A 115343-nucleotide genomic window follows, 5' to 3' on the forward strand; every position below is an offset into this window, starting at 1 on the left:
CTGGTGCTTCAGCGTTCGACTTGCATGTGTTAAGCACGCCGCCAGCGTTCGTCCTGAGCCAGGATCAAACTCTCCGTTGAAAAACGAAAAACCATACCTGGCTGGAATCAAAAATAATGATCGTCCAGCGCGTCACGGGAACGAGACGCACTGACGCATCAGCTGATCCAACCAAACAAAAATTGCTTGAACTGGTATCAGCAGACAATTTGGCACACTATCGAGTTCTCAAACAACAGACGATCAACCAGCCCGTTTCACCAGGCCCGCGAAGATCAGTTCCTTGCTGGACCGTGCCGCTGCGTCATCCGCAGCCTCAGCACCCGTCCGAAGCACTCCGCTACAGTACCCGTCGCCCTCCCTCAGGTCAACTCGCCGTCTCCGGCGGATGAACTCTCAGAAATCCTGCGACGCGCTGCATGCAGTCCGTGACAGGAGGCCTTCCGGCTGCTCCGTGCCGTCCGGACTGCCGGAGCGACGAAGAAGAACACTACACACGTCCCCCGCTGCGCGCAAACGAGAAGGGGCCCGCCCCCGCGTTGCGTGCGCGAGGACGGGCCCCTCCTCTGCTCAGGCGGCCCCTGCAAGTGGTCCGCCTCCGGTCGGATCCCGGTGACTGCGCACCGGACCGGCCGGCCCGGACCTGAGCCGCTTCACCCGACGACCCGGCGACTCAGACCGACGGACGCAGCCACACCGCACCCAGCGGCGGCAGATCCAGCACTGCATGCGCCGGCTGCGCGTACTGGGGCTCGTCGATCGCCGCGATCGATCCGTTCACCACGCCCGAGCCGCCGAAGCGGGTCTCGTCCGTGTTCAGGACCTCCTCCCACTGCCCGCCGCGAGGCAGCGGCAGATGGAAGCCGTTGTGGGGCATGCCCGCGAAGTTGACCGCGCAGACCAGCGGCTCGCCGGCGGTGTCCCAGCGCACGAACGACATGGTGCAGCCCTGGCTGTCGTTGGCATCCAGCCAGGTGAAGCCCTCCGGCGCGTTGTCCTGCGCCCACAGCGCCGGAGTCTGCTTGTAGATCTCGTTCAGCTCCACGACCAGGCGCTGGATGCCCTGGTGCGGCTCCGTCTCCGCGAGCCACCAGTCCAGTGACTTGTCGTTGTCCCACTCGGCGTCCTGCGCGAACTCGGTGCCCATGAAGATCAGCTGCTTGCCGGGATGCGCCCACATGTACGCGAGGTAGGCCCGGACGTTGGCGAGCTGCTGCCAGCGGTCTCCCGGCATCTTGCGCAGCAGGGAGCCCTTGCCGTAGACGACCTCGTCGTGCGAGATCGGGAGGATGAAGTTCTCGGAGTACGCGTACACCATGGAGAACGTCAGCTTGCCGTGGTGGTAGCTGCGGTTCACAGGGTCCTCGCCCATGTACTCGAGCGAGTCGTGCATCCAGCCCATGTTCCACTTGATGCCGAAGCCCAGGCCGTTGCCGCTGGTGGGACGAGTGACTCCCGGGAATGCCGTGGACTCCTCGGCGATCATCACCGTGCCGGGGCTGCGACGGTAGGCCGTGGCGGTGGCCTCCTGCAGGAACGAGATGGCCTCCAGGTTCTCCCGCCCTCCGAACTGGTTCGGCTCCCACTCGCCGTGCTCGCGGGAGTAGTCCAGGTAGAGCATCGAGGCCACGGCGTCCACGCGCAGGCCGTCGACGTGGAACTCCTCGAGCCAGTACAGGGCGTTGGCCACGAGGAAGTTGCGGACCTCGGTGCGCCCGTAGTCGAAGATCAGGGTGCCCCAGTCCTTGTGCTCGCCGCGGCGGGGATCCGGGTGCTCGTAGAGCGGTGCGCCGTCGAAGCGGGCCAGGGCGAAGTCGTCCTTGGGGAAGTGCCCGGGGACCCAGTCGACGAGCACGCCGATGCCGGCCTGGTGGAGGGCGTCGACGAGGTGCTTGAAGTCATCGGGATCGCCGAAGCGCGACGTGGGGGCGTAGTAGCCCGTGACCTGGTAGCCCCACGAGCCGCCGAACGGGTGCTCGGCCACCGGCATGAACTCCACGTGGGTGAACCCGTGGGCCTTGACGTAGTCGACGAGCTCGGTGGCCAGGTCCCGGTAGCTCAGCCCCTGGCGCCACGAGCCGATGTGGACCTCGTAGACGCTCATGGGACCGCTGTGCGGGTCCGTCTGCGCGCGGCGCTCCATCCACTCGTCGTCGCCGAACGTGTATTCGCTGTCGAGGACGCGGGAGCCGGTCAGCGGCGGCACCTCGCTCCAGCGGGCCATGGGGTCCGCCTTGTCCTTCCACTGCCCGTCCGGGCCCATGATGCGGAACTTGTAGATGGCACCGTGGCCGACGCCCGGGACGAAGAGCTCCCAGACGCCGCTGCCGCCGAGCGAGCGCATGGCGTGCTCGGTGCCGTCCCAGCCGTTGAAGTCGCCGATGACGCGCACGGCTCGGGCATTGGGGGCCCAGACGGCGAAGCTCGTGCCGCGGGTCTCGCCGAAGCTCGAGGGCCAGCTGCGCACACGGGCGCCCAGGACCTTCCAGAGCTCCTCGTGCCGGCCCTCGCCGATCAGATGCAGGTCCATCTCGCCCACGGTCGGAGTGCTGCGGTACGGATCGTCGACCTCGAGGCTGTGGCCGCCGTCCCAGGTCACGCGCAGGCGGTAGTCGGGGATGCCGCCGTCCGAGGCCGCGGGGATGCGACCGGTGAAGATGCCGCCCCACTCGTGGCTGAGCAGGTGCACGGAGCCGTCTCCGGTGATCGCCTCGACCTTCTGGGCGAAGCGCCGCAGGGTGCGGACCACGACGGTGCCGTCGTCCTGCGGATGCGCGCCGAGCACGGAGTGCGGATCGTAGTAGCGGCCCTCGGCGACAGCCGCCAGGACATCCTCGGAGATGGTGTGGGACACGTGGTGCTCGCTTCCGCTGGTCTCGTCCGTCTCCGCCTGCGGTGCTGCGGCGGGGGGCTCCGGGGCGGAGCCTTCCTGCTGGTCGGGGGTCGGCTCCGCGCCGCCCCGGATGGCCTGATCGGCCTGGTACTGCGAGGGTACGCCCGCAGCAGCTGCGCTCGGGCCCGGCACGACGGCCGAGGTCTCGACCGGTGCACCAGAAGCCTCCGACGCGGTGCCCCCCGTCCCCCGGACATCCGAGGGCTTGTCGGCCGTCTCCTGGTCGCCCGGGAGCGCACCGGCCGCGGCACCGGCTGCGGGGTCGACGGCGGCCGAAGACTGGGAGCCGCCGAGCGCGCTGAGCACGGCGCTGAGCGGGACGTCGACCCAGTCGGGGCGATTGCGCGACTCGTAGACGACCTCGTACATGGCCTTGTCCAGCCACAGCGCCTGGAACAGGGGATCACGGCGCTCCACGATCGTGTGGGTCACGGCGGTCCAGCCCTCGAGCAGCGCCTCGGCGGCCGCCTGACCCCACTGCTCGGTGTCGCGGCCGGACTCGCGCTGCCCGAACGCTGCGGCGTAGTCCAGCGAGCGCAGCATCCCCACGACGTCGCGCAGGGGAAGGTCTGCGGCCGAGCGCTCCGAGATCTCGCGCAGCGGCTCGCCCTCGAAATCAAGGATGCGGAAGGCGCCGTCGGGACCGCGCAGCACCTGGCCCAGGTGGTAGTCGCCGTGGATGCGCTGAAGCTCGGGCAGATGCTCGACCTCGCGGGCGCGGGCGATGACCGAGTCCAGCTCCTGCTCCAGCCCGCCCGGACGGTCGCCCATCTGATCGCGGGCCCATTCCAGACGCCCGGACAGCGACTCCAGCAGCGCCTCGCGCCGGGGCCCGAGGGTCTCCTGCGTGCCGAAGGCGGAGGCGAGGTCACGGTGCATGCGCGCCGTGGCACGGCCGAGCTCGCGGGCCTCCGCGGCGAAGGAGCGGCCTTCGGCGGCGGCCTCGACGGCCAGGCGCCAGGCATCCTGGGCGCCGTCGACGAACTCCGCGGCCACGACCGACTGCCCGACGGCCTGGCGCTGACCGTCGTCGTCGCCGGTCTCCGGCCAGGTGATCTCGGCCCAGCCCCAGGTCCGTGCCACCACGGAGCAGCCGAGGTCGGTCAGCTCGCGTCCGACCTCGACGTCCGGGTTCTCCCCCTCGCCGAGGATGCGGAAGAACTTGAGGATCAGCGCGTCCTCGCCGGGCTCGACGGGGCGCAGCACCACCGAGGTGTTCGACTGCTCGCCGGCGATCACCTGCACCTGCTCGGCGGCCTTCACGCCCGAGACCGGGGTCAGCGAGTCGTTGGCCGCCCCCGTCATGGCCGCGCCGCGCCCGCCGATCTGCGAGCCCTTGCGCAGCAGGCCCAGCACGGCGTCCAGGAACTCCGGCTGATCGACGGCCTCCCGGACGTGGCGCGTCCCTGCGGAGGTCTCGAAGGAGCCGATCTGCTGGTCGAAGGCCGAGGCGGAGGTCTCCAGCGGCACCTGGACGATGCGCGTCCCGGACGGGGTGCCCGCCCGCAGGAGGTGGATCGCCAGGCCCTCGTCCTCGGGCGAGGCGCCGGCCGGGGACTCGGACAGCGGGATCACCGCGGCCGTCTCGAGGCTCAGCTGCTCGGGGTCGCCGTCGAAGGGGAACCAGCGCCGCGAGGGCAGCCAGCCGCGCAGCACCTCCTCGAGGCTGCGCGCCGGGTGCGACGACGGGTTCACGGCGGACATGTCAGGTCTCCTGTGCAGGTGGTGCGGGTGAACGGGCGAGGACGAGCTCAGCCGAGGCTGGTGATGATCGGCATGGACTGCGTGGGCGGCTGAACTCCCGAGGCGTCGGGCGCGCTGCGGACCCTCAGCCAGAAGAAGTCCTGGGAGCCCAGCGTCACCCGGTAGGTGCCGTCGTCGTCGACCTTGCCGAACGGCTCGCCGCCGAAGACCTCGCGCAGGCCGCGCCCGGCGAACTCCGGCAGATCGATCGTGCTGGCGGCCGGGGTGTGCGACAGGTTGAAGATGCACACCAGCGTCTCCGCCTGCTCCTCGTGCCGCTCGTCCTGGGGATGGAACTCCCGGACGAAGGCGAAGACCGACTCGTGCCCGGAGTCCACGGAGCGGAACTCGCCCATGCCGAAGGCCGGGTGCTCGCGGCGCACCAGCAGCATGCGGCGCAGCCAGTGCAGCAGCGACGACGACGAGGCCAGCTGCGCCTCGACGTTCGTCTGCGTGTAGTGGTGCACGAGCGACTGGATCACCGGCAGGTACAGCTTGCCCGGATCCGCCTCCGAGAAGCCGGCATTGCGGTCCGGGGTCCACTGCATGGGAGTTCGGGAGGCGTCGCGGTCATCGAGCCAGATGTTGTCGCCCATGCCGATCTCGTCGCCGTAGTACAGGAACGGGCTGCCCGGCAGCGCGAGCAGCAGCGCATGGATCAGCTCGATCTCGGCCCGCGAGTTGTCCAGCAGCGGGGCGAGACGGCGACGGATGCCGACATTGGCGCGCATGCGCGGATCCGGGGCGTACCAGCCGAGCATCGCCTGGCGCTCCTCGGGGGTGACCATCTCGAGCGTGAGCTCGTCGTGGTTGCGCAGGAACGTGCCCCACTGCGTGCCCTCGGGGATCCGCGGGGTGGTCGCCATGGTGTCGATCAGCGGCTGAGCCCGCTGGTCGCGCAGGGCGTAGAAGATCCGCGGCATGATCGGGAAGTGGAAGCACATGTGGCACTCCGGGGCCTCCGCCGAGCCGAAGTACTCGACGACCTCCTCCGGGGGCTGGTTCGCCTCGGCGATGATCACGCGGCCGGGGTACTCGCGGTCGACCATCTCGCGAAGGCCCACCAGGAAGTCATGGGTGCCGGGGAGGTTCTCGCAGTTGGTGCCCTCCTCCTCCACCAGATACGGGATGGCATCGGCCCGGAAGCCGTCGATGCCCATGTCGAGCCAGAAGCGCACCACGTCGTAGACGGCCTCGACGACCTTGGGGTTCTCGAAGTTCAGATCCGGCTGATGCGAGAAGAAGCGGTGCCAGAAGAACTGCCGGCGCACCGGGTCGAAGGTCCAGTTCGACTCCTCGGTGTCCACGAAGATGATCCGCGCCTCGGAGTACAGCTCATCCGTGTCCGACCAGACGTAGAAGTCGCCGTACGGGCCCTCGGGGTCCTCGCGGGAGGCCTGGAACCACTCGTGCTGATCCGAGGTGTGGTTCAGAGGCAGATCCGTGATGACGCGCAGACCGCGGGCGTGGGCCTCGGCGACCAGGCGCTTGAAGTCGGAGACGGTGCCGAACTCGTCGAGCACCGAGTAGTAGTCCGAGATGTCGTAGCCGCCGTCGCGCAGGGGCGATTCGTAGAACGGCGGGATCCAGAGGCAGTCGATGCCGAGCCACTGGAGGTAGTCCAGCCTCTCGATCAGACCCGAGAAGTCTCCCGAGCCATCGCCGTTGGCATCCGAGAAGGCGCGCACGAGGACCTCGTAGAACACTGCCTTGCGGAACCAGTCCGGATCGTGCGAGATCCCCGGGGCGTTGACTCCGAAGCTGGCCGGGTTGATGGCATTCACGTGCGGTGCATCTCCTGCTGCTGGTTTCGTGCTGCGGAACGGGCCGGGCGCCGCGGCGGGCGCCCGGCCCGGGTAGTGCTCGCGGATCGTCCGCGCTCAGCGCCGGCGACGCACGCTGACGATGTGGACGGGCTCGTAGAACGGGTCCAGGCGGACCCACACGCGATCGCCCCAGGACCAGGACTCTCCCGTGAGCAGCTCATCGGCTGCGAAGGTCCCGTCGTCGGCGCGATCCTGCGGGGCCAGGCGCAGGGCCTCCAGGTCGAGCTCGATGTTCGCGGTGCGCACCGAATGCGGATCGGTGTTCGCCACGACGATCAGCGTGTCCTCGTGCTCCCCGTCCGGCCCCTGGACCGTCTTGGTCTTGGAGAAGCACAGGATGGCGTCGTCGTCGGTGGGGTGCAGGGTCAGGTTCTGCAGGTCCCCGAGGGCCGGGTGCTCGTGGCGCAGCTGGTTGAGGCGGCGCACGTAGGGCGCCAGCGAATCGCCGCGGACCTCCGCGTCCTTGAAGTCGCGCGGGCGGTACTCGAACTTCTCGGAGTCGATCGACTCCTCGGCGCCCGGGCGCTGGACGTTCTCGTAGAGCTCGTAGCCGGCGTACATGCCCCACAGGGGCGAGGCCGTGGCCGCGATCGCCGCTCGGATCTTGAACGCCGGGCGCCCGCCCTCCACGAAATAGGACGTGAGGATGTCCGGGGTGTTCACGAAGAAGTTCGGACGGTACTGGGCGGCGGTCTCCCGGGTGACCTCCTCCAGGTACTCCTCGAGCTCCCACTTGGCGTTGCGCCAGGTGAAGTACGAGTACGACTGCTGGAAGCCGGCCTTGGCCAGGCCCTGCATCATGGCCGGGCGAGTGAAGGCCTCGGCCAGGAAGACGACGCCGTCGTCGATCTTCCGGACCCGATCGAGCAGCCACTCCCAGAACCACAGCGGCTTGGTGTGCGGATTGTCCACGCGGAAGATCCGCACGCCGTGGGAGATCCACAGCTGCACGATCCGCAGGACCTCCCGGCACAGCCCCTCGGGGTCGTTGTCGAAGTTGATCGGATAGATGTCCTGGTACTTCTTGGGCGGGTTCTCCGCATACGCGATCGTGCCGTCGGCGCGCGTGGTGAACCACTCCGGGTGCTGCTGGACCCAGGGGTGATCCGGGGAGGCCTGCAGCGCGAGGTCCAGGGCAACCTCGAGACCCAGCTCCCGGGCGCGGGCGACGAAGTCGTCGAAGTCCTCGAAGGTGCCCAGATCAGGATGGATGGCGTCGTGGCCGCCGTCCTCGCTGCCGATCGCCCAGGGCGAGCCCGGATCGTTCGGACCCGCGTGCAGGGTGTTGTTCGGCCCCTTGCGGTGCGCGTGCCCGATCGGGTGGATCGGCGGCATGTAGAGGACGTCGAAGCCCATGTCCGCGACGGCGGGCAGGCGCTCGGCCGCGGTGCGGAAGGTGCCCGAGCGGAAGCCGCCCGTGGTCTCATCGCGCACAGCGCCCTCGGAGCGGGGGAAGAACTCGTACCAGGCGCCGCGACCGGCGGCATCGCGCTCGACGCGCAGCGGCAGGGGCTCGGAGCTGGTCACGAGGCTGCGGATCGGCGAGGCGGCGACGATCTCCAGGACCGAGCGGTCCGCGGCGCGGGCGAATCGCTGGCTGGCGGGGATCGAACGATCCTTCAGCTGCTCGGCGATCTCGCCCAGCAGGCGGCGCTGCGACTCGGGGCGCTCGGCCTCCGAGGCGGCGCGCTCGAAGACGACCACGCCCTCGTCCATCATCAGCTCGACGTCCTGCCCGACGCCGAGCTTGATCTCGGCGGCGTGGCGCCAGGTCTCGTACAGATCGCCCCAGCCCTCGACGGTGAAGCTCCACTCGCCCTCGGCATCGGGGCGGACCCAGCCCTCGTAGCGATCTGTGCCCGGGGCGTTGAGGCTCATGGCGGTGCGCTGGTGCTCCCGGCCCTGCGGGTCACGCAGCACGGCGGTCACGCCGAGGGCGTCGTGGCCCTCGCGGTAGACGGTCGCGGCGATGCGGATGTCCTCGCCGGGCAGGGCGGTGGCGGGACGGCGCCCGCCCAGCACGGACGGGGACACGTTCTCGATGGGAATGCGTCCGTAGACGAGACCGGACAGATCGACGGGCTCGACGGCGGCAGCCGGGGCAGCAGAGGCCCCCGCGGCGGACGGCGCGCTCGAGCTGGGCTCGGGAGCGGAGGCGGAGTCTCGGGGCGGCTTGGGCATGCTCTTGGAGGTCACCCCCACACCGTAGTCAGTCCAGCGGTCCATGGTGAAGCAGGTCATAGTGATTTTCCGGGCGACGGCCCGTATCGCTGCGCAGACAGGGCCGTGGAATCCGAGGGGGCCTCGTCCGGAGCCCTCTGCGGCGCTAGGCTCCAGAGGTGTGAAGGCCATCAGAAGGTTCACCGTCCGGACGTCCCTCCCCGAGTCGATCAGTGCGCTGAGCCGACTGGCCGCCAATCTGCGCTGGTCCTGGCACCGGCCCACCGAGCAGCTCTTCCGGGATCTCGGCCCGGAGGCCTGGGAGGCCTCCGGCGGGGATCCCGTCCAGGTCCTGGGCTCGCTGACCCGCGAGGAGATCCAGCAGATCGCCGAGGACGGCGAGCTTGTCCGGCGCATCGACGCCCTGGGCCGCGACCTCGAGACCTACCTGAGCGAGCCGCTGTGGTACCAGCGCGAGCACGGTCGCGACGGCGCGCGCTCGATCGCCTACTTCTCCGCCGAGTACGGCATCACCTCCGTCCTGCCGCAGTACTCGGGCGGTCTCGGCATCCTGGCCGGCGATCACCTCAAGACCGCCTCCGACATGGGCGTGCCCGTGGTGGGCGTGGGCCTGCTGTACCAGAACGGCTACTTCAACCAGTCGCTGTCGCGCGACGGGTGGCAGCTCGAGGACTACCCCGTCCTGGACCCGCAGGGCCTGCCCCTCACGCTGCTGCGCGAACCCGACGGCTCCCCTGCGAGGATCTGGCTGCCCATGCCTGACGGCGGGCGGCTGGGCGCCCAGATCTGGCGTGCCGACGTGGGGCGCGTCCCGCTGCTGCTGCTCGACTCCCAGATCACCGAGAACGACGACGTCTTCCGCGGCGTCACGGACCGCCTCTACGGCGGCGGGGGCGAGCACCGCCTCCAGCAGGAGCTGCTGCTGGGCATGGGCGGCATTCGCGCGCTGCGCGAGTTCTCACGGCTCACCGGCGCCCCCGACCCGGAGGTCTTCCACTGCAACGAGGGCCACGCGGGCTTCGCCGGAATCGAGCGCATCGCCGAGCTGATGAGCCCCGGCACCGACGGCGGCGCGGGCATGTCCTGGCTCGAGGCCCTCACCGCGGTGCGCGCCTCGACTGTGTTCACCACGCACACCCCGGTACCGGCCGGCATCGACCGCTTCGAGCGCGAGATGATCGAGCGCTTCTTCTCCACCGAGCTGGCCGGGCCCGCCCCTCTCGAGGAGATCCTGGCTCTGGGGCGCGAGGACTACGACGGCGGCGACGGCAGCCGGTTCAACATGGCCGTCATGGGCCTGCGCCTGGCCCAGCGGGCCAACGGCGTGGCCAAGCTGCACGGCGCGGTGTCGCGGCAGATGTTCTCCGGGCTGTGGAACGGCTTCGACACCGACGAGGTCCCCATCTCGTCGGTGACCAACGGCGTGCACGTGCCGACCTGGATCGATCCGCGCATGGAGGCCCTGGCCGTGGACCGGTCGCAGCAGGATCTGCGCGCGCGCTGGCGGGCTGTGGCCGAGGTCTCGGACGAGCAGCTGTGGCACGTGCGCGCCGAGATGCGCTCGGATCTGGTGGCCGATGTCCGTCGTCGCCTGCGCGCGTCGTGGAAGCAGCGCGGCGCCGCTGATGCCGAGCTGAGCTGGACCGACTCGGTGCTCGATCCGGAGGTCCTCACGATCGGCTTCGCCCGACGGGTGCCCACCTACAAGCGCCTGACCCTGATGCTGCGCGATCCGCAGCGTCTCAAGCGCCTGCTGCTGGACCCCGTGCGCCCCGTCCAGCTCGTGATCGCGGGCAAGTCCCACCCTGCCGACGAGATGGGCAAGCGCATGATCCAGGACCTGGTGCGCTTCACCGACGACCCCGAGGTCCGCCACCGCATCGTGTTCCTGCCGAACTACGACATGTCGATGGCGCGCACCCTGTTCCCGGGCTGCGACGTCTGGCTCAACAACCCCCTGCGACCGCTCGAGGCCTGCGGCACCTCCGGGATGAAGGCCGCGATCAACGGCGGGCTCAATCTCTCGGTGCTCGACGGCTGGTGGGACGAGCTCTACGACGGCCAGAACGGCTGGGCGATCCCGACCGCCGACGACCTGGCCTCCGACGATGAGCGGGACAGCATCGAGGCCGCAGCGCTCTACGAGCTGATCGAGAACCACGTGGCGCCCCGGTTCTACAGCGAGATCCACGACGACGGGGCGGACCTCGTCCCCCATCAGTGGCTGGCCATGGTGCGCCACACGCTCACCACCCTGGGGCCCAGCGTCTCGGCCGCTCGCATGGTCGCGGACTACGTCGAGCAGCTCTACCTGCCGGCCGCCCGGGCCGGCCGCGCCGCCTCCGCGGCCGATCACGCCCAGGCCCGCTCCACGGCGGCCTGGGTCGCCCGGGTCCGCCAGGGCTGGGCGGGCGTGCGGATCGAGCATGTGCGCACCGGAGGGCTGCACTCCGAGCCGCAGATCGGCGATGCCATCGAGGTCACCGCCTACGTCCGGCTCGGCGAGCTGAGCCCCGACGACGTCCGCGTCGAGGTCGGCTTCGGCCGGGTCTCGGGCAGCGATCACATCCACGAGCGCAAGCACCAGGATCTGAGTGAGGTCCAGCGCACCGATTCCGGGGACTGGGCCTTCACCGGATCCTTCACGATCGACCGATCGGGTCCGTTCGGCTACACGGTGCGCGTGCTTCCCGACGGGGACGGGCTGGCCACCAGCGCCGAGCTGGGCCTGGTGGCCAGCGCCTGAGACGCTGAGAGCGGCTGAGCACGAGGCGTCCTCGGCTCCGGCGCCGAGGTCTTCAGTCGAGCGACAGCGCGCCCACCGTCATGGCCGGCAGCGCGAGCGCGTCTCCCCCGCGCAGGATGCGCCCGTAGGAGCTGCGCAGCTCGGCGTCGGTCGAGAAGACGAACTCGACGGCGCGCTCAGCTGCCTCCGCCTCTCCCTGCGGCGCATCGGGGCCCTCCGCCTCGGGGTTCGGCGTCTCCAGACGCGCCGCGACCGCGTGGGGGTCGTCCTCGGTGAAGAGGGACTCGGACAGGTGCGGGATCCGGAACTCGATGTCGCGCAAGGTCCCGTTGAGCACCACGAGCCCGGCCACGCCCCCATGGCGGGCGCGCACCAGCATCTGCACGGCGCGGGCTCCCTCCGCTCCCCAGTCCTCGGCCCGCATGAGCCTGCCCTCAGGGGTGAACCACAGGACCCGGATGTCCTCCGGGCGCATCATGTAGTCCTCGGCCTGCAGGGACATGAACCGGCGCCGGACCTGCAGCGCCTCCTTGGTGGCCGCCAGCATGGCCCGCTCTGCGGGAGTGTGCCGCCAGCTCACGTAGCCGATCGGCCCGTCCTGGCAGTACGCGTTGTTGTTGCCGCCCTGGCTGCGCAGCATCTCGTCACCGGCGGTGATCATGGGCACCCCCTGCGAGAGCACCAGCGTGGCCATCAGGTTGCGCGCCGTGCGCGCCCGGGCGCCGCGCACGGCGCCTGAGCGGCTGGGCCCCTCTTCGCCGTGGTTCCACGAGTGGTTGTCGTTCGTGCCGTCACGATTGTCCTCGCGATTGGCCTCGTTGTGCTTGTGGTCGTACGTCGTCAGGTCGTGCAGCGTGAAGCCGTCGTGGGCCGTCACGAAGTTCACCGACGACAGCGGCGTGCGTCCGGAGGCCGCGAAGCGCCCCGGCGAGCCCACGAGCACGTCTGCCATGCGCGAGAGCCCGCCCCCGGGGGCTCCGGCGGACATGGCGCGCTGCTCGGTGAGCCAGAAGTCGCGCACGGTGTCGCGGTAGATGTCGTTCCAGTCGGCCCAGCCGGGAGGGAAGTGCCCCGTCTGCCAGCCGCCCATGCCCACGTCCCAGGGCTCCGAGATCAGCTTGGAGCCGCCGATCGCGGGATCCGCCACGGCGGCGACGAGGAACGGGTGGCGGGCGGTGAAGCTGTGCGAGGAGTCCCGGCCCAGCGCAGGTGCCAGATCGAAGCGGAAGCCGTCGACGTGGCAGACCTCGACCCAGTAGCGCAGGGAGTCCAGCGCCATGCGCACGACCTCGGGGCGGGAGAAGTCCAGCGTATTGCCGCAGCCCGTGACGTCGAGGTAGTTGCCGCTGTCGTCGTGGCGGTACCACTGCCGGTCCCCCAGCCCGCGCCAGCAGTAGGGCTGCTCGCCCATGCCCGCCTCTGCGGTGTGGTTGTAGACGACGTCCAGGATGACCTCGATGCCCGCTGCGTGCAGGTCCTTGACCATCTGCTTGAACTCGTCGATGACCCCCTGCGGTCCGCGCTCCTGCGAGGCGCGGGAGGCATAGGCCCCGTGCGGGGCGAAGAAGGACAGCGTGTTGTAGCCCCAGTGGTTGCTCAGCCCGCTGGCCGTGAGATGAGGCTCGTCCAGATGGGCGTGCACCGGCAGCAGCTCGACGGCGGAGATGCCCAGCGAGCTCAGGTGCTCGATCATCACGGGGTGGGCGAGGCCTGCGTACGTTCCGCGCAGCTCCTCCGGAATGCCCGGGTGGTGGATCGTCAGGCCCTTGACGTGGGCCTCGTAGATCACGGTGTCGCGCCAGGGGATGTCCGGGGCGAGGTCACCGGCCCAGTCGAAGGCGTCGTCGATGATCTCGGAGACGTAGCGGCTGCCGTAGGTGTCCGGCTGGGTGACCCCGCGCTGTCCGGGTGCGCGATGGACCTGCCGCAGCCCCCGACCGTGGGGGTCCAGCAGGATCTGCTCGTCCAGCGGGGTGGAGCCATCGTCGAGCAGCGACGAATCCGCCGCCACGAAGCCGTAGAGGGTCCCCAAGGGCATGGCGGAGCCGCCGCTGACGGCTCCCGGCACCAGGTCGAAGTGGATCCCGCCCTCGATCCGACGCAGCGTGTGGCGGCGCCAGCGGCCACCGGGCACCTGCCAGACCAGATCGAGGCGATCGACCCCGGGCGCCCAGACGGCCACGTTCGTGGCGTTCTCTCCGCCCAGTGCCTGGGAGATCCCGAGCGGACGGGGCCGTGAGCGCGCCGGCCCCGGCGCGGTCGGGCGCCTATGCAGAGTGTGCGGCACGACGGCACGAGGTCTCGTAGAGGGCGATGCCGACGGCCATGGACGCGTTCAGCGACTCCATCTCCGACTGGATCGGAATGGAGACGATCTGATCGCAGTGCTCCGTCATCAGCCGGGAGAGGCCCTTGCCCTCCGAGCCCACGACGATGACCAGGGGCTCCGTGGCCAGGGACAGCCCCGGCAGATCGACCGAGCCGCCGCCGTCGAGCCCGACGACGAAGTACCCGCGGGACTTGGCGTACTCGACCGTGCGGTTGAGGTTGGTGGCCTGGGCCGCGGGGACACGGGCTGCGGCGCCGGCGCTGGTCTTCCAGGCGGTGGCGTTCAGCCCGGTCGAGCGGCGCTCGGGCAGCAGGACGCCGTCGCCGCCGAAGGCCGAGACGCTGCGCATGATCGCACCCAGGTTGCGGGGATCGGTGATGCCGTCCAGGGCGACGAACAGCGGAGCGCGCTCCGCCTCGCGATCGCGCTTCCAGCGCCGCACGGCCTCATCCAGCAGGTCGTCGGCGGCGCGGTACTCGTAGGGCGGCACCTGCAGGGCGATGCCCTGGTGCACGGCGTCCTCGGTCAGGCGGTCGAGCTCGGGGCGGGTGGCCTCCAGCACCGGGATGCCGCGACGGCTGCACAGCGTGAGGATCTCGCGGATGCGGTCATCCGCCTCGATCCGCACCATGATGTAGGCCGCCTTGGCGGGGATCTCTGCGCGCAGGGACTCCAGCACGGAGTTGCGCCCCGTCACGAGGTCCTCGGTCTTGCCCGGTCCGCGGCGGTTGGGACCGCGGCGCTGCCCGCGCTCGCCGGCGCCGGTGGCCGCGCGGTGCTCCGCGGCCTTCTTCTGCTTGTAGGCCTTGTGGTACGGGCGATCCTCCGCGCGCGGGGTGGGGCCCTTGCCCTCGAGCTTCTTGCGGCCGTGGCCGCCGGTGCCCACGGTGGGCCCCTTCTTCTTGGAGCTTCCGCTGCTCCGTCGGGGTGCTGACATGCTGTGCCGCCCATTCATCTCGTGACCGGTCGTGCCGGTCGTGGTCCAGTGCGCAGGCGCTGCGGGCCCAAGGGCCGCGCGCCCGCTTCGGTCTTCGGCCGGGAAGCCTCAGCCCAGCGTCCAGGTGGAGCCGCCGGCTCCGTCGGCCACGACGATCCCGGCCTCCGCCAGGGTGTCGCGCAGCCGGTCGGCCTCGGCCCAGTCCTTCTCGGCGCGAGCCGCGGCACGGCGCTCGAGCAGGTCCTGCACCAGCTGGTCGAGGGCCTCGTGCTCCTGGGCTCCGGCCCCCGCCTCGCCCAGGGACATCAGTCCGCGCAGACCCAGGATCTCGGTCATCCCGGACACGGCGCGAGCGGCCGCGGCCAGCTCCGAGGCCTGCTCGGTACCCGCGTGCAGAGCGGTGTTGCCGGCCCGCACGCGGTCGTGCAGCACGCCCAGCGCTCGGGGGACGTTGAGGTCGTCGTCCATGACGGCGACGAAGTCCGCGGGGATGTCCGCCGGCTCCCAGTCCAGGTCCGCGCCCGTCGCCGAGGCCGCGACCAGGAAGGCCTCGATGCGCTCCACGGCTGCGGCCGCCTCCTCGAGCGAGGTGGGGCGGTAGTCCAGCACCGAGCGGTAGTGGGCCTGCCCGAGCATGTAGCGCACCACCAGGGGGCGGTTCTCGTCGAGCATCTGCTGCGGATCCACGGTGTTGCCCAGGGACTTGGACATCTTCTCGCCCTGGTAGGCCACCAGTCCGTTGTGCAGCCAGAAGTTCGCGAAGCCCCGCCCTGCCGCCGCCGACTGGGCCAGCTCGTTCTCGTGGTGCGGGAAGCGCAGGTCCAGACCGCCGCCGTGGAAGTCGAAGCGATCGCCCAGGTAGCGCCCGGCCATGGCCGAGCACTCCAGGTGCCAGCCGGGGCGGCCGCGGCCCCACGGCGAGTCCCAGGACGCCGTGAGCGGGTCCTGGTCCTTGTGGCCCTTCCACAGCGCGAAGTCCCGGGGATCGCGCTTGCCGCGCGGGTCCGCGTCTGCGGCGTCCTGCATCTCGTCCAGGCGCTGATGGGTCAGCTCCCCGTAGCGGGGCCAGGAGCGGACGTCGAAGTAGACGTCTCCGGAGCCGTCCTGGGCCGGGTAGGCGTGGCCGCGCTCGATCAGCTCGGCGATCAGCTCGTGCATCTGCGGGATGTGCCCGGTGGCGCGCGGCTCGTACGTGGGGCGCTCGATGCCCAGGGCGTCGTAGGCCTGGTGGAAGACGCCCTCGAAGCGATAGGCCAGGGCCCACCAGGGCTCGTTCGGATGCTCTCCGTCGAAGCCCGGCTGCTCGGAGGCGCGGGCCTTCTCCAGGATCTTGTCGTCGATGTCCGTCACGTTGCGCACGGCCGTGACCTTCAGACCGCGGAAGCGCAGCCAGCGGACGAGGATGTCGAAGACCAGCCCAGAGCGCACGTGCCCGATGTGCGGCCCGCTCTGCACTGTGGCGCCGCAGTAGTACAGGCTCGCCTCCCCCGGCACGACAGGTTCGAAGTCGCGGACGGAGGCTGAGGCGGTGTCGTAGAAGCGCAGTGTCACGCCCAGAAGTCTACCGAGGCCCGGCAGACGGCACGACGAGAGCCGTGGCCATGGCAGCGAGCCCCTCGCCACGTCCGGTGAAGCCCAGCCGGTCCGACGTGGTCGCCGCGACCGAGACGGGGCAGCCTGCGGCGCGTCTGAGCGCCTCCTCAGCCTCCTGTCGTCGCGGCGAGAAGCGCGGCCGCTGCCCGATCAGCTGCACGGCCACGTTGCCCGGCTCGAAGCCGGCAGCGCGCACGATCGCCGCGGCCTCCGACAGGATCCGCACACCCGAGGCTCCGGCCATCTCCGGGCGGTCGGTGCCGAAGTTGGAGCCGAGGTCGCCGCACCCGGCGGCGCTGAAGAGGGCGTCGGCCGCGGCGTGGGCCACGACGTCGCCGTCCGAGTGCCCGGACAGGCCCCGCTCGCCCTCCCACAGCAGGCCGGCCAGGTGCAGCGGCACCAATCCGTCCGGGTGCTCGGCGCACTCCTGATCGGAGGCGAAGGCGTGGACGTCCACCGAGATGCCGGTGCGCGGGATCATGGTCACGGGCGCTGTTCCTGCTCTGCGTGCTCTGCCTCCGGCCGGGCCTCGAGGCGCTGCCGGCGCTCGGCGAGCACCGCCTCGGCCAGCAGCAGGTCGAGCGGTCGGGTGATCTTGAACGACTCCTCATGGCCCTGCACGGCGATGACCCGCTCCTGGGACCAGCGCTCGACCAGCGAGGCGTCATCGGTCAGGGAGAGCTCGTCCGCGCCCTCGGCGACGGCCTGCTCGTTGACGCGGCGCAGCAGCCTCCAGTCGAAGCCCTGGGGCGTCTGGATGGCGCGCAGCCGAGTGCGGTCCACCGTGCCCGAGAGCCTGTCCTGGGCGTCGATCCGGCGCATGGTGTCCACGACCGGCAGCACGGGGATGACGGCGCGATGCTCGCGCAGCGCAGCGGCCACGTCCCGGAAGACCTGGGCGGGGGTCAGGCAGCGCGCGGCATCGTGGACGAGCACACTGGCCGGGGCGGGCCCCTGGGCCAGGAGATCGAGGGCGGCGCGCACGCTGGCGGCGCGGGTCTGCGCCCCCGTGACGGGCTGCGCGCCGAGCTCGCGGCACACGGCGCTGAGCTGCTCGTCCCCGGCGGGCACGGTCACGACGATCCGCCCGCCCTCGGCGCATACTCCGGAGTCGAGCACCGCCCGCAGGCTGTGCTCGAGGATGGTGCGCCCGGCGAGCCCCACCAGGGCCTTGGGGATGCCGCGGCCCAGGCGCTGTCCCGAGCCCGCTGCGACGACGACGACGGCGCACCCCGTCCCGGAGGAGGGGTGCGCCGTCGTGGGGGCCGTGCGGCCCGAGGACTCCACGGGCTGAGCCTTCAGCCGGCCAGGATGTCGTCGAGGCGCTTCTCGGCCTCTTCCTCGTCGATGTCCTTGGCCAGGGCCAGCTCGGAGGTGAGGATGTGGCGGGCCTTGGTCAGCATGCGCTTCTCACCGGCGGACAGGCCGCGGTCCTTGTCCCGGCGCCAGAGATCGCGCACGACCTCGGCGACCTTCAGGACGTCGCCCGATGCCAGCTTCTCCACGTTGGCCTTGTAGCGGCGGGACCAGTTGCTGGCCTCCTCCACGTCATCGGCCTGCAGGACGGCGAAGACCTTCTTGAGGCCCTCCTCATCCACGACGTCTCGCACGCCGACCAGGTCGACGTTCTCCGCCGGGACCTCGATCACGAGATCACCCTGGGTGACCTTGAGCTTCAGGTACATCTTCTCCTCGCCCTTGATGGTGCGGGTCTTGATCTCCTCGATCAGTGCCGCGCCATGGTGGGGATAGACGACCGTCTCGCCAACCTCGAAAACCATGTATGGTGCCCCTTTCCGCCGGTCGATTCTAGCACGAGGCGCACAGCAGCCTGATCGCCTCCTTCGAGAACCCTTGGAGCGGATGCGGACGATCCGTGCCCAAGCGGATACCATGGCCGGAGCATCACCGACCTGTCTGAGGAGTTCGCGCCGTGACCAATGCCGCCCGCAAGAGGCTTCGCACCATCGGCCTGGGTGCCGCCTTCGCTGCCGCCGCACTGACCACGTCCGGGTGCGCTGCGCTGACCAACGACCAGGAGACGGCATCGCAGTACTCCCCCGCTGACGGCATCGTGGAGCAGCTCGGCGACCTGAGCATCAACAACCTCCTCATCGTCGCCGATTCCGCCGACTCGGACGGCCGCCTGCTGGGCACCCTGGTCAACGAGTCGGACGAGGAGATGTCGGTCGAGATCGCCGTCGAGGGCGCCGATCCGATCACCGTGGACGTCGCCCCGGAGGATGAGATCCGCTTCGAGGACGACGAGAACGAGCAGCTCGTGGTCCCCGCCGGCGCCGAGCCCGGCCTGATGGTGCCCGTGACCATCACCGTCGACGGCGAGACCCTGGAGCACGAGCTGCCCGTGCTCGATCACACCTTCCCGCGCTACGCCGAGTACATCCCCGGCGGTGCGCCGTCGACCCCGGCCAACCCCTCCAACACCCCGGCTCCCGAGGACGAGGAGGAGGGCGGCCACCACTGAGGCCCCCGCACCGGGCCCTGACCGGTCCGGCGCAGCGCAGGCATCGCACACGACGGCGGGGCGGCGACCATCAGGTCGCCGCCCCGCCGTCGCTCTGCCCGCCGCGATGGAGCCGCGGCGGGGGCCTCAGACCTCGAACTTGTAGCCGAGCCCTCGCACCGTCACCAGGTGCCGCGGATCCGAGGGGTCGGGCTCGATCTTGGAGCGCAGCCGCTTGACGTGCACGTCGAGGGTCTTGGTGTCGCCCACGTAGTCGGAGCCCCACACGCGGTCGATGAGCTGTCCTCGGGTCAGCACGCGGCCCGCATTGCGCAGCAGCATCTCCAGAAGCTCGAACTCCTTGAGCGGCATGTTCACCGTCTCGCCCTCGACCGTGACGACGTGGCGCTCGATGTCCATGCGCACGGGTCCGGCCTGCACGGTCGCCGAGACCAGCTCCTCGGGCTCGGAGCGGCGGCGCAGCACGGCGCGGATGCGCGCCACGAGCTCGCGCGACGAGTACGGCTTGGTCACGTAGTCGTCGGCACCCAGCTCGAGGCCGAGGACCTTGTCGATCTCGGCATCCTTGGCCGTGAGCATGATGATCGGGACGTTCGAGCGCTGGCGCAGCGCCTTGCAGACCTCCGTGCCGGACAGGCCCGGCAGCATGAGATCGAGCAGGACGAGGTCCGCGCCGGCGCGATCGAACTCCTCCAGCGAGGCCTGGCCGTCGGCCACGACCTCAGGGTCGAATCCCTCCTTGCCCAGGAGGTAGGCCAGGGGCTCGGACAGGGACTCCTCGTCCTCCACGATCAAGATCCGGGTCATGCGGACTCTCCTCCTTCTCGTCGGGCCGTCCCGGCGCGCACGGGGCGACGGCCCCGGCGGCCGGAAGCGGCCTGCTCTGCATCGTTCGCCGCAGCGCCCTCGGCGCCGTCGGCCTGGTCCTCCTGGCCCTGCTTCCCGCCGCCCTGCTCGCTCATCAGCGGGATGCAGAGCGTGAAGGTCGAGCCCTGGCCCTCCTCGGACCAGATGTCCACCCTGCCTCCGTGCTGCTGCATCACGTGCTTGACGATGCTCAGCCCCAGACCGGTGCCTCCGGTCTGACGGGAGCGCGCCGAGTCCACGCGGTAGAACCGCTCGAAGATCCGATCCTGCTCGCTCTGCTGGATGCCCGGGCCCTGGTCCGTCACCGCGATCAGGGCCATGCCGTCTCGCTGGCGCAGCCCCACGCCCACCCGCGTGCCCGGAGGCGAGTAGCGGATGGCGTTGTCGATCAGGTTGCGCACTGCGGTGGTCAGCATGTCGGCGTCGCCGAAGGCCGGAGCATCGACGGAGCCGCCGATCACCAGGCTGATGTCCCGGGACTCCGCCGTCATGCGGTTGCGGTCCACGGCCTCGGCCACCACGCGCCCGAGCTCCACGGGCCCGCCGGAGGTCACGACGTTCTGGCCCTGCAGGCGCGAGAGCTCGATGATGTCCTGTACCAACAGGGTCAGCCGCTCCGACTCGCGATGCAGCCGGGACGTGAAGTGACGCACGGCGTCCTCGTCCTCGGCGGCGTCCTCGATGGCCTCGGCGAGCAGCCGGATGGCGCCCACCGGGGTCTTCAGCTCATGGGACACATTGGCCACGAAGTCGCTGCGCACCGACTGGGCCCGGACGATCTCGGTCTGGTCCTCGGCCAGCAGCAGCACGAACTCATCGCCCAGCACGGCCACGCGCACGTCGAGCACGATCACGCCGGTGTTCTCCGCCCCGCGGCCGATCTCGACGCGGCGCTCCTCCGTCACGCCGGAGGCCCGGGCCGCCCGGATCATGCCCAGCAGCTCGTCGCGCACGATCGAATGCCCGCGCACCAGGCCGAAGGCGTAGGCGGCCGGTGAGGCGCGCACGACTCCGTCGACCCCGTCCACGACCACGTAGGCGGGGCCCATGACCGATAGGACGTCCGCGGCGCCGTGCGGCAGCTGGGGCTCGCCGATCTCCGCCGCCTCGATCCTGCGCCGGGAGGTCCCGCGCAGGGCGAAGAGACCGCTGAGTCCGAGCAGCAGTCCGATCAGCCCCGACAGGAGCGCGAGAAGCAGGGGTTGCACCCTCCCAGGGTAGGGCCACCCCGGGCGCCGACGCGTGCGCCTCGACGCTGTCGGACGGGCCGACGCCTGGGCGCCACAAGGAGATCACCGGACGTTCTCCCGCCGTTCACCGCAGGCCAGGCAGCGCTGCAGCCGGTGCGCGTAGCCTCGACTCTTCGATCATTGCAGTGAGGCGGGCGTCCTATCCGGGCGCAGGGGCCGCCCGAGGGGAGGCGCAGGATGCGCACGGTGTTCCAGGCGGAGCTCAAGCAGGTGGGCGATGAGCTCGTGGCGATCGCCAGGCTCGTGCGTCAGGCGCTGTCCGAGGCCCGCTCAGCCTTCCTGGAGACCGAGCTCGAGACCGCCCAGGGCGTCATCTCCAACGACGCCCGGATCGACCTGCTGCAGGACGAGCTCGATGAGCGCTCGATCGACATCCTGGCCCGCCAGTCCCCCGTGGCCTCCGACCTGCGCACCCTCGTGGCCGCGCTGCGGATGAGCACCTCGCTCGAGCGCATGGGCGACCTGGCTCGGCACCTGGCTCAGGATGCCCGCCGCCGCTTCCCGGAGGCCGTGATCCCCGAGCGTCTGGCCGACGACTACGCGCGGCTCTTCGAGCTCGACCTGGTCATCCTGGACGGGGTCATCGAGATGCTCGAGACGCGCGACATCTCCCTCTACGACCGGATCGCCGAGCAGAAGGCGCAGGTCAGCGCCGTGCACCGCGGGATCCTCGATGCCATGGGCCGACCGGACTGGGACGCCCCGGTGCACACGACCGTGGATGTCACGCTCTCGGCCCGCTATCTCGAGCGCATGAGCGATCACGGGATCGCCGTGGCCCGCAAGGTCTCGTACCTGGTGACCGGGCAGTGGGCGCCCCCGGCCTGAGCCGGACTGTGCGAGCAGCACCGCACCCAGCGACGACGGGGCCCGGATGCCTGATGGCGTCCGGGCCCCGTGCGCTGAAGCGCTGCTGCCGGCCTGCGCCCCGGTGGTCGGGGCGCAGGCCTCACCTCACTTCTTGCCCTGGTTCGCGACCGCCTTGATGGACTCGGCCGCAGCCTCCGGGTCCAGGTACTCGCCGCCGGGGGTGATCGGCTTGAAGTTGGCGTCGAGCTCGTAGACCAACGGGATGCCGGTGGGGATGTTCAGGCCGGTGATCTCATCATCCGAGATGCCGTCCAGGTGCTTGACGAGCGCGCGCAGCGAGTTGCCGTGCGCGGCCAGCAGGACCGTGCGCCCCGCCTTGAGGTCCGGCGTGACCTGGTCCTCCCAGTACGGGAGGAAGCGCTCGAGAACGTCCTTGAGGCACTCGGTGCGCGGGAGGTTCTGGACGTCCTCATAGCGGGGATCGCCGGCCTGCGAGTACTCGTCGCCGTCCTCGATGGGGGGCGGCGGGACGTCGTAGGAGCGGCGCCAGGTCATGAACTGCTCCTCGCCGTACTTCTCGCGGATCTCCGCCTTGTCCTTGCCCTGCAGGGCGCCGTAGTGGCGCTCGTTGAGGCGCCAGGAGCGCTTGACGGGGATCCAGTGGCGATCCGCGGCATCCAGGGCCAGGTTGGCCGTCATGATCGCGCGGCGCAGCAGGGAGGTGTGCACGATGTCCGGGAGCAGACCGCGCTCCTTGAGCAGCTCTCCGCCCCGAGTCGCCTCGCCACGGCCCTTCTCGGTGAGAGGCACATCCACCCAGCCCGTGAAGAGGTTCTTCTCGTTCCAGTCGGACTGCCCGTGACGGAGCAGGATCAGGTTGTACTTCGCTTCAGTAGCCATGCCCCGAGTATCGCACCTGAGGGACCGACGGGCGAGTGCCGAGCTGACCCGCGACCGGCGGCGTCACCAGGCCGAAGGCCCCGAGGACTCGACGTTGACAGCGGGCTTGACATCCGCCAGGTACACGCCGGAGGCGGTTGCCGCGACCAGCACGAAGATCAGCTGGCCCATCTGCGGGATGCCGCCGGTGAGCAGCGCGATCACCGCGGGAACGGTCATCAGCAGGCTGAAGAGCAGGCAGGCGCCCGTCACCAGCATCCAGAAGGTCCGGGTGCGCTTGAACGCGCGCTGGAACTGGATGGGCTTGGCGGACAGGCAGTGGAGGAACGCCATGGCTGCCAGGACGGTCACCAGCACCATGACGGCGACGTCGACCACCCCGACGGCCAGGAGGATGAGGGAGGTGAGGGACATGGCCACGATCCTACCGGGCGGCGGGCTCGACCACTGCGGCCAGCGCCCGCTCGAGGTCCTCCCAGAGGTCCTCGACGTCCTCGATGCCCACGGACAGGCGCAGCAGCGACTCCGGGACCGTGCGCGGCTCCTCGGGGTGACGGCGACGGCGCTCGACGAGCGACTCGACGCCGCCCAGCGAGGTCGCCGGCACCCACAGGCGCAGGGCCTCGACGACACGATCGGCCGCTGCGGCGTCGCCGTCGACCTCCAGTCCCACGATCGCCCCGAAGCCGCCCTGCAGCTGCTGAGCGGCCCGCTCGTGGCCGGGGTCCTCCGTCAGGCCGGGGTAGCGCACGGCGCGCACGCCGGGCTGCTCGAGCAGGCGACGGGCGATCTCGGCGGCGCTGGCACCCGCGCGCTCGACGCGCAGGGACAGCGTGCGGATCCCCCGCAGGGCCAGCCAGGTCTCGAACGGGCCGGGAATGGCGCCGTGGCGGGAGCGATGGGCGTGCAGGCGCTGGCGGAGCTCGGGATCCACGGCGGTGGCCGCTCCCAGGACGACGTCCGAGTGCCCCGCCAGGTACTTGGTGGCCGAGTGCACGACGAGGTCGGCACCCCAGGCCAGCGGACGCTGCAGCAGGGGTGTGGTGAAGGTGCTGTCCACGCAGCTGAGCACACCCAGGCGACGGGTGCCCGCCAGGATCTCCGGGAGGTCGGCGACCTCGAGCATGGGATTGGTGGGCGACTCCAGCAGCACCAGATCTGCGCCCTCGGCGGCGGCCAGCACGGCGTCGGTGTCGGTCACATCCACGGCATCGACGCGGATCCGACCCTCCTGCTCGGCCTCGCGCACGAGCGTCATGGTGCCCATGTAGACGTGCGCCGGCACGACGACCCGGCCGCCCAGCGGCACGAGCGAGAGCACGGCCGAGATCGAGGCCACTCCGGAGGCGAAGGCCAGCGACGGCAGCGGCGAGCCCTCGAGCTGACCCAGCACGGATTCGAAGTCGTCCCAGGTCGGGTTGCTGGCGCGGCCGTACATGCGCTCGCCCGGCACGGGCTCCCCCGCGCCGCGGTAGGTCGAGCTCAGCACGATCGACGGGCCGACGGGAGCATCGCGCTCCGGGGCCGGGCGACCGCCGGCGACCGCGGTCGTGGCCGGACGCAGCCGCCCGTGGAGGGTCTCCCCCGAGGGCTGCTGCTCGGCGTTCGGGCGGGGCGCGGCGGAATCCGGAGAAGTCATGGCCTCACCCTATGACGGCCGCGCCCACACGCTTCATGGGGGCGGCGCCGATGTCTGCCGCGGCCCCTACAGTGTCCGTGTGACGTTCCAGACCAGCCCAGCGAGCACGCCTGCCGCTCTCATCGCCTTCGAGGGCGGCGACGGCGCCGGCAAGTCCACGCAGCTGCGCCTGCTGGCCGAGTCCCTGCGGGAGCGCGGCGTGCCGGTGCTGCTCACCCGCGAGCCCGGCGGATCGGCCCTGGGCGAGCAGATCCGCTCCCTGGTCCTGGAGCCCGAGCACGCGCCGGTGGATCCGCGCACGGAGGCGCTGCTGTTCGCCGCTTCGCGCAGCGCCCACGTCCAGCGCACCCTTCTTCCTGCGCTGCGCGAGGGCATCACGGTCCTGACCGATCGCTACCTCGACTCCTCGGTGGCCTATCAGGGAGCGGCGCGCGAGCTCGGCACGCAGACCGTGCGGGATCTGAACCTGTGGGCGGTCGACGGCCTGCTGCCGGATCTGACCGTGCTGCTCGACGTCCCCGAGGAGACGGGGCGAGCTCGCCGGGCCGAGCGCGCCGCGGATCGCATGGAGCAGGAGCCCGCCCCCTTCCACGAGGAGGTCCGCCAGGCCTTCCTGGAGCTGGCCCGGCAGGCGCCGCAGCGCTACCTCGTGCTGCAGGCGGACGCCCCCGTGGAGGAGCTGGCGGCGCAGATCCGCGAGCGTGTTCTCGACCTGCTGGCCCAGAGGGCCTCCGGAGGGCAGCGATCGTGAGCGTCTGGGACGACCTCGTGGGGCAGGACGCCGTCGTGGATCAGCTCGCCCGGGCTGCCCGTGATGAGCAGCCCTCGCACGCCTGGCTCGTGACCGGCCCGCCCGGCTCGGGGCGCTCCCACGCAGCGCTCGCGCTGGCGGCCGCGCTGCTGTGCGGGCAGCCGGATCCCGCCGACCGCGGCTGCGGCGAGTGCTCCGCCTGCCGCACCGTCCGCGCCGGCTCGCACGCCGATCTCACCCACTTCCGCACCGAGCACAGCGAGATCCGCATCGACGAGGCCCGCGAGCTCGTGCTCAGGGCTCAGGACCGCCCGTCGGTGGGGCGCTGGCGGGTCATGGTGATCGAGGACGCCGACCGCATGGCCGAGCGGACCTCCAACGTCATGCTCAAGGCCATCGAGGAACCGCCGCCGGGGACCATCTGGCTGCTGTGCGCGCCGAGCCCCAGCGACGTCCTGGTCACCATCCGCTCGCGCTGCCGCCCCGTCACCCTGCGGGTGCCGCCCGTGGAGGCCGTGGCCGAGCTGCTCGAGCGCCGCGACGGCGTGCCGGCGGCCCGCGCACTGGAATGCGCCCGCCTGGCCCAGTCCCACGTGGGTGTGGCGCGCCGGCTGGCCCTGTACGACGACGCCCGCGAGCGCCGTCGTCGGGTCGTCGAGATGCCTCTGCGGCTGGGCGGAGTCTCGGATGCCGTGCGCGAGGCAGGGCGGCTGACGCGCCTGGCCGAGGAGGAGGCGACCGCCGAGTCGGAGGCCCGGGACGAGGAGGAGCGCGCGCACCTGCTGACCTCCATGGGCTCCGCGGAGTCCGGGAAGATGCCGCCCAACGTGCGCAGCGCCCTGCGGCGCCTGGAGGAGGACCAGAAGCGCCGCTCCAAGCGCGTGCGCACGGACACCCTGGACCGCTTCCTGATCGATCTGACCACGTTCTACCGCGATGCCCTCACGCTGCAGCTGCAGACCGGGTCGGATCTGGTCAACCAGCACATCGCGGACTCGCTGCGCGATCACGCGCTGAACTCCACGCCCGAGGAGTCCCTCGAGCGCATCGACACGATCGCCCGCACGCGCACCAGGATCCGCACCAGCGCCGCCGCCGGACTGGCCTTCGAGGCCATGGCCGTCTCCCTGCTCTGAGGCCCGCCCGTCGGCGCGTCCCGTGCGCACCGTCCCGGACCACGAACCCGCACCACAGATGGGATGCCCCCGGATGAGCCACCGCCCCCGCCGCCGGATGCGGCTGGCCGCTGCCCTGGCCGTGTGCGCCCTGGCGCTGAGCGCCTGCACCGATGACGACTCCCCCGCCGGAGGCCAGTCCGCACCCGAGGGCGCTGCGCAGGGCATGGACGAGTTCTACGCCCAGGAGCTCGACTGGGGATCGTGCGAGGACTCCGGCGGGATCTCCGGGTTCTTCGGCGGCGACGACCAGCAGTGCGCGCAGCTCACCGTCCCGGTGGACTACTCCGATCCCGAGGGCGAGACCACCACGGTGGCCATGGCGCGGCTTCCCTCGACCGGGGATGCCCCGGAGGGTGCGCTGGTCGTGAACCCCGGCGGACCGGGCGGCTCCGGGGTGGACCTGATCTCCCAGTCCGGTCCGCTGTTCGGCGACGATCTGCGCGAGGGCTACGACATCGTCTCCTTCGACCCTCGCGGCGTCTCCCGCTCGGACGAGATCCAGTGCTTCGACGACGACGCCGCCCTCGACGCATGGCGCTCCCAGCCCTCACTCGTGGGCCAGGACATCACGGCAGAGGATCTGCGCGAGGAGTACAAGGAGCTCGGCGAGGGCTGTGCAGAGCACTCGGGACCTGTGCTGGAGCACATGGACACGGCCTCCGTGGCCAAGGACCTGGACGTCATGCGCGCGGCCCTGGGCCAGGACCGGACCGACTACCTGGGCTTCTCCTACGGCACGCGCATCGGCGCCGAGTACGCCCGGCAGTTCCCGGATCGCGTGGGGCGGTTCGTCCTCGATGGTGCCGTCGATCCGCAGGCCTCGAACTCCGAGGTGGCCATGGGCCAGGCAGTGGGATTCGAGAGCGCACTGCGGGACTTCATGGAGGACTGCACGCAGAACTCCGCCGACTGCTTCACGGACGGCTCCGCGGACGACGGCATGGAGGAGGTCCAGCAGATCCTGGCCCGCTCCGCGGACGAGGAGATCACCGGGCCCGACGGCCGACGCGTGACCCCCGTCCAGGTGGCCGAGGGCATCGTCACGCCGCTGTACAGCACCGCCACCTACCCCAGGCTCAACCAGGCGCTGCGGGACGCCTCGGACGGCGACTACGACTCCCTCCAGGAGCTCTCCGACCTCAACCACGGGCGCCAGGAGGACGGGACGTACCACGGGAACTCCACCGTCGCCTTCAGCGCGGTCAACTGCCTGGACTCGACCGACGACTCGGTCACCGACCAGGACATGGCGGCCCAGCAGCAGGAGCTCACCGAGCGGGCGCCGACCTTCGGCCCCTACCTCGGCTACGCGGAGGCGGCCTGCCAGGGCTGGCCGTACGGACCGGTCGAGGAGGCTCCGGACGAGCCGGCGGAGTACTCGGGCGACTCCGAGATCCTGGTCGTGGGCGGGACCGAGGACCCGGCGACCCCGTATGCCTGGTCCGAGGCCCTGACCGAGCAGCTGGGACGGGCCACCCTGCTCACCCGGGAGGGCATGGGCCACGTCTCCTACTCCTCGGGCAACGGGTGCATCGTCGAGGCGGTCGACGCCTATCTCCTCGAGGGCATCCTCCCGGAGGAGGGCACGGTCTGCCGGGACGCCGGCATCTGAGCGGAGGCCGCGCTCAGGAGGCGTGCGAGCGCAGCGGCAGCTCGAGCAGGCCGGGGATGTCGCGGATGGAGTCCACGACCGCGTCGGCACCCGAGGTGCGCAGGGAGTCCTCGCGGTGGGCTCCGGTCAGCACGCCCACGTTGGCGCGGGATCCCGCCCGGCGCCCGGAGAGCATGTCCGCGGCGGTGTCGCCCACGACCATGACCTCGCGGACGTCGGCGAGGTCCAGGGCCAGCAGCGCCGTGAGGATCATGTCCGGGTAGGGGCGGCCGCGGCCGGCGTCGGAGGGGCACAGGCTCAGATCGGCCAGACCCATCCAATCCAGGTGCTCCAGGATCTGGTTCTGGCTGTGGCGGTTGTAGCCGGTGGCCAGCACGACCTTCAGCCCGGACTCCCGCAGCCCCAGGATGACGTCCTCGGCGCCCGGGACGGCAGTGACGGCGTCGGTGCGCAGCAGCTCGTCGAACTGGCGCTCGAACTCGCGGCTGGCCTCGGCGGCGACGGCAGGCTCATCCTCGAAGAGGTGCTGGAAGACGCGGACCTTGGACTGGCCCAGGGTGTCGCGCACGAAGCCGAGCATGCCCGTGAAGCGCGGCGAGTCCGCGGCGATGCCCAGCTTCTCGAGCGTGCGGGTGAAGGCGCGCTCCATGATCCCGTTGTCCTCGAAGGACGTCCCCGACATGTCGATGAACGCCAGGCGGAGATTGCGGACGATGTCTGGGCGGAGGGTCATCTGCGGTCCTTCAGCGATCGATGCCTGCTCAGCGCGCCGTGCAGCAGCGGTCTCGGAGCAGGAGGGGCCTCGCTCAGCACGAGGGGCTGCAGCGACCATGCTCTCCCCCGGTCCGAGCGCGGTCGCGGATTCGCACCGACGTGAGGATGAACACACGACGAACACTCATGCATCTCGACCCGGCTTCGACGTCCGCACGGATGTGACCGGCCCGCTCGACGGTGCTAGGGTGTCATCCGCGCTGTGGCCCCTCGCGGTCCGGTCGCGCCGCCTTAGCTCAGTCGGTAGAGCGATTCACTCGTAATGAATAGGTCGCCGGTTCGATTCCGGCAGGCGGCTCCAGCAGAACCCCCAGATCCGATCCCGTGAGAACGGGACGGCCTGGGGGTTCTCTCATGACACGAGCCAGCCCGGAGCTCGCGGCAGATCCGATCTCCGAGGCAGCCCCCCCCCCTGATCACCCCGTCGATCGCAGAGACGAGGGACAGAGCTGCGATATCTGGTGGGCACCCACCTGCAAAGACATGTAACACCGGCAACCGAATCCTGGGCATCATGGCACTTCAGGCCTAAGTTGAACCCCGGCGCGCCCTGCCCATCGCGCGTCTCGCTCTGTCAGACGGACGGAGCTTCTCCCCCCGGAAGCCCGCCGCGTCGACAGCTGAGCCCTAGGACGGCAATGATTCTCAGCTCTTCCTCTGCCACGACATCCACGCACAAGGCCTATGACTCCGTCTGGGTCGAGTTCGATTCCATCTGGCTGAAGCCGCGACTCGTATTCGATGAGCGCACGCGCGACGCGTTCGATGCCTGCGCAGAGATCTGCAACACGGTGATGTGCGAGAGCATGGGAACCGCGCCTTCCGCGCAGCGCCCCCTGGTGCGCTGCGCGCTGCGCACGGACGGACCGGGGTCCTATCTCCTGAGCTTCGAGATCCCGGAAGAAGGCCCTGCGCTTGCGGAACCGGCCACCACCTCGCCCGCAAGGGGTCGCTGGAAGGCCAGAAAGCGCACCCAGGAAGCTCGGACCGCAAGCCAGCCGGACCCTGACCTGCAGCTCAGGCTCCTGTCGGCCACTCGCATCCTCGTGGAGATGCTGCTGGCGGTCGACACCATCTGCTCCACGCCCGCAGGCCAGCTCAGCGTGAACGAGCGGCGATGCAACCACGGGCACTTCGTGGAATTCGTCAACGGCGTCAGGGTCCTGAGGCATATACACCGGAATTCCTGGATGATGCTGTCGCAGCCGAGGATCCAGAAGCTGCTGAGCCGAGCCTTCGCTCCGTTCCAGGATGCCGAGCTCCACACCATGAGCGTGCGAGAGATCCCCCAGGAGGGGAGCCTCGGCGCCAGCTGGGTGGTCACAGCCAACCGTCGCCTGCAAGCTTTCGCGAATGGGGCACTGCTCGAGATGCCCGCCCTTCAGGGCACGATGCTCGGCGCCCAGCAGTTATCGGCCGAGCGCTCCTGAGCGACCCAGCCCCGCTTCACCCCGCCGTGAGCCGCCCGTCGACCAAGGTCAGCCGGCGGTCGTCGTCCTCCAGCAGCTCGGCCTCGTGCGTGACCAGCACCGTGGCGGTGCCGAAGCGCCGCGTCGCGTCTCGCAGCATCTGCATGACGGAGATCGAGCGCTCGTGATCCAGCGCGGCCGTGGGCTCGTCGACGAGCATCACCGACGGGCTCGACATCAGCGCCCGGCCGATGTTGACCCGCTGCTGCTGACCGCCCGAGAGCTGGTGGGGCCTGCGACCGGCGGCGGCCTCCAGCCCGAGCAGCTCGAGCAGCTCGTCGGCGCGCCTGGCCGCCTCCCGGCGCCGGCGCCGATCCTGTCCGCCGATGTGCGCGGTGAGCAGCAGCTGCTCCCGAGCGGTCAGCGAGGCCAGCAGATTGGGCTGCTGGAACACGACGCCCACCCGGGTTCGGCGCATCTCGGCGCGCTGTTCTGGGGTCATCTGCACGACGTCGCGGCCGTCGATCAGCACCTGCCCCGAGCTCGCTCCGACCAGACCGGCCACGACGGACAGCAGGGAGGACTTGCCCGATCCCGACGGCCCCGTGACCGCGGTGAGGACCCCGGCGGGTGCCTCCATGGAAACGCCGTCGAGGGCGTGGACCACTCGGGGGCGCCCGTCGTCTTCCTGGCCGTCGGGCCAGCTGAGGCGGACGTCGCGCAGCCGCAGTGCGGCTGAGGAATCGATGCGCTCAGCAGCCTCGGCGGACTGCCAGGGGGCGGGGGCGGTGGACAGCACAGTCATGTCGGGCTCCTTCGGAAGCAGAGGGCGGAAAGCGGGCAGGGGCTCAGGCCGCGGACAGCGCGATCTGCGGGTCCACGCGAGCGACCCGGCGCACGGCCAGCAGCGCGGCGGCCAAGCCGAGCAGCAGGATCCCCAGGGCGGGCACCAGGGTGGTGGTCGGCGTGAGGCTGAACGGCACCGCTCCTGTCACCAGGGCGCCGCCGAGGCCGCCGAGCACCAGTCCGAGCGCGGTTCCGCCCAGCAGGACGGCCGCCGACTGGGCCAGCGCATCGCGCAGCACCCAGCCGCGAGAGGCCCCCAGGGCGCGCAGGATCGCGACCTCACGGGTGCGCTGGATGCTCCACACGGTCAGGAACGCGATCACCACGAGCGCGCCGATGCCGTAGAGGAAGGCCTGCATCATCAGCAGGGAGCCGCGCTCCGAGCTGTAGGCGGGCAGTGCCGCGAAGGAGTCGCGCGTGCCGGCGCTCCAGGTGCCTGCGGCCTCGTCCTGATCGGTCATCCGATCCTCGAGCTCGCTGCCGTTCAGGCCGTCGGCGGGGAAGACGGCCAGCGCGCTGCTCTGGCCGTCGCCCATGCGCAGCAGCTGCGCGGAGTCCTCGGTCGAGGTCCACACCACCGGGGAGTGCGAGTACCACTCATCGGCCGCGATGCCGATGACCGTCAGCTTCAGCGCACCCGCGTCCAGCTCGTCGCCGACACCGACGCCCAGCGACTGGGCCGTCTCCTGCGACAGGACGGTCTGCCCGGCCCCCGGACGGGGCCGTCCTTCGAGGATCTCGAGGTCCGGGGCCAGCTCGGTGCCCGGCTGCAGGGCGAGCACGGCAGCCGAGGCCGAGGCGCCGTCGTGCTCGAGCTGAGCGCGCCCGACGTCGAAGCGCTCGGCGGACTCGACGCCCTCGGCGCGGGCCCACGACCCGGCCTGCTGGGCGTCGATGCGGGAATCGCTGTAGGAGGGATCCTCGCCGTCGCTGCCCGCGGTCAGGACGATGCGCGGGGCCTCGAGCGCCTCGAGGGCGGAGGTGGACTGGCGGCCCAGACCGTCGGTCAGGCCGGTGAGCATGACGACGAGCAGCGTGATCATGGCGACCACGGAGCCGATCAGGGCGAAGCTACCGCGCGCGAAGCGCAGATCGCGCAGGGAGAGGAACATGCTGGTCACTCCTGGCGGATGGTTCGAGGGGCCGGGTGGCTTCCCGGCGTTGTGCGATGGCTCCACTGTCCGCCGCGGCAGGTCTCGGGCGCATCGGACGGCGGTGGGGTCCTGAGCACACCGAACGGCGCACCCCGAGATCAGCCGATCGGCTGATGCCCCGTCCGGCAGGATCCGTAGGCTGGAGCGATGACCACCTCCGCCGCCGACCGAGCCCTCGGCCCGGACCCCGACGAGGCCGCTGCGACTCCCGCCGTGCTGCGGGCCATGCGCGTGATCCTGCACGTGAGCTTCGCCGGGCTGCTGGGGCTGGCAGTGGGCCGGTTCCTGATCGGTGCCTCCTGGCCCGGCGCCCTGTGGCCGCTGGCCCTGTCCGTGCTGCTGGGCCTCGCCTATCTGAGCGGCACCGTCGCGGAGCATCGGGCCTTCCTCGGCGTCCGTCCCCGTGCGCGCCCGGCCAGCGCGGGCGTGTGGCTGGCGGTGGTGCTCGTGCTGTGGTGCCTGCTTGCTCTGCGCGCACCGGACTTCTCCTGGGTGGTCTTCCCGCTGTTCTTCGTCGTCCAGGCCGTGCTGCCGACGGTGCCGAGCCTGATTGCGGTCGCCGGGCTCACCGCGGTGGTGATCGCCACCCAGGCTCTGCACGCAGGCACGGGGGGCTTCGGCACCGGGCAGGTCATCGGCCCGGTCCTCGGCGCGGTGTTCGCCGTGATCGCGGCCTGGGCCTACCGGGCCCTGTGGCGAGATGCCCAGCGCCACCGCCGCACCGTCGTCGCGCTGCAGGCCGCCAGGGAGGAGCTCGCCCACCGCGAGCACCGCGCGGGGGTGCTCGCCGAGCGCGACCGGCTCTCCCGCGAGATCCACGACACCCTGGCCCAGGGCCTCGCCTCGATCGTGCTGTTCTCCCGCGCCGCCCAGGACTCCCTGGCGCAGGATCGCCCGGACGCCGCCGCCGAGCAGCTGCGAGTCCTGGAGTCGACGGCTTCGGCCGATCTCGCGGAGGCCCGTCGCTTCGTCCAGGGCCTAGCCTCGCCGCGCCTGGCCGCCGGGCTCGAATCGGCCCTGCGCGATCTGGTCGACGGCCTGCAGGGGCGTGCCGAGTCCGCAGGCACCGACCTGAGCGTCTCCCTGCGGGTCGAGGGAGAGCCCCGGGACCTGGAGCAGGCGACCGAAGCCGTGCTCCTGCGTGCGGCCCAGACCTGCCTGAGCAACGTCGAAACCCATGCCCGCGCCTCCCGCGCGGCCGTCACCCTGGCCTACTGGCCGGAGACGGTGACCCTGGACGTCGTCGACGACGGCGTGGGATTCGACGCCGCAGCGCCGCACAGGCCCGGGCGCGACGGCGGCTACGGCCTGCTCCACCTGCGCCGACGTGCGCGCGAGCTCGGCGGGCAGCTGTCGATCGAGTCGCGCCCGGGAGCCGGCACGGCAGCGGCTCTGCAGCTGCCCGCGCCCGTCGCCCGGCCGAGCACACCCCAGCAGCCCTCGAAGGATCGAGACCGGACATGACCCGCCCCGCCCCGACGACCGAGACCCCTCTGGGCCTGCTGCTCGTGGACGACCACCCCGTCGTGCGCGCCGGGCTGAAGGCTCTGCTCGAGGCCGACGGCACGCTCGCGGTCCTCGCGGAGGCAGGCGACGGGGCCCAAGCCCTGGCCGCCCTCGACGACCAGCACGTGGACGTCGTGATCATGGACCTGCAGATGCCGACCATGGATGGGCCCACGGCCATCCGCAGGCTCCGCGACCGCGGCGGGCCTCCCGTCCTGGTCCTGACCACCTACGAGACGCAGGCGGACATCGTCTCCGCACTGGAGGCAGGAGCCACCGGCTATCTGCTCAAGGACTCCCCCGCCGAGCAGCTGCGAGAGGCCGTGCGCCAGACCGCGCAGGGTCGCTCCGTGCTGGCGCCGTCGGTGACCCAGCAGCTCGTGCAGAGGGCGGCTCGCCCGGCGCAGAGCCTCAGCGCACGGGAGATCGAGATCCTGCAGGGACTGGCCACGGGAGCAAGCAACCGCGAGCTGGCAGCGCAGCTCGTGATCTCCGAGGCCACCGTCAAGACGCACCTGCTGCACGTCTACGACAAGCTCGGCGTGGACAACCGGACCGCCGCCGTGCACCGGGCCAGGGAGCAGCGGCTCATCTGAGCCCGAGGGCGCGGGCTGCGGATCAGCACGCAGCCGCTGCAGCTGCCTCAGAGCAATGCGTCCGGGCAGCTCGCCTTCGGCGACGGCGCTGCGGCCGTTCGCCTCAGACCGCCCCGTGCTCCTGCACCAGCGCCTCGCCGCACACGATGTGCCCGCCGACGGCCTCGGCGCGCCGCCGCACGGCCTCCAGGCGCTGGGCGCGGGCCGTCTCCGGGCCGACACCCGGCGTGCGGAAGCGGGCCAGCGCCAGCGCTTCGGCCGCCTGGGCCATGTCATTGCCCGCCCGTGACAGCTCCCGATGGAGGTCATTGAGCCAGCCGCCCTCGGAGCCGGGTATGTCCTGGTCGTTCGTGGGCGCCATCGCCTGCGCGGCCGTGCACAGCGCGCGCACCCGGGGGAGCAGATCGGCCAGCTCGTTGGCCGCGGGGACGGCCGCGGCCTGCAGGTCGGCGTCCTGGATCTGCTCGAGCACCTGGTGAAAGCGATCGAGCCCGCGCCGGAACCGGTCATGGGCGCGACGCCACACGCCCAGACCCAACTGCTTCTCATCGCGGCGCTGGGCCCGATGCTCGCTGAGGAATCCCATAGACCTCCATGATGACACGTCGTCACCATCCGGGACGATGCGATTCCGGCGCCCCACGAGCCAGTGGCCCCGCGGTGTGCATCTCGAGCTCGAGACGCACACCGCGGGGCCACTGGAGGCAGAACCTGGCGCCCCGCTTCAGCAGCAGCGGCCCTCCGGGTGGCGCTCCTGCCAGTCCTGCCAGCTGCGCCAGAACTCGCGCTCGGACATGGGCTTCTCCCCCTCGCACCCGTGGGCGCGGTGGTGCTCCAGATAGCGCTGGTACTTGTCGGCGCCCAGCACGCCGTCGGCGAACCGCTTCAACGAGGACACCGCCTCGAGGATCGACGTCATCTGGTCCTCTCCTCCTCTCGTCGTGCCGTGCGATGGCCGCGCTCGTCGTCGGGGTCGTCTCCCGACGACGAGCGCCGCCTCAGTGCCCGTGCCCCGACAGTCCGCCGGGAGTGCGCTGCTCGATCGGGATCTGCTCCCAGCGCTGGGCGAGCTGCTTCTCCGACGGCGTCGTGATGAAGCCGGCCGGAGCATAGAACCGGGACTCGACGTACGGGTCCTCGTGCCCGACGGCCTGCCCGCTGAGATCCTGCACGCCGATCTTCCCGTGCGCGCGGTAGTGCTGGATCGTGCGGATGACGGCCATGACCACGACCGTGATCGTCAGCACCACGAACAGGATGGACAGGGTGCCCTGCACAGTCGTGTTGCGCACGACCGCCTCCATGGCCTCTGTCGTCTGCGCGGTGCCGTGGCTCGTCTCGCCGTCGGCCAGCGCCTTGCGGAAGGCCGCGTTGTTCGCCCAGTAGCCGATCGCGGGGTTCGAGGAGAAGATCTTCTGCCACGAGCCCGTGACCGTCACGGCGAAGTCGAAGGCGAGCGGGACGATGATGATCCACAGGTAGCCGAAGCGGCCTCGGGAGGCGGCGATCGTCAGGCAGACCGCCAGCGCGATGGCCGCCAGCAGCTGGTTGGCGATGCCGAACAGCGGGTAGAAGGTGTTGATGCCGCCCAGCGGGTCGGTGACGCCGAGGATCAGGATCGATCCCCAGCCGGCCACCATGAGCGCCGTGGTCAGCCACGCTCCCAGCCGCCAGTCCGGGTCGCGGAAGCGCGGGATGAAGTTGCCGAGCGAGTCGCTGAGCATGAAGCGGGCCACACGGGTGCCGGCGTCGACGGCGGTGAGGATGAACAGCGCCTCGAACATGATCGCGAAGTGGTACCAGAAGCTCATCATGGAGGCTCCGCCGAACCACTGGTTCATGATCCCGGCCAGACCCACAGCGAGGGTGGGCGCGCCGCCGGTGCGCGAGACGATCGACTCCTCACCCACGGCGTCCGCGGTGCCCTGGATCTGCTCCGGCGTGACGTCCACACCGGCCAGTCCCAGCGAGTTCACCCAGGCCACGGCACCCTCGACCGTGCCGCCGGTGGCGGCGGGCGAGGAGTTCATGGCGAAGTAGATGCCCCGATCGATCGAGATCGCAGCGACCAGCGCCATGATCGCCACGAAGGACTCCATGAGCATGCCGCCATAGCCGATCAGGCGCGTCTGGCGCTCCTTCTCGACCATCTTGGGGGTGGTGCCCGAGGCGATCAGCGCGTGGAACCCGGACAGGGCGCCGCAGGCGATCGTGACGAACAGGAACGGGAACAGCGCGCCGGAGAACACGGGGCCGTCGGTGCGCCCGGCGAACTCCGAGACCGCCGGCACCGCGATCTCCGGACGGACGACGACGATGGCCACCGCCAGCAGGAGGATGGTGCCGACCTTCATGAAGGTCGAGAGGTAGTCGCGCGGGCTCAGCAGCAGCCACACGGGCAGCACGGCGGCGACGAAGCCGTAGATGATCACGAACCACGCCAGCGTCACGCGCTCCAGGGTGAACAGCTGGACGCCCCAGTCGGTGTCGGCGACCCAGCCGCCGGCCACGATCGCGAGCATCAGCAGCGCGAAGCCGATGATGGAGATCTCCAGGACCTTGCCCGGGCGGATGTAGCGCAGGTAGATGCCCATGAACAGCGCGATCGGGATGGTCATGCCGACCGAGAAGACGCCCCACGGGGACTCGCCCAGAGCGTTGACGACCACCAGGGCCAGGATGGCCACGATGATGATCATGATCACGAGGGTCGCGATGATCGCCGCCCAGCCGCCGACCGGTCCGAGCTCGTCCTTGGCCATCTGGCCCAGGGAGCGGCCGCCGCGGCGCATGGAGAAGAACAGCACCAGGTAGTCCTGGACCGCACCGGCGAGGATCACGCCGACGATGATCCAGATGGTCCCGGGCAGGTAGCCCATCTGGGCGGCCAGCACGGGGCCGACCAGCGGGCCGGCGCCGGCGATCGCGGCGAAGTGGTGGCCGTAGAGCACGCGGCGGTCCGTGGCCAGGTAGTCGCGGCCGTTGGCCTTGTACTCCGCCGGGGTGGCGCGGAAGTCGTCGGGCTGGGCGAGCTTGCGCTCGATGAACTTGGAGTAGAACCGGTAGGCGATGAAGTAGCTGCAGACCGCTGCCAGCACGAACCAGATCGCGTTGACGGTCTCGCCGCGCACGATCGCCAGCATGACCCAGGCCAGTCCGCCCACCAGGGCGATGGCGACCCACAGGGCGATCTTGGCCGGGGTCCACTTGGCCTGCTCGGCTTCGAGGACCTCGGGTTCGACGGCGGCCGGAGGAAGGTCGGTGCGCGGATCCGGGGCGCCGGATCCGCCGGCTCCGGGCGGTGTGACGGTGGTGCTCATGGAAGGCTCCTGGTGAGGGAGAGGGGAAGGCGCGGCCTCGACCGGAGGGCCGGGGCCGCGCACCTGTCACCGGGAGTCTAAGCCGAGGTGATCCGCTTCACGGGGCGGGCGCCGCGGGCGGGCCGCCGCCCCGCAGGCGCATCGAGTGGCCGATTTCCCACTGCCAGCTCATCCGGAGGCCAATTCCTCACCGCTAGCCGACGGAAGTGGTGAGGATCCGGCCGCTCGATGAAGGTGCGGTGGGGAATCGGCCTCTCGATGGCCTCGCCGGTCCTCGATCACGGGGTCAGCAGGATCTTGCCGATGTGCGTCCCCGAGTCGAAGTGCTCATGCGCCTGCGCCGCCTGATCGAGCGGGAACTCCCTGTCGAGAACAGCGCGGATCTGGCCGGAGGCCACGAGCGGCCAGACGTGCTCGTGGACCTGCGCCATGATCCGAGCCTTCTGATCCGCCGGCCGAGCACGCAGCGTGGTGGCCACGAGATGCTGGCGCTTCACCATGAAGGAGCCCAGATCGATCTCGGCCTTCCGACCGCCCTGCAGCCCGATGATGATCAGCGTCCCGTCCACCGCCAGCGCCTTGAGGTTCGGCTCGAGGTACTTGGCGCCGACGACGTCGAAGATGACCTCCGCGCCGCGGCCATCGGTCAGCTCCTTCACCCGGCCCACGAAGTCCTCCTGGTCGTAGCGGATGGCCTCCGCGCCGAGCTCGCGGACGAACTCGGCCTTGGCCTCGGAGCTCACGGTGGTGATCACGCGCATGCCGATCGAACGGGCGATCTGGATGGCCGCCGTGCCGATGCCGCCCGTGCCGCCGTGCAGCAGCAGCGTCTGCCCGGACCGAGCACCGGCCTCCATCACGAGATTCGACCAGACGGTGGCCAGCACCTCGGGCAGCGCGGCGGCATCCGTCATGGACAGGGCATCCGGCACCGGCAGGACGTTCGCCGCCGGGGCGACGACCTCCTCGGCGTAGCCTCCCGAGTCCACCAAGGCGCAGACTCGGGCCCCGGGCACCAGGACGTCTCCGGACAGGGCGTGCTGCGGGGCCTCGGCGCCGACTTCGAGCACGCGGCCGGAGATCTCGAGTCCGTAGATCGCGGAGCCGCCGTCGGGAACCTTGTAATGACCGGTTCTCTGGAGGACGTCGGCGCGGTTGATCCCGGCATGCTCGACGCGGATGCGGATCCCGTCGGCGGTGAGCTCGGGGACGGGCTGATCGGTCACGGTCAGGACCTCGGGCCCCCCGTGGTCGGCTTCGGCGACTGCGCGCATGATGGGCCTCCTGCGATCGTCGGGGTGTGTCGTGCCCAGGCTACGGAGGCGGGCAGACGCCCGCCGCGTCGATTCGGCTCCCAGCGCATGCCAGTGGAAGAATGAGCCGATGTGCGGGCGGTGCATGCCGACCCGTCACGGGAAGGTTGTCCGAGCGGCCGAAGGAGACGGTCTTGAAAACCGTTGTGCAGCGACCCTGCACCAAGGGTTCGAATCCCTTACCTTCCGCGCAGAGCAGCTGAGAGCCCCGACCCCCGCGGTCGGGGCTCTCGCCGCATCACCTGCGGTAGTTTCATCGCCATGGACCAGACGACGCCCGCCCCCGCCGACAGCCGTTCCCGACGCCACGAGGTGACACTTCGCTTCCTGGCAGCACCCACCGATGAGGGGCATTCCGGGACTGTCGACGCCGGCCGGGTCCTGGAGTGGGTGGACAAGGCCGCCTTCGCCGCGGCCGCCGCCTGGTCGGGGTCTTACTGCGTGACCGCCTACGTGGGCAACATCCACTTCGCGTACCCCGTGCAGGTCGGCGAGATGGTCGAGGTGACCGGCACGGTGCTGACCACGGGCCGGTCCTCCATGCACATCAACACCGTGGTGCGCTCGGGCGATCCCAAGACGGGCGAGCTCGAGGAGCGGGCCCGGTGCCTGACGATCTTCGTGGCCGTCGACGGCAGCGGGAAGTCCACGCCCGTGCCGAGCTTCGAGCCGCGGGGCCTGGAGCAGGAGCTGGCCCGTGACTACGCGCTCTCGCGCATCCCGATCCGCGAAGAGATCACCGCCGAGATCGCCCGCCAGGACTTCAGCGCGGAGGGCACCGGCGAGCGCGAGGTCCTGCGCTTCCTGGCCGCCCCCACCGATGTGAACTGGGGCGGCAAGGTCCACGGCGGCATCGTCATGGAATGGATCGACGAGGCCGCATATCTCTGTGCGACCCGCTACTGCGGCCGGGACACCGTGGCCGTGTTCTCCGGCGGCATCCGCTTCATGCGCCCCCTGCACATCGGGGATCTGGTCGAGGTCGACGCCCGCCTGATCTACACCGGGACCAAGGGCATGCACATCGCCGTGGAGGTCCGCTCCGGGGATCCGAAGTCCCGCGAGCTGGAGGTCACCACCAACTGCCTGACAGTCATGGTGGCCCGCGACGAGGAGGGCACCTCCGTGCCTGTCCCCGCCTGGGAGCCGGTGACCGAAGCGGATAAGCGGCTGTGGCAGCACGCCCGCACGCTGCTCGAGATCCGCAGCCGCGCACAGGGCAATCGGCTGCCGAATCACCTGCTGGAGGAGTCCGGCGAGTCGACGACGTCCGCCTGAGGCCACGCGGCGCCGGGAGGCTCAGCGCCGCGGCACGACCAGCCGCACGGTCCCGGAGACCAAGCTCTCGAGCGGTCCAGGCCCCTCCCCGCCGGTCCGCCACAGCGCGGCGAGCCCCAGCAGCAGGAGCACATGCAGCACGTACAGGTCGGTGAGCTCGGACAGGATCACGTGCAGCGTGTACATGCTCAGCGGCATGGAGCCGGCCGCGAGCACGGGCATCAGAAGGCGGGTGCGCTCCCCTATCGCCAGGCAGATCAGAACGCACACGGCGATGACCGCCGCCGCGATGCCCGAGGTGAAGACCAGGTCGAAGGTCGTCGACGAGTGCGGACCGACCGTGACCAGCCACCACCACGTGGTCGTGGGCGTGGTCCCGTGGCTGCCGATGGTCTGCGCGGCATACGGCGAGCCCCAGGCCAGCGGCGGCAGACCGGAGCCGGCGCGCTCGAGCGCCTCGTGCCCGCCTGCGGACAGCAGCAGCTGCGAGCTCACCCAGGCCGCAGCGGCCAGCAGGGCGCCGACGGCCCCTGCCCAGGCGGCCGTGGCGGCGCTGCGCCAGTCGAGCCGGGCCAGGAGCAGCCCCACGAGGAGGTAGCCCATCCACTGCAGCACCGGGTAGTAGCCGGTGAGCAGCACGCCGATGACCAGCTCACCCGGCTGAGCCAGGTGGGAGAGCTCGGGCGCTTCGACGGCGCGCTGGAGGCCGAGCCCGTCGCGGATCAGGTGGGAGGCCACCGGGGAAGCGACCAGCCAGAGCACGGTCGTGGCCGCCAGCCATCGGGCCGGAAGCCGCAGGACCAGCGGGGCGAGCAGGAACAGCACCCCGTAGTTCACCAGGACCACCGCGATCGAGCTCGACAGCGATCCCAGCACGAGTCCGAGGATCGCGATCAGCACGCCGCGCACCGCCAGTGAGGCAGCCGCCTCGCGCCAGCGCCCATAGCGCCGCGTGGACAGCTCGACCGAGAACCCGGCCAGCACCGCGAACAGCGCGGCCGCCTTGCCCGCGATCAGCCCGACGGGCTGCGGATCACCGGCCGCATCCACCAGGTCCATCGTGTGGGTGGCCATCATCCCGAGCAGGGCGACGGCCCGCGCCAGATCGATGCCGAGCATGCGCGAGCACGTGTCCGGGCGCGTCGGGAGGCTCGAGAGCTCGGAGGCAGTGAGGGACACGCCCTCACTGTGCCTCACATGCTCGGGCCTCGGCCACGCGAACCCGTCGCGCCGCTAGAATCGACGGTGCGGCGCGCAGGTCGTGGGACCTGCACCGCTGAATGACCCCACACGGGAGCCCGGGCACGGGCTGAGAGGAAGCTGACGCGGCTTCGACCGTCGAACCTGCTCCGGTTCATACCGGCGAAGGAAGTGAGAGCTCGATGCCTTCTGCACCCCTGTCCGCCCCCGCGACCGCATCCTCCGACGGGCGCCCTCCCGCACCGACCCGCCGCGCGATCCGCGGTGGGATCATGGGCAACTACGTCGACCAGTTCGACATCTTCCTGCCCGTGATCGCCCTGGCTCCGGTGTCGGCGCAGCTGTTCGGCGATCACGACATCGTGCGCAATGCCGGCCTGATCTTCGTGGCCACCCTGCTGGGCCGCCCGCTCGGGGCCATGATCTTCGGCCCGATCGCCGACCGCGCGGGCCGGGTGCTCATCACCCAGGTCGCCCTCGCCGGCATCTGCCTCACGACCCTGCTGATCGCCCTGGTCCCCGGGCACGAGGTGCTCGGGGCGGGCACGTTCCTGACGGTGCTGGCGCTGCGCCTGCTGGGTGGGATCTTTCTGGGCGGGGAGTACACGTCGGCGATCCCGCTGGCCATGGAGTGGGCGCGCCCGCGCTCACGCGGTCGTCTCAGCGGGATGATCATGGCGATGTCGCCGCTGGCCAACGCCAGCATCGCCGCCGTCACCTCCCTCCTGCTGCTGCTCCTGGACGACAGCCAGTACGCCGCCTGGGGCTGGCGGCTGCCGTTCCTGCTCGGCGCCGCCCTGGCCGCTGCCATGCTGATCTACTACCGCCTCATGGTCGAGGAGGCTCCGCAGCGCCGGCGCCCGGCCCGTTCAGCGCACCCGCTGGCGCAGCTCGTCAGGGGCAGCAGCCGCCGGTCGCTGCGGCAGGTCCTCGTGCTGATGACCGGGCTGTGGCTGCTCACCTACATGGCAGTGCCCACCCTGACCGCCCAGCTCTCGCGCATGCCCCAGCTCGAGCCGCAGACCGTCTCCCTCGTCATGCTGGGCGCGACGGCCGTGTCCGCGCTGGCCATGGCCGGGGCGGGGGCGCTGTCCAGTCGGATCGGGCGGCGCCGGTTCTTCGTGGGCTTCGGGCTGTTCTGCGCAGCGGTCTCCCCCGTCATCCTCCTGGCGCTGCTGTCCGGGGCCCTCGGAGCCGGCATCGGCACGGTGCTGCTGCTGGCAACCGCGCTGCAGGTCACGACGGTGACCGGCTACGGGCCGGTGGGCGCCTATCTGACGGAGCGCTTCCCCGACGAGATCCGGGCCAGCGGATACGGGGTGGCCTACAGCATCTCGATCGTGCTGCCCGCGCTCTACCCCTACTACCTGCCGCCGCTGCAGCAGCTGCTCGGGCCGCACGCGGCGATCGCCGCGGTGCTCGCGGTGGGCGGGCTCCTGGTGGCCCTCGGCGGGCTGCTCGGCCCCGAGCCGGATCGGTCGGGTCCGCTGCCCGACTGATCGGCAGATCGCGGCTCACAGGCAACTGCCAGCCGCCTGAGGCCCTCGGCGGCGGGGCCGTGAGCGGGACAGGCGCATCATGTACGCCGTGATCGCACCGCCCTCCCGCGCCGCCGCCTGGCTGCTGGCCGGATCCCCCTCCGCCTCCTACGGCGCCCCGCATCGCCGACCCGATCGTGACGAGAAGACCCATCCCTGGTGGAAGGTCATGTGCCTGTCCGGCGTGGACTACTTCTCCACCCTGGGCTATCAGCCCGGCATCGCGATCCTGGCTGCCGGGCTGATCTCCCCGCTGGCCACCCTGGTGCTGGTGGCCGTAACACTCTTCGGCGCGCTGCCGGTCTACCGGTGGGTGGCGGTGGCCTCCCCGCACGGCGCCGGCTCCATCCGGATGCTCGAGACGCTGCTGCCGCGCTGGAGTGGCAAGGTGCTGGTCCTGTGCCTGCTCGGCTTCGCGATCACGGACTTCGTCATCACCATGACCCTGTCCTCGGCCGATGCCGCCGTGCACATCGTCGAGAATCCGCACGTGCCAGCCGAGGCGCATCACTGGCAGTTCTGGGTGACCGTCGGGCTGCTCCTACTGCTGGGCGCGGTGTTCATGGCCGGGTTCTCGGAGGCCATCAGCGTGGCCGTCGTCCTGGTCCCCGTGTATCTGAGCCTCAACGCCGTGGTGCTGGCGGTGGGCTGGTGGCAGATCGCCCGCTCGCAGGAGATCGGATTCGCGCAGTGGTGGGATGCGGCGCTGAGCCAGCACTCCTCGCCCTGGGCGGCCGTCGCCGTGGCTGCCCTGGTGTTCCCCAAGCTGGCGCTGGGCCTGTCCGGCTTCGAGACCGGGGTCTCCGTGATGCCCCTGGTGCGCACCTCGCGGGGCCTGCGGGGCCGTGTGGAGGACACCCGACGACTGCTCACGACCGCCGCGCTGATCATGGCCGGGTTCCTGCTGACCTCGTCGCTGGTGTGCACGATCCTGATCCCGGCCGGAGAGTTCGAGCCCGGCGGCGCTGCCAACGGGCGAGCACTGGCCTACCTGGCGCACAGCCTGCTGGGCGAGACTTTCGGGTCGGTCTACGACCTGTCGACGGTGCTGATCCTGTGGTTCGCGGGCGCCTCGGCCATGGCCGGTCTGCTCAACCTCATCCCGCGCTACCTGCCGCGCTACGGCATGGCGCCCGAGTGGACCCGCGCTCCGCGGCCGCTGGTGCTCACGATCCTGGCTGCCGCCCTGGTCGTCACGGCGGTCTTCCGCGCCGACGTGGATGCGCAGGGCGGGGCCTACGCGACCGGGGTGCTGGTGCTGATGCTCTCGGCCTCCTTCGCCTCGACCCTGTCGGCGGGAAAGCGGGGGCATCGCCGCGCCGCCGTGGGATTCGCGGCGATCACCGTGGTGATCGCCTACACGACCGCCGACAACATGATCAGCCGCCCCGATGGCCTCCACGTGGCCCTCGTGTTCATCGCAGCCCTGCTGGCAGCGTCGTTCGCCTCGCGGGTCTGGCGGGCCTCGGAGCTGCGGATCCGCAGCATCGATTTCGACCAGACCTCGCTGGCCTGGCTGCGCGGCTGCCGCGGACGCACGGTGCGGCTGATCGCGCACCGGCCGCGCACCCAGCTGGGCGCAGCAGGGGCCCAGGCCCAGCAGCTCCTGCTCAGCGACCCCGACCTGGCCGAGAAGCTGCGCGACGAGCGCGAATGGCATCGCCTTCCCTCGGCCGACGGCGTCCTGTTCGTGGAGGTGACCCTGCGCGATCCATCGGACTTCGAGGACCGGTTGCGCGTGAGTGCCCACGAGATCGACGGCCACCGCGTCCTGCGCGCAGAGGGCTCGTCGGTGCCCACCTGCCTGGCCGGCGTGGCCCTGGCCGTCCGGGACCGGACGGGGCGGCCGTCGCACCTCTACCTCGAGTGGTCCGACGGCTCGCCGCTGGTGAACTCCCTGCGCTTCCTGCTCCTCGGCCGCGGTCAGACGGCGACGGCCGTGCACGAGGTCCTGCGCCGGGCGGTGGCGCGCAAGCAGGACCGCCCGTTCGTGCACGTGACGTGAGGCTCCGCGCAGGGCTGCGGACGCAATCCTCGGGAACCGCAGCTTGAATTTCTGGACGCATACATCGCCACTGCATCCCTGCCAGTGATGGCAAAGGCCCTCGGAAGGGCCAGGGCCTCTGCCAGCTGCCGTTCCCCAGCCCTCAGCCGAGATCCCGCGCCGGGGTGTCCGCCGTGGACGGCCTGCCCATGTAGGCCCCGCGGTACTTGGCCGCCGGGTGGGTGTCGAGCACCTTGGTCTGCCCTGCACCGTAGACGTTCTCGCGCAGGGTGGGGCCGTCGTAGTCGGTGCGGTAGCGCCCGCGCTTCTGCAGCTCCGGGACCACCTGCTCCACGAAGTCCTCGAACGAGCCCGGGGACACGTGGTAGGCCAGGTTGATCCCGTCCAGGCCGCCCTCGTCGATCCAGGTCTCGAGCTGATCGGCCACGGTCTGCGGGGAGCCCACGACCACATCGCCCATGCCGCCGATCGCGCAGTGGCGGGCGATCTCCTCGCGCGTCCACTGCTTGGTGCCGTCCTGCATGGTGAACGGCGTGAGGAAGGACTGGATGGCCTCGGTCTTGACGTAGTTCAGGACCTCGTCCTCCTGGAACGTGGACAGATCCAGCCCGGACCAGCCGCCGATGATGGCCTGCGAGGCCTCCAGGTTGGCGTAGCTCTGGTACTCGCGGTACTTGGCCTGGGCCTTCTCGTCGGTCTCATCGACCACCACGGAGAGCATCGCGTAGATCTTCACGTCGTCCCGGTCACGGCCCTCGGCCTCGACCTTGTCGCGGATCCGGTCGGTCATGTACCGGGTGAGGTCCGGGCGCAGGGCGCCGATGAACACGGCTTCGGCGTGCTTGCCCGCGAAGGCCTGCCCGCGCGAGGAGGCCCCGGCCTGGAAGATCAGCGGGGTGCGCTGCGGGCTGGGCTCGGTGAGCGCCGCACCAGGCACCGTGAAGTGCTTGCCCTGGTGCTGGATCGGGTGGACCTTGGCCGGATCGGCGTAGATCCCGCGCTCCACGTCCTTCACGACGGCGTCGTCCTCCCAGGAGCCCTCCCACAGCTTGTAGCAGACGTCGAGGAACTCCTCGGCGATCTCGTAGCGCTCGTCGTGCTCGATCTGGGTGGGCAGACCCTGGTTCTCGGCCGCCGAAGGCAGGTAGGAGGTCACCACGTTGAAGCCCACGCGCCCGCGGGTCAGGTGATCCAGCGTCGCGTACTTGCGCGCCAGCGTGTACGGCTGCTCGTAGGTGACCGCACTGGTCACGCCGAAGCCGAGGTTCTTCGTCACCGCGGCCATGGCGGAGATCTGCATGAACGGATCGTTGACCGGGACCTGCGCGCCGTCGGCGATCGAGGGGGCGGCCGAGTTGCGGTAGATGTCGTAGATGCCGACAACGTCGGCCAGGAACAGGGCGTCGAAGCGGCCCCGCTCGAGCACCTGGGCCAGGTGCGTCCAGTACTCGATCGTGTTGTACTCCGTGGCCCGCGAGCGCGGGTGGCGCCACAGCCCGAAGCTCTGGTGATCCACGCAGGTCATGTCGAAGGCGTTCAGGGAGATCCGCTTGGCCATGGGAGGCTGCTCCTGAGGGGTCAGACCCGCGCCCCGTGCGCCGCTCATGCCGCGGCCAACCTGCGGGTCCAGCGCGTGCATGCGCCGCACTTGCCGCACGCGGTCTAGCGAGCGGCCCGATCCTCACCTGGGGCACCCCGCTACGGGAGAGGGTTGCCGTCCGGCCAGCCAGGGCTGTGGGCCGGAACTCTTGATCGTGTGAGCGTCATCCTATGCACACCTGAGGCGACGGTGCGAAGCCCGTCCCGTGCGTTGCCCCGCTCGTCCTCCGATTTGCTGTCTCCCCGGACCAGGGCATTGAATGACCCCGGTTCCCATCCGGAGCGGCCGAGAGACCTGGCTCGTCGACGCCGCAGCAACCAGTGCCGTCCATTACGCGGCACAAGGTGCTAATGCCAGGACCGATGGAGTGATGTGATGATCTCTGCGCCCCCGTCCGCCCTGAGCACGGTCGATGCCGCCGCCCTGACCTTCGATGGCGTCGGCAAGTCCTTCCCCTCTTCCGGCGGCCTCCAGCGCGATGTCCTGGCCGACGTCAGCTTCCATGTCCGCCCCGGCGAGATCGTCTCGGTGCTGGGCCCGTCGGGCTGCGGCAAGTCGACCCTGCTGCGCGCGGTGGCCGGTCTCGGCACGGCCTCCGCCGGCCGGGTCCTGATCGACGACGCGCCCGTGCACGGCCTGGACCCGCGCTGCGCGGTGGGCTTCCAGGAGCCGCGGCTGCTGCCCTGGCGCACGGTGGCCCGCAACGTGGCGCTCGGGCTGCCCCGCGGGGTCCGGGGCCGCGAGGCCGAGCAGCGCGTGGCGCACCTGCTCGAGCTGGTGCGGCTGACGAAGCATGCCGAGGACCGCCCGTCGGAGATCTCCGGCGGCATGGCCCAGCGGGCCTCGCTGGCCAGGGCGCTGGCGCGCAATCCGCAGGTGCTGCTGCTCGACGAGCCGTTCGGGGCGCTCGATGCCCTGACCCGTCTGAAGATGCAGGACCTGCTGCTGGAGATCCACGCCGCAGATCCCACGACGGTGCTGGTGGTCACCCACGATGTGGAAGAGGCCCTGGTGCTCTCCGACCGCGTGGTCGTGCTCGGGACGCCGCCGGAAGGCGGGCCGGCAGGGATCCAGGAGATCCTCACGGTCGACTCGCCGCGACCGCGCCACCGCGATGATCCCGAGCTGACGCAGGCCCGCACGCACCTGCTCGGCCTGCTGGGCGTGGAGGCATGAGCGGGCTGACGCGTCGTCGCCTGCTGGGCCTGGCCGCCGCCGGGGCCGCCGCCGCGCCCCTGTCCGGGTGCGTCATGGAGGGCGAGGGCCCGGGCCGCGGCATGGCCGCCGGCTCGGACACCGAGATCTACCTGGACTACGCGACCTACAACCCGCTGTCGCTGATCATCCGCGAGAAGGGCTGGCTGGAGACCGTCGCCGCAGAGGACGGCCAGGAGGTCCACTGGACGTTCTCGGCCGGGTCCAACAAGGCCAACGAGTTCCTGCGCGGCGGGGCGATCGACATCGGCTCGACCGCGGGCTCGGCCGCGCTGCTGGCGCGCACCAACCGCTCCCCCATCCGCGCGATCGACATCTGCTCCCAGCCGGAGTGGGCAGCACTCGTACGCACCGCGGACTCGCCCCTGCGCTCGGTCGAGGATCTGCGCGGCAGGTCGGTGGCGGCCACCAAGGGCACGGATCCCTACTTCTTCCTGCTGCAGGCGCTGTCGGCGGCGGATATGGGCTTCGACGAGACCACCGTGGTCAACCTCCAGCACGCCGACGGCCGCTCCGCCCTGACCAGCGGGCAGGTGGACGCCTGGTCCGGGCTCGACCCGATCATGGCCGGCGCCGAGCAGGACGGGGCGGTGCTGTTCCAGCGCGACCTGGCCTTCAACACCTACTGCTTCCTCAACGCCCGCGAGCTGTTCCTGGAGATCAACCCGCGCGGGGCCCAGATGGTCGTGGACGTCTACGCCCACGCCCGCGCCTGGGCGCTGGAGAACCCCCAGGAGGGCATCGCGATCCTGGCCCGCGAGTCCGACATCGACCGGGGCACCGCCGCCCGCGTCTGGGAGCGCACGCACCTGGACATCGACCCGGTCCCCGGCGACGACCAGCTCGAGGTCCTCGAGCGCATCGCCCCGATCCTCGTGGAGACCGGTGACGTCCCCGACCTGGAGACCGTCCAGAAGGCCATCGACACCATCCTCGACGCGCGGTTCGCGCAGGAGGCCAGCGCCCAGCGCGCGGCCGAGATCATCGAAGGGCACAGCGCATGAGCGTCACGACCACCTCCGCACCAGCCTCCGAGGCTCCGGAGCCCGCGGGCTCCGACCGTCCCGGCTCCCAGCGTCCGGACTCGCAGCGCTCGGTCCGCACCCCCGCCCCGCGGGGCTCCATCCTGCGCAGCCCCTGGGCCCGGCTCGGCCTGGGCCTGCTGCTGCCGGTGGCACTGCTCGCGCTGTGGCAGCTGCTGTCCACGAACGGCACGTTCTCCCCGGTGCAGCTGCCGCGTCCCCTGGCGGTCCTGCAGGCCGGTGGCGAGCTGCTGGCCGACGGGGCGCTGTGGACCCACATCGGGATCTCGACTCAGCGCGTGGTTGTCGGATTCGTGATCGGCTCGCTGCTCGGGCTGGCCGTGGGCGCCCTGATCGGGCTCTCCCCCTGGGCCAGCGCCCTGGGCTCGCCGCTGATCGGGGCGCTGCGCGCGGTGCCGTCGCTGGCGTGGGTGCCGCTGCTGCTGCTGTGGATCGGGATCGGCGAGAACTCCAAGGTGACCCTGGTGGCCATCGGCGCGTTCTTCCCCGTGTTCACCACGGTCTCGGCCGCTCTGCGGGAGGTCGACCGCCATCTCGTGGAGGCCGCCCGGTCCTTCGGCTTCTCCGGTCTGCGCCTGCTGCTGACCGTCCAGCTGCCGGCGGTCATGCCCTCTGTGATCTCCGGCCTGCGCCTGGCCCTGGCCCAGGCCTGGCTGTTCCTGGTGGCCGCCGAGCTGCTCGGCTCCTCGATGGGCCTGGGCTTCCTGCTCACCGACTCCCAGAACAACGGGCGCACCGACCGCCTGCTGCTGGCCATCGTCCTGCTGGCGATCCTGGGCAAGCTCACCGACGCCCTGCTCGGGCTGTTCGAGCGCTGGGCCCAGGCCCGCTGGGGCGCGGTGCGCCGGACCTGAGACCCTGGAAGCCGTCCTCGACCCGTTCCGAGAACCCGCCCGCAGCCGCGGGCATCCCGCAAGGAGCACCCGTATGAGCGCACCGCAGTCCTACTCCGATCCCCTGGCCCCCACGCCGAATCCCGCGCGGATCTCCGATGAGGCGCGCGTGGCCTTCTGGGCCGAGCAGGCCTCCCGCCTGGACTGGGCGCAGCCGTGGCACACGACGCACCGCTTCGACAAGCCGCAGCGGATCGGCACCGACGACGACGGCAGCCCCACCTACTCGGTGCCCGAGATCGCCTGGTTCGAGGGCGGCAAGCTCAACGTCGCCGTCAACTGCGTGGACCGCCATGTGGAGGCCGGGCGCGGCTCGCACGTGGCCCTGCACTTCGAGGGCGAGCCCGGCGACCGCCAGACCTGGACCTACACCGACCTGCAGAAGGCCGTGGCCCGGGCTGCGAACGCGCTGGAGTCGCTGGGCGTCGTCCAGGGCGACCGCGTGGTGATCTACCTGCCGGTGATCCCGGAGACCGTGATCATCACGCTGGCCTGCGCCCGGATCGGGGCGGTGCACTCACTGGTCTTCGGAGGCTTCTCCGCCGAGGCGCTGCGCTTCCGCGTCGAGGACACCGGCGCCAAGGTCCTGGTCACCACCGATGGGCAGAACCGCCGCGGCAAGGTGGTGCCGGTCAAGGCCCAGGCAGATGAAGCGTGTGCCGGCACCAACGCGATCGAGCACGTGCTCGTGGTGCGCCGGACCTCCCGGCCCGGCAACGCGAACCTGCCGGCCGGCAAGCGCGGGGCGCGCTCCAAGGACCAGATGGAGGTGCCCTGGGCCCAGGGCCGGGACCTGTGGTGGCACGAGCTGCTCGAGTCGGTCTCCGACGTCCACGAGGCGCAGGCCTTCGACGCCGAGACGCCGCTGTTCATCATCTACACCTCCGGGACCACCGGCAGGCCCAAGGGCCTGGTGCACACCATGGGCGGCTACCTGGTCCAGGCCGCCTACACGCACGCCCTGCTCTTCGACCTGCTGCCGGATGCCCCGGACGAGCACGGCATGCTGCGCCCGCAGGAGCTCTCCGCTGTCAACGACCCCGCCAAAGTGGATTCGGCGGTCCACTGGTGCACCGCCGATCTGGCCTGGGTCACCGCGCACACCTACGAGATCTACGGCCCGCTGGTCAACGGCGTCACCGAGGTCGTCTACGAGGGCACTCCGAGCACCCCGGACTTCGGCCGGCACTTCGAGATCATCGAGCGCTACGGCGTGACGACCTACTACACCGCCCCCACGCTCATCCGCTCGCTCATGGGCGCGTTCCCCAAGGGCCTGCCCAAGGTCTGGAACCTGTCCTCGATCCGCCTGCTGGGCACGGTGGGCGAGTCCATCAACCCCGAGGCCTGGCGGTGGCTGCGCGAGCAGGTGGGCCGCGGCGAGGTCCCGTTCGTGGACACCTGGTGGCAGTCCGAGACCGGCTCCTGCGTGGCCTCGCCCCGGCCCCACGATCCGCAGTTCGCCCCTTCCGGGACCTTCCCCGAGGGCACCCCGCACACCGCGGCCAAGCCGGGCTGCGCGGTGCGCCCCGTTCCCGGGGTCTCGACCCGCGTGGTGGACGCGGCCGGCGAGGAGGTCGCGGCGGGCGAGCAGGGCCTCGTCGTGGTGGATGCGATCGGGCCGTCCATGGCCCGGACCGTGTGGGGAGACCCGCAGCGCTACCTGAGCTCGTACTGGGCGGACTTCGGCGAGCGCGGCTGGTTCCTGGCCGGCGACGGCGCCCGGCTCGACGAGGAGGGCGATCTCTACATCCTCGGCAGGGTCGACGACGTCATCAACATCTCGGGGCACCGGCTGTCCACGATCGAGATCGAGTCGGCGCTGGTCACGCATCCGCTGGTCGTCGAGGCCGGGACCGCTCCGGTGGCCGATGCGCTGACCGGACATGCCGTTCTGGCCTGCGTGGTGCTCACCTCGGAAGGCCGTGCCCTACCCGAGGCCGAGGTCCGCGAGACCCTGCGCGCCCATGTGGCGCAGGAGATCGGCCCGATCGCCAAGCCGCGCGAGGTGATCCCCGTGCCCGATCTGCCCAAGACCCGCTCCGGGAAGATCACCCGGCGCCTGCTCGCCCAGCTCTACGAGGGGCGGCCGCTGGGCGATCGCTCGTCGCTGCAGAACGAGGGGTCGCTCGAGGCGATCGAGCAGATCTTCTCGGCGCGCGGCTGACCCGCACCCACCATCGCCGCCGCGTCGCCCTGCTTGCGGGGCCCCACCCGGCGGCACAGACTCTGCAGCAGGACCCACACCAGGGGCGCGCCCCACGAGGAGGACACATGGCCGAGCACCAGTTCGGATTCCGCACCCGTGCGCTGCACGCAGGCGGGACTCCCGATGCCGAGCACGGGGCCCGCTCCGTGCCGATCTACCAGACCAGCTCGTTCGTGTTCAAGGACGCCGATGACGCCGCCAACCTGTTCGCCCTGCAGAAGTACGGCAACATCTACTCGCGCATCGGCAACCCCACGGTCGCGGCCTTCGAGGAGCGCGTGGCCTCCCTGGAGGGCGGCATCGGCGCCGTGGCCACCGCCTCCGGCATGGCCGCCGAGTTCATCACCTTCGCCGCGCTGTGCGGGCAGGGCGATCACATCGTGGCCTCGTCCCAGCTCTACGGCGGCACGATCACCCAGCTCGACGTCACCCTGCGCCGCTTCGGCGTGGAGACCACGTTCGTGCAGGGCACCGACCCCGCCGACTTCCAGGCCGCGCTCACGCCGCAGACCAAGGCCGTGTACACCGAGCTGATCGCGAACCCGTCGGGCGAGATCGCCGATCTGGAGGGGCTGGCGGCCGTGGCCCACGAGGCCGGGATCCCGCTGGTCGTGGACGCCACGCTGAACACCCCGTACCTGAACCGGCCGTTCGAGCACGGTGCGGACATCGTGATCCACTCGGCCACCAAGTTCCTGGGCGGGCACGGCTCCACGCTGGGCGGAGTCGTCGTCGAGTCCGGGCGCTTCGACTGGGGCAACGGGAAGTTCCCTTCCATGACGGAGCCGGTGCCGTCCTACAACGGCGTGAGCTGGTGGGGGAACTTCGGGGAGTACGGCTTCCTGACCAAGCTGCGCTCCGAGCAGCTGCGCGACATCGGCCCCGCCCTGTCCCCGCAGTCGGCCTGGAACCTGCTGCAGGGCGTGGAGACGCTGCCGCAGCGCATCGACGCCCACGTGGCCAACGCCCAGGCCGTCTCCGAGTGGCTGGAATCGGACCCGCGCATCTCCTACGTGAACTACGCGGGGCTGCCCGGGCACCCGCATCACGAGCGCGCGCAGAAGTACCTGCCGCAGGGCCCCGGCTCGGTCTTCGCCTTCGGCGTGGCCGCCACCGCCGAGCTCGACGCCCGCGAGGTGGGCGGCCGGTTCATCGAAGGCCTGCAGCTGGCCTCCCATCTGGCCAACATCGGCGACGCCCGCACCCTGGTGCTGCACCCGGCCTCCACCACGCATCAGCAGCTCACCGCCGAGCAGCTCGTCTCAGGAGGCGTGGGCCCGGATCTCATCCGCATCTCCGTGGGTCTCGAGGACGCCGACGACATCCTGTGGGACCTCGATCAGGCCCTCACCACCGCCACGGGCATCACCCGCGAAGGAGCCTCCGCATGAGCAGCCAGAACCGCACCTGGGTGGGCCCCAGCGCCCCCGAGCGCCTGAACATCCTGCGCTCCACGAAGTCCATCGCGATCGTCGGGATGTCGAACAAGCCCTCGCGCGCGTCGTACTTCGTGGCGACCTACCTGCTGTCATCGTCGCCGTACGACGTCTACTTCGTGAACCCCGTGCTCGACGAGGTGCTGGGGCAGAAGGTCTACCCCTCGCTGGCCGATCTGCCCGTGGTCCCGGACCTGGTGGAGGTCTTCCGCAAGGACGCCGATCTGCCCGGTGTGGCCCAGGAGGCCGTGGACATCGGCGCCAAGACGGTGTGGATGCAGCTGGGCTCCTGGAACGAGGAAGCCGCGAGGATCGCCGAGGACGCCGGGCTCAACGCCGTGATGGACCGCTGCGTGAAGATCGAGCACGCCCGCTTCCACGGCGGGCTGCACCTGGCCGGCTTCAACACGGGCGTCATCTCGTCCAAGCGGCAGGTCACCGCCTGAGCTGACGCCCCTTCCCCGCCGCGCGCCAGCGTGCCTCCGCGCGCTCTTCGCCTGCGGGAGCGAGGACAAGCACACAGGCACGCGTGGTCGCGCTCGCGCTCCATGCCGCCCCAGCGGGCGGCCTCGATGTCCCTGGCCGTCAGCGGCACCAACAACGGATTCGTGGGAGCGCCCCTGCTCCTGCTGCTGATCCCGGAGTCTGCGGGCCTGGCCATCGGCATGTCCATGCTCGTGGACAACGTGGTGATCATCCCCGTGGCGCTGATCCTGTTCGAGGCCGCCTCCGGCCGCGGCGCGCCCCTGGGGCGCCGGCCCGGCGGCATCGTGCGCAGCGTGCTCACGCACCCGCTGATCATCGCGATCGCCGTGGCCCTGGTGATGACCGGCTTGGGCCTCGATCTGCCCGGCATGATCGACGCCGCCGTCCGCCTCATCGCGCAGTCGTCGTCGGCGGTGGCCCTGCTGTCGATCGGCGGCATGCTCATGGGCCTGCAGCTGCGCGGTCAGGTCGCGGATCTCTCGGCCACGGTGATCGCGAAGCTGCTGGCCATGCCCGCGATCGCACTCGGCCTGATCCTGCTGCTTCCCGCGCTCGGGCTGCCCGGGCTGGCCCCGGAGCTGGCGGCGGCCGCGCTGCTGAGCTGCGCGCTGCCGTCGATGTCGATCGCCGCGGCCCTGGCCGAGCAGCACGGAGAGGGCGAGTTCGGAGCCGCGGCGCTTCTGCTCTCCACGGTGGCGTCGTTCCCGACGCTGACCGCCTGGCTCTTCGTGGTCGGCGCCCTGGGCTGGCTGCCCTTCTGACGCGGCGGCAGCCTGAGCCCTGCCGCCTGCCCCTGCCTGATCGCCGTCAGCTCGCGGGTGCGTCCTCGGTGGACTCCGGCGCGGCCTTGTCCTTGGTGTCGCCCGAGATCAGGCTCATGCCCAGCGCGACGGCCATTCCGGCGGCGCCCGCGACCTGGAGCTCGATGAGATCCATGAGCACCAGGATCACTGCCGTCGCCGCGCTGACGAGCAGCTGCCACGACTTGAAGACCGCCACCTGGCGGGTCCACACCTCGCGCGACATGGTGAGCACGGATCCATAGGGCTTGCGCAGCATCGAGGTCGGCATGCACCACACGCCGGCAGCCAGCATGGGCGCCATGATCACGGAGGGGATGACCAGCTCGTTCCCGAGCAGGGGAGGCAGCAGCGCCACGGCGAGCACGGCGACGCAGCCTGGCACTCAGTCCCGCGGGCGCTCCCCAGATCCGGCGGCGCCGGTGCCGAGCGCCAGGGCGATGCCGACGACGACAGCAACCCCCGGGTCGAAGACGTTCAGGAGGACCAGACCGAGCGTTGCCGCGCCCGCCACGTACAGCTGCAGCGCCTTGAGCCGGGCGGTCCGAGCCGTCCACACCTCCCGACCCATGAGAAGCGCCGAGCCGGTCTGGTCCGAGCTGAAGGAGGTGGGGGCGCACCAGGCGCCCACGATCAGGGCGATCGCGGAGACCACCGCCACCAGGACGTGGGCGCCGGAGATCAGCGGCAGGAGCAGGGCGAGGGCTGCGGCCACGACGGCGGTGGCGATCAGCGGGGGTCTCAGCATGAGCCCATTCAATCCGAGCCGAGCGGGCTTGTCCTCAGTCTCCCGGGGGATGACGACGCCGCTTCAGAGGCCTATGCCTCTTGACCGCGTCGGCGACCCCTCCGTTCTATGGAGCCATGGATTCGGTCCCACGGCAGGGCGGGCGGGGCAAGGACTCGCTGTGCTTGGCAGCAGCGGCGGTACTGGGCATCGGGCACGGACTGTTCAGCTTCTACTGGGCCGGTGGCGGTCAGTGGCTGCTGAGCACGGTCGGGGATGTCGCATCGCAGTTCGACGGACGCCTGTGGCTGCTCGTGCCAGTGGGGCTCGTGAAAGTCACCGCTGGCCTGGCGCCGTGGCTGCTGGCGCGCAGCGGTTGGCCCCTGGCTCCGCTGAGCCGTGCGGTCTGCTGGCTCGGTGCCGCTGTGCTCACCCTCTGGGGAGGGCTCAGCACCGTGACCGCCCAGCTCGTGCTCGCCGGGGTCATCCAGCCGGACGGCGGCTTCGACCGCAGCTCGATGCTGGGCCATGCCTGGCTGTGGGATCCCTGGTTCGTCGCGTGGGGAATCGGCCTGGTCATCGGCCTGGTCCGCTCCCGTCGGGGCCCGCCCCGGCGCCGCTCGACGACGGCGCCGGGGGCGACAGATGAGCTCGCGCGCGATTGACTGGCCCCATGGAGATCCTCAAGCAGTACCCGGTGCTGGACACCGACGACGTCGACGCCGAGGCCGACTTCTGGGCCGCAGTACTCGGCGGGACTGCCGAGCCGGACTTCCAGAGCGCGGCCGGCGAGTGGCGCACGATCGTGGTGGACGGCCGCGAGGTGCTGGGCATCCAGCTGGCCTCCGATCACGTCCGCCCGCAGTGGCCCGACGGCCCCCAGCACCAGCAGATGCACCTGGACCTCTACATCGCCGACCTCGAGGCCGCCCACGCGGAGGTCACGGGGCTGGGCGCCGAACTGCTGCAGCCGGCCGAGGATCCCGCCGCCGCGCGCGGATTCCAGGTCTACGCCGACCCCGCCGGCCACCCGTTCTGCCTCTGCTGGGGCTGACACGGCCGTAAGGGAGGCTTGAGCCCCCTCCCGCGCCTACGTGCCTCGAAGCGCCACGTGACACTGCAGGGCGCATTAAGGCACGTAGGCGCGGACAGAAGAGGGCGCGACTCGGCGAGAGTGCCGAGTGTCAGTGAGTGTGGTGCGCGTGCCGGGCGATGTGGGACGCGCTTCCGGGCCCCGTCGAGCCCGCACCGGGAGCCGCAGAATCCGAGGCGGCGGCTTCGGACGAGGCCCCGGTGAAGGCGCCGATCGCCAGGGCGACACCGATGCCGAACATGGCCGCCATGGCCGCACTCAGCAGCTCGAGGCCCACGAGTCCCACCAGCACGCCGCTGGCCACCACGAGCTGCAGGGTCTTGAGGCGAGCGAGCCGCTGGGTCCAGACGTCCTGGCCCACCGTCAGCAGCGACCCGGCCTCGCCCTGCGTGTAGGTCGCCGGCACGCACCAGGCGCCGATGACGGCGATCAGCCCGGCCACGATGCTGACCGAGACGAACTCGCTGCTCACCAGCGGCACCATGACAGCGACGACCACCACGATGGCCGGGGTCGCGATCAGCGGTGCTCGAAGCATGAATACATTCAATCGCACACAGATCGCTGCGCCACCCGGATGACCGGTCATGTCAGCTCCCACATAGGGGGACGGCCGACAGCGGGTGCTGTCGGCCGTCCTGAGGCGCTGCGGGAGTCGTTGCAGGTCAGCCCACAGGCACCGGCGCCTTGACAAGAGAGTACAGATCCTTGGGGTCATCCGGATCTGCGATGAGGTCGATGTGCTGCTGCAGATCCGTGTCCGCCGTGGCATCGCGGACGCAGCGCAGCGCGGAGAAGTCGGAGATCGCGAAGCCCACGGAGTCGTAGAGCGTGATCTCGTCGTCCGAGCTGCGGCCACGCGCGGCCCCGGTGAGCACCTGCCAGAACTCGACGACCGGGAACTCGGGCTCCATCTGCTGGATCTCGCCCTCGATGCGGGTCTGCGGCGTGAACTCCACGAACACGCTGGCCCGACGAAGGATGTCCGCCTCGAGCTCCGTCTTGCCGGGGCAGTCGCCGCCGACCGCGTTCAGGTGCACGCCGGGGCGCACCTGATGATCCGAGAGCACCTTGTTCTGCGCCTTGTCGGCGGTGCAGGTGGTGATGATGTCGGCACCCTCGACGGCCTCGTCGACCGAATCGGCCAGGGTGATCCGGAAGCCGAGCGGCTCCAGGTTCCGGCGGAGCTTCTCCATGGCGGCGGGATCGACGTCGTAGACCCGCAGGTCCTCGATGCCGAGCACCGAGCGGAAGCCCAGGGCTTGGAACTCCGACTGGCTGCCGGCGCCGATCAGCGCCATGACCTTGGAGTCCTTGCGCGCCAGCTGACGGGCGAACATGACCGAGTTCGCCGCGGTGCGCAGCGCGGTCAGCAGGGTCATCTCGGCGAAGAACGTGGGGTAGCCGTTGTCGACGTCCGAGAGCATCCCGTAGGCGGTCACCGTCTGATACCCGCGGGCGGGATTCGACGGGTGCCCGTTGACGTACTTGAAGCTGTACGTCTCGAAGTCGGAGGTGGGCATGAGCTCGATGACGCCTACCGGGGTGTGCGTGGCCACGCGCGGGATCTTGTCGAAGCGCTCCCACTTGCGGAAGTCCTCCTCGATGTAGCCGACCATCCTCTCGATGATCGATCCGACGCCCTCGCGCTGGATCCACTGCGCCATGGACGGAACATCCACGAGCTGCGGCATACGGCCTCCTTCTGACGTGTTGAGGAACTGCTGCTGACGAGCTGCTGCACGGTTCGTCGGGTGACCCTTTCCACAGTATGCGCAGAGAAGTGCGCGGATAAGCCGCAATCTGTGTGCAATCTGCTCACTTGAGCCGCAGTCTGCACAGCGATGCGTAGCATTCTGCGCATGACGGAGATCACCGAGCTGGAGCGGCGCCTGATCGCCGAGCTGCGCGCCGACGGCCGAGCCCCCATCGCCGCGCTCGCCGAGCGGCTGGGGGTCTCGCGCACCACGATCAGTCGCAGCATCGAGCGCCTGACAGCCCGCGACGTGATCATCGGCTTCACCGTGCGCACTCGCTCGGCGTCCGACGACGAGGTCCGGGCCATCTCGTTCATCGAGGTCCAGGGCTTCACCACGGACCAGGTCATCGGCTCGCTGCGCGGGCTGCCCGAGATCATGGGCCTGCACACCACGAACGGCGGCTGGGACCTGGTCGCGGAGATCTCCTGCCGGAACCTGCGCGCCTTCGACGACCTGCTGCGCCGGATGCGCTCGATCAAGGGCGTCGTGAACTCGGAGACCTCCCTGCTGCTCAGCTCGGTCGTGCGCTGAGCGGAGCACGCGGCCGCCGGGCGGAGTCGGCATGAGCCGACTCCGCCCGGCGGCGGGTGAGAACTGGAGCAGCTGCGCGTCAGCGATCCCCGAGGGTCTCGTCGTGATCCGTCGGGGCCGCCCGGCGCGGATCCTCCGGACGGTGCGAGCGCTGGGTGAGCAGCTCCTGACCGGGGCTGGTGCCCACCACGGGATAAGTGCCGGTGTAGCCGTCGCGGGCCGCGGCGATCTCGCGGACGCGATCGCGCACCACGAACCAGCCGATGACCAGGAACGGGATGACGGCCACCATAGCGACCAGCGTGTAGGTGCCCACGGGGTAGTCGAAGGCGATCAGCACCATCACGGCTGCGATGAACGCGATCACGAGCCAGTCGGCGAAGCGGCCGCCCGGGGCCTGGTAGCCAGGGCGGGTGTACTGCCCGAGCTTCACGAGCTGCAGGAACTTCTGGTGGGACATGGCGATCGCCGCCCACGAGGCCATGGTGCCGATCGCCGCGATGTTCAGCACGATCTCGAAGGCCTGCGCGGGGACCCAGAAGTTCAGGGCCACGCCGAACAGCGCCACCACCGCGGTGAGGAGGATGCCGCCCACCGGCACACCGGCCTTGTTCATGGTCCCGGCGAACTTCGGCGCGGAGCCCGCCACCGACATGGAGTGCAGGATGCGACCGGTCGAGTAGATGCCGGCGTTCATGGAGGACATGGCCGCGGTGATCACCACGAGCTGCATGAGCGGACCTGCGGCCTCCACGCCGATCGAGGAGAAGAAGGTCACGAACGGGGACTCGTCGGCGGAGTATGCCGTGTACGGCATGAGCATGCACAGCAGGACCACGGAGCCCACGTAGAAGACCGCGATGCGCAGGATCACGGAGTTGACCGCCCGCGGGATGACCTTCTCCGGATCCTTGGTCTCGCCGGCGGTGGTGCCCACGAGCTCGATGCCGGCGTAGGCGAACACGACGCCCTGCGTGACGATGATGGCCGGGAGGAAGCCGTTCGGGAACAGGCCGCCCTCGCTCGTGATCAGGGAGAAGCCCACCTCGGTACCCGTGGGGGTTCCGAAGATCACGAAGATGATGCCGATGACCAGGAACAGCAGCAGCGCCCCGACCTTGACCAGGGAGAACCAGAACTCCATCTCGCCGAAGACCTTGACCGAGACGAGGTTCAGGGAGACGACCGCGACGACCACGATCAGCGCCACGACCCACTGCGGGATCTCCCCCAGGAACGCCATGGACTCATACTGCCCGAACCAGGCGATGTAGATCGCCAGCGCCGTGGCATCCGCGACGGCCGTCATGGCCCAGTTCAGCCAGTAGAGCCAGCCGGAGACGAAGGCCGAGCGCTCCCCGTAGAACTCGCGGGTGTAGGAGACGAACGAGCCCGACGACGGGCGATGCAGCACCAGCTCGCCCAGGGCGCGCAGGATGAGGTAGCCGAAGAAGCCGCAGACCGCATACAGGATGAACAGCGACGGGCCGGCGGTCTCGAGCCGCCCGCCGGCGCCCAGGAACAGGCCGGTGCCGATGGCCGAGCCGATCGCGATCATCTGGAGCTGGCGAGCTCCGAGTCCCTTGTGGAAACCCTCCTGCTCATAGGCGAAGGGATCATCCGGCTGCTGCACCGGGGCATTGCTCTCGTGTGACATGACTGCCTTCTTCTGCTCAGTCGCCATCGGCCCCAGGCGCCGACAAGCACCACGGGGACGCGATGGGAGGGCCGGACGGAACAACCGGTGCAGCAGCGACCGTCATCAGCCGAGATGTAGCGTACATCACAGCTGACAACGCGCTGCTCCATGAAGGACAGCCCCTCCCCCGCACGCCGTGCAGGCGCGCTGGAGAGGGGCTGTCGTCGTCGCGGAGGATCAGCGGTCGACGCCGTCCGGGCCCTCCAGCGGGCGCGGCGCGAGCTCGTCGTCGCGCATGGCCAGCGTGCCGATCGGGACGAGATCGGTGTAGCTGTCTCGGGTCCGGGAGATCTCCATGACGCGATCGCGCACGACGAACCAGCCGATCACCAGAGCGGGCACGACCACGACGACCACCAGGCCGAGCGTCCAGCTGCCCACGGGGTAGTCGATCGCCATGAGGAAGAGCACCACGACGACGAACCCGACCACGAGCCAGTCGCCGAAGACCCCCAGCGGGCTGCGGAACGACGGGCGCTGGTACAGGCCCTGCTCGGAGAGCTTCACGAACTTCCGGTGCGACATCACGATGGTGACCCAGGCGGCCATCACGCCGACCGCGCCGATGTTCATGACGATCTCGAAGGCCTGCTCCGGCACGAAGATGTTCAGGGCCACGCCGATGAACGCCATGACGGCGGTCAGCAGGATGCCGCCGACCGGGACGCCCTGGGCGTTGAGCTTGCCGGCCAGCTTGGGCGCGGAGCCCGCCACGGACATGGAGTGCAGGATGCGACCGGTCGAGTAGATGCCGGCGTTCATGGAGGACATGGCCGCGGTGATCACCACGAGCTGCATGAGCGGGCCGGCCGCGCCGACGTTGATCGAGGAGAAGAACGTCACGAACGGGGACTCGTCGGCGGAGTACGCCGTGAACGGCAGCAGCAGGCACAGCAGCAGGACCGAGCCGCAGTAGAAGACGGCGATGCGGAAGACCACCGAGTTCACCGCGCGCGGGATCTCCTTGTGCGGGTCGGCAGCCTCCCCGGCGGTGGTGCCCACGAGCTCGATGCCCGCGTAGGCGAAGACCACGCCGCCGATCATGACCGCAGCCGGCACGACACCGCTGGGGAAGAGGCCGCCGTTCTCGGCGATGAGGGAGAACCCGACGGGCGCCCCGGTCGGCGTGCCGAAGAGCACGAAGAAGATGCCCACCACGAGGAAGAGCAGGATGGCGCCGACCTTGATCAGCGAGAACCAGAACTCCATCTCGCCGAAGACCTTCACGGAGACCAGGTTCAGGGACACGACCAGGATCACGACTGCGAATGCGATGGCCCACTGCGGGATCGCAGCGATCCACTCCAGCGGCATGTAGCGGCTGAACCAGCGGAAGTAGAGGGCCAGGGCGGTGGCGTCGGCCACGGCTGTGAAGGACCAGAACAACCAGTAGAGCCAGCCGGAGGCGTAGGCGGCCTTCTCGCCGTAGAACTCGCGGGCGTAGGAGACGAAGGAGCCCGAGGACGGGCGGTGCAGGACCAGCTCGCCCAGGGAGCGCAGCATGAGGTACCCGAAGAACCCGCACAGCGCGTAGAGGAGGAACAGCGACGGGCCGGCCGTGGCCAGGCGACCACCTGCACCCAGGAACAGACCCGTGCCGATGGCCGAGCCGATCGCGATCATCTGGACCTGGCGACCGCTGAGGGACTTGTGGAAGCCCTCCTGCTCGTGGGCGTAGGCGTCCTGCGGGGCAGGATCGGTGGTGGGGTGTGACATGTGCACCTTCTCAAGGTGAGGAGCAGTGATGCCTCGTCCTCGGGGCATTGTTGAACAAACCGAGACAGTACTCGCTCCGAGACCCATCTGTGACATGAGCCACGAACCTGACTTCACAATATGCACTGAGCGGTAACTCAGGGTTCACCCAGGAATGATCGTCTGGCCTGGTCAGGTGCTCCGGCCGCTCCAGCAGCGGGGCACATCCTCGGCCTCGCAAGGATCCTGCATGTCTGCCCTGAAGCCCTCCCGCACCTCGTCGCTGTCCGCCGCCGTCGTCGCAGGCGTCGTGGTCACCTCCTCGTTCGTCGTCCCGGCCCAGGCCGTGGAGCCCGCCCCCGACGCCGCTAGCGCCACCGCCACCACCGACCTGCTGTACTTCAACGACTTCCACGGCCGTCTGGACGAGGACCCCGTGGGCTTCGCCGGAGCCATCGAGTCGCAGCGCGGGCCCGAGGACCTCCTGCTCTCGGGCGGGGACAACATCGGCGCCTCGCAGTACACGTCGGCCGCTCAGGACGACAACCCCACGCTGGACATGCTCAACGCGCTCGAGCTGGACGCCTCCGCCGTGGGCAACCACGAGTTCGATCAGGGCCGCGACGACCTCACCGAGCGCGTGGTCGACCGGGCCGAGTTCCCCTACCTGGCCGCCAACGTGCGGGTGGGCTCTGAGACCGGCCCGCTGCTCATGGAGGGCGAGGGCCACGACGGAAATGGCGCCTACGAGCTGTTCGAGCGCGACGGAGTGAGCTTCGCCGTGATCGGTGCGGTCACCCAGGCCACGCCGTCCAAGCTGGCCCCGTCGGCCACGGAGGGCCTGGTCTTCACCGACCCGGTCGCCGAGGTCAACGCGGTGGCCGAGGACCTGGCCGCCTCGGGCGAGGCCGACGTCATCATCGCCGCCTACCACGACGGCTCCGCGAGCCAGACCCAGGCCGAATCGGACCGCTTCTGGACCGAGACCTCCGAGGAGGTCGACGTGATCTTCGGCGGCGACACCCACGCCGAGTACACCGTGAGCGAGGACGTGGACGGCGACGGCACCCATGACCGCGCCTACATGCAGACCGGCTCCTACATGGCGAACCTGGGCAAGGTCGAGGTCACCTACGACGCCAAGGCCGATGACGTCGACCTGGTCCCCACCCTGACCTCCTACGACGAGTTCATCGCGGGCCAGACCCCCGAGCAGCTCGTGGCCTCCTCGCCACGCACCGCCGAGGTGGACCGCATCGTCGACGAGGCCACCGCCACAGCGGAGCAGATCGGCTCCACGCCTGCCGGGCAGATCACCGGCGACCTCACCACCGCCTTCACCGGCAGCACCCGCGACGACCGCCAGAACGAGTCGGCGCTGGGCAATGAGGTGGCCGAGGGCTTCCGCTCCGAGCTGGCGGAGTCCCACGGCGTGGACATCGGCGTGATCAACCCGGGCGGGCTGCGCAACGAGCTGTACTACGTCGACGACCCGGAGGAGATCATCGACGGCGATGCCGACGGCGTGGTCACTGAGGCCGAGATCAACAACGTCCTGCCCTTCGCCAACAACCTCAACACGGTCGAGCTGACCGGCGCCCAGTTCGAGAAGGCGCTCGAGCAGCAGTGGCAGCCGGAGGGCTCCTCGCGGGCGTTCCTGCACCTGGGGCTGTCGGACAACGTCCAGTACACGATGGACGAGTCCCGCCCCGCAGGTGATCGCATCACCTCGATCACGATCGACGGCCAGCCGCTCGACCCGGCCGCCACCTACACCGTCGGCTCGGTCTCCTTCCTGCTCGAGGGCGGCGACGGCTTCACGGCCTTCACCGAGGGCGGGGCCAGCACCGACACAGGTCGCATCGACCGCGAGGCCTTCCAGGACTACCTCGGCTCCTTCGACGCTCCTCTGGAGCCCGCGTTCGACCGCCGAGCGGTCAACGTCACCGGCTCCACGACCGAGGGCGGCACCACGACCCTCGAGCTCTCCGAGCTGAACATGACCTCGCTGGGAGCGGTGGCCAACGAGACCGTCGAGATCCGGAAGGGCTCGCCGGAGGGCGAGGTCGTGGCCTCCGCCGAGGTCACGGGCGAGCCCGCGAAGGACGCCTCCGGTCAGGTGGGCGGTGCCGCGAGCCTCGAGGTCCAGGTCGCCGATCTGGAGGGCGGGCCCGCCTACCTGGTCGTCTCCCCCGCCGGCACCACTATGCAGCTGCCCGCCGAGCTCTTCGTCGCCGGCGACCCGGAGCCCACACCGGAGCCCACCGATCGCCCGACGTTCGGGCACGGCCGCGATCTGGCCGATCAGCGCAAGGCCGACCGCGGGCGCCCCTCCGGCGATCTGCGCGAGTGGGTGCTCGAGCAGCGCGAGCGCCGCTCGAGTCGCTGAGCCGCAGCCGCCTGCCCAGCTCATCTCCCGGGGCCCGTCGGGAACCCCTCCCGACGGGCCCCTCACCTCTTCGTCCTCATCCCCCTGCCCCCATCCTCCGAAGGGAAACCAGAAATGACTGCCCAGAAGACCCCCCAGCATCGCACCGGGCGCCTGCGCTCGGCCGCTCTTCCCCTGGCCGCCCTGCTGGCCATCCCCGCCGGGCTCAGCACGCTGGCGCCGGTGAGCGCCTCACCGGCCGGCGACGAGGTCGTCATCAACGAGGCCTATCTCAGCGGCGGCTCGGCCAACGCGGTCTACTCGCACAAGTTCGTGGAGCTCTACAACCCGACTGATGCGCCCGTGAGCCTGGACGGCTGGTCGCTGCAGTACCGCTCCGCGACCGGAACAGCGGGGACGTCGAACACCGTGCGCCTGTCCGGGACCATCCAGCCCGGCGAGCACTTCCTGGTCAGCGGAGCCTCCAACGGCACCAACGGGGCAGCGCTGCCCGCGGCCGATGTGGAGGCCGGCGGCAGCCTGAACCCGTCGGGCACCCGCGGCACCCTGGTGCTCTCCAACGGCTCCCAGCCCCTGAGCCTGCCCACCGGCTCCGTCGTGGAGGGCACGGCGGGCGCGGAGTCGGTCGTGGACCTGCTGGGCTACGGCGACTCCAACACCTTCGAGACCGCCGGGGCCACCAGCCCGTCGTCGAACTCCGACCCGCGCTCCCTGAACCGCACCGACGCGGTGGACACCGACGACAACTCCGCCGACTTCTCGCTGTCGACGCAGGTCACCCCGGCCTCAGGCGACGGCTCCGAGACGCCGGATCCGGAGCCGATTCCCGATCCCGAGCCGGGACCGGCCCAGGAGCTGTCGATCGCCGAGATCCAGGGAGAGGGCGAGACCACTCCGTACCAGGACCAGCAGGTCTCCACCCGCGGCGTGGTCACCGCCGTCTACGCGACCGGCGGGCTGAACGGCTATCAGATCCAGACCGAGGGAACAGGCGGCGATCTGGGCGAGGACCACGGCGCCTCGCACGGAATCTTCGTCTACGCCCCCGAGGCCCTCGACGCGGCCCAGCTCGGCGATCACGTGGAGGTCACCGGGACGGCCAACGAGTTCTACGGCCAGACCCAGATCTCCGTTCCGGCCGATGGCATCGAGGTGCTCACCGCCCCAGCCGAGGCCGTCAAGCCGGCAGAGACTGCTTGGCCCGCCGACGAGGCCTCCCGCGAGCAGCTCGAAGGCATGCTGCTGCAGCCCAGCGGGGAGTTCACCGTCTCGGACAACTACAGCCTGAACTCCTACGGCGAGATCGGGCTGGCCTCCGGCGAGGGCCCGCTGCGCACACCGACCGACGTGGCCCCGCACGGCTCCGCCGAGGCCGCCGCGGTCGAGGCCGACAATGCCGCCCGCGGCGTCCTGCTCGACGACGGCTCGACGTGGAATTACACGAATCTGGAGCGCTACGGCGATCAGCCGCTGCCCTACCTCGCCCTGGAGAATCCGGTGCGCACGGGCTCGACCGTCAGCTTCGATCAGCCGGTCGTGCTGGGCTACGGCCACGATGCCTGGCGCTTCCAGCCGCTCGAGCAGGTCACGGGAGACACCCCCGAAGCCGTGCCCGCCGTGTTCGAGAACGACCGGTCGGAGCATGCCGCCCCGGCCTCCGTGGGCGGCGACTACACGCTGGGCACGTTCAACGTGCTCAACTACTTCACCTCTCTGGGCGAGGACGAGCCCGGCTGCGAGGCCTACACGGACCGCGCGGGCGATCCCACGACCGCCGACTACTGCGATGTGCGCGGGGCCTACGACCAGGACTCGTTCGCCCAGCAGCAGGACAAGATCGTCGCGGCGATCAACGGCCTGGACTCCTCGGTGGTCTCGCTCGAGGAGATCGAGAACTCCGCCGCCTTCGGCAAGGACCGCGATCAGGCCCTGTCCGCCCTGGTGGATGCCCTGAACGCGGATGCCGGCACGCAGAAGTGGGACTACGTCCCCTCCCCCGCCGAGGTCCCTGCCGCAGAGGACGTCATCCGCACCGGGTTCATCTACCAGCCGGGCGAGGTCGAGACCGTGGGCGAGTCCGTGATCCACGTCGACGAGGCGAACTTCGACAACGCCCGAGAGCCGCTGGCCCAGGAGTTCCGCCCCGTGGGCGGCACCGAGGCCGATGACTTCGTCGTCGTCGTGAACCACTTCAAGTCCAAGGGCGGCTCCGGCTCCGGTGACAACGCCGACACCGGGCAGGGCTCCTGGAACGGCGACCGCACCCGCCAGGCCGAGTCCATGCAGGGCTTCGCCGAGTCCTTCTCCGAGAAGGCCGATACCGAGCGCACGTTCCTCGTGGGCGACTTCAACTCCTACACCCACGAGGACCCCATGCTCGGGCTCTACGAGGACGGGTACGTGAACCTGGCTCCGGAGGGCCAGCACAGCTACTCGTTCGACGGGCAGGCCGGCTCGCTGGACCACGTCCTCGCCTCCCCGGCTGCCGCCGAGGCCGTGACGGGGTCGGACATCTGGGAGATCAACGCGAACGAGTCCGTGGGCATGGAGTACTCGCGGGCGAACTACAACGTGGTGGATCTCTACGCTCCGGATCAGTTCCGCGCCTCGGACCACAACCCGGCCCTGGTGGGGATCGCACTGAGCGGGTCGGAGGAGCCGTCGCCCGAGCCCACTGATCCGACGGACCCGACCGATCCTTCGCCGGAGCCCAGCCCTCAACCCACCGATCAGCCGACCTTCGGGCACGGCCGCGATCTGGCCGAGGAGCGCAAGTCCGAGCGCGGCCGCCCGTCCGGCGATCTGCGCGAGTGGGTCCAGCAGCAGCGGGACCGCTCCACCTCGACCCGCTGATCCGCCCCGCCACTTCTCTCGCGCCTGCGTGCGCGGATGCGTCGCCACCCCGCGAACGGCGCATCCGGTCACGCAGGCGCGGAATCGTGCGCGAGTGGGCTGACGAGGGAGGCTCAGTCCAGGATCTGCTGGGCGGCGCGGTCGGCGTCGGCCAGGGTGCGGGCACCCAGTTCGGCCGGGGCATCGGCCTCGGCGGCGATCGCGGTGCCCCACTGCACCGAGGTCAGCTGCAGCCCCAGCACCCACACGCCCTCCTGGACCCGGTCATCCGTACCGATCGTGCGGTAGGGGATCTCCGAGACGTCCAGGCCCGCACCGGGCATCCGCACGGCGCCGTCGCGGGTGTCCATGGGCTTGGAGCGCACCAGCCCTGCGTCGTGCATGGACTGCAGCAGCGGCGAGATGTTGCGTCGGACCTCGTTGGGCGGGGACATCGCCTCGAGCATGATGCCCGCCCGGTACGGCTCGGCGGCCACCCACGGGGAGCTGGCCTCGAAGCAGCCGCGCTCGTCGTCCACCCGGAACACCGGATCGGGCCCCAGGAAGCGCACCACATCGGCCCGGGCCAGCGCCGCCAGCTGACGGATCCGCAGAGCGGGCGGCCCCGAGCTCAGCCCCTCGACCAGCGGCGCGAACGTGCGCAGGAGCTCGTCGTGCCAGGAGGCATCGCTCAGCCCCACCTCGGCGATGATCTGCTTGAGCAGGGTGCGCGACCAGTTCAGCGACGAGAAGGCCATCTTGGCCGGGTCGTCCTCACCCTGGGCTGAGCCTGCGCCATCGCGGTCCAGCAGATGCACGACGGCGGCCGCATACTCCTCGTGCGAGCCGAAGTCCTCCCCGCGGAAGGGCTTGGCCGACCGCACAGGGTCGAAGCGCTCGGGAGCCGGCACCGCGCTCTGCACGAGGCGCTCGAGGCGCACCTCCCACGGCAGCCCCTCGGCGGTGTCCTCGGCCAGGCGCTCCTGCGAGTCCTCGGCCCACTCGCGCTCGGCACCCCTGCGGGCGGCCGGTGCGGTGCGCGCGGGCCCGGAGGGGGCGTCGTCGTCGGGAACCCCCAGCGCCCGGTCGAGCTCGACCAGGAAGTCCTCGGCGGGCATGCCCAGGCGATCGGCGTGCACGCGCGCGTACGTGCGGTAGTAGGTGCGGTGGGCATCCCGCAGCACCAGCGGCAGCAGGACGCGCTCGAAGGACAGCGGGCCCTGGCCCCTGAGCTGCTCGATCGTCTCCTGGGTCAGGAAGCGGTGCTCCAGGCTGCGGGCGTAGTAGGAGCCGATCTCCGGCTTGGCGCGGTACGGCGTCCCGCGGCGCGAGCCCGCCACCACGAAGGGCTCCTGGCCGGAGGGCCGGTAGACCAGCCGGTCGGTGCCGTCGTCGGCGGGCTCGAACACGCCGCCGCGGCCCTCGGTGACCTCGGCCAGGACGTCGTGGAAGTTCAGGCCCATGCCGCGCACGAGCACGGTCTCACCCGGCGGCAGCGTGTCCCAGTGGCCGTCGGCCGGGACGACCGGCGGGCGGTAGTCCAGCCCGTTCTGGGCAGCGCCGTCCACGAGCTCCTTCTGCCCCCGGCTCAGGTGCGCGTCCAGGTGGCCCAGGGCGAGCACCACATGATCGGCCAGCAGCTCCTGCTGACCGCCGATCTCCACGGCGTAGCGGTGCCGACCGGTCTCGACCCTGCGCGCGGCCACGGCTTCTTCGCGGTGCACGCGCAGCTCGAGCGTGGTCGGCGCGTTCTCGACGACGGTGCGGAAGACCCACTCCAGGTAGGCGCCGTACAGCCGCCGCTGCGGGAAGTCCGCAGCCCCCAGCTGCTGCAGCGCCTCCCGGTTCTGCTCGTCCAGCTCCACCGCCAGGCCCCGCTCGACGATTGCCCGACGCCAGCCGTCGAAGCTCATCCCGCGCAGCGGCTCCAGCGGCGGCACCTCCAGGGCGCCGTCGGCCGCGATCACGGTGGGGAACAGCGACGGGGTGTTCATCAGGAACCGCGGCGACTGCCGTGTGCGCCACACGTGGCCCGCCCCCGGAGGGAACGGGTCCACGACGTCGACCTTCACCCGCCGCCCCGTGGCCGCCGCATGCGCCACGACCCGCTCGAGCGCCGAGAGCCCGCGCGGCCCGCAGCCCACGATGACCACACGGGGCACGGGGCGGGAGCGGGGCTCGTCGTCAGGGGTCTCGGTGGGGTGCATCGGTGGGGTCATGGTCCCAGGATAGGAACTGCAGACCCTGCCTGAGGCCCCGGAGCCGGGCCCTAGGGTGGGGACCATGACCGAGACCCCTGCCGAAGACCCTGTCGATGACCTCCTGTGGCTCGAGGAGATCCATGGCGAGCCCGCTCTCGAGTGGGTGCGCGAGCAGAACGAGCGCAGCGAATCCCTGCTGCTGACCCCGCAGCTCGAGCGCCTCGAGGCCGCCGCGCTCGAGGTCATGGACTCCGATGACCGCATCCCCATGGTCTCCAAGCACGGCGAGCACTACTACGGCTTCTGGCGCGATGCCGAGCACCCGCGCGGGCTGTTCCGCCGCACGACCTGGGAGTCATGGCTCAGCGACGACCCGCAGTGGGACGTGGTCCTGGACCTGGACGTGCTGGCCGAGGCCGAGGGCGTCCCCTGGGTCTGGGGCGGTGTGCGGCTGCTGCGCCCCCAGCACACCGAGGGCCAGTGGCGACGCATGCTGATCGTCCTGTCCCCGGACGGCGGCGACGCCCGCCGCTACCGCGAGTTCGATCTGCTCTCGCGCAGGTTCGTCCCCACCGACGAGGGCGGCTTCGACCTTCCGGCGGCCAAGACCTCGGTCTCCTGGCTCGACGCGGACACGCTCTATGTGGGCACGGACACCGGCCCGGGCTCGACCACGACGTCGTCCTATCCGGCCCAGGTGCGCCGGCTGTCGCGCGGGCAATCGCTGGAGGAGGCGCCGATCGTGTTCTCGGTGCCCGCCGATCACGTCCAGGCGTGGGTGGGCCGCGATCACACGGAGGGCTTCGAGCGCACCGTGGCCGTGGATGCGATCGACTTCTTCCGCTCGAGGACCTATCTGCTGGATGAGGCTCGCGGCGGTGAGCCGGTGCTGATCGACGTCCCCGAGACCGTCGAGGCCGACCCGCACCGGCAGTGGCTGCTGCTGCGGCCGCAGGAGACCTGGGGCGACTACGCGCCCGGCACCCTGCTGGTGGCCGAGCTCGAGAGCTTCCTGGCCGGCGACCGCTCCCTGACGGTCGTCTTCGCCCCGGATGAGCACACGAGTCTGCAGGGCTGGTCGTGGACCGCCTCGCACCTGGTGCTGCAGCTGCTCTCGGACGTCTCCTCCGAGATCCGCGTGATCGAGCCCGGCACCTGGCGCTCCGAGCCCATGCAGGGAACCGGCGAGCACCGCTCCACGGCGGTGTGGGCCGTCGACGACGAGGACCCCGTGGCCGGCGACGACGTCTGGGTCTCCACGAGCGGCTTCCTGACCCCCACGACGATCCTGCGCGGCACCCTGGAGCAGTCGCTGCCGCGCCCGCTCAAGCAGGCGCCGTCGTTCTTCGACGCCTCCGGGCTGAGCGTCGAGCAGCACTGGGCCGTCTCCGACGACGGAACCCGCATCCCGTACTACCAGGTGGGCCCCTCGGACCTGCCGCTGGACGGCCGCAATCCCACGCTGCTGTCCGGCTACGGCGGCTTCGAGGTCTCGCGCACCCCCGGCTACTCCGGGGTGATCGGGCGGTCGTGGCTCACCCGGAAGGTCGAGGCCTCAGGCGCGGGCGGGGCCGCACCCGGCCGCACGGGCGTCTACGTCATCGCGAACATCCGCGGCGGCGGCGAGTACGGACCCTCATGGCACCGGGCTGCCCTGCAGTCGCAGCGCCACCGCGCCTACGAGGACTTCGCAGCTGTGGCCCGCGATCTGCACGAGCGCGGCGTGAGCTCCCCGTCCACGCTGGCATGCGCCGGCGGCTCGAACGGCGGGCTGCTGGTGGGCAACATGCTCACCGCGTATCCGGAGCTCTTCGCGGGCATCTCGTGCGGCGTGCCGCTGCTGGACATGCGCCGCTACACGAGGCTGTCGGCGGGGACGTCGTGGATCGCGGAGTACGGCGATCCGGAGGACCCGGAGCAGTGGCGGTGGCTGCGCACGTTCTCCCCGTACCACCTGGTCGAATCGGGGCGGCAGTACCCGCCGGTGCTGTTCTGGACCGCCACGAGCGACGATCGCGTGGGGCCCGTGCAGGCGCGCAAGATGGCCGAGCGGATGCTGCGGCAGGGCCACGAGCGGGTCTGGTTCCACGAGACCCTCGAGGGCGGGCACGCCGGTGCAGGCGACAACCGCCAAGCCGCCCGCTCGCACGCGCTGTCCTACGACTTCATGTGGCGAGCGGTGACCGCCACCCTCTGACCCTCCCCTCACCCCCGCCGAGTGGATCCCCAGTTGCGATATTGGGCCCTATAGCGCAACTGGGGATCCACTCGGCGGGGGTGAGGGGGCACACGGGGAACCGGCCGGTCTGGGGCGAGGATCGGGTCCTCGACCGGCTCAGGACTCGTTGCGGTACCACTCAGGAAGCGGCTCGAGGCCCAGACGGGTCTGGTCTCCGGGCCGGGTGAGGGTCAGCAGCGCGCGCTGCACCACAGGCTCCTGCTCGAGCAGATCTTCGACGGCCTGGACCCGGGCGCGCAGCTCGGACTCCCGGACATCGCCGGTCACGTCCACGGAGGCCACGACGAACAGCCTGTCGGCACCGACCCACTCGGTGTGCAGCAAGCTCACGGACTCGATGTCGGGGTGCTCGAGGAGGATCGAGAGCAGGCGGTTGCGCCCGCGCGGGCTGCCGCCCTCGCCGGTGAGCAGCTGGACATTGCGCCGGATCAGCACGACCGCCACGACCCCCAGCAGCACGCCGACCAGGATGGAGCCCAGGGCATCCCACATCGCGTTTCCGGTGATCTGATGCATGACCATCCCGCCTGCTGCGATCAGCAGGCCGACGAGCGCGGCCGAGTCCTCGGCGAACACCGCACGCAGCATCGAGTCCGAGGTGGTGCGGATGTAGCGCAGCGGGCTGACGCGGCGGGCATGGGAGCCGGAACGGGCCTGGCGCAGCGCCTGCAGGAACGACGTCCCCTCGAGCACGAATGACACGACGAGCACCAGATAGGCCCAGCCGTAGCCGCCGTCCTCGCCCTCGCCGCCCAAGGACTGGATGCCGTGCCAGATCGAGACCCCGGAGCCCACGGCGAACAGGCCGATCGCAGCGAACATCGCCCAGACGTACCCGGCACGGCCGTAGCCCAGCGGGTGGGAGGCATCCGGGGCCCGACGCGAGCGCCGCTCGCCCACCAGCAGGAAAATCTCATTGCCCGTGTCGGCCCAGGAGTGGGCAGCCTCCGCGACCATCGAGGCCGATCCGCTCAGCGCGGCGATGCTCGTTGTCGGAAGGCCAGATGAGGTCCGCGTCGACGAAAAAACGACCCCCGTGTCGCCACGGGGGTCGTCCTGCCGCCTCTGACGAGGCTGATGCAGCGGAGACGGGGGTGTCCTGCGTCACGACATCGTTGACGCCCCTGACCACCACGTTTCCGCATGAGCGTTGACCGATGAGTCCCGACACCGTTGACAGATCCCCACCACTGATCGTTGACCGGTGAGTCGCGACATCCTTGACACCCTGGCCCCGGTGACGATGCCGGATGAGCACCCAGCGCAACATCGTCATCGCCCGCTCCGTGATCGACCAGGGCCTCACTACCACCCAGGCCGCCGAGAAGTTCGGGATCTCTCGCCAATGGGTCCACGTCCTGGTCACCCGCTACCGCGCCGGCGGCAGCCAGGCGATGCACCCGGGCTCGAAAGCACCCCGCAGATCCCCGCAGCGCATCCCTCCACCACTGCGCGAACGCATCATCACCCTGCGCACAGAACTCACCGCCCAAGGCGCTGACGCGGGCCCGGAGACCATCGCCTGGCACTTGCACCAAGAAGGACTGCGCGTGCCCTCGACCTCCACGATCCGTCGCATCCTCCACGCCGAGGCCCTGATTCAGCCCGCCCCGCGCAAACGCCCGAAATCGTCCTACCTGCGCTTCGAAGCCGACCTGCCCAACGAGTGCTGGCAAGCCGACATCACCCACACCTTCCTGACCACCGGCACCCGCATCGACATCCTCGACGTGCTCGATGACCATTCCCGGATGCTGCTGCACATCCAGGCAGCCGCCTCGTTCTCCGGGCCCATGGTCGTGGAAGCCATGAACGCCCTGATCAGCCGCTACGGGCCACCGGCCTCGACCCTGACCGACAACGGCCTGGTCTTCACCTCCCGGCTGGCCAGGTACCCAGGAGGCCGCAACGGATTCGAGAAGCTGCTCGATGCCCACCGCATCCAGCAGAAGAACGGGGCACCAGGCCACCCGCAGACCCAGGGCAAGATCGAGCGCTTCCACCAGACCCTCAAACGCTGGCTGGCCGCCCGCCCGACACCAGCCGATCTCCCCGAGCTGCAGGGCCTGCTGGATCAGTTCCAGCACTGGTACAACACCGCTCGCCCCCACCGAGCCCGCGGCCGCCAGACACCAGCGGCCGCCTATGCCGCGCTGCCCAAAGCCTCACCAGAGACCGATCGAGACAGCGAGTGGCGCACCCGCACCGACAAGGTTGACAAGAACGGGAAGATCTCCCTGCGCTACGCCGGGACGATGCGCCACCTCGGAGTCGGACGCAGACACATCGGCCTGGCCGTGCTGCTGCTGATCCACGACCGTGACGTGACCGTCTCGGACGCGGCCACAGGCGAAGTCATCGCCTGCCACCACATCGACCCCGCCCGCGACTACCAGGCCCCGCTTCGCTGAACCCACGCCCCGACCGGAACACCCCCACGGCCTCGACGGAGAAAACGAACCCATACGAAAAAAGCCTGAGCCGCGACATCGTCTGTCAACGATGTCGCGACTCAGGACACTCGGCGGAGGATGGGGGATTTGAACCCCCGAGGGCGTTAACCCAACACGCGTTCCAGGCGTGCGCCATAGGCCGCTAGGCGAATCCTCCTCGGCTGCACGGTCGCACCGCAGGGCGCGAACATGCAGGGACCATCCTAGACCATGCGCACCCGACGGCGGAAATCCTCGGGATGGGAGGCAGGGTTTCACAGCGCCCGCACCGGTCCGATATACTCTTCGACAGCCCCTCGTGCGGCGTCATCTTGAGGAACTCCCCCAGGGCCGGAAGGCAGCAAGGGCACTTGAGCTCTGACGGGTGCACGGGGGGTCTTCTCATGCCCGGATCGCACCCGGAACTCAGCCATCCACCGCACCGACTCCGCCGCTCAGGACGTCGGAGCCCGTCGCTACAGTGTCCGTGTGACGACCGCCCTGTACCGCCGCTACCGCCCTGAGACGTTCGAGGACGTCATCGGTCAGTCCCATGTGACCGAGCCGCTGATGACCGCGCTGCGCAAGAACAAGGTGAACCACGCCTACCTGTTCTCCGGTCCGAGAGGCTGCGGCAAGACCACCTCGGCGCGCATCCTGGCGCGCTGTCTCAACTGCGCTCAGGGCCCCACGCCCACGCCCTGCGGGCAGTGCGAGTCCTGCCGCGATCTGGCCCGCGACGGCGCCGGCTCCCTGGACGTCATCGAGATGGACGCCGCCTCCCACGGCGGCGTGGACGACGCCCGCCAGCTGCGCGAGCGCGCCACGTTCGCCCCGGTCCGGGACCGGTACAAGATCTTCATCATCGACGAGGCCCACATGGTCACGCGCGACGGCTTCAACGCGCTGCTGAAGATCGTCGAGGAGCCGCCGGAGCACATCAAGTTCATCTTCGCCACCACGGAGCCGAACAAGGTCCTGCCGACCATCCGCTCCCGCACGCACCACTACCCGTTCCGCCTGGTCCCGCCCGAGCCGCTCATGGACTACCTCAGCGCCCTGTGCGAGCAGGAGGGCGTGGGCGTGGAGCCCGGCGTGCAGGCCATGGTGGTCCGCGCCGGTGGCGGCTCCGTTCGCGACTCCCTTTCCGTGCTGGATCAGCTCATGGCCGGCACCGACCAGGATCAGATCAGCTACGACCTGGCCAGCTCGCTGCTCGGCTACACCCATGGGGCCCTTCTCGACGACGTCGTCGACGCCTTTGCCTCCGGCGACGCCGCCACGGTGTTCCGAGCCGTCGACCGCGTGATCCAGACAGGGCAGGATCCGCGGCGGTTCGTCGAGGATCTGCTCGAGCGCTTCCGCGACCTTGTGATCGTGGACGCCGTGCCGGAGAACGCGGGCAACATCCTCCACGGGACCCCGGAGGACCAGATCGCCCGCCTGCGCAATCAGGCGCATCAGATGGGCGCCTCGGAGCTCTCGCGCTGCGCGGACATCACCAACGAGGCGCTGACCGAGATGGTGGGGGCCACCTCCCCGCAGCTGCACCTGGAGCTGCTGTGCGCCCGGCTGCTGCTGCCCTCGGCGGAGAACACCACCCGCGGAGTCGGCGTGCGCGTGGATCGCCTCGAGCGACGCCTGAACATCGGGCGCACGGGCGCTCCCACCGGGCCCCTGGTGGATGTGCCGCAGGAGCAGGCCTCCTCCGGCGCCCCGCAGCAGGCACCGGCTCCTCAGCCCGAGCCGTCCCGGCCTGTCCAGCCCGCTGCCGAGGACACCGACGCGCACAGCGGCTCCACCCCCGCAGGGGAGCATGACACTCCCTCCGAGGCTCCTGCTCAGACCCAGCCCGAGGCGCAGCAATCGGATCCGCTCGCTGCGGCCGAAGGCGGCTTCGGGAAGTTCCGCGGTCGACAGTCGGAGACTCGCGGCGAGTCGTCCGGATCCTCGGGGAACTCTGCGCCCGCGCAGGATGGCCCCCAGTCGGTGTCGCAGCTGTCAGGGTCTCAGCAGTCGGGGCCACGGCGCGCCGAGGCGCAGCCACAGGCTCCCCAGCAGCCTGCCGGCGCCCCGGATCAGACGCCCCAGCGTCCGCCGCACGCGGATGAGTCCGCCTCCCGCGGCCCCGCCAGCGGCGGCGAGATCGACATGATCCGCAGCTCCTGGACCGAGATCATCTCGGCCCTGGCGGAGATCCATCGCGTCTCGTGGATGACCACCATGCGCGGAACCCCCATCGCCTTCGACGGCTCCGTCCTGCAGCTGATGTTCGACGCCGAGGGCGACCGCAAGAACTTCCCGCGCTTCGAGCCGAACCTGGTCCAGGCGATCCAGCAGGTCATCGGCGTGACCTGCCGCGTGGAGGCCGTCGGTCCCGGAGGGGGGACCCGGCACGACTCCGGCGGACCTCGAGGCGCAGCTCCGCAGGGGTCCGGCTCGAGCGGGCCGGGCGGCGGCGGCCCCAGCACTGCCGGTCCGGGCGGATCCGCCCCCGGCGCTCCGGGCTCCGCCGGGCCCCGCGGCGCAGGACCCGGCGGCCCGAGCTCGAACGGGCCCGGTGGTCCGGGCCGCCCGAGCGCGAACGCACAGACCGAATCCGGGCAGCAGGGTCCCGAGCAGCGCGGCTCGGGACGCCGCGCTCCAGCACAGCACGACGGCGAGCCGCAGAGCAGACCCAGCGATGACCGGGAGGAAGCGCAGCATGACGGGGGCCGGGCGACCGGCCCTCGGCCGTTCCCCGCCCAGGGTCAGCGACCGCCCCAGCGCGAGCAGCCGTCTCAGCGCGCTGAACCCCGACGGCAGCCCGGCAGCCTGACCCCGCAGGACGAGGCCCCTCAGGGGGAGGCCGAGCAGTCGGCCCCTCAGCAGGACGACTCCGCCGAGGTGACGACCTGGGCTGTGGCGGCGATCCCCACCTCGGATCCGGTGGAGGCCGCCCCTGCCGGACCCGATGCCCCCGCCCAGGGCACCGAGCCCGAGGTTCCCGAGGCCCCGGCAGATCCGGCTCCCACGGGAGCTGCCCCGACACCGGCCGCACCGCAGGAGAGCACCCGCCAGGACTCGGCCTCTGAGGCGTCGCAGGAGGCGGCCTCAGCCCCGCCGTCGGCGCAGTCCCCGGAGCAGACTCGGCCGGAGCCCGAGAGCGCACCGCTGTCCACGCAGGACGCCCGCGCCGCGTGGGCGGAATCCGTCGAACCGTCCTCGCCCTCGCAGGACCCCCAGGAGCCGTCAGCCTCCCAGCCGCCGCCAGCGGCCCGGGAGCAGGCAGAGCCGCGCGAACAGGCCCCTCCCCACCAGCCGGCCGAGAACCGGGACCAGGCTGCACCCCGGCGGCGGCCACAGAGGTCGGCTCAGCGTCGGCGCGGCGAGGACCCGTCGCCGGATCCGATCGTGCCCGCCAGTCCGTACGATGACATCCCCTGGCCGGATGAGGCTCCCCCCGAGGAGGAGCCGCCCTTCGAGGACCCCGGCTACCGCGGGGCACCCTCGCGCGCGGCGGCCGGCTCCGGCGCGGGGCACGGCGCGGACACGGATCCGCAGGACACCTCCGGCGGCCCGGCAGCGCAGACGCTTCCACCGCCCGTCGAGCCGGGCGAGCCGACCTCCCAGCAGGCCTCCGCCCACCCCGGGTCCTTCCGCACGCCGGCACAGACCCCGGGCCACTCCGCAGAGCCCGTCTCGGAGCAGCCGGCCCAGGAGGATGCCCCGCCGGAGCAGTGGCGCCCCTCTGCAGGAGCACGCTCGGCGTCCGCTCCCTCGGGCACCGCAGCGGGCGGAGCCGCAGCGCCTTCATCGGGATCGGCAGCGCCCGCTGCGCCGCGCAAGCAGAGCTTCCGGGAGCGCCACGCGGCACATTTCGCCGCCGCTGAGCGCAGCGCCGAGCCGAGCCGGGCTGCGTCGTCGGCCCCGGACCTAGACTCGGAGGCGACGTTCTCGCCCAGCGAGGACGACGAGGCCGTGGAGAACACGGACCAGAGCACGCGGGCGCTGATCGAGCGCATCCTCGGCGGGCGGCTGCTGGAGGAGATCCCGCATCAGAGCGGCATCTGAGCTTCCGTCGTCCCTCCTGGAGCGCACCCGCCCCATCGAAACCGTCGAAATGAGTGATCCGTGTACGAAGGCGCAGTCCAGGACCTGATCGATGAGCTCGGTCGCCTGCCCGGCGTGGGCCCCAAGTCCGCCCAGCGCATCGCCTTCTTCCTGCTCGATGCCGAGCGCTCGGACGTCCAGTCGCTGGCCGATGCCCTGATCGCGGTCAAGGAGCGGGTCCAGCACTGCGAGACCTGCGGCAACGTCTCCGAGCAGGAGCAGTGCAGCATCTGCCGCGATCCGCGTCGCGACCGCACCGTCATCTGCGTGGTCGAGGAGTCCAAGGACGTCATGGCCATCGAGCGCACCCGCGCGTTCCGCGGGCTGTACCACGTGCTCGGCGGCTCCATCAATCCGATCGGCGGCGTCGGCCCTGATCAGCTGCGGATCCGCGAGCTCATGACCCGGCTCTCGGACGAGACCGTCCAGGAGATCGTCCTGGCCACCGACCCGAACCTCGAGGGCGAGGCCACCGCCACCTACCTGGCGCGCATGCTGCGGACCCTGGGCATCACGGTGACCCGCCTGGCCTCGGGGCTGCCCGTGGGCGGAGACCTGGAGTACGCGGACGAGGTCACGCTGGGCCGGGCGTTCGAGGGCCGTACCGCGGTCAGCTGAGCTGGCCGATAGACTGGGACGAATGCCGCCGAGGAGCCTCGGCAGACAAGCAGCCAGAACCAGCCGGGGGTGCCAGAACATATGAGCCTGATCGTGCAGAAGTTCGGCGGATCGTCGGTCGCAGACGCGGCCAGCATCCGTCGAGTGGCACGTCGCGTGGTGGAGACCCGGGATGCCGGCAACGACGTCGTCGTGGTGGTCTCCGCCATGGGCGACACCACCGACGAGCTGATCGACCTGGCCAACGAGGTGGCGCCCAAGCCGCCCGCCCGTGAGATGGACATGCTCCTGACCTCCGGCGAGCGGATCTCCATGTCCTTGCTGGCCATGGCGGTGAGCGCCTACGGCGCACCGGCCCAGTCCTTCACGGGCTCGCAGGCCGGCATGATCACGGACGGCGACCACGGGGCGGCCTCGCTCGTGGAGGTCAATCCCGAGCGCATCCGCGAGTCCCTGGACCAGGGCAACATCGCGATCGTCGCCGGCTTCCAGGGCGTGCACCGGGCCACCAAGGACATCACCACGCTGGGCCGCGGCGGCTCGGACACCACGGCAGTCGCCCTTGCCGCGGCACTGGAGGCAGACGTCTGCGAGATCTACTCGGACGTGGACGGCGTCTTCACGGCGGATCCGCGCATCGCGCCCAAGGCCCACAAGCTCGAGGAGATCTCCTCGGAGGAGATGCTGGAGATGGCCGCCAACGGCGCCAAGATCCTGCACCTGCGCTGCGTCGAGTACGCACGCCGCTTCGGCGTGAAGCTGCACGTCCGCTCATCCTTCACCCACCACGAGGGCACCTGGGTCATCCCCAGCCCCGATGACACGACCGTCTCTGTGCACACCCAGGAGATCCCCTTGGAACAGCCGCTGATCGCAGGAATCGCCCACGACCGCACCCAGGCCAAGATCACCGTCGTCGGCGTCCCCGACCGCCCCGGGATCGCCTCCGGCATCTTCCGGCTCCTGGCCGACGCCAAGGTCAACGTGGACATGATCGTGCAGAACGTCTCGGTCTCGGACGAGAAGACCACGGACCTGTCCGTGACGATCCCGGAGACCCAGGGCGATCTGGCCATGTCCATGCTGCGCGCGGCCGAGGAGAAGATCGGCTACGCGAGCCTCGAGTATAACGACCAGGTCGGCAAGCTCTCCCTGGTCGGCGCGGGCATGAAGTCCAACCCGGGAGTGTCCTTCACGTTCTTCGACGCCCTGGCCGAGCACGACATCAACATCGACATGATCTCCACCTCTGAGGTGCGGATCTCCGTGGTGACCGCCGCCGACCGCCTGGACGAGGCCGTGCGCGCCGTCCACTCGGCCTTCGGCCTGGACTCCCAGCAGGACGCCGCCGTCTACGGCGGCACCGGGCGCTGAGCCCAGCATCTGCGCAGTGACCGCGACGGGCCCTCGCACCCCGGGGACCAGAATGCCCGCTGATGCCCGTGGCCGGCTGCTGGGCGCCGTGGAGGTGCTCGAGCCACAGCAGTGGCACGCCCGACAGGCCGCTCACCTGCAGCGGGTCAGCCCCTGGACGGAGCCTTTCCGGGAGCGCCGCAGCCAGCAGCTCAAGCACCCGGTGGACGACTTCCTGTTCACCTACTACTCGCACTCCCCCGGCCGCCTGGAGCGCTGGCATCCTGGCCCGGGCGTCGTGCTGCTGGACGCCGCGGAGATGGCCGAGCAGCGCTACTGGCGCACCGTGACCGCGACGGAGGCCGAGGCCCTCGGCCTGAGCGCCGACGACGGGCCTGCGACCGTCGACGTCGCCGCATTCCTGGAATCGCGTGGACGCGCGGTCGAGTTCGTGGACATGCTCGTGCGGCGCACGGCCTCGAGAGCCGGGCAGTTCGGGTGCTTCGGGATGCATGAATGGGCCATGGCCTACAACGCCCGCGTGCACGGAGTGCGCCACGAGCAGCTGCCGCTGCGACTTGGCGCGGAGGGCACCGACGCCGTGGTGCAGGCCGAACGGCTGCGGTGCACCCACATCGACGCCTTCCGCTTCTTCGTCCCGGAGGCCGCCCCGCTCAACGAGATGCAGCCCACCCGCGAGACCCAGCGGGACCTGGAGCAGCCCGGCTGCCTGCACGCGACCATGGACCTCTACAAGTGGGCGTACAAGCTGGCCCCAGCGGTGGCCTCCGAGCTGATCGCCGACTGCTTCGAGCTCGCGCTGGAGGTCCGTGCCACGGACATGGAGGCCTCCCCGTATGACCTCTCGGAATGGGGCTACGGCGTGGTCGCCGTGGAGACCCCGGAGGGCAAGGCGGAGTACGTGCGCCGTCAGCGCTCCTTCGCCCAGCGCGCGGCCCCGCTGCGGGAGCGCCTCCTGGAGACCACCTCCTGGCTGCTGGCGGCACGCGAGCACATGCCGGCTCCGCAGGCGCAGGGGCCCAGGACGCACCGCGCCGACGCACCCGGCGGCCCCGGGCCCGCCGCCCCAGGAGAGCTCGCATGACCACGATCCGCCTGCTCGAGGCCTCCGCCGTGGCCCGGCCCGGGGACTTCGTGACCCTGCGCGCCGGCGGCGCAGCGCTGCTCGTGGCGCGCGACGATCAGGGGCTGCACGTCCTGCACAACATCTGCCCGCACCAGGGCGCGACCGTCTGCCGCGCCGCCTCGGGCCGGGCCGAGAGCTTCGAGTGCCCCAATCACTACTGGGTCTTCTCCCCCGACGGCACGTTCGAGGGATCCCGCCTGGCCCTGGCTCTCGGGCGGCAGGCCCCTCCGGATCCGGCCAAGGACCTGCGGCGGGTGCCGCACCAGCTGGTCGAGGGCTGGATCGAGATCGAGGACCCCTCCGGAGGCTGAGCGCTCAGCGCAGCGTCAGCACCGGGCAGGATGCCTCGAGCAGGATGCGCTGGGCGCTCGAGCCTAGGAAGAGCTTCATCAGCGGCGAGCGGCGCCGCACCGCCAGCACGATCAGCGCGGCGGCGTGGTCCTCAGCGAGCTCGAGCACCTGATCGGCCACGCCGTCGCCGGCGCGCTGGATCTCGAACTCGATCCCAGCCTCCAGGATCGGGCGGGAGAGCTCCTTGATGCGCTGGATCATCTCCGGCTCGGCAGTCGGCCCCGCCGTCATGTCGTGGGCGTAGTGCACCACTCGCAGCGCGGCCCCCAGATGCTGCGCGGCATCGATGCCCGCCTGCAGGACCGCCGGGGAGGAGTCCGACCGGTGAGCCAGCACGACCGTGCGCTCGGCCCGGTCGATGCCCTCGGAGGAGGACACTCTCAGCGAGGGCTGCGGCGCATCCGGTGCGCTGCGTGAGTAGAGATCTGCCATGGTCCTGCTCCTGTTCGTGCGATGTGTCTGAAGGGCCTGCGAGGACGCTGCGTCCGAGACCCGCACGGGATCGGGCGCAGCATGGGACTCGGGCCGAGCGGCGGCCCCGGAGCCCTGCTGCGGCTCAGCCGAAGGCGATGACGCCCACGAGGATGCCCACCGCGAGCATCGCCAGCGAGACGCACAGAGCCCGCCACAGCACCTTCTTGTGGTGATCGCCCAGCTCCACGCCTGCCAGGGAGACCAGCAGCAGGATGGCCGGGACGAGCGGGGACTGCAGGTGGACGGGCTGGCCCGTGATGGAGGCCCGCGCCATGTCGGCCGAGGAGATGCCGTAGTGCGAGGCGGTCTCGGTGAGCACCGGGAGGATGCCGTAGTAGAAGGCGTCGTTGCTCATGAAGAACGTCATGGGGATCGACAGCACTCCCGTGATGCCCGCCAGGTACGGCCCCCAGGAGGCGGGGATGACGTCCACGAGCCACTGCGCCATGTCATCGACCATGCCGGTGCCGCTCATGACGCCGGTCAGCACGCCGGCGGCCATGACCATGGCGACCACGGTGATGACCGACGACGCATGCGAGGCCAGCTCCTCGTGCTGCTCGCGCACCGTGCGGAAGTTGACCATCAGGGCCACGACGGTGCCGAGCATGAACAGGTAGGCCAGGGGCAGGATGTCGATCACCAGCAGGACCATGATCACGACGGTCAGCGCCAGGTTGAACCACAGCAGGTGCGGACGCAGCGTGGGGCGGTTCGGGTCCAGGGCGGTCTCCGCCAGCGACGTGCCGGTCGAGCTCTCCTGGGGCTCCTCGCTCGTCTGGTTGATGACGAGGGCGCGGGTGGCCGGACCGCCCGTCGACCCGGTCGAGGCGGCGGCGACCGAGCCGCCGGCCCCGCGGGCCCACTGCACGCCGGCGGCGGTGAGGCGGCGCCGCTCGGAGAGCCCCATGAACCAGGCGAAGCCCAGCGCCAGCAGCAGGCCGACGATCAGCGACGGGACCATGGGCGCGAAGATCTCGTTGGGGTCCAGCTGCAGCGCCGAGGCCGCACGGGCGGTCGGCCCGCCCCACGGCACGATGTTCAGCGTGCCGTTGATCAGGCCGGCCACACAGGTCAGCACCACCGGCGACATCTCGAGCCGGCGGTAGATCGGCAGCATGGCAGCGGTCACCACGATGAACGTCGTGGAGCCGTCGCCGTCCAGGGAGACCGCGCCGGTGAGCAGGGCCGTGCCCATGACCACGCGCAGCGGGTCATGGCCGGCCAGCCGCAGGATGACGTCCACGAGCCGGTCGAACAGGCCCACGTCGATCATGATGCCGAAGTAGATGATGGCGAACAGCAGCAGCGCCGCCGTGGAGGACATCGAGGCGATGGCCTCCATGACCATGTCGCCGATGCCCAGGCCCGCTCCGGCGAAGAGGCCGAAGATCGTGGGGACCAGGATCAGCGCCAGGATGGGCGAGAGCTTCTTGGTCATGATCAGCGTCATGAAGACGACGATCATGGCGAAGCCGAGGATGACGGTCACCGGGGCTCCTCCTTCTGCTGGCGTGCTGCGCAGCGCTCGGTGCGGCCCGACCCAGTGGGGTCGGATGTGATGCTCGTTGCACCGTAGGGATCGCCGCGGCGACCTGGCGCGGTTGTGCGCACAGACCGCGTTCTTCTCATTGCCCGCCTTCTGCGCATTGTGCTCGCAGGTGTGCTGCGCACTACGCTGGGCCCATGCCGCGACAGCCCCGATCCTTCGCGCGACGGGTGCTCGTCTCGCAGCTGGGCGTGATCGTGCTGGTCCTGGCACTGTCCGCGACCACCTCGGCCTGGCTGGGATCGCGCGCCGTGGCCCAGACCAATGCCACGCATGCGCTGTCCACAGCGCGCACCCTGGCCGAGGACCCCCAGCTGCGCCAGGAGGTCACGGAGGCCTCCGCCCAGGACCGTCTGGACGTCGAGGTGCTGCGCGAGGGCCCCGTGCAGGCCCAGGCCGAGCAGGTGCGCCGCCGCGCCCAGGTCGAGTTCGTGGTGGTCGCCGACAGCCACGGAACCCGCCTCTCCCATCCGGACCCCGCCGAGATCGGCCAGCACCTGTCCACCTCCCCCGATCGCGCGCTGGCCGGCGCGGAGGACGTGTACCAGCAGACGGGCACGCTCGGCTCCACGGTGCGCGCCAAGGTGCCGGTCTACTCGAGCGAGGACGACGGCAGCGTGGTCGGCCTGGTCTCCGTGGGGATCAGCTCCTCGGTGCAGGGCGCCGACATCCGCCGCGAGATCCTCGCGGTGGGACTCGTGGCCGCTGCGGCCCTGGGCATCGGCGCTGCGGTCTCCCTGGCGCTGGTGCGGCGGCTCGAGCGGGCGACCCTGGGCGTGGGCCCCGAGGAGCTCGCGGACATGGCCCGCCACCAGGAGGCCGTGCTCCAGGGGCTCGACGACGGCGTGCTCGGCTTCTCGCCCTCCGGGGCCGTGACGCTGTCCAATGCGCGCGCTCGCAGCATGCTCGGGTGGGCGGAGCAGGACGGGCCGGTCCCCGAGCCGATCGCCCGGGGCGCGCATCGGGCCATCGACGCCGCCCATGCCGGGGACCTGAACCCCGTGCGCGGGCGGCACCGCGTGGGCGATCGCATCCTGCTGATCACCACGGTGCCCGTGCGCCGCGGAGCGGTGGAGATGGGGGCCGTGGTCACGCTGCAGGACGAGACGCAGATCCTCACCATGGGCCGGCAGCTGGAGTCGGTCACGGCCATGGCCCAGGCGCTGCGGACCCAGCGCCACGAGTTCGCCAATCGCCTGCACACCGTGCTGGGGCTGGTGGGCACGGGGGCCGGCGAGGAGGCCGGCGACTACCTGCGCCGCATCCTGCGCTCCGGGCCGATCGCCGCCCCGGTCGAGGGCATCGAGGCCCTCGAGGACCCCTATCTGCGAGCGCTGCTGGAGGCCAAGGGGACGCTCAGCGCGGAGGCCGGCGTCCTGCTGCGGGTCTCGCCGGAGTCGCTCGTGCTCAGCCCGCTGGCCGAGCCGGAGGATGTCACGATGATCCTGGGCAACCTCATCGACAACGCCGTGCGGGCGGTGGTGGACGCTCCGCGCTCCACGACCGCCGCCGAGGACCTCCCCGAGCAGCTGCAGGGCATCGTCGAGGTCCACCTGCTCAGCGCGGGTCAGGACCTCCACGCGACCGTCGCCGACTCGGGCCCGGGGCTGGACGCGGCGGCGGACACCGGCATCCTGTTCGCCGAAGGGGTCACCGGCCGCCCGGGGGCACAGGAACCCGCCCCCGCAGACCCCGGGGCCGGAGCCCAGGGGCCGGACGAGGCCCACGGCCACGGCATCGGCCTGGCCCTGTGCCGCCGGGCTGCCCGGCGCCGCGGTGGGGAGCTGTGGGTCGCCGCCGCCCGCGACGCGGAGCTCGGCGGAGCCGCCTTCGGGCTGCTGCTGCCGGGCGTGCTGCGTCCGTCGGCGGGCGAGTCCGAGAGCCGATCGACCAGCACAGGAGAGCAGCCATGATCGATGTCCTGGTCCTCGATGACGACGTCTACGTCGGGCGGCTGCACTGCCGGTACGTGGAGCAGACCCCCGGGTTCCGCGCGCTCGAGCCGGTGCGCGATCTGCGCAGCGCCCGGAAGGTGCTCGCCGCCGGCGGCGTGGACCTGCTGCTGGCGGACGAGGTCCTGCCCGACGGCACCGGGACCCAGCTGATCCGGGAGACCTCGGTGGATGCCGCCCTGCTCACCGCGGTGACGGATGCCCAGGTGGTCCGCGCGGCGCTGTCGGCGGGCGCCCTGACCTGCCTGTTCAAGCCGTTCGATCCCGAGCAGCTCACGAGCCTGCTGCGCCGCTACGCCCGTCTGCGCCGGGTGTGGGAGCAGGAGCGCCTCTCGCAGGCCGGGCTGGACCGGGCCCTGCGCGGGTTCTACGACGCCGGGGGCGCGGGCGCCTCCCCGGAGAGCCGGGTCGGGGGCACGTCCGCCCGCATCCTGGAGGCGCTGCAGCGCGCCCAGGGGCCCCTGCCCGCCGTGCAGGTGGGCGAGGCGATCGGGGTTTCCCGGGCCACGGCTCAGCGCCACCTGGTCAGGCTGGCCGAGCAGGACATGGTCACGGTGTCGCTGCGCTACGGCAGCGCGGGGCGCCCCGAGCACCTCTACGCCGCCCCCGCCTGAGCCGAGAGGCGCCGGTCGCCGCCGTGCGTCCCGCCCGCGCAGCGCGGATAGACTCGGAGGCGTTCCGGCAGCCGTCGTCGCCTCGCCCCATCCGGGTGATCCGGCGCCCTCGCTGCCGCCGCTGCCTGGCAGCACCGCACATCAGCCCCGCATCACGAGGAGTGCCCGTGGCCCGCATCGTTGTCGACGTCATGCCCAAGCCGGAGATCCTGGACCCCCAGGGCAAGGCGATCATCCGGGCGTTCGCCCACCAGGAGATCCAGGGCTTCACCGGGGTCCGCCAGGGCAAGCGCTTCGAGCTCGAGGTCGACGGCGAGGTCACCGAGGACCAGCTCGAGGCTGCCCGCCACGCCGCCGCGACCATGCTCTCCAACCCGGTGATCGAGGACGTCGTGAACGTGGCCGTCGTCGACGAGGAGGTCTGATCCGGTGACCCAGAACTCCTTCGAGACCCCGCTGGTGGCGGATCTGGGCCAGGCCATGCCCGATCAGCGCCTGCGCGACGTCCGCGTGGGCGTCATCACCTTCCCCGGCACGCTGGATGACCGCGACGCCATGCGCGCCGTGGAGATCGCCGGCGGCACCCCGGTGCGCCTGTGGCACGCCGACGACGACCTCCACGGCGTCGACGCCGTGATCCTTCCAGGCGGCTTCTCCTACGGCGACTACCTGCGCGCCGGAGCGATCTCGCGCTTCGCGCCGCTGATGACCCGTCTGATCGACGCCGCGAACGGCGGGCTGCCGGTCCTCGGGATCTGCAACGGCTTCCAGGTCCTCACCGAGGCCCACCTGCTGCCGGGCTCCATGATCCGCAACGACCACCTGAAGTTCGTGTGCCGCGACCAGCGCCTGCGCGTGGAGTCCACCGACACCCCTTGGACCTCGCTGTACCAGCCCCGCGAGGAGATCGTGGTGCCGCTGAAGAACCAGGACGGCCAGTACGTCTGCGACGACGACACCCTGCGCATGCTCGAGGAGGAGGGCCGCGTGGTCTTCCGCTACCTCGACGGCAATCCCAACGGCTCGCGCCACGACATCGCCGGCGTCCGCAATGCGGCGGGCAATGTCGTGGGCCTCATGCCGCACCCGGAGCACGCGATCGAGCCCGGCTTCGGACCGGACTCCTCGGCCGCAGGCACCGTCCCCATGCGCGGAGGGGCCGATGGCCTGGCCATCTTCGTCTCCGCGCTGACCTCGATCGTGAACGGAGGCTCCCGCGCATGAGCGAGCAGCAGTTCCAGCTCGACACCGTCGAGCACGCAGCATCCACCCCCGACACCGAGCTGCCCTGGGCCGAGCTCGGGCTCAAGCAGGACGAGTTCGACCGCGTCGTCGAGATCCTGGGGCGCCGCCCGACCGCGGCGGAGCTGGCCATGTACTCGGTCATGTGGTCCGAGCACTGCTCCTACAAGTCCTCCAAGGTCCACCTGCGCCAGTTCGGCGAGAAGGTCTCCGAGGAGATGACCAAGGACCTGATGGTCGGCATGGGCGAGAACGCCGGCGTGACCGACATCGGCGACGGCTGGGCCGTGACCTTCAAGATCGAGTCGCACAACCACCCGTCGTACGTGGAGCCCTACCAGGGCGCGGCCACGGGCGTGGGCGGCATCGTGCGCGACATCATCTCCATGGGCGCCCGCCCGGTGGCCGTGATGGATCCGCTGCGCTTCGGCGAGATCGACCACCCGGACACCCAGCGCGTGGTGCACGGGATCGTGGCCGGCGTGGGCGGCTACGGCAACTCGCTGGGCCTGCCGAACATCGGCGGAGAGGTCGAGTTCGACGCCTGCTACCAGGCGAATCCGCTGGTCAACGCCCTGGCCGTGGGCGTCATGCGCCACGAGGACCTGCGTCTGGCCAACGCCTCGGGCGCGGGCAACCGCGTGGTGCTCTTCGGCGCGCGCACCGGCGGCGACGGCATCGGCGGCGCCTCGGTGCTGGCCTCCGAGTCCTTCGACGACACCAAGCCGTCCAAGCGCCCCGCCGTGCAGGTGGGCGATCCATTCGCGGAGAAGGTGCTCATCGAGTGCTGCCTCGAGCTGTTCCGCGACGGCCTGGTCGAGGGCATCCAGGACCTGGGCGCTGCGGGCATCTCCTGCGCGACCTCCGAGCTGGCCTCCAACGGCGACGGCGGCATGCACGTGGACCTGTCCTCGGTGCTGCTGCGCGATCCGTCGCTGACCCCGGGCGAGATCCTGATGTCGGAGTCGCAGGAGCGCATGATGGCTGTCGTGACCCCGGAGAAGGCTGCGGCCTTCGAGGAGGTGCTCGAGCGCTGGGAGGTCGAGTACTCCTGGATCGGCGAGGTCACCGACACCGGCCGTCTGGTCATCGACTGGCAGGGCGAGGTCATCGTCGACGTCGACCCGCGCACCGTGGCCCACGAGGGCCCCGTGTACGAGCGGCCCATGCAGCGCCCCGCGCGCACGGACGCCGTGCAGGCGGACCGCTTCACGGGCTCCTCGGCCGACACCGGTCGCCCGGAGGGCGAGGCCCTCGGCGAGGCCGTCCTGGAGCTGATGAGCTCCCCGAATATGGCCTCCACGGCATGGATCACGGATCAGTACGACCGCTACGTGCAGGGCAACACCGCCATGGCCATGCCCGACGACGCCGGCGTGGTCCGCGTGGACGAGCAGACCGGGCTGGGCGTGGCCCTGTCCACCGATTGCAACGGCCGCTACGCCTACTTGGACCCGTACCGCGGCGCCCAGCTGGCCCTGGCCGAGGCCTACCGCAACGTCTCCACCTCAGGCGCCCGCCCGGTGGCCGTCTCCGACTGCCTGAACTTCGGCTCCCCCGAGGATCCCGAGGTCATGTGGCAGTTCGCCGAGGCCGTGCGCGGCCTGGCCGACGGCTGCCTGGAGATCGGCGTGCCGGTCACCGGCGGCAACGTCTCGCTGTACAACCAGACCGGCGACGAGGCCATCCACCCCACCCCCGTGGTCGCGATGATGGGCGTGCTCGACGACGTCCGCCGGCGCACCCCGTCGGGCTGGGATGACACCGCAGACGGCCAGGCGATCTACCTGCTCGGTACCACCGCCGATGAGCTCGACGGCTCCGAGTGGGCGCGCGTGCGCGGCCACCTGGGCGGGCAGCCCCCGCAGGTCGACCTCAAGCGCGAGCGCCTTTTGGGCGAGCTGCTGATCAACATGTCCCGCGACGGCATGGTCGACTCCGCCCACGACGTCTCCGAGGGCGGCCTGGCCGCGACCCTGTCCGAGATGTGCCTGCGGTTCGGCACCGGTGCGCGGATCGGGCTCGGCGAGGTCTGCGAGCGCGACGGCCTGGATGCCTTCACGATGCTGTTCTCCGAGTCGCAGGCCCGCGCCGTCGTGTCCGTGCCGCGCTCGGAGGAGGTGCGCTTCAAGGACATGTGCACCATGCGCGGCTACGAGTTCGCGCGCATCGGCGTGGTGGACGCGCAGTCGAAGTCCCTGGACCTCATGGGCCACGCCGAGGTCCCGCTGGAGCGCCTGCGCGAGGCCCACGAGGCCACGCTCCCGCGCCACTTCGGCTGAGGTCGTGCCCTGCGGCGCCCGGCCGCCCCGGGAAGGGACGGCCGGGCGCCGCTGCCGTAGACTCATGCCCAGGAAACAGTCTTGAGACGGATTCGCTCCGAGTCCGGTCGCAGCGCGTCCGTCCCGGACGCCGGACGACAGATCTCGAGTCCGTCGAGGCAACGGAGGTAGCCGCCGTGACCGTCGAGAGCACGAGCCCCTTGGATGCGCACAGCATCACCACCGAGCGGCTCGAGCTGCGCCCGCTGACCCGCGAGGAGGTCGAGGCGGCCTGCCAGTTCGAGCGCCTCCCGCAGTTCCACCCGGAGTTCCCCACTCCGGACGCCCGCGACGTCCTGCAGGCCGTGCAGGACTCCGGGGAGTTCTTCTTCACGGAGTCCCTGTACTCCCCCATGGCATGCGTGCAGCGCAGCACCGGACTGATCATCGGCATCGCCGGGTGGTCCGCACCGCCCATCGACGAGGCCCTGGAGATCGAGGGCTTCCTGGTGCCGTCGTGCACCGGACAGGGCTACGCGACCGAGGCCCTGCCCCGCCTGGTGGAACTGGGCCTGCAGGATCCGCGCGTCACCTCGATCCGCGCCTCCCTCCCGGACAACCACGCCAGCCTGGGACCGTTCCTGGAGCGCAGCGGGTTCGCAGCGGTCGAATCCGCAGGCACCGAGGCCGAGTACCGCTATGCCCCGTCGCAGCCATGAGCTCGGCCGCTCGGCGCTCCTGCCCGGGGTCGTCGTCATCGATATGGCATTCGGACCCCGCCGGGTCCATGATGTGAGGCATGACTCCCCTGTCGCGTGATCTGCATCCCTCCAACGGGAGAAGAGCGCCGAAGGACGAGGTCGTCGTCTCGATCACCTCGGCCCTGAATCACCGCGGCCGCAAGGAGGAGGCGCACCCTCCGGTCGATCACGACGACTTGGACGACATCTTCCCCACCCCGCAGCAGCAGGAGCTGCTGCACCTGCTCGCCGAGGGCGCCGACGACGAGTTCGCGGCCCGTCGCCTGGGCCTGGAGCTGGCGGAGCTGCGGCGGATGCTCATGGAGCTGGGCTCGCAGCTCGGGGCCTGCAACAGGTTCCAGCTCGCGCTGCACGCCCGCGAGGAGGGCTGGATCTGAGCACGTCGGCCCCCAACGCGAAAAGTCGCAGGACCACCCCCCAGATCGCCGCCGAGACCTCCGCAGACCGCTCGCTGCTGCTGCCGCCCGTCCTGGCGACCGTGCTCACCGCCGCCGTCGCCTTCTGGGGCATGACCGTCCCTCAGTTCTGGTTCGACGAGGCCGCGACCATCTCGGCCACGAACAGGCCCTTCGGCTCCCTGCTGCGCCTGCTGCAGGACGTCGACGCCGTCCACGGCCTGTACTACGTCCTCATGCACCCGTGGGTGGCACTGTTCGGGACCTCCGAGCTGGCCATGCGGACCCCGTCGGCGCTGGCCCTGACGCTCGCCGCACCGCTGATCACCCAGGTGGCCATGACCTATGCCCGCCGCTGGTTCCCGGACCGGGTGCTGCTGAGCGGGCTGATCGCCGGTCTGCTCTTCGCCGTCCTGCCCGGTCTGTCCTGGGCAGGCCAGGAAGCCCGCGGCTATGCCATGGCCGTCCTCGCCTCCGTTGCGGCGCTGTGGTGCTTCGAGCGCTTCCGCGACCGCGGAGGCACGGCGGCGCTGGTGGGCTTCGCGGTGCTGCAGGCCGCCGCCGTCGGATTCTCCATGTACGCCGCCTCCGCGGTGGTGCTCTACCTCGTGCGAGCCCTGGCCTGGGGACGTCGTCCGTTCCTGAAGGTCCTGATCGCGGCAGGAGGCACCACCGGTCTGGTGCTCCCGCTGGGGCTGAGCGCCCTGTCCCAGAGCAGCCAGATCAGCTGGATCGACCTGACAGTGAGCAGTGTGATCAAGAGGATTCTCCTGCGCACCGTTCCGATCAGTCCTGGGAATCGGGGTGAGCCGTGGAACGACGTCGCCCTCGAGCTGGCTCCGTGGTTCATGGGACTGATCGCGCTGATCCTGGCCGCGGGCCTCCTGCGCGGTCCCGGCCGCCGGCTCGTCCTGTGGCTGCTGAGCTTTCCCCTGTTCCCCATGGCCTGCATTCTGCTGGCCCAGATGATGGGCAAGCAGCTGTTCCAGGAGCGCTACTTCACCTATGCGACCCCGTTCCTGGTCCTGGCCCTGACGGCGTCCCTGGCCACGATCCGATGGCGACCCGCGGCGGCGGTGCTGAGCGCGGGCCTGCTGGGGCTGTCCGTCCCGTCGCTGCTGGGGCAGAACACATGGGACGCCAAGGGCGGTGACAACTACGCGACGGCATCTGCTCTGGTCGCCCGGAGCGAGACCGTGATCTTCATGGACCGGTCGAACCGCGGCGTCCTGCTCGCCTATCCGCCGGAGCACGAGATCGCCGATCCCATGCTCCAGGAGGACCGGATCAGCGCGGACAACCTCTACGGGCTGAACCGCCCCGGCTACGAGTCCTGGGAGATCGACACCGTCGGCGCCACCTCCGTGGTCTCCAACAAGGAGAACAAGTTCCACGACACCGTGCTGTCCCACCTGCGGGACAACGGCTGCGAGCAGACGCAGGAGGACCGCAGCACCCGCTTCCGGATCACCCTGCTGGAGTGCCCGGCCCCGGCTGCCGGGTAACTCGGCGTCATACCGTCGTCACCTCGGAGGCGCCCCTCGCCCTAGGCTGTTGTCCCATGACCGAGAACCTCCGTGCCGAGACCGAGCGAGTCCTCTCCGCGGTCTCACCTGCCACGCGGCGCACCCTCGAGGAGTCCGCCGGTCGTCTTTGGGCCTGGGCCCTGGAGACCTCCGAGCGCTTCCCGCCCACCCCGGACGTGAAGCTCGCCATGGCCTCCAGCGGCGCCGTGCTCTCCGGGTACACCGTGATCCACATGCTGGGCAATCTGCAGGTCTACCTGGGACGCGGCCGCTTCGACTCCTACGCCCACCACCTGCGCACGCTGGGGGCGCCGGTCCTGCCGCGGCGCACCGTGCTGTGGGCCTTCCGGGTCGTGCTGCTGGCCGATGCGCTGACCCACCTGAGCTGCGCGGCGGTGCTGACCGTGCGCGCCCAGGCCTCCGAGCGCCGTGCTGCCGCTCAGCCCAGGCCGCTGCCGCAGGGTCGTCGGCGCACCCGCTGGCAGAGGCTCAAGCGCTCCATGCGCTCGACCGGCACCGTCCTGGGGCTGTTCACGGCCTTCCACCTGGCGGATCTCACGCTGGGCACGCGGCCGGCCGCCTCGCGCCGTCACGAGCCCGGTGCCGCCTACGACAACCTGGTGGCATCCCTGCGCCGCCCGCCCGTGGCCGGGCTGTACCTGGCCGCCATGCTGGCGCTGGCCGCCCACACCTCCCAGGGCCTGGTCCAGATCGGCAACGACACCGGCTTGTCCGCCCAGCGCGGTGCCCGCGAGCGCTTCGAGCTGGCCGGGCGGCTGGTCGGCACCGGCGTGGCCCTGGGCAACGCCTCCATCCCCGTGGCCGTGCTCCTGCGCCTGGTGCGCTGAGCCGTCCTCCCCCGCACTGCAACACCGCCTTCCGCGACCGGGTCCCGGCGCGAGGGCACCGAAGGAGTCCCATGCGCATCACCGGCACCCTGCAGGTCGAGGTCTGGCGCCAGGCCGACGGCGAGTCCGAGGGCGGTTTCGAGACCCACACCGTCACCGGCGTGAGCCCCCAGACGACCGTGCTGGAGCTGCTCGACCTGCTCAACGAGCAGCTGCCCGAGGGCATGGAGCCGATCTCCTACGACGACGGCTGCCGCGAGGGCATCTGCGGCAAGTGCGGCGTCACGGTCGACGGCGTGGCCCACGGCCCCCAGCTCAACCGGGCCTCGTGCCAGCAGCAGGTTGCGGCCTTCACTGACGGCGAGCGCGTGCGGATCGAGCCGCTGCGCGCAGCCGCCTTCCCCGTGAAGAAGGACCTGTCCGTGGACAAGAAGGCCGCGCTGCGCACCGTGGTCAAGGCCGCCGGAGGCCCCGTGGGCATGAAGGCACTGACCGAGGCCGGGTGCATCAGCTGCGGGGCCTGCGTGGCCGCCTGCCCCAACGGCTCCGGCCAGCTGTTCGTGGGCTCGCTGCTCACCGAGCTCCCCCCGCTGGCCAAGGACGACGACGACCGCCGCACCCGCTCCGGCAAGGTGCTCGACGCCGCCGAGGAGAGCTTCGGGCCGTGCTCCACCCTGGGCGACTGCACCGAGGTCTGCCCCGCCGGGCTGCCGCTGGAGAATCTCTCGGCAGTGGCGAGGGAGCATCTGCGCCGTCGTCGCTGAGTCGCCAGGCCGCGGCGGCGGCCTGGCGCTGCGGCGCCGGAGTGCGCCTCCGGGATTCTTGTAGTTACACGCCTGCGCGCCCCTTAGCATTCGCAGTTGCGAACACTCGGGCGGGGTCATATATTTGCATCAGCAACTCACCTCTCCCGCTCGACCAGGAGTCCACGATGCACCCCTATATCCCGCAGGCTCAGCCCTACGCCTACCCGCAGGCCACCTGGTCCCCGAGGCCCTCCGCGCCCGGCAGCGCCGTCACCGCTCTGGTGCTCACGATCCTCGTGCTGGCCGGTGCACTGCTGCTCTCCCCGCTCACGATCCTGTTCTCGATCGGCGCCGCGTCCACAGTCACGGAGCCCGACTTCGGCGGCACCGCCGATCTGGTCGCTGCCATGCTCGTCGCGTTCCTGCCCCTGGGCGCCCCGGCGATCCTGGGTGCGGCGCTGGCCATCTACCCCCGCATCCGCATGCCGCGCGAGATGTACCCGTCCTCCGGGGTGAAGACTGCCGCAACCGTCTTCCTGGTCTTGCATCTGCTCACGCTCGTGCTCGCCGTCATCTTCGGCGTCCTGCCGCAGGTCCTGGTGCTGTGAGCACGGCACCACCGCGTCATGGGGCTTGTGCTGTCGGAGCCTTCTTGTAATTTCAGGACACGTTCAAGAGCGCGGCCTCACGGGCCTGGCCGGCCGCGCAGCAACCCGAACTCGATTCCCGGGTGCTTCCAGAGCAGAACGGGCCTCAGCGCACTCGCTGAGGCAAGACTCGACGGGGTCGCGCTGCGCGGCCCGGAAGGCAGGACCTCATGTCCGACGCACTGCACCAAGCACTGGAGTCGAAGCGCTCCGATCTCGAGCATCTGCATCCCTACAACGTGCCGCTGCACCTCGCACCGGAGGCACCCGTGGTGCCGCCGCGCACGAACCACCGGTGGATCGACTTCGGAGATCGGGAGGCCCGGGAGTGGAGCAGAGTCCTGTTCCTCCTCCCCCGCAAGGGCCACTCAACGACCGTCATGGCCTGCGCGCACAGCGTGTGGCGCTTCGGCAACCTGCCCAACGTGAACAATGCCCCGGAGGTGGCTCGGGCCGCCCGCGCTCTCGGACACACCCCGGAGAGCGCCTGGGAGATGCTGGTGACGTTGATCGTCATGCGCCAGGACCAGGAGCACGACCCGGATGTCGCCTACGACCTGAGGGTCTGGGCCCTGTGGATCGAGCGCATGAACCACCTGGAGGACCCGATCACAGCGGCAAGGCACTGCTTGAAGGCCGTCGGTCAGCGCTGATCGGGGCCCTCGGCGACCGACCCGACGAAACAGCCCTCCTCCCCGCCGCTATGGCTGGGAGGAGGGCTGCGTCGTCGTTCAGCGGCGGAAGCGGGTCAGGCCTTGCCCACGCGCTTCATCTGCTGGGTCCAGAACGCGCCGGTGGTGATCACGTCGGTGCCGTCCCAGGCATCCAGCCCGGTGAGGCCGGGGATGTCGGAGCCGTTGAAGGTGGGCTCCTCACCGCGGCGGCGCTGGGCCTCGTAGTTCTTCATCACCTTGACGGCGACGGGCGCCAGGAGGATCAGGGCGATCAGGTTGATCGTGGCCATGATCGCCATCATCACGTCGGCCAGAGACCACACAAGATCCAGGGCGACCACCGCGCCGACCATCACGGACAGGAGCACCAGCAGGCGGTAGCCGTTCATCACCGCGCGCGAGCGGGTGAGGAACATGATGTTCGCCTCGCCGTAGAAGTAGTTGCCGATCACCGAGCTGAAGGCGAACAGGAAGATCGCGATGGTCAGGAAGTGGACCGCCCAGGTCCCCAGCTGCAGACCCAGTGCCGTCTGCGTGAGCGAGGCGCCCTGGGCAGAGTCGCCGAAGCTGGGGTTGGACAGCAGCACGATGAACGCCGTGACCGAGCAGACGAGCCAGGTGTCGAAGTAGACGCCCAGGGACTGCACGAAGCCCTGCTTGGCCGGGTGAGAGACGGAGGCCGAGGCACCGGCGTTCGGCGCGGAGCCCATGCCGGCCTCATTGGAGAACAGTCCGCGGCGCAGGCCCTGGACGAACACGGCCATGAAGCCGCCCACCACGAACTCGCGGATGCCGAAGGCGCCCAGGACGATGTCGGCGACCATGCCGGGGACCTCGCCGATGTTCAGGACGACGACCAGCAGCCCCAGCAGCACGTACAGGATGGCCATGACCGGCACGACTGCCTGGGTGACCGCGGAGATGCGGCGGGCGCCGCCGAAGATGATGGAGGCGGTCAGCACGACGACCACTGCGCCCACGATCAGCTTGAAGGGCAGGGCCCCGGCGGCCGACGGGTCGATGTCCAGCGAGCCCGACAGCGAGTCCACGATCGCGTTGGACTGCACCGAGTTGAACACCAGGCCGTAGGTGACGGTGATGATCACCGCGAACAGGATGCCCATCCAGTGCTTCTTGAGCCCGTAGGTCATGTAGTAGGCCGGTCCGCCGTAGTAGCCGGTCTCGCCCTTGCGCTTGTAGAGCTGGCCCAGCAGCGACTCGACGAACGCGCTGGCGCCGCCGATGGCCGCGATGGCCCACATCCAGAACACGGCGCCGGGTCCGCCCACGCTGATCGCGATGGCCACGCCGGCGATGTTGCCCGTGCCCACGCGCGAGGCCGCCGAGACGGTGAACGCGCGGAACGACGAGATCGACTTCTTGCCGTCCGGGTCCTCACCGGGAGGGTCTCGCAGCACCCGGAACATCTCCGGGACGGACCGCCACTGGACCGCCCTGGTCCTGATCGTCAGGTAGATACCCGTGCCGATCAGGATCGCGAAGACGATCCAGCTCCAGATGAAATTGCCGACGCTGCCGACGAGCTCAGTGAGCTGCTCCATGTGCACTCCCGCTTCTCAGAGGAATCTGCCGGAGCGACCACAGGCCGTTCCCAGCAGTTGGTGCAATGTACACCAGCCAGGTTTCCGGCGAGTTGCGGTTGGTGCCCCGACTGCGCACGTGAAGCGCCGAGCTCGAGGACCTCAGTCCTCGACGACCCGCACCGCACCCTTATCCGCCGAGGTCACCATGGAGGCGTAGGCCTTCAGGGCCTTGGACACCTTGCGCTCGCGCGGCTTGGTCGGCTTCCAGGGGGCCTCGCCCTTCTCGGAGCGACGACGCGCCAGCTCGGCGTCGTCCACATTGACGCGCAGGATGCGGTTCTCGACGTCGATCTCGATCTCATCGCCCTGCTCGATCAGGCCCACCGCACCGCCGGCGGCGGCCTCCGGGGAGATGTGCCCGATCGACAGCCCCGAGGTGCCGCCGGAGAAGCGGCCGTCGGTGATCAGGGCGCACTCCTTCCCCAGGCCCAGGCCCTTGAGGTAAGAGGTCGGGTAGAGCATCTCCTGCATGCCGGGCCCGCCCTTGGGGCCCTCGTACTGGATGACCACGATGTCCCCGGGCTTCACGTTCTTGGACAGGATCTCGAACACGGCCTCGTCCTGGGATTCGACGACGAACGCGGAGCCCTTGAAGTGGAACAGGGACTCGTCGATGCCCGCGGTCTTGATGATCGCGCCGTCCTCGGCGATGTTGCCGAAGAGCACGCACAGCCCGCCCTCCTTGGTGTAGGCGTGGGCGACCGAGCGGATGCAGCCGTCCTGGGCGTCGAGGTCGTGGTCCTCGTACTCATTGGCCTGCGAGAACGCCTGCGTGGTGCGCACACCGCCCGGGGCGGCCAGGAAGTGGTGCTTCGCCTGCTCGGTCGCCTTGCCGGAGCGGATGTCCCACTCGTCGAGCCACTCGCCCATGGTGGCGGCGTGGACGGTGTGGACGTCCTCGTCCAGCAGCCCACCGCGGCGCAGCTCGCCCAGGATCGCGGGGATGCCGCCGGCCCGGTGGACGTGCTCGATGTGGTACTTCGTGGAGTTCGGGGCGACCTTGGCCAGGCAGGGCACGCGCCGGGAGATCTGGTCGATGTCCGACATGGTGAAGTCGACCTCGGCCTCCTGCGCGGCGGCCAGGATGTGCAGCACCGTGTTGGTGGATCCGCCCATGGCCACATCCAGGGTCATGGCGTTGGCGAAGGCCTCCGGGGTGGCGATCGAGCGCGGCAGGACGGAGTCGTCGTCGTCCTCGTAGTAGCGCTTGGCCGAGGCCACGATCCGCGCGCCTGCCTCCTCGAAGAGGCGCTTGCGGTTGATGTGCGTGGCCAGGGTGGTGCCGTTGCCGGGCAGGGACAGGCCCAGCGCCTCGGTGAGGCAGTTCATGGAGTTCGCGGTGAACATGCCGGAGCACGAGCCGCAGGTGGGGCAGGCGGACTCCTCGACCAGCGCGAGCTGATCGTCGGTGATCGACTCGTCCACGGCCAGGGACATGGCATCCACCAGGTCCACGCGGTGCTCGACCACGCCCTCCACGCCCTCGCCGGACTCCATGGGTCCGCCGGAGACGAAGATCGTGGGGATGTTCAGCCGCATGGCGGCCATGAGCATGCCGGGGGTGATCTTGTCGCAGTTGGAGATGCACACCAGGGCGTCGGCGCAGTGCGCGTTGACCATGTACTCGACCGAGTCCGCGATGATGTCGCGGCTGGGCAGGGAGTAGAGCATGCCGTCGTGGCCCATGGCGATGCCGTCGTCCACGGCGATCGTGTTGAACTCCTTGGCCACACCGCCGGCCTCCTCGACCGCGCGCGCCACGAGCTGGCCCATGTCCTTGAGGTGGACGTGACCGGGCACGAACTGGGTGAAGGAGTTGGCGATCGCCACGATCGGCTTGCCGAAGTCCTCGCTGCCCATGCCGGTGGCGCGCCACAGCGCGCGGGCGCCCGACATGTTGCGGCCGGTGGTGGAGGTGGCGGAACGAAGCTGCGGCACGGATCTCTCCTCTGGTGCCGCCGCGGCAGGAGACCGCGGCGAACGACGGATGCGAGCGGGCAGGCGGACTGAGGCCTGCACTGCCCCGATTCTCTCGTGAACGCGCCTCGGAGCGGAAATCTTCCGACGCAGGGCTTGCCGTATCGCCCCATCCGGGTATTTTCTATAGTGAACACTCGAGCTCGACCGCCCTTCCTCGCGAAAGGACCCTCCCCATGAGCACTCCCACCAATGGATCCCCTCAGGACTCCGGCAGCAACGGCAGCTCCTCCGGCTCCCAGCACTCCGCCCCGAACTTCGGCGGCGGCTGGCAGCAGAACCAGGGCGCGCCGCAGTCCCAGCCCTCGCAGGGAGACTCCGGCTCCTCGCAGCAGGTCCCGTCCTACGGCGCACCGTCGTCCTCGCAGCAGGGGCAGAGCTCCGGCGCACCGCAGTACCGCCCCGCAGGCGGCGGCAGCGGAAGCGGCAGCTCGCCCCAGTTCACGCCGTCCGGCGGCTACCAGGGCGGATCGTACGGCAGCTCGCAGGGCAGCCGCCCCAAGGGCAAGGGCAAGCCCCCGCTGTGGATGGGCCTGGTCTCGCTGGGCCTGGGCGTACTGCTCGGCATCATCGCGATCATCGTGTTCTTCACCAGCATCGTGGGCGGGGCCAACGACATCGCCGACACCCCGTCCGGCACCACCCGCACGCTCGAGGCGGACACCGAGTACTACGTGTTCGCCACCACCACCGACTCCGTGGACGAGTGCTCGATCTACACGCCGGAGTTCGACACCCTCGAGCTCGAGACCTCGAGCGCGGACCAGACCGCCACCACCGACGGGGAGGAGTTCTCCCTGCTCGGCACGTTCGAGACCAAGGAGGCCGGCGAGTACCGCCTCAGCTGCTCGCCCTACGTCTCCAACGACTCGGTCTACATCACCGACGTCGGCGTCGGCGGCATGGTCGGCGGCGCCTTCGCGGGCATCGGCCTGGGCCTGCTCGGCGGCCTGCTGTTCATCGTCGGCATCATCCTGATCATCGTGAACCGGGTCTCGGCCTCCAAGAACGGCCGCTGATTCCGAACGCTCGCCCGCGAGCCTCGGCCCGCCCCGCCCTGCACTGCGCAGGACGGGGCGGGCCTTCTTCTGCCCTGCGTTCGGCGTCGTCGATCTCCCGGGCTCGGAACGTCCGCGGCCCCGGCCGGACCGGCGCGCGGCGCCTTCAGCCGGGATACGATGAGGTGCCGACGTCAACCGCCTGGATCAGCCGCTGCACGCAGGGCTCGGATCCCGTCGACTTCGCAGCGGGCACCGCGGCCCAGGGCCGGCCCGCCGCACCGAGACCCTCGTCAAAGGACCCGCACGTGGCCAAGTCCGCACCCCGTCCGCCCAAGACCGACGACGACGTGGATTTCACCGTCCCGCTCAAGGACGCCGTCGATCCCCTCGTCCTCGCCCTCGACGTCGGCTCCACCGCCACCCGCGGCAGCCTCCACGACGCCACGGGCACGCCGGTGCGCGGCTACCGGGACAAGATCCCGCACCACTTCACCACCGCCGTCGACGGCACCAGCACGATCGATCCGGATCAGGTGGTCGAGGAGCTGTGCCGCCTGATCGATCAGATCATCGGCTCGCGCCAGGAGCTCGTCGGCCGGGTGGGCGGCGTCGCGATCGACACCTTCGCCTCCTCCCTGGTGGGCACCGACTCCCGTCGCCGCGCCACCACCACCTGCTACACCTACGCCGACTCGCGCTCCTGCGGGCAACTGGCCGCGCTGCGCCAGGAGGTCGACGAGGCCGAGATCCAGCAGCTGACTGGCACCCGCCTGCACACGTCCTATCTGACGCCGCGCTTCCGCTGGCTGCGCGAGACCGAGCCGGAGGCCTTCGCCGCCACGACCCGGTGGATGTCGCTGGGCGAGTACTTCCACCTGCGCCTGCTGGGCAAGGCGCGCGTGGGGACCTCCACCGCCGCCTGGACCGGTCTGCTGGATCGACGCACCGGAGACTGGTCGGATCGGATGCTCGAGCTGGCCCAGGTCGAGCGGGAGTCGCTGTCGCTGATCGCCCGCCCCAACCAGCCCATCCGCGAGGTGCCCCCGGCCGTGGCCGAGCGGTGGCCGGCGCTGCGCCAGGCCAAGTGGTTCGCCCCCGTGGCCGACGGCCTCAGCGCCAACGTGGGCTCCGGCGGTCGGGATGCGACCACCATGGTCACCTCCATGGCCACCTCCGGGGCCATGCGCGTGCTGCTGCACGAGCAGCCCGAGACCATCCCGTCGGGACTGTGGTGCTACCGCATCGACGACACCCGCTGCCTGCTCGGCGGGGCCATCAACGACGCCAGCCGCGCCGTCACCTGGGCCGAGGAGACCCTGCGCCTGTCCGAGGACCTCTCCCCCGAGGACGTGGCCCAGCGCCCGATCGATCCCACGACCCCGCTGGTCCTGCCGTTCCTCACCGGCGAGCGCTCCACCGGATGGGTGGGCGACGCCCGCGCCGCCGTGCTCGGGCTCTCGACGGCCACGAGCCCCGAGGACATCCTGCGCGGCGTGATGGAGGGCGTGGTGGCCGCCTACGGCCGCGTGGCCCAGCAGCTCATCGAGGCCTCCGGTGAGGTCGAGCGCCTCGTGACCGCAGGCGGGATGACCCAGTCCGTCCCGGGCCTGCAGCAGCAGCTCTCTGACCTGCTGGGGCGCAGCGCCGTCCAGGCCACCTTCAAGCGCTCGACCCTGCGCGGCACGGCCGTGCTGGCCTCCGAGGTCCTCGCCCCGGACATCGAGCCCGTGGATCCGCCGTACGCGCACACCTTCGACCCGAACCCGGAGGCCCGTGAGCACTGGGATCGGGTCGCCGAGCGCTTCCAGGAGGCCTACGAGGGGCTGTTCGCCTGAGCCGCCTCCCGCGCTGAGCCCTCGGCCCGCTCGACAGCCTGCGCGGCGCGCAGGTGGCCCAGGTGGCTGAAGGCCTGCGGGAAGTTGCCCGCCAGGCGCTGATGCTCGGGCGAGTACTCCTCGGCCAGCAGGCCCAGGTCGCTCGCGCAGCTCTCGAGCCGGTCCAGCGCCCGTCGTGCGTCCTCCACGCGCCCGGAGCCGGCGTACTGCTCGGCCAGCCAGGCCAGGCACAGCAGGAACGGGTACTCGCCGCCCTCCAGCCCGTCGGATCCCGAGGCGGTGCGGTAGCGGGCCACGAAGCCGTGGTCATCGACCAGGTCCTGCTCGATCCGCTCGACCGTGCCCAGCATCCTGGGATTATCGGCGTCGATGAAGCCGGTGTGCGGCAGCTGCAGCAGGGAGGCGTCGACCTCCTGGCTGCCGTGGCCCGGGACGTAGGTCTGGGTGAAGCTGCCCAGCTGCTCGTTCCAGCCCCTCTCCATGATCTCGTCGTGGAGTCGATCACGCAGCTCGGACCATCGCCGAATCTCCTCCGGGGTGGCCAGGACCGGGGTATCGGCGCCCTGGCGCGTCGTCTCGGCGGCGCTCTGGTCCTCCACGTCCGGCCAGCCGTCGGCCTCGGCCACGCCGTCGCGGATCTGGCCGTGCTCGTGCACCGCGCGCAGGCCCTCGTTGAACGCCGCCCACATCATCACGCGGCCGTGGGTGAAGAACGCGGGCTCCCCGCGCATCTCCCACAGTCCGTGGTCGGGCTCGTCGATGCGCTGCTCGCAGTAGCGCAGCAGGTTCTTCTGCAGGCCCCAGGACCAGAGATCCTCGGGCTCCCCGGCGTCTCGCAGGGCGGCCAGGGCGAGCATGACCTCGCCCATCACGTCCGCCTGGTACTGATCCACCGCCCCGTTGCCGATGCGCACCGGCCGCGACCCCTCATAGCCCGAGAGATGCTCCAGCTCGTGCTCGGGCAGCCTGCGGCGTCCGTCGATCCCGTACATGATCTGGATCCGCTCCGGGTCGCCTGCGACCGCGCGCAGCAGCCAGTCCCGCCAGTGGCGAGCGCCCTCGGTGTGACCGCGATCCACCAGCGCCTCGATGGTCAGCGAGGCGTCGCGCAGCCACGTGTAGCGGTAGTCCCAGTTGCGCACCCCGCCGAAGTCCTCGGGCAGCCCGGCGGTGGGGGCGGCCACGATGCCGCCCGTCTCCCCGTGCGTGAGCGCGCGCAGCACGAGCAGCGACCGCTCCTGCCCCTCACTGACCGTCTGCTGGGAGCAGGTGGCGTCCCGCCAGTCCCGCCAGTAGCACTCGGTGCGCTCCAGCGCGACGGAAGCGTCCACGGCCTCCGGCACCGGGCTCCAGGACGAGCACCAGGTCAGCACCCAGGACTGGGTCTGCTCGGCCTCCAGCTCGAAGGAGCCGCCGAGCCGGCGCCCGACCTCGCCCTCGGCGCTGAGGTCATGGCGGGAGTCGTCGTCGCCCCGTGCCGACAGCAGCGGTCCGCGCAGTACGAGCATGTCCGGCCCGGCGATGGCTGCGATCCCGCTGCCGCCCTCGGGCAGCTCGCGCAGATGCACCCAGGGGGAGCTGCGGTTGTAGTCGGGGCGGATGCGCAGGTCGTGCTCGACCGTGACGGCCCCCTCCGTGCAGGTCACCTCCCGCACCAGGTTCGCCCGATCGTCCGCGGTGGGCAGGGCATCCACGACGGTCGCGCGCCCGCTCGGCGAGCGCCACTGCGTCTCGAGGATGAAGGTCCCCTGACGGTAGCGCCGCGAGACGACCTCTCCGTCGGCGATCTTCAGCTGCCAGCGGCCGTCGTCGGGCTCGCCGAGCAGGGCGGAGAACACCGCGGGGGAATCGACGTCGGGGAAGCACAGCCAGTCCACGCTGCCGTCCCGGGAGACCAGCGGGGCCGTGCGCAGATCGGACAGGAGGGCGTAGTCCTCGAGCGGCGTGGAGGACGGGGCGTGGGCGCTGTCGGTGGTCATGGACCTATTCCAGCAGGCGGCTCCGACCCAGATCGTGCTGTGGGCGCCCCTGCCTAGGCTGGACGCATGACCGATACGACCCCCACCACCCTGATCATCCTCGGCGCCTCCGGCGATCTCACCGCCCGCCTCCTGCTGCCCGGACTCGGCGACGTCCTGACCCTGGAGCCGCAGCGGCAGGTCCGGGTGATCGGCAGCGCGCGCTCGGACAAGAAGGACTGGAAGGACACTGTCGCCGAGGCCTTCCGCAGCACTGACGCCGACGGCCAAGCCGTCGAGCGGACGCTGGCCTCCACCGCCTGGGTCACCGCCGATGCCTCCTCCCCGCAGCAGCTGGCCCAGCTGCTCGAGCAGGCGGACGACGGCCGCGTGGTGCTCTACTTCGCCCTCGCGCCGGCCGTGACCGGCAAGGCGCTCGACGCGCTGAGCGGGATCGAGCTGCCCCAGGACCTCTGGCTGGCGCTCGAGAAGCCGATCGGCACGGACGAGGACTCCGCCCGCGAGCTCAACCGCCTGGCCGATCGCCTGGTCCCGGCCGACCGGATCCTGCGGATCGATCACTTCCTGGGCGAGCCCGCCGTGCTGGATCTGGTGGGCCTGCGCTTCGCGAACCGGATCATCGAGCCGCTGCTGCACCGCGATCTGGTCGAGTCCATCTCCATCACGTTCGACGAGACGCTCGGCCTCGAGGGCCGAGCCGGCTTCTACGACGCCACCGGCGCCATCCGCGACATGCACCAGTCCCACCTGCTGCAGGTCATGGGCGTGCTGATGATGGACCCGCCGTCGTCGATCGCCGATGGCGAGATCCCGGAGCTGATCTCCCAGGTCCTGGCCCGCACCAGCGTGATCGGCCCGATCGAGCAGAACATGGCCGCGGGTCGGTACACGGCCGGCGGCATCGACGGCCGCGAGCTGCCGTCGTACGTCGACGAGGAGGGCGTGGATCCCGCCAACGGCACCGAGACCTGGGCCCGGCTCACTGTCGAGGTCGACAGCTGGCGGTGGCAGGGCGTGCCCGTGCACCTGCGCTCCGGCAAGGCCATCGGCTCGCCGCATCAGGAGGTGCTGGTGCGCTTCCGCCCCGTCCCCGCCGGGGCCCAGGAGTTCGGCGACCCCGCCGGCGACATCCTGCGAGTGGACCTGGCCACCGGCGAGATCAGCCTCGAGCTCAGCGCGGGCGGCCCCTTCGACCCCCGCGGGACCTCGCGGGTGACCCTGTCCTCGGCCACCCCCGAGTCGCCCTTCTCCGCCTACGGCTCCGTGGTGCGCCGCATGCTCGACGGCGACCGCTCCTTCAGCGTCAGCGCCGAGGCCTCGCAGCACTGCTGGCGGATCGTGCAGCCGGCGATCGACGCCGTGGCGGACGGCCTGGTGCCGCTGCAGGACTATCAGGCGGGCTCGGAGGGCCCCGAGACGATCTGATGTCACACACCTGCGCCAGCGGACGCCCTCGCCCGCTGCGCGCAGGCACGCCGGACGATCCCACCCGTGAGACGCGGATCACGGGGCGCATCGTCCGACGCTCGCGAAGGCTTCCGCGGAGGCCCGGAACTCGCCCTCGGGGTGGCCTAGTGTGTCGCCATCAGATTGTGACGTGCAGCACAGGCGCCCAAGGCCGATCCCCCGGCGCCCTCACCACCAGGAGGCCCCCATGGGTTCCGGATCCTCGCCCGCGACCAGTCGCGGACGCCATTCGCAGAGCACCACCGCTCCCGCAGCGCCCGGGGCAGACGGCCCGCAGGACTCGAACCTGAAGGCCCACATGAAGGGCCGCCACCTGGTCATGATGAGCCTCGGCTCGGCCATCGGCGCAGGCCTGTTCGTCGGCTCGGGGGCAGGCATCGCCGCCGCCGGGCCGTCGGTGCTCGTGTCCTACGTCGTCGCCGGGTTCCTGATCATCCTGATCATGCGCATGCTCGGCGAGATGGTCGCCGATCACCCCACCTCCGGCGCCTTCTCCGTCTACGCGGGCCGAGCCGTCAGCCCGGCCGCGGGCTTCGCCGTCGGCTGGCTGTGGTGGGTGCAGCTGATCATCGTGATCGCCGCCGAGGCCACCGCGGCCGCCCAGATCCTGGTCTCCGCCTGGCCCATCGCCCCGCAGTGGCTGCTCGCGCTGATCTTCATGATCATCTTCACCGCCATCAACCTCATCGGCGTGGGGCAGTTCGGCGAGTTCGAGTTCTGGTTCTCGCTGCTCAAGGTCGCCGCCGTCGTCGTCTTCCTGGTGATCGGCGGGCTGTTCGTGATCGGCCTGCTGCCCACGGCCGAGGCGCCCGGCCTGGCCAATCTCACCGCCCACGGCGGCTTCATGCCCAACGGCATCGGAGGCGTGGCCGCCGGCCTGCTGATCGTGGCCTTCGCCTTCGGCGGCATCGAGATCGTGGCCGTGGCGGCGGCCGAGACCGAGGACCCCGAGAAGAACGTGGGCCGGGCGATCCGCACCATCGTGTGGCGCATCCTGATCTTCTACATGGGCTCCGTGGCCATCATGGTCCTGGCCATGCCGTGGAACGACGAGAACCTGTTGGCCTCCCCGTTCGTGGCCGTGCTCAACACCGCGGGGCTTCCGGCCGTCGCCTCCATCATGGCGGTCGTGGTGACCGTCGCGCTGCTGTCGTCGCTGAACGTCAACCTGTACGGCGCCTCGCGGATGATCTTCTCGCTGTCCCACCGCAGCCTGGCACCGGCCGCGCTGAGCAGGACCAACCCCCGCGGCGTGCCGGTGGCCGCGGTGGCCTTCGGCTTCGTGACGGTCGGGCTGAACTACCTGTGGGCCGAGGAGATCCTGGGCATCCTGCTCAACATCGTGGGCTCCACCCTGATCGTCATCTGGTCCATGACGATCGTCTCCCACCTGGTGCTGCGCCGCCGCGCCGAGCGCGAGGGCCGCGACCTCGTGCTCAGGGCCTGGGGCTACCCGGTGCTGTCCTACGTGGCGCTGGCGGGCATGGTGGCCGTCGTGATCCTGGGCATGACGGTGCCCGGCGTGCGTCAGCAGATCCTGCTCACGGCGGGCCTGTTCGCTCTCCTGTGGATCATCGGCGCTGTGCTGGCCAAGCGCCGCGGCGTGACCCGCTTCCGCGCCCCGGAGGAGTTCGACGACCCGGCAGCGATGCCCCGCTGACCCTCCGTTCCCCCACCCCGCCGAGTGGATCCCCAGTTGCGCTGTTCGGGCGAACAGCGCAACTGGGGATCCACTCGACGGCTTTCGTGGGTTGGGTGCGACGTCCTCGGCATGGCAGGATGATCGACGTCACCATCACGAGCGACCGAGAGACCTTGGCTCGAAGACGTCGCAGCAACCATGCGGGGATCCGTCCCCAGCGCAGAGGTGCTCCCGCCAGGACCGATGGAAAGGACGTGCCTTCGCGCATGCTGAACACCGACCGCATCCAGACCACCCACGTGGGCTCCCTGCCCCGCACCCCCGAGCTGCTGGCCGCGAACGAGGCCTACCAGGCCGGCACGATCTCGTGGGAGGAGCTCGTGGCCACCATGCAGCAGGGCGTCCGCGACATCGTCGCCCGGCAGTCCGAGATCGGGATCGACATCGTCAACGACGGCGAGTACGGCCACACCATGTCCAGCTCCGTCGACTACGGCGCCTGGTGGAACTACTCGTTCTCCCGCCTGGGCGGGCTGAGCCCCTCCGACGAGGACCGCTGGGACCCGAACGCCGGCGCCAAGCGCTCCTCGCCGGGCAACATCGTGCTGACGTCGTTCGCCGATCGCCGCGACCGGCAGCGCTTCGCCGAGGCCTATGCCGATCAGTCCTCCGGGATCCTCACCGCCCGCAAGCGGGTGGCCCAGCCCAAGATCACCGGGCCGCTGACCTACACCGGCCACGACGCCGTGCAGGCGGACATCGCGAACCTCAAGTCCGCGCTCGAGGGCTCCGGCGCCGAGCAGGGCTTCATCGCCGCTCTGTCCCCCGGCTCCTGCGCCCGAGTGAGCAACGAGTACTACGCCACCGAGGAGGAGCTCGTCTACGCCTGCGCCGACGCCATGCGCGAGGAGTACCAGGCGATCGTCGACGCCGGGCTGATCGTGCAGATCGACGACCCCTCGATCGCCGAGTCGTGGGACCAGATCAACCCGGAGCCCTCGCTCGAGGATTACCGCTCCTTCATCCAGCTGCGGATCGAGGCGCTGAACCACGCGCTGCGCGGGCTGCCGCAGGAGCAGATCCGATTCCACCTGTGCTGGGGCTCCTGGCACGGCCCGCACACGACCGACCTGGAGCTCAAGCACCTGATCGAGCCCCTGCTGCAGATCGACGCCGGAGGCTACTCCTTCGAGGCGGCCTCCGCCCGTCACGGCCATGAGTGGCGCGAATGGGCGGATGCCGGGCTGCCCGAGGACAAGGTCATCATCCCGGGCGTCGTCTCGCACTCCACCAACGTGGTCGAGCACCCGGAGCTGGTGGCCGAGCGCATCGAGCGCTTCGCCTCCGTCGTGGGCCGCGAGCGCGTCATCGCCTCGACCGACTGCGGGCTGGGCGGCCGTCTGCACCCGCAGATCGCCATGGCCAAGCTCGAGTCACTGGCCGAGGGCGCGCAGATCGCCTCGAGCCGCCTCTTCTGACCCCCCCTCCCCACCGCCGAGTGGATACCCAGTTGCGCTACCTGCCTGAACAGCGCAACTGGGTATCCACTCGGCGGGGTGGCCGCATACCCATCTCACGCAGAAAGGAATCTCTTCATGCACCGCTCCGAGAATCGCATCCTCACCACCCACGCCGGCTCCCTGCCGCGCACCGATCAGCTGATCGAGGCTAACCGCGCCCGCACCGGCGGACAGGACTACGACCAGCTGCTCACCGAGTCTGTCGTCGACGTCGTCCAGCGCCAGAAGAACCTGGGGATCGACGTCGTCAACGACGGCGAGTACGGCCACGCCATGTCCGAGGACACCGACTACGGCGCCTGGTGGCACTACATCTTCGACCGCCTCGACGGGCTGGGCCCCGGCTCGGTCGATCTCTGGAGCCAGACGGCGGTGCGCTCCGAGCCGGGTCAGGTGCGGCTCACGAGCTTCGGCGACCGTCGTGACCGACAGCGCTTCCAGGACGCCTACACCGACCCCTCCAGCGGGATCTCGACCGGCAATCTGCCGCCGTTCCCCGAGTTCGTGGGCCCGATCCGCTATGTCGGCCAGGAGGCCGTCGCCCGGGACATCGCCAACCTCAAGCGCGCGCTGGAGACCACGGGCGCATCCGAGGGCTACCTGGCTTCACTCTCGCCGGGGTCGTGCGCGCGCCTGGAGGACAAGCACTACGGCGACGAGGACGAGGTCCTGCAGGCGTGCGCCGAGGCCATGCGCGAGGAGTACCGGGCGATCACCGACGCCGGGCTGATCGTGCAGATCGACGACCCCTCGATCGCGGAGAACTGGGATCAGGTCAACCCCGAGCCGTCGGTCGAGGACTACCTGGCGTTCACGGCCAAGCGCGTGGAGGCGATCAACTACGCGCTCGAGGGCATCCCCGCCGAGCAGGTCCGGTTCCACCTGTGCTGGGGCTCCTGGCACGGCCCGCACACCACAGATCTGGAGTTCAAGCACCTGGTGCGCACCATGCTGCAGATCAACGCCGGCGCGTTCTCCTTCGAAGCCGCCAACGCCCGCCACGAGCACGAGTGGCGCGTGTGGGAGGACGTCTCCCTGCCCGAGGACAAGCTGATCATCCCGGGCATCGTCTCCCATGCGACCAACGTGGTCGAGCACCCGGAGCTGGTGGCCGAGCGCATCGAGCGCTTCGCCTCGGTCGTGGGTCGCGAGCGCGTGATCGCCTCGACCGACTGCGGTCTGGGCGGGCGCATCCACCCGCAGATCGCCGCCGCCAAGCTGGAGGCACTGGCCCAGGGCGCCGAGATCGCCTCGTCCCGCCTCTTCTGAGCCTCCCCGCACACGCCGAGTGGATACTCAGTTGCGCTGAGAGGCAGAACAGCGCAACTGGGGATCCACTCGGCGGAAGGAGAGGGGGTCAGAGCTCCTTGAGGAAGCAGGTGATGCGCACGGTCGAGATGCGGCGATTGTCCGCCTCGGCGCGCACCACCACCTCGTAGGTCGCGATCGAGCGCCCGAGCTGCAGCGCCTCCGCCGTGGCGATGACCCAGCCGCTGCGGGCGGAGGCATGGTGGGTGGTGCTGACCTCGAGCCCCACGGCCACGCGCCCGAGCCCCGCACCGTGGATGAAGGCCCCCATGGAGCCCAGCGACTCGGCCAGCGAGATCGTGGCCCCGCCGTGCAGCAGGCCCACGGGCTGGCGGTTGCCCTCGACCGGCATGCGCGCGACCACCCGCTGGGCCGAGGCCTCCAGGTACTCGATGCCGAGCTTCTCGCAGAGCTCGCCGCCGTGCGCGTTGAGCGCGGCCGCCTTGTCCGAGGCCTGCGCCAGATCTGCCAGGGCCTGCGGGATGCCGGACTCCGAGAGCTTCTGCGCCCCCTCCGCGATCCGCTGCGAGGACGGGGTCACGCGGCGCGCATCGGGCGGGGTGGGATCCTCGTGGGCTGCCGGGGACCGATCCTCGGCGGGCTGCTGATGGGGAGCGGTCATGACATCTCCTGGGGCTGTGCGATCGGCGCAGCGGCGCCGCGTGTGATCCGCTCCACACGGTAGCCGAGTTCGCCCCGTGAGCCGACTCACGGCATCGCCCCTGAACAGCGCAGACGCACAAAGCGGATGATGTGTCACGCACTTGCGGTCGCCCCCCGGCCGCGCGGAGACCTCAAGGAGACAGCTGTGAAGATCGGCATCATCGTGGGAAGCGTTCGTGACGGGCAGGCCGGCGCCTCCGTGGGCGAGTGGTCCTGCGCCACGCCCAGGCCAAGGGCGGTGCCGAGTTCGAGCTCGTGAGCCTCAAGGACTTCGACCTCCCGGTCTTCTCCTCGGCCACCCTGCCCGCCATGGCGGACAAGTCCTACGACTCCGAGCAGGTCCAGGCCTGGTCCCGCGTGATCGACGACCTCGACGGCTACATCTTCGTCACCCCGGAGTACAACCACGGCGTCCCCGGCGGCTTCAAGAACGCGGTCGACTCGCTGGGCTCCGAGTGGAACGGCAAGGTCCTCGGCCTGGTCGGCTACGGCGCCGTGGGCGGCGTGCGCGCGGTCGAGCAGTGGCGCCTGATCATGGCCAACTTCTCCCAGACCGTCGTGCGCGCCGCCGTGGATCTGAGCATCTTCACCGACTTCGCCGACGGCGCCGTGATCGACTCCGACCCCAAGGTCACGGCCCTGAACGGCGTGCTCGACGAGGTCATCGCCGCCGGCGCCTGATCGCACCCCGGCGGCCCCGAGCACCTGCGCTCGGGGCCGCCGTCGTCGTCACGCGCTCGGCGAAGCGGGCCCACCGGCACCCTCCCGGGCCACTAGCCTGGCGGTATGACCGACAGCACCGCCGCACCCGGACCCGCTCCCGCCGACACGCCGGAGGAGGCCATGATCTCCCTGGACGCCACGACCTTCGATCGCACGGTCCGCCCGCAGGACGACCTCTTCCGCTACGTGAACGGCCCGTGGCTGCGCGAGGCGCAGATCCCGGAGGACAAGGCGCTGATCGGCGCTTTCGTCGTGCTGCGCGACCGCGCGGAGGAGGCGGTGCGCGAGATCGTGACCGAGAAGCCGGGCGAGGACCCGGATCCGATCCGTGCGAAGATCGCGGACCTCTACGCCTCCTACATGGACGAGCAGCGCCTCGAGCAGCTGGGCGCGCAGCCTCTGGCCGAGGACCTCGCGGAGGTCGACGCCGTCCAGGACGTGCAGGGCCTGTCCCGCCTGTTCGGCCGCCTGCTGGCCTGCGGCGTGTCCTCGGTGCTGGGCGTGGACACCGACGCCGATCCGGGCGATCCCGGACGCAGCCTGGTCTTCATCGGCCAGTCGGGGATCGGGCTTCCCGACGAGGAGTACTACCGGGAGGCCCAGCACACCGAGATCCGCCAGAAGTACCGCGAGCACATCGCCCGGATGCTCGAACTCGCCGGGATCGAGCGCGCCCACGACGAGGCCGAGCGGATCTTCGGGCTCGAGACCGAGATCGCCCAGCGGCACTGGGACAAGGTCGAGGTCCGCGACCTCACCAAGATGTACAACCCCAAGTCGTTGGAGGAGCTGCAGCAGCTCAGCCGCAACCTCGATTGGAGCGCCCTGCTGCTCGAGGGCCTCGGGCTGCCGGCCTCGGCTGTGGAGACCGTGGTGGATCAGCAGCCGTCGTTCTTCGCCGAGCTCGATCCCCTGTTCGACGCCTCCCGCCTGGAGGACTGGAAGGCCTGGGCCCGCTGGCAGATCGTGAACTCGCGGGCGGCCTACCTCTCGGCGGCGTTCGTGGAGGCGGACTTCGCCTTCTACGGCACGGTCCTCTCCGGCACCCCGGAGCTCAAGGAGCGCTGGAAGCGCGGAGTCGGGCTGGTCAACGGCGTGCTGGGCGAGGCCGTGGGCCGCGTCTACGTCGAGCGCCACTTCTCCCCCACGGCCAAATCGCGGATGGACGAGCTCGTCCAGAACCTGCTGGCCGCCTACCGGCGCTCGATCGAGACGCTGGACTGGATGACCGATTCCACCCGCGCTGAGGCTCTGCGCAAGCTGGCGTCGTTCACCCCCAAGATCGGCTACCCGGAGAAGTGGCGGGACTACTCGCAGCTGGAGATCCGCGCCGATGATCTGGTGGGCAACATCGTGCGCACCTCGGAGTTCGAGCGCGCCGAGCTGATCCGCAAGGCCGGGAAGCCGGTGGAGAAGCACGAGTGGCTGATGACCCCGCAGACGGTCAACGCCTACTACCACCCTCTGCGCAACGAGATCGTCTTCCCGGCGGCCATCCTGCAGCCCCCGTTCTTCGACGAGGACGCCGAGGATGCCATGAACTACGGCGGCATCGGCTCCGTGATCGGCCACGAGATCGGGCACGGCTTCGACGACAAGGGCTCCACCGCCGACGGCGACGGCCGCCTGCGCAACTGGTGGTCCGACGAGGACCGTGCGGCCTTCGAGGAGCGCACCGAGCGCCTGGTCAGCCAGTACGACGGCCTGGTGCCGGACCAGCTCGCCGATCGCCCGGAGCCGCCGACGGTCAACGGGCGCATGACCCTGGGCGAGAACATCGGCGACCTCGGAGGGCTGTCGATCGCCTACAAGGCGTGGGAGCTCTCCCGCGGCGTGGTCGAGACCGCTGACGACCCGGACGAGGCCCGCGAGCGCGCCGGTGCGGATCCCGCGGCCTTCGAGGAGCAGGACGACGACGGCTTCACCCCGGCGCAGAAGCTGTTCCTGTCCTGGTCCTTCATCTGGCAGCAGAAGGCACGCGACGAGACCACGGCCCAGCGCCTGGCGGTCGACGTCCACTCCCCCAACGAGTTCCGCGCCAATCAGACGGCGCGCAACGTCGATGCCTTCCACGAGGCCTTCGGCACCACGGAGTCCGATCTGATGTGGCTGGACCCCCAGGAGCGCGTGCGCATCTGGTGATCAGCGCGGCTCCTGTCGGATGACTGCGGCCGGTCGCTCCCTGCGCAGGGGGCGGCCGGCCGTCGTCGTACTCGTGCGGTGCTGGGACTCAGTCCTGCTGCTGCCCCAGAGGCTGCTCGGCCAGGGAGCCGGGGCGGAAGCGCCGGTTCGCCAGCGACGGCACGGTGGAGCGCACCTCGTCCACGCGTCGGGTGTCGATCTGGGTGATCAGCAGCCGCTCGCCCTCCTCGACCCGGGCGGTGAGCCCGCCCAGCGGATCGCGGACCTGGGAGTGCCCGACCGTGTGGTCGTTGAAGGTGTCCGCCGCCGCGATCCACAGGGTGTTCTCGATCGCGCGCGCGGCCAGCAGCGTCTCCCAGTGGCGGACCTTGTCCGGGCCGGAGAACCAGGCCGCGGGCACCAGGACGAGCTGGGCGCCGTCGTCGGCCAGGGCGCGGTAGAGCTCGGGGAAGCGGATGTCGTAGCAGGTGCTCAGCCCGATCCGCACACCGGCGACCTCGATGCTCGCCGTCCCCGCATCCCCGGGGCGGAGGCGCTCGGACTCCTGGTAGGAGAAGGCGTCGTAGAGGTGCAGCTTGCGATAGGTGGCCAGCAGCGACCCGTCCGCGCCCACGGCCACCAGGGTGTTGTACGGGCGGTGATCGTCCGAGGGCTCGTAGGCTCCGGCGACGATCGCGATCCGCTCCTGATGCGCCAGCTCCTGCAGCGAGGTCACGAACGTGTCCCACTCGCGCGCCACGATCTCGGCGAAGCGGTCCTTGACCCCGGACTCCACCCCGAGCATCGCCTCCTCTGGGAAGACCACCAGATCCGCGCCGCGAGCGGCGGCATCGGTGACGTGGCGGCGGATGGTCGCCAGATTGGCCGCGACGGCCGGGGCCGGGTCGATCTGGGCGAGCGCGAGTCGCACGGGGGATCCTCCTTGGTCTCGCCACCGCGGGCGGTGGCTGTGTCGGGCGTCCAGCGGAAAGCCTATGGCCCCCGGCGGACAGCCCGGAAGGCCCGGAAAGCCCGTGACACCGTGTGGCGCCCGGTAGCGTGGCGGTCATGAACCGCACCCCGCGCCCGTCCGGCGAGACCGGACGGTCCCCGTTCGCAGCGCGCCTGCTCGGCGGCGGCGGCGAGCCGGACCCGCGCTTCACCCTGGCCAACGAGCGCACCTTCCTGGCCTGGATCCGCACGGCCCTGGGCCTGCTGGCCGGCGGCATCGCGCTGGAGGCCCTCGCCGGGGACCTGATCCCCCAGACCGTGCGCGTGGTGCTGGCGGCCGGGCTGATCGCCCTGTCCATGGTCGTGGCGATCTCCGCGAGCGTGCGCTGGCTGCGGGTCGAGCGCGCCATGCGCCGCCGCGCCCCGCTGCCGCTGGCGATCATGGCCCCGGTGCTGTCTCTGGGTGCCGCATTGGCCGCCGGCGTGCTGCTCGGCGTCCTGATCAGGCGCTGAGGGCCTGTGCACTCCCGGACCCGCCCCAACGACGGCGGCCAGCCCCGCCGATTCGACGCCGCCGACGGGCCCATCGCGACCCGCAGCTCCCGGCGCTCCCGAGAGCGCCCGACACACGACGACCCCGGCCTGCAGCCCGAGCGGACCTCGCTGGCATGGGGCCGGACGCTGCTGGCGCTCGTGGTCGCGGCCGCGCTGCTGCTGCGCTGGCTGCCCCATCACGGCCTGGCCGCGGTGCTGCCGCTGGCCGCGGCAGCCGTGCTGGCGCTGGGGATCTGGCTGCGGCAGGGGCTGCGCTACCGGCGCGGGGCGCGCAGCGTGGCCCTGGAGTCCTCGGCTCCCGATCCGCTGGAGATCCTGGCGATCAGCGCAGCCGTCGTGGTGCTCGGCGCCCTGAGCCTGCTCACGATCCTCCTGGCCTGAGCCCCGCAGGCTGCAGGGAGGGCCTCGGTCTCCCGAGGCCCTCCCTGCAACGTGCGCCGGCGGCTCAGCCGCGCGAGAGATCCGCCTGCGCGGGATCCACGGCCGGCTCCTTGGTGCTCAGCTTGTGCCCGATCCAGAAGGCCAGGAACAGCGGCAGGCCGATGTACGAGGACAGCAGCGACATGGGCGTCACCGTCCCGGTCACGAAGGCGTCGTAGCCCTGGCCCAGGATGACCAGCAGGCACATGATCAGCGCGACGATCGGGCCGGCGGGGAAGAACCGTGAGCGGAACGGCAGCTCGGACAGCGGCCGCCCCTGCGCCTTGAAGGCCCGGCGGAAGCAGTAGTGCGTCCAGGCGATGCCCGCCCACACGATGAAGCCCGCCAGAGCCGAGGCGTTGAGCAGC

92 protein-coding genes, 3 tRNA genes, 1 rRNA gene, 1 other RNA gene and 5 riboswitches (1 of these 102 running past the window's edge) are annotated in these 115343 nt (G+C 70.7%); of the genes, 56 read left to right on the forward strand and 41 right to left on the reverse strand.

The annotated features are described in order from the left end of the window. The 4 genes from FFS25_RS00005 to FFS25_RS00020 all read right to left on the reverse strand — a co-directional run. Positions 1–80, reverse strand: a 16S ribosomal RNA gene (locus FFS25_RS00005); the annotation flags it as partial. 593 nt (positions 81–673) lie between these two features. Then, positions 674–4597 carry a 1,4-alpha-glucan branching protein GlgB gene (gene glgB / locus FFS25_RS00010; RefSeq protein WP_137801463.1) on the reverse strand — a complete coding sequence of 1308 codons (3924 nt, stop codon included), beginning with the start codon at positions 4595–4597 and terminating at the stop codon, positions 674–676. 47 nt (positions 4598–4644) lie between these two features. Then, entirely contained in the window at positions 4645–6420 is a 1776-nt protein-coding gene (gene treS, locus FFS25_RS00015; protein ID WP_006214654.1) for a maltose alpha-D-glucosyltransferase, read from the reverse strand. Between the two features lie 96 nt (positions 6421–6516). Then, positions 6517–8643 (reverse strand): alpha-1,4-glucan--maltose-1-phosphate maltosyltransferase, encoded by a 2127-nt coding sequence (locus FFS25_RS00020; RefSeq protein WP_502704717.1) that lies wholly within the window; start codon positions 8641–8643, stop codon positions 6517–6519. 160 nt (positions 8644–8803) lie between these two features. Between FFS25_RS00020 and glgP the strand changes: the two genes are divergently transcribed. Then, positions 8804–11389, forward strand: coding sequence for an alpha-glucan family phosphorylase (glgP, locus tag FFS25_RS00025; RefSeq protein ID WP_137801464.1), 2586 nt, complete (start codon positions 8804–8806; stop codon positions 11387–11389). 52 nt (positions 11390–11441) lie between these two features. On the opposite strand, the gene glgX is transcribed toward glgP, so the two are convergent. The 6 genes from glgX to FFS25_RS00055 all read right to left on the reverse strand — a co-directional run bounded on the left by glgX (position 11442) and on the right by FFS25_RS00055 (position 18029). Beyond that, positions 11442–13676 carry a glycogen debranching protein GlgX gene (gene glgX, locus FFS25_RS00030; RefSeq protein WP_249933698.1) on the reverse strand — a complete coding sequence of 745 codons (2235 nt, stop codon included), beginning with the start codon at positions 13674–13676 and terminating at the stop codon, positions 11442–11444. Next, positions 13657–14655 carry a 23S rRNA (guanosine(2251)-2'-O)-methyltransferase RlmB gene (gene rlmB / locus FFS25_RS00035; RefSeq protein ID WP_137801465.1) on the reverse strand — a complete coding sequence of 333 codons (999 nt, stop codon included), beginning with the start codon at positions 14653–14655 and terminating at the stop codon, positions 13657–13659. Before rlmB ends, glgX begins: the two co-directional genes overlap by 20 nt. Positions 14656–14763: 108 nt before the next feature. Beyond that, entirely contained in the window at positions 14764–16206 is a 1443-nt protein-coding gene (cysS, locus tag FFS25_RS00040; RefSeq protein WP_137801466.1) for a cysteine--tRNA ligase, read from the reverse strand. Positions 16207–16216: 10 nt separating this feature from the next. Further along, positions 16217–16729, reverse strand: a complete 513-nt coding sequence (gene ispF / locus FFS25_RS00045; protein ID WP_137801625.1) for a 2-C-methyl-D-erythritol 2,4-cyclodiphosphate synthase — start codon at positions 16727–16729, stop codon at positions 16217–16219. 2 nt (positions 16730–16731) lie between these two features. Next, positions 16732–17535, reverse strand: a complete 804-nt coding sequence (locus FFS25_RS00050) for an IspD/TarI family cytidylyltransferase (RefSeq protein ID WP_058870705.1) — start codon at positions 17533–17535, stop codon at positions 16732–16734. A gap of 11 nt (positions 17536–17546) precedes the next feature. Beyond that, positions 17547–18029 carry a CarD family transcriptional regulator gene (locus FFS25_RS00055; protein ID WP_006214662.1) on the reverse strand — a complete coding sequence of 161 codons (483 nt, stop codon included), beginning with the start codon at positions 18027–18029 and terminating at the stop codon, positions 17547–17549. 152 nt (positions 18030–18181) lie between these two features. Between FFS25_RS00055 and FFS25_RS00060 the strand changes: the two genes are divergently transcribed. Then, complete coding sequence (locus FFS25_RS00060; protein WP_053446904.1) at positions 18182–18733, forward strand: hypothetical protein; 552 nt, start codon at positions 18182–18184, stop codon at positions 18731–18733. A 126-nt stretch (positions 18734–18859) separates the two neighbouring features. Here FFS25_RS00060 and FFS25_RS00065 read toward each other — a convergent pair whose 3' ends face one another. Beyond that, the gene (locus FFS25_RS00065; RefSeq protein ID WP_006214664.1) at positions 18860–19540 is read right to left on the reverse strand and encodes a winged helix-turn-helix domain-containing protein; all 681 of its coding nucleotides are present in this window, start codon (positions 19538–19540) and stop codon (positions 18860–18862) included. Next, positions 19537–20808 carry a sensor histidine kinase gene (locus FFS25_RS00070; RefSeq protein ID WP_006214665.1) on the reverse strand — a complete coding sequence of 424 codons (1272 nt, stop codon included), beginning with the start codon at positions 20806–20808 and terminating at the stop codon, positions 19537–19539. Before FFS25_RS00070 ends, FFS25_RS00065 begins: the two co-directional genes overlap by 4 nt. 219 nt (positions 20809–21027) lie before the next feature. Here FFS25_RS00070 and phoU point away from each other — a divergent pair, with 219 nt between their 5' ends. After that, positions 21028–21678 (forward strand): phosphate signaling complex protein PhoU, encoded by a 651-nt coding sequence (gene phoU / locus FFS25_RS00075; RefSeq protein WP_058870707.1) that lies wholly within the window; start codon positions 21028–21030, stop codon positions 21676–21678. Positions 21679–21804: 126 nt separating this feature from the next. On the opposite strand, the gene FFS25_RS00080 is transcribed toward phoU, so the two are convergent. The 3 genes from FFS25_RS00080 to FFS25_RS00090 form a co-directional block, all read right to left on the reverse strand. Further along, the gene (locus FFS25_RS00080) at positions 21805–22560 is read right to left on the reverse strand and encodes a phosphoglyceromutase (protein ID WP_024289131.1); all 756 of its coding nucleotides are present in this window, start codon (positions 22558–22560) and stop codon (positions 21805–21807) included. A gap of 63 nt (positions 22561–22623) precedes the next feature. Then, positions 22624–22974, reverse strand: coding sequence for a DUF2516 family protein (locus FFS25_RS00085; RefSeq protein WP_006214668.1), 351 nt, complete (start codon positions 22972–22974; stop codon positions 22624–22626). A gap of 10 nt (positions 22975–22984) precedes the next feature. Beyond that, positions 22985–24199, reverse strand: coding sequence for a trans-sulfuration enzyme family protein (locus FFS25_RS00090; protein WP_137801467.1), 1215 nt, complete (start codon positions 24197–24199; stop codon positions 22985–22987). Between FFS25_RS00090 and tmk the strand changes: the two genes are divergently transcribed. From tmk to FFS25_RS00105, 3 genes are all read left to right on the forward strand, one after another. Next, the gene (gene tmk / locus FFS25_RS00095) at positions 24198–24950 is read left to right on the forward strand and encodes a dTMP kinase (protein WP_082676844.1); all 753 of its coding nucleotides are present in this window, start codon (positions 24198–24200) and stop codon (positions 24948–24950) included. The genes FFS25_RS00090 and tmk overlap by 2 nt on opposite strands. After that, complete coding sequence (locus FFS25_RS00100; protein WP_137801468.1) at positions 24947–26086, forward strand: DNA polymerase III subunit delta'; 1140 nt, start codon at positions 24947–24949, stop codon at positions 26084–26086. Before tmk ends, FFS25_RS00100 begins: the two co-directional genes overlap by 4 nt. A 73-nt stretch (positions 26087–26159) precedes the next feature. After that, the gene (locus FFS25_RS00105) at positions 26160–27740 is read left to right on the forward strand and encodes an alpha/beta hydrolase (protein WP_137801469.1); all 1581 of its coding nucleotides are present in this window, start codon (positions 26160–26162) and stop codon (positions 27738–27740) included. Between the two features lie 13 nt (positions 27741–27753). On the opposite strand, the gene FFS25_RS00110 is transcribed toward FFS25_RS00105, so the two are convergent. Continuing rightward, positions 27754–28473, reverse strand: a complete 720-nt coding sequence (locus FFS25_RS00110; protein WP_006214673.1) for an HAD-IA family hydrolase — start codon at positions 28471–28473, stop codon at positions 27754–27756. 266 nt (positions 28474–28739) lie between these two features. On the opposite strand from FFS25_RS00110, the gene FFS25_RS00115 reads away from it, so the two are divergent. Beyond that, positions 28740–28815: transfer RNA gene (locus tag FFS25_RS00115), tRNA-Thr, on the forward strand. A gap of 337 nt (positions 28816–29152) precedes the next feature. Beyond that, complete coding sequence (locus FFS25_RS00120; protein ID WP_137801470.1) at positions 29153–29944, forward strand: hypothetical protein; 792 nt, start codon at positions 29153–29155, stop codon at positions 29942–29944. Between the two features lie 16 nt (positions 29945–29960). Here FFS25_RS00120 and FFS25_RS00125 read toward each other — a convergent pair whose 3' ends face one another. Next, entirely contained in the window at positions 29961–30728 is a 768-nt protein-coding gene (locus tag FFS25_RS00125; protein ID WP_137801471.1) for an ABC transporter ATP-binding protein, read from the reverse strand. A gap of 43 nt (positions 30729–30771) precedes the next feature. Next, on the reverse strand, positions 30772–31881 hold the full coding sequence (locus FFS25_RS00130) for an ABC transporter permease (protein WP_137801472.1): 1110 nt from the start codon (positions 31879–31881) through the stop codon (positions 30772–30774). A gap of 189 nt (positions 31882–32070) precedes the next feature. Here FFS25_RS00130 and FFS25_RS00135 point away from each other — a divergent pair, with 189 nt between their 5' ends. Both FFS25_RS00135 and FFS25_RS00140 read left to right on the forward strand, forming a co-directional pair. Continuing rightward, positions 32071–33387, forward strand: a complete 1317-nt coding sequence (locus tag FFS25_RS00135; RefSeq protein ID WP_137801473.1) for a sensor histidine kinase — start codon at positions 32071–32073, stop codon at positions 33385–33387. After that, a complete protein-coding gene (locus FFS25_RS00140; RefSeq protein ID WP_137801474.1) occupies positions 33384–34025 on the forward strand; it encodes a response regulator in 642 nt (213 codons plus the stop codon). Before FFS25_RS00135 ends, FFS25_RS00140 begins: the two co-directional genes overlap by 4 nt. 103 nt (positions 34026–34128) lie before the next feature. On the opposite strand, the gene FFS25_RS00145 is transcribed toward FFS25_RS00140, so the two are convergent. The 4 genes from FFS25_RS00145 to FFS25_RS00160 all read right to left on the reverse strand — a co-directional run bounded on the left by FFS25_RS00145 (position 34129) and on the right by FFS25_RS00160 (position 38619). After that, positions 34129–34611, reverse strand: coding sequence for a hypothetical protein (locus tag FFS25_RS00145; protein WP_137801475.1), 483 nt, complete (start codon positions 34609–34611; stop codon positions 34129–34131). A gap of 138 nt (positions 34612–34749) precedes the next feature. Then, the gene (locus FFS25_RS00150; protein WP_006214680.1) at positions 34750–34944 is read right to left on the reverse strand and encodes a YbdD/YjiX family protein; all 195 of its coding nucleotides are present in this window, start codon (positions 34942–34944) and stop codon (positions 34750–34752) included. A 79-nt stretch (positions 34945–35023) separates the two neighbouring features. Then, positions 35024–37345 carry a carbon starvation CstA family protein gene (locus FFS25_RS00155; RefSeq protein ID WP_137801476.1) on the reverse strand — a complete coding sequence of 774 codons (2322 nt, stop codon included), beginning with the start codon at positions 37343–37345 and terminating at the stop codon, positions 35024–35026. A 278-nt stretch (positions 37346–37623) separates the two neighbouring features. Next, a complete protein-coding gene (locus FFS25_RS00160) occupies positions 37624–38619 on the reverse strand; it encodes an NAD(P)H-quinone oxidoreductase (RefSeq protein WP_137801477.1) in 996 nt (331 codons plus the stop codon). Positions 38620–38759: 140 nt separating this feature from the next. Here FFS25_RS00160 and FFS25_RS00165 point away from each other — a divergent pair. Continuing rightward, positions 38760–38847: transfer RNA gene (locus FFS25_RS00165), tRNA-Ser, on the forward strand. Positions 38848–38919: 72 nt separating this feature from the next. Further along, entirely contained in the window at positions 38920–39936 is a 1017-nt protein-coding gene (locus tag FFS25_RS00170) for an acyl-CoA thioesterase (protein WP_137801478.1), read from the forward strand. Between the two features lie 21 nt (positions 39937–39957). On the opposite strand, the gene FFS25_RS00175 is transcribed toward FFS25_RS00170, so the two are convergent. Further along, positions 39958–41115, reverse strand: coding sequence for a heparan-alpha-glucosaminide N-acetyltransferase domain-containing protein (locus tag FFS25_RS00175; protein WP_137801479.1), 1158 nt, complete (start codon positions 41113–41115; stop codon positions 39958–39960). A 101-nt stretch (positions 41116–41216) separates the two neighbouring features. After that, a riboswitch (TPP riboswitch) is annotated at positions 41217–41324 on the forward strand. On the opposite strand from FFS25_RS00175, the gene FFS25_RS00180 reads away from it, so the two are divergent. Beyond that, positions 41319–42635: an MFS transporter gene (locus FFS25_RS00180; RefSeq protein ID WP_137801480.1), complete on the forward strand. Its 1317-nt coding sequence runs from the start codon at positions 41319–41321 to the stop codon at positions 42633–42635. It overlaps the preceding riboswitch by 6 nt. A gap of 79 nt (positions 42636–42714) precedes the next feature. After that, entirely contained in the window at positions 42715–44679 is a 1965-nt protein-coding gene (locus tag FFS25_RS00185; protein WP_137801481.1) for an APC family permease, read from the forward strand. A 142-nt stretch (positions 44680–44821) separates the two neighbouring features. Here the strand turns inward: FFS25_RS00185 and FFS25_RS00190 are convergent, their stop codons facing one another. Continuing rightward, on the reverse strand, positions 44822–46237 hold the full coding sequence (locus tag FFS25_RS00190) for an LLM class flavin-dependent oxidoreductase (protein ID WP_137801626.1): 1416 nt from the start codon (positions 46235–46237) through the stop codon (positions 44822–44824). Positions 46238–46318: 81 nt separating this feature from the next. Further along, a riboswitch (SAM riboswitch) is annotated at positions 46319–46433 on the reverse strand. Between the two features lie 115 nt (positions 46434–46548). Continuing rightward, positions 46549–46656: riboswitch (SAM riboswitch) on the forward strand. On the opposite strand from FFS25_RS00190, the gene FFS25_RS00195 reads away from it, so the two are divergent. The 7 genes from FFS25_RS00195 to FFS25_RS00225 all read left to right on the forward strand — a co-directional run bounded on the left by FFS25_RS00195 (position 46655) and on the right by FFS25_RS00225 (position 54322). Then, positions 46655–47455 (forward strand): ABC transporter ATP-binding protein, encoded by an 801-nt coding sequence (locus FFS25_RS00195; RefSeq protein ID WP_171004029.1) that lies wholly within the window; start codon positions 46655–46657, stop codon positions 47453–47455. (Overlaps the previous riboswitch by 2 nt.) Then, entirely contained in the window at positions 47452–48498 is a 1047-nt protein-coding gene (locus tag FFS25_RS00200; protein ID WP_137801483.1) for an aliphatic sulfonate ABC transporter substrate-binding protein, read from the forward strand. Before FFS25_RS00195 ends, FFS25_RS00200 begins: the two co-directional genes overlap by 4 nt. After that, a complete protein-coding gene (locus FFS25_RS00205; RefSeq protein ID WP_137801484.1) occupies positions 48495–49391 on the forward strand; it encodes an ABC transporter permease in 897 nt (298 codons plus the stop codon). Before FFS25_RS00200 ends, FFS25_RS00205 begins: the two co-directional genes overlap by 4 nt. Positions 49392–49464: 73 nt before the next feature. Beyond that, positions 49465–51597: an AMP-binding protein gene (locus tag FFS25_RS00210; protein WP_137801485.1), complete on the forward strand. Its 2133-nt coding sequence runs from the start codon at positions 49465–49467 to the stop codon at positions 51595–51597. Positions 51598–51704: 107 nt separating this feature from the next. Further along, positions 51705–53030 (forward strand): O-acetylhomoserine aminocarboxypropyltransferase/cysteine synthase family protein, encoded by a 1326-nt coding sequence (locus FFS25_RS00215; protein WP_137801486.1) that lies wholly within the window; start codon positions 51705–51707, stop codon positions 53028–53030. After that, positions 53027–53521 carry a CoA-binding protein gene (locus tag FFS25_RS00220; protein ID WP_137801487.1) on the forward strand — a complete coding sequence of 165 codons (495 nt, stop codon included), beginning with the start codon at positions 53027–53029 and terminating at the stop codon, positions 53519–53521. Before FFS25_RS00215 ends, FFS25_RS00220 begins: the two co-directional genes overlap by 4 nt. Positions 53522–53623: 102 nt before the next feature. Continuing rightward, entirely contained in the window at positions 53624–54322 is a 699-nt protein-coding gene (locus tag FFS25_RS00225) for an AEC family transporter (protein ID WP_137801488.1), read from the forward strand. 46 nt (positions 54323–54368) lie between these two features. On the opposite strand, the gene FFS25_RS00230 is transcribed toward FFS25_RS00225, so the two are convergent. Continuing rightward, positions 54369–54728 carry a hypothetical protein gene (locus FFS25_RS00230; protein ID WP_137801489.1) on the reverse strand — a complete coding sequence of 120 codons (360 nt, stop codon included), beginning with the start codon at positions 54726–54728 and terminating at the stop codon, positions 54369–54371. Positions 54729–54746: 18 nt separating this feature from the next. Continuing rightward, positions 54747–55109, reverse strand: coding sequence for a hypothetical protein (locus tag FFS25_RS00235; protein WP_137801490.1), 363 nt, complete (start codon positions 55107–55109; stop codon positions 54747–54749). A 116-nt stretch (positions 55110–55225) separates the two neighbouring features. On the opposite strand from FFS25_RS00235, the gene FFS25_RS00240 reads away from it, so the two are divergent. Together FFS25_RS00240 and FFS25_RS00245 are read left to right on the forward strand one after the other, a co-directional pair. Then, a complete protein-coding gene (locus FFS25_RS00240; protein ID WP_137801491.1) occupies positions 55226–55753 on the forward strand; it encodes a DUF3995 domain-containing protein in 528 nt (175 codons plus the stop codon). An 8-nt stretch (positions 55754–55761) separates the two neighbouring features. Continuing rightward, positions 55762–56142 (forward strand): VOC family protein, encoded by a 381-nt coding sequence (locus FFS25_RS00245; RefSeq protein ID WP_137801492.1) that lies wholly within the window; start codon positions 55762–55764, stop codon positions 56140–56142. A gap of 130 nt (positions 56143–56272) precedes the next feature. Here FFS25_RS00245 and FFS25_RS00250 read toward each other — a convergent pair whose 3' ends face one another. Both FFS25_RS00250 and ocd read right to left on the reverse strand, forming a co-directional pair. Further along, on the reverse strand, positions 56273–56719 hold the full coding sequence (locus FFS25_RS00250; protein ID WP_137801493.1) for a hypothetical protein: 447 nt from the start codon (positions 56717–56719) through the stop codon (positions 56273–56275). 127 nt (positions 56720–56846) lie between these two features. Further along, positions 56847–57875, reverse strand: coding sequence for an ornithine cyclodeaminase (ocd, locus tag FFS25_RS00255; RefSeq protein WP_137801494.1), 1029 nt, complete (start codon positions 57873–57875; stop codon positions 56847–56849). Positions 57876–58043: 168 nt separating this feature from the next. Between ocd and FFS25_RS00260 the strand changes: the two genes are divergently transcribed. Continuing rightward, entirely contained in the window at positions 58044–58472 is a 429-nt protein-coding gene (locus tag FFS25_RS00260; RefSeq protein WP_024289162.1) for an Lrp/AsnC family transcriptional regulator, read from the forward strand. 79 nt (positions 58473–58551) lie between these two features. Here FFS25_RS00260 and FFS25_RS00265 read toward each other — a convergent pair whose 3' ends face one another. After that, positions 58552–60129, reverse strand: a complete 1578-nt coding sequence (locus FFS25_RS00265; RefSeq protein WP_249933699.1) for an amino acid permease — start codon at positions 60127–60129, stop codon at positions 58552–58554. A 219-nt stretch (positions 60130–60348) separates the two neighbouring features. Further along, the gene (locus FFS25_RS00270) at positions 60349–61887 is read right to left on the reverse strand and encodes an amino acid permease (RefSeq protein WP_137801495.1); all 1539 of its coding nucleotides are present in this window, start codon (positions 61885–61887) and stop codon (positions 60349–60351) included. Positions 61888–62116: 229 nt separating this feature from the next. Between FFS25_RS00270 and FFS25_RS13320 the strand changes: the two genes are divergently transcribed. Together FFS25_RS13320 and FFS25_RS00285 are read left to right on the forward strand one after the other, a co-directional pair. Then, positions 62117–64255, forward strand: a complete 2139-nt coding sequence (locus FFS25_RS13320) for a bifunctional metallophosphatase/5'-nucleotidase (RefSeq protein WP_171004030.1) — start codon at positions 62117–62119, stop codon at positions 64253–64255. Between the two features lie 114 nt (positions 64256–64369). Further along, positions 64370–67108, forward strand: coding sequence for an ExeM/NucH family extracellular endonuclease (locus tag FFS25_RS00285; protein ID WP_137801496.1), 2739 nt, complete (start codon positions 64370–64372; stop codon positions 67106–67108). A gap of 113 nt (positions 67109–67221) precedes the next feature. Here FFS25_RS00285 and FFS25_RS00290 read toward each other — a convergent pair whose 3' ends face one another. Next, entirely contained in the window at positions 67222–69306 is a 2085-nt protein-coding gene (locus FFS25_RS00290) for an FAD/NAD(P)-binding protein (protein WP_249933700.1), read from the reverse strand. A 64-nt stretch (positions 69307–69370) separates the two neighbouring features. Between FFS25_RS00290 and FFS25_RS00295 the strand changes: the two genes are divergently transcribed. Beyond that, positions 69371–71485, forward strand: a complete 2115-nt coding sequence (locus FFS25_RS00295; protein WP_137801497.1) for a prolyl oligopeptidase family serine peptidase — start codon at positions 69371–69373, stop codon at positions 71483–71485. Positions 71486–71623: 138 nt separating this feature from the next. Here FFS25_RS00295 and FFS25_RS00300 read toward each other — a convergent pair whose 3' ends face one another. Then, positions 71624–72610: a cation diffusion facilitator family transporter gene (locus tag FFS25_RS00300; RefSeq protein WP_349654403.1), complete on the reverse strand. Its 987-nt coding sequence runs from the start codon at positions 72608–72610 to the stop codon at positions 71624–71626. Between the two features lie 167 nt (positions 72611–72777). Here FFS25_RS00300 and FFS25_RS00305 point away from each other — a divergent pair, with 167 nt between their 5' ends. Continuing rightward, positions 72778–73938 (forward strand): IS481 family transposase, encoded by a 1161-nt coding sequence (locus FFS25_RS00305; RefSeq protein ID WP_058870848.1) that lies wholly within the window; start codon positions 72778–72780, stop codon positions 73936–73938. Positions 73939–74052: 114 nt separating this feature from the next. On the opposite strand, the gene FFS25_RS00310 is transcribed toward FFS25_RS00305, so the two are convergent. Further along, positions 74053–74137, reverse strand: a tRNA-Ser gene (locus tag FFS25_RS00310). A gap of 130 nt (positions 74138–74267) precedes the next feature. On the opposite strand from FFS25_RS00310, the gene ffs reads away from it, so the two are divergent. The 6 genes from ffs to FFS25_RS00340 all read left to right on the forward strand — a co-directional run bounded on the left by ffs (position 74268) and on the right by FFS25_RS00340 (position 81480). Then, positions 74268–74364: signal recognition particle sRNA small type (gene ffs / locus FFS25_RS00315), an RNA gene on the forward strand. Between the two features lie 84 nt (positions 74365–74448). Beyond that, positions 74449–78012 (forward strand): DNA polymerase III subunit gamma and tau, encoded by a 3564-nt coding sequence (locus FFS25_RS13900; RefSeq protein ID WP_137801499.1) that lies wholly within the window; start codon positions 74449–74451, stop codon positions 78010–78012. Between the two features lie 60 nt (positions 78013–78072). Further along, complete coding sequence (recR, locus tag FFS25_RS00325; protein WP_006213963.1) at positions 78073–78669, forward strand: recombination mediator RecR; 597 nt, start codon at positions 78073–78075, stop codon at positions 78667–78669. Positions 78670–78750: 81 nt separating this feature from the next. Then, complete coding sequence (locus tag FFS25_RS00330; RefSeq protein ID WP_137801500.1) at positions 78751–80043, forward strand: aspartate kinase; 1293 nt, start codon at positions 78751–78753, stop codon at positions 80041–80043. Between the two features lie 52 nt (positions 80044–80095). After that, complete coding sequence (locus tag FFS25_RS00335) at positions 80096–81127, forward strand: 3-methyladenine DNA glycosylase (RefSeq protein WP_137801501.1); 1032 nt, start codon at positions 80096–80098, stop codon at positions 81125–81127. Further along, complete coding sequence (locus FFS25_RS00340; RefSeq protein WP_053447961.1) at positions 81124–81480, forward strand: Rieske 2Fe-2S domain-containing protein; 357 nt, start codon at positions 81124–81126, stop codon at positions 81478–81480. Before FFS25_RS00335 ends, FFS25_RS00340 begins: the two co-directional genes overlap by 4 nt. Before the next feature lie 4 nt (positions 81481–81484). On the opposite strand, the gene FFS25_RS00345 is transcribed toward FFS25_RS00340, so the two are convergent. Both FFS25_RS00345 and FFS25_RS00350 read right to left on the reverse strand, forming a co-directional pair. Further along, positions 81485–81952: a universal stress protein gene (locus FFS25_RS00345; protein WP_053447962.1), complete on the reverse strand. Its 468-nt coding sequence runs from the start codon at positions 81950–81952 to the stop codon at positions 81485–81487. Positions 81953–82076: 124 nt separating this feature from the next. After that, positions 82077–83486 (reverse strand): CitMHS family transporter, encoded by a 1410-nt coding sequence (locus tag FFS25_RS00350; RefSeq protein ID WP_137801502.1) that lies wholly within the window; start codon positions 83484–83486, stop codon positions 82077–82079. Positions 83487–83680: 194 nt separating this feature from the next. On the opposite strand from FFS25_RS00350, the gene FFS25_RS00355 reads away from it, so the two are divergent. The 12 genes from FFS25_RS00355 (at position 83681) to FFS25_RS00410 (ending at position 95188) form a co-directional block, all read left to right on the forward strand. Continuing rightward, positions 83681–85456, forward strand: coding sequence for a sensor histidine kinase (locus FFS25_RS00355; RefSeq protein ID WP_249933702.1), 1776 nt, complete (start codon positions 83681–83683; stop codon positions 85454–85456). Next, entirely contained in the window at positions 85453–86109 is a 657-nt protein-coding gene (locus tag FFS25_RS00360; RefSeq protein WP_137801503.1) for a response regulator transcription factor, read from the forward strand. The genes FFS25_RS00355 and FFS25_RS00360 overlap by 4 nt, the downstream gene beginning before the upstream one ends. A 167-nt stretch (positions 86110–86276) precedes the next feature. Then, positions 86277–86534 (forward strand): phosphoribosylformylglycinamidine synthase subunit PurS, encoded by a 258-nt coding sequence (locus FFS25_RS00365; RefSeq protein ID WP_137801504.1) that lies wholly within the window; start codon positions 86277–86279, stop codon positions 86532–86534. 55 nt (positions 86535–86589) lie between these two features. Further along, a complete protein-coding gene (gene purQ, locus FFS25_RS00370; protein ID WP_249933710.1) occupies positions 86590–87333 on the forward strand; it encodes a phosphoribosylformylglycinamidine synthase subunit PurQ in 744 nt (247 codons plus the stop codon). Continuing rightward, positions 87330–89633, forward strand: coding sequence for a phosphoribosylformylglycinamidine synthase subunit PurL (gene purL, locus FFS25_RS00375; protein WP_137801506.1), 2304 nt, complete (start codon positions 87330–87332; stop codon positions 89631–89633). Before purQ ends, purL begins: the two co-directional genes overlap by 4 nt. Positions 89634–89809: 176 nt before the next feature. After that, positions 89810–90331, forward strand: coding sequence for a GNAT family N-acetyltransferase (locus FFS25_RS13325; RefSeq protein WP_171004031.1), 522 nt, complete (start codon positions 89810–89812; stop codon positions 90329–90331). Positions 90332–90411: 80 nt separating this feature from the next. Next, a complete protein-coding gene (locus tag FFS25_RS00385) occupies positions 90412–90750 on the forward strand; it encodes a helix-turn-helix domain-containing protein (RefSeq protein WP_058872016.1) in 339 nt (112 codons plus the stop codon). 131 nt (positions 90751–90881) lie between these two features. Next, positions 90882–92273 carry a glycosyltransferase family 39 protein gene (locus tag FFS25_RS00390; RefSeq protein ID WP_137801508.1) on the forward strand — a complete coding sequence of 464 codons (1392 nt, stop codon included), beginning with the start codon at positions 90882–90884 and terminating at the stop codon, positions 92271–92273. A gap of 56 nt (positions 92274–92329) precedes the next feature. Beyond that, on the forward strand, positions 92330–93142 hold the full coding sequence (locus FFS25_RS00395; RefSeq protein ID WP_058872014.1) for a succinate dehydrogenase/fumarate reductase transmembrane subunit: 813 nt from the start codon (positions 92330–92332) through the stop codon (positions 93140–93142). 71 nt (positions 93143–93213) lie between these two features. Beyond that, complete coding sequence (locus tag FFS25_RS00400; RefSeq protein ID WP_058872013.1) at positions 93214–93906, forward strand: 2Fe-2S iron-sulfur cluster-binding protein; 693 nt, start codon at positions 93214–93216, stop codon at positions 93904–93906. 167 nt (positions 93907–94073) lie between these two features. Continuing rightward, on the forward strand, positions 94074–94496 hold the full coding sequence (locus FFS25_RS00405; protein WP_058872012.1) for a hypothetical protein: 423 nt from the start codon (positions 94074–94076) through the stop codon (positions 94494–94496). Positions 94497–94557: 61 nt separating this feature from the next. Next, positions 94558–94671, forward strand: a riboswitch (SAM riboswitch). A 34-nt stretch (positions 94672–94705) separates the two neighbouring features. Then, a complete protein-coding gene (locus tag FFS25_RS00410) occupies positions 94706–95188 on the forward strand; it encodes a hypothetical protein (RefSeq protein ID WP_058872011.1) in 483 nt (160 codons plus the stop codon). A gap of 95 nt (positions 95189–95283) precedes the next feature. On the opposite strand, the gene FFS25_RS00415 is transcribed toward FFS25_RS00410, so the two are convergent. Beyond that, positions 95284–96771, reverse strand: coding sequence for an alanine/glycine:cation symporter family protein (locus FFS25_RS00415; RefSeq protein WP_137801509.1), 1488 nt, complete (start codon positions 96769–96771; stop codon positions 95284–95286). Between the two features lie 141 nt (positions 96772–96912). Next, on the reverse strand, positions 96913–98751 hold the full coding sequence (gene ilvD / locus FFS25_RS00420; RefSeq protein ID WP_137801510.1) for a dihydroxy-acid dehydratase: 1839 nt from the start codon (positions 98749–98751) through the stop codon (positions 96913–96915). A 215-nt stretch (positions 98752–98966) separates the two neighbouring features. On the opposite strand from ilvD, the gene FFS25_RS00425 reads away from it, so the two are divergent. Together FFS25_RS00425 and FFS25_RS00430 are read left to right on the forward strand one after the other, a co-directional pair. Continuing rightward, positions 98967–99809 carry a hypothetical protein gene (locus FFS25_RS00425; RefSeq protein ID WP_137801511.1) on the forward strand — a complete coding sequence of 281 codons (843 nt, stop codon included), beginning with the start codon at positions 98967–98969 and terminating at the stop codon, positions 99807–99809. 164 nt (positions 99810–99973) lie between these two features. Next, positions 99974–101626 (forward strand): gluconokinase, encoded by a 1653-nt coding sequence (locus FFS25_RS00430; RefSeq protein ID WP_137801512.1) that lies wholly within the window; start codon positions 99974–99976, stop codon positions 101624–101626. On the opposite strand, the gene FFS25_RS00435 is transcribed toward FFS25_RS00430, so the two are convergent. Continuing rightward, the gene (locus FFS25_RS00435) at positions 101605–103605 is read right to left on the reverse strand and encodes a glycoside hydrolase family 15 protein (RefSeq protein WP_137801513.1); all 2001 of its coding nucleotides are present in this window, start codon (positions 103603–103605) and stop codon (positions 101605–101607) included. The two genes, FFS25_RS00430 and FFS25_RS00435, sit on opposite strands and share 22 nt — an antisense overlap. Before the next feature lie 66 nt (positions 103606–103671). On the opposite strand from FFS25_RS00435, the gene FFS25_RS00440 reads away from it, so the two are divergent. From FFS25_RS00440 to FFS25_RS00455, 4 genes are all read left to right on the forward strand, one after another. After that, positions 103672–105030: a glucose-6-phosphate dehydrogenase gene (locus tag FFS25_RS00440; RefSeq protein ID WP_137801514.1), complete on the forward strand. Its 1359-nt coding sequence runs from the start codon at positions 103672–103674 to the stop codon at positions 105028–105030. A 229-nt stretch (positions 105031–105259) separates the two neighbouring features. Further along, positions 105260–106732: an amino acid permease gene (locus FFS25_RS00445; RefSeq protein WP_349654401.1), complete on the forward strand. Its 1473-nt coding sequence runs from the start codon at positions 105260–105262 to the stop codon at positions 106730–106732. Positions 106733–106861: 129 nt separating this feature from the next. Beyond that, positions 106862–106964: riboswitch (SAM riboswitch) on the forward strand. Between the two features lie 16 nt (positions 106965–106980). Then, complete coding sequence (locus tag FFS25_RS00450) at positions 106981–108192, forward strand: cobalamin-independent methionine synthase II family protein (protein WP_137801515.1); 1212 nt, start codon at positions 106981–106983, stop codon at positions 108190–108192. A 117-nt stretch (positions 108193–108309) separates the two neighbouring features. Further along, positions 108310–109503: a cobalamin-independent methionine synthase II family protein gene (locus FFS25_RS00455; RefSeq protein ID WP_137801516.1), complete on the forward strand. Its 1194-nt coding sequence runs from the start codon at positions 108310–108312 to the stop codon at positions 109501–109503. 88 nt (positions 109504–109591) lie between these two features. On the opposite strand, the gene FFS25_RS00460 is transcribed toward FFS25_RS00455, so the two are convergent. Continuing rightward, complete coding sequence (locus tag FFS25_RS00460; protein WP_082677025.1) at positions 109592–110164, reverse strand: PaaI family thioesterase; 573 nt, start codon at positions 110162–110164, stop codon at positions 109592–109594. Positions 110165–110412: 248 nt separating this feature from the next. Here FFS25_RS00460 and FFS25_RS00465 point away from each other — a divergent pair, with 248 nt between their 5' ends. Next, positions 110413–110886 (forward strand): NADPH-dependent FMN reductase, encoded by a 474-nt coding sequence (locus FFS25_RS00465; protein WP_212742693.1) that lies wholly within the window; start codon positions 110413–110415, stop codon positions 110884–110886. 105 nt (positions 110887–110991) lie between these two features. Then, positions 110992–113070 carry a M13 family metallopeptidase gene (locus FFS25_RS00470; protein WP_137801517.1) on the forward strand — a complete coding sequence of 693 codons (2079 nt, stop codon included), beginning with the start codon at positions 110992–110994 and terminating at the stop codon, positions 113068–113070. Between the two features lie 88 nt (positions 113071–113158). Here FFS25_RS00470 and FFS25_RS00475 read toward each other — a convergent pair whose 3' ends face one another. Further along, a complete protein-coding gene (locus tag FFS25_RS00475; RefSeq protein ID WP_137801518.1) occupies positions 113159–113980 on the reverse strand; it encodes a carbon-nitrogen hydrolase family protein in 822 nt (273 codons plus the stop codon). A gap of 137 nt (positions 113981–114117) precedes the next feature. Between FFS25_RS00475 and FFS25_RS00480 the strand changes: the two genes are divergently transcribed. Continuing rightward, positions 114118–114513, forward strand: a complete 396-nt coding sequence (locus tag FFS25_RS00480; protein WP_171004032.1) for a YidH family protein — start codon at positions 114118–114120, stop codon at positions 114511–114513. Between the two features lie 6 nt (positions 114514–114519). Continuing rightward, entirely contained in the window at positions 114520–114936 is a 417-nt protein-coding gene (locus FFS25_RS00485; protein ID WP_137801520.1) for a DUF202 domain-containing protein, read from the forward strand. A 64-nt stretch (positions 114937–115000) separates the two neighbouring features. On the opposite strand, the gene FFS25_RS00490 is transcribed toward FFS25_RS00485, so the two are convergent. Then, positions 115001–115343, reverse strand: the final stretch of a protein-coding gene (locus tag FFS25_RS00490; protein ID WP_212742696.1) for an amino acid permease. Its footprint extends 1052 nt past the window's final position; the window shows 343 of its 1395 coding nt (coding positions 1053–1395); the start codon falls outside the window, past its right edge; the stop codon is at positions 115001–115003.

Origin of the sequence: Kocuria sp. 2SI, from assembly GCF_005502825.1 — a bacterium.
GTDB lineage: Bacteria > Actinomycetota > Actinomycetes > Actinomycetales > Micrococcaceae > Kocuria > Kocuria palustris.

Excerpts from the sequence above, each read along its gene's own strand:
- glgB (WP_137801463.1), bottom strand. The coding sequence starts at position 4,597 with ATGTCCGCCGTGAACCCGTCGTCGCACCCGGCGCGCAGCCTCGAGGAG.
- FFS25_RS00020 (WP_502704717.1), bottom strand. The coding sequence starts at position 8,643 with ATGCCCAAGCCGCCCCGAGACTCCGCCTCCGCTCCCGAGCCCAGCTCG.
- rlmB (WP_137801465.1), bottom strand. The coding sequence starts at position 14,655 with ATGTCAGCACCCCGACGGAGCAGCGGAAGCTCCAAGAAGAAGGGGCCC.
- ispF (WP_137801625.1), bottom strand. The coding sequence starts at position 16,729 with ATGATCCCGCGCACCGGCATCTCGGTGGACGTCCACGCCTTCGCCTCC.
- FFS25_RS00055 (WP_006214662.1), bottom strand. The coding sequence starts at position 18,029 with ATGGTTTTCGAGGTTGGCGAGACGGTCGTCTATCCCCACCATGGCGCG.
- FFS25_RS00065 (WP_006214664.1), bottom strand. The coding sequence starts at position 19,540 with ATGACCCGGATCTTGATCGTGGAGGACGAGGAGTCCCTGTCCGAGCCC.
- phoU (WP_058870707.1), top strand. The coding sequence starts at position 21,028 with ATGCGCACGGTGTTCCAGGCGGAGCTCAAGCAGGTGGGCGATGAGCTC.
- FFS25_RS00080 (WP_024289131.1), bottom strand. The coding sequence starts at position 22,560 with ATGGCTACTGAAGCGAAGTACAACCTGATCCTGCTCCGTCACGGGCAG.
- FFS25_RS00085 (WP_006214668.1), bottom strand. The coding sequence starts at position 22,974 with ATGTCCCTCACCTCCCTCATCCTCCTGGCCGTCGGGGTGGTCGACGTC.
- tmk (WP_082676844.1), top strand. The coding sequence starts at position 24,198 with ATGGCCTCACCCTATGACGGCCGCGCCCACACGCTTCATGGGGGCGGC.
- FFS25_RS00090 (WP_137801467.1), bottom strand. The coding sequence starts at position 24,199 with ATGACTTCTCCGGATTCCGCCGCGCCCCGCCCGAACGCCGAGCAGCAG.
- FFS25_RS00105 (WP_137801469.1), top strand. The coding sequence starts at position 26,160 with ATGAGCCACCGCCCCCGCCGCCGGATGCGGCTGGCCGCTGCCCTGGCC.
- FFS25_RS00110 (WP_006214673.1), bottom strand. The coding sequence starts at position 28,473 with ATGACCCTCCGCCCAGACATCGTCCGCAATCTCCGCCTGGCGTTCATC.
- FFS25_RS00120 (WP_137801470.1), top strand. The coding sequence starts at position 29,153 with ATGATTCTCAGCTCTTCCTCTGCCACGACATCCACGCACAAGGCCTAT.
- FFS25_RS00125 (WP_137801471.1), bottom strand. The coding sequence starts at position 30,728 with ATGACTGTGCTGTCCACCGCCCCCGCCCCCTGGCAGTCCGCCGAGGCT.
- FFS25_RS00130 (WP_137801472.1), bottom strand. The coding sequence starts at position 31,881 with ATGTTCCTCTCCCTGCGCGATCTGCGCTTCGCGCGCGGTAGCTTCGCC.
- FFS25_RS00135 (WP_137801473.1), top strand. The coding sequence starts at position 32,071 with ATGACCACCTCCGCCGCCGACCGAGCCCTCGGCCCGGACCCCGACGAG.
- FFS25_RS00140 (WP_137801474.1), top strand. The coding sequence starts at position 33,384 with ATGACCCGCCCCGCCCCGACGACCGAGACCCCTCTGGGCCTGCTGCTC.
- FFS25_RS00145 (WP_137801475.1), bottom strand. The coding sequence starts at position 34,611 with ATGGGATTCCTCAGCGAGCATCGGGCCCAGCGCCGCGATGAGAAGCAG.
- FFS25_RS00150 (WP_006214680.1), bottom strand. The coding sequence starts at position 34,944 with ATGACGTCGATCCTCGAGGCGGTGTCCTCGTTGAAGCGGTTCGCCGAC.
- FFS25_RS00155 (WP_137801476.1), bottom strand. The coding sequence starts at position 37,345 with ATGAGCACCACCGTCACACCGCCCGGAGCCGGCGGATCCGGCGCCCCG.
- FFS25_RS00160 (WP_137801477.1), bottom strand. The coding sequence starts at position 38,619 with ATGCGCGCAGTCGCCGAAGCCGACCACGGGGGGCCCGAGGTCCTGACC.
- FFS25_RS00170 (WP_137801478.1), top strand. The coding sequence starts at position 38,920 with ATGGACCAGACGACGCCCGCCCCCGCCGACAGCCGTTCCCGACGCCAC.
- FFS25_RS00180 (WP_137801480.1), top strand. The coding sequence starts at position 41,319 with ATGCCTTCTGCACCCCTGTCCGCCCCCGCGACCGCATCCTCCGACGGG.
- FFS25_RS00185 (WP_137801481.1), top strand. The coding sequence starts at position 42,715 with ATGTACGCCGTGATCGCACCGCCCTCCCGCGCCGCCGCCTGGCTGCTG.
- FFS25_RS00190 (WP_137801626.1), bottom strand. The coding sequence starts at position 46,237 with ATGGCCAAGCGGATCTCCCTGAACGCCTTCGACATGACCTGCGTGGAT.
- FFS25_RS00195 (WP_171004029.1), top strand. The coding sequence starts at position 46,655 with ATGATCTCTGCGCCCCCGTCCGCCCTGAGCACGGTCGATGCCGCCGCC.
- FFS25_RS00200 (WP_137801483.1), top strand. The coding sequence starts at position 47,452 with ATGAGCGGGCTGACGCGTCGTCGCCTGCTGGGCCTGGCCGCCGCCGGG.
- FFS25_RS00205 (WP_137801484.1), top strand. The coding sequence starts at position 48,495 with ATGAGCGTCACGACCACCTCCGCACCAGCCTCCGAGGCTCCGGAGCCC.
- FFS25_RS00210 (WP_137801485.1), top strand. The coding sequence starts at position 49,465 with ATGAGCGCACCGCAGTCCTACTCCGATCCCCTGGCCCCCACGCCGAAT.
- FFS25_RS00215 (WP_137801486.1), top strand. The coding sequence starts at position 51,705 with ATGGCCGAGCACCAGTTCGGATTCCGCACCCGTGCGCTGCACGCAGGC.
- FFS25_RS00220 (WP_137801487.1), top strand. The coding sequence starts at position 53,027 with ATGAGCAGCCAGAACCGCACCTGGGTGGGCCCCAGCGCCCCCGAGCGC.
- FFS25_RS00225 (WP_137801488.1), top strand. The coding sequence starts at position 53,624 with ATGCCGCCCCAGCGGGCGGCCTCGATGTCCCTGGCCGTCAGCGGCACC.
- FFS25_RS00235 (WP_137801490.1), bottom strand. The coding sequence starts at position 55,109 with ATGCTGAGACCCCCGCTGATCGCCACCGCCGTCGTGGCCGCAGCCCTC.
- FFS25_RS00240 (WP_137801491.1), top strand. The coding sequence starts at position 55,226 with ATGGATTCGGTCCCACGGCAGGGCGGGCGGGGCAAGGACTCGCTGTGC.
- FFS25_RS00245 (WP_137801492.1), top strand. The coding sequence starts at position 55,762 with ATGGAGATCCTCAAGCAGTACCCGGTGCTGGACACCGACGACGTCGAC.
- FFS25_RS00250 (WP_137801493.1), bottom strand. The coding sequence starts at position 56,719 with ATGCTTCGAGCACCGCTGATCGCGACCCCGGCCATCGTGGTGGTCGTC.
- ocd (WP_137801494.1), bottom strand. The coding sequence starts at position 57,875 with ATGCCGCAGCTCGTGGATGTTCCGTCCATGGCGCAGTGGATCCAGCGC.
- FFS25_RS00260 (WP_024289162.1), top strand. The coding sequence starts at position 58,044 with ATGACGGAGATCACCGAGCTGGAGCGGCGCCTGATCGCCGAGCTGCGC.
- FFS25_RS00265 (WP_249933699.1), bottom strand. The coding sequence starts at position 60,129 with ATGTCACACGAGAGCAATGCCCCGGTGCAGCAGCCGGATGATCCCTTC.
- FFS25_RS00270 (WP_137801495.1), bottom strand. The coding sequence starts at position 61,887 with ATGTCACACCCCACCACCGATCCTGCCCCGCAGGACGCCTACGCCCAC.
- FFS25_RS13320 (WP_171004030.1), top strand. The coding sequence starts at position 62,117 with ATGTCTGCCCTGAAGCCCTCCCGCACCTCGTCGCTGTCCGCCGCCGTC.
- FFS25_RS00285 (WP_137801496.1), top strand. The coding sequence starts at position 64,370 with ATGACTGCCCAGAAGACCCCCCAGCATCGCACCGGGCGCCTGCGCTCG.
- FFS25_RS00290 (WP_249933700.1), bottom strand. The coding sequence starts at position 69,306 with ATGACCCCACCGATGCACCCCACCGAGACCCCTGACGACGAGCCCCGC.
- FFS25_RS00295 (WP_137801497.1), top strand. The coding sequence starts at position 69,371 with ATGACCGAGACCCCTGCCGAAGACCCTGTCGATGACCTCCTGTGGCTC.
- FFS25_RS00305 (WP_058870848.1), top strand. The coding sequence starts at position 72,778 with ATGAGCACCCAGCGCAACATCGTCATCGCCCGCTCCGTGATCGACCAG.
- FFS25_RS00330 (WP_137801500.1), top strand. The coding sequence starts at position 78,751 with ATGAGCCTGATCGTGCAGAAGTTCGGCGGATCGTCGGTCGCAGACGCG.
- FFS25_RS00335 (WP_137801501.1), top strand. The coding sequence starts at position 80,096 with ATGCCCGCTGATGCCCGTGGCCGGCTGCTGGGCGCCGTGGAGGTGCTC.
- FFS25_RS00340 (WP_053447961.1), top strand. The coding sequence starts at position 81,124 with ATGACCACGATCCGCCTGCTCGAGGCCTCCGCCGTGGCCCGGCCCGGG.
- FFS25_RS00345 (WP_053447962.1), bottom strand. The coding sequence starts at position 81,952 with ATGGCAGATCTCTACTCACGCAGCGCACCGGATGCGCCGCAGCCCTCG.
- FFS25_RS00355 (WP_249933702.1), top strand. The coding sequence starts at position 83,681 with ATGCCGCGACAGCCCCGATCCTTCGCGCGACGGGTGCTCGTCTCGCAG.
- FFS25_RS00360 (WP_137801503.1), top strand. The coding sequence starts at position 85,453 with ATGATCGATGTCCTGGTCCTCGATGACGACGTCTACGTCGGGCGGCTG.
- purQ (WP_249933710.1), top strand. The coding sequence starts at position 86,590 with ATGCCCGATCAGCGCCTGCGCGACGTCCGCGTGGGCGTCATCACCTTC.
- purL (WP_137801506.1), top strand. The coding sequence starts at position 87,330 with ATGAGCGAGCAGCAGTTCCAGCTCGACACCGTCGAGCACGCAGCATCC.
- FFS25_RS00385 (WP_058872016.1), top strand. The coding sequence starts at position 90,412 with ATGACTCCCCTGTCGCGTGATCTGCATCCCTCCAACGGGAGAAGAGCG.
- FFS25_RS00390 (WP_137801508.1), top strand. The coding sequence starts at position 90,882 with ATGACCGTCCCTCAGTTCTGGTTCGACGAGGCCGCGACCATCTCGGCC.
- FFS25_RS00395 (WP_058872014.1), top strand. The coding sequence starts at position 92,330 with ATGACCGAGAACCTCCGTGCCGAGACCGAGCGAGTCCTCTCCGCGGTC.
- FFS25_RS00400 (WP_058872013.1), top strand. The coding sequence starts at position 93,214 with ATGCGCATCACCGGCACCCTGCAGGTCGAGGTCTGGCGCCAGGCCGAC.
- FFS25_RS00405 (WP_058872012.1), top strand. The coding sequence starts at position 94,074 with ATGCACCCCTATATCCCGCAGGCTCAGCCCTACGCCTACCCGCAGGCC.
- FFS25_RS00410 (WP_058872011.1), top strand. The coding sequence starts at position 94,706 with ATGTCCGACGCACTGCACCAAGCACTGGAGTCGAAGCGCTCCGATCTC.
- FFS25_RS00415 (WP_137801509.1), bottom strand. The coding sequence starts at position 96,771 with ATGGAGCAGCTCACTGAGCTCGTCGGCAGCGTCGGCAATTTCATCTGG.
- FFS25_RS00425 (WP_137801511.1), top strand. The coding sequence starts at position 98,967 with ATGAGCACTCCCACCAATGGATCCCCTCAGGACTCCGGCAGCAACGGC.
- FFS25_RS00435 (WP_137801513.1), bottom strand. The coding sequence starts at position 103,605 with ATGACCACCGACAGCGCCCACGCCCCGTCCTCCACGCCGCTCGAGGAC.
- FFS25_RS00440 (WP_137801514.1), top strand. The coding sequence starts at position 103,672 with ATGACCGATACGACCCCCACCACCCTGATCATCCTCGGCGCCTCCGGC.
- FFS25_RS00445 (WP_349654401.1), top strand. The coding sequence starts at position 105,260 with ATGGGTTCCGGATCCTCGCCCGCGACCAGTCGCGGACGCCATTCGCAG.
- FFS25_RS00450 (WP_137801515.1), top strand. The coding sequence starts at position 106,981 with ATGCTGAACACCGACCGCATCCAGACCACCCACGTGGGCTCCCTGCCC.
- FFS25_RS00455 (WP_137801516.1), top strand. The coding sequence starts at position 108,310 with ATGCACCGCTCCGAGAATCGCATCCTCACCACCCACGCCGGCTCCCTG.
- FFS25_RS00460 (WP_082677025.1), bottom strand. The coding sequence starts at position 110,164 with ATGACCGCTCCCCATCAGCAGCCCGCCGAGGATCGGTCCCCGGCAGCC.
- FFS25_RS00470 (WP_137801517.1), top strand. The coding sequence starts at position 110,992 with ATGACCGACAGCACCGCCGCACCCGGACCCGCTCCCGCCGACACGCCG.
- FFS25_RS00480 (WP_171004032.1), top strand. The coding sequence starts at position 114,118 with ATGAACCGCACCCCGCGCCCGTCCGGCGAGACCGGACGGTCCCCGTTC.